The following is a 113061-nucleotide window of genomic DNA, read 5'->3' on the forward strand; positions in this document are numbered from 1 at the left end:
CTCGAGGTCGGCAGTTCCCTGGTGTGAGAGCAACAGAATGCGGGCGCGGGTCATGACCCGCGCCTTGCCGCTTCCTTTTGACGTGAGGCTCTTCAAGTACTGCTCCTGCTCAGCACTCAGCACGACCCCATACTGAATTGGGCGTCCCATAGGCTAAGTATTATAATTTCTAGAACGCTGTACTAGGGTGAAAGGCATGAAAAAATTTCTCCTGCTGTCGCTGCTGGCCGCTTCTTCCTCTGCCACTGCCCTGAGCGCCACGGACACCACTTTCCTGGCCAAGGCCGTACGGGGGAATAATTACGGGATTGAGGCCGCCAAGCTGGCCCTGAAAATGTCCCGTCCGGCGGTCAACCGCAATTACGCCCGCCAGATGATCGCCGACCATGCCGCCCTGGGGGCGCAGGTCAAGGCGGCGGTGATCCGGGCCACTCCCGGCATGAAATTGCCGGTCACCGTCACTTACAAGCAGTGGGACATGCTTCAGGCACTGAAAACCTCGGGCTGGAACTTCGACCGCCTGTACCGCCAGCAAATGATCAACAGCCACCGGGAAACCTACAATCTGTTCAACCGTCACAGCCAGTCTGAGGCTGCCAATCCTGGGCTACGGGCGGTCATCACGGCTGCCAAGCCGAAAGTTCACATGCACTGGAATCACGCCTTCAACCTCGCGCACTAAGCCGGCTCGCCTAAGTCTCGCCCCAGCGGCAGGATGCTGGGGCGGGATTTTTTCGTCCTATTCAGGAGATGGGCTGCACAACAACGGTTCATTCGGGGATTTTAGAGATGGCAAAAAGAGGGTCAGACGGAACGATGGGGAGAGTTGACGCCTTCAGGACATACCGGATAAGGGTGGACCTCAGTACCCGACACTTTTGAGAAATCACGTCTGAGACGGTATGAGCAAACCAATCAAGCGTCGAAGCTGTGCCGCACGTTGCGAATTCCGACGCGACAGGAGTCGTACCAGTTTCCGCAGTCCCATGGTGATGATGCTGCAGGCTCGTCTTCCGTGTTTTTTGATGCGGCACTCTTCTTGCAAGCCGACCAGTAGGCACCAGACATAAGCCAGCGTCAGCAGGCAGAACAACCGCTCCAGGTGATCCTGAAGTGTCATGTGCGTCTGTTCGAACTTGAATCCCTTGGATTTGAGGGCACGGAACAGGCACTCCACCTTCCATCTTTTCCGATACCCATTCAGAATTTTGTGTGCTGGAAGAGCGTTGCTGGCCACCAGCAACGCCTCGCCCCCTGTTGTCCATGTCATCATGACCTGCATCGGAAAGCCATAGACCTCGACATCATCCAGAAGCAATCCTTTGGCCTGTGGATGGAGGTCAGTCAGCCAATCCATGGCGGGGAGCCCATCGATTCGCGTGTCTTTCCGGAGGCGAACCGTGAGCGGGATCCCCCGCTCAGCGAGGCCCATGATCCAATCCTCGCCGATAAATTCGCGGTCGGCATAGAGGGTTTTCACATCCTGACAGTCCAGAAGATTGAGGATGTCATCGATCATCAGGAGTCGTGTGGGGGTCGAACTGTTTCCCTGATGGTCGAGGAACTCGAACAGGATGGGGACGGCCACACCCTGCCAGATGACGGCCAGAACCAGGATGTTGACATCCTGTTTCCCCAGCTTCCAGTTGGTTCGGTCGAGGACAAATTCACGCTGTCTGGGATCCGGCAGCAAAGTGAGAACGACACGGGCCAGGTCAGCAGGGCAAATGGGATGGTGATCAAAGAATCGCTCGATGCGACGAATGAGAGAAGTGGTCAGCCTGTCACCAGGCCAGCGCTCTGCGAGCGCTGCATGTCGGACGTCCTTGGCGCTGAGCAGGACGTAGACCATCATGGCGAGGAGTTCCACCTGGTTCTTGTGATAGTCCGGAAAATGGTGGGCCAGGCAGCGGGTGAATGCATTCAATTCAGTCGGAGACGCACTCTTTTATGCTGTCTGGCACTGGATTTTTCAAGCCCTCGCTAAAAGTGTCGGGTACTGAGAGGGTGGACAACACCCTGCTTGTTACGCCAGGTTAAACTGCCGATGTCCTCACAGCGCGCCTGAAGCGCAGACGGCCTTCAGAAGCCATTTAAGGACGCTCGGGACGGTGTTCAGCCTTTATAGTGCGGAACGTGAAGGCCATTATTCCTGCGGCGGGTCTGGGCACCCGGCTTCGTCCGTTGACGTTTACCCGTCCCAAACCGGTGCTGCGCGTGGCCGGGTCACCGATCATCCGCCACGCCATCGACACCCTACGCGAGGCGGGCATCTCGGCCGTGGGGATCGTGGTCTCGGAGTTCACGCGGGCGGAAATTCAGCATGCGCTGCGGCAGGTAACGGACATTCCGGTCACGCTGATCGAGCAGCGCGAACAACTGGGCCTGGGACACGCGGTCATGACGGCGCGGGAGTGGGTGGGGCAGGATGACTTCTGCGTTTACCTGGGTGACAACCTGTTCGAGTTCGGCGCAGCCCCGTTCGTGCAGGCGTTTCAGGAACGGCGCAGCGCCGCGCGCATCGCGCTGGTGGAGGTGCCCAACCCCACGGCGTTTGGCGTGGCGGAACTGGACGGCGAACGGATCATGCAGCTGGTAGAGAAACCCAAAGAACCCAGAAGCAACCTGGCGGTGGCGGGCCTGTACTGCTTCACACCGGAGGTGTTCACGGCACTGGACGGCATGCCGCCCTCGGCGCGCGGCGAGTACGAGATTACCGATGCCATTCAGCGCCTGATCGATTCGGGCGCGGAGGTCATCGGGCAGCGGGTGCAAGGGTGGTGGAAGGACACGGGCCGCCCCAGTGACCTGCTGGAGGCCAACCAGTTGCTGCTGGAGAAACTGGAGGCCAACGTGCAGGGCGAGGTGCTGAATTCACGGGTGAGCGGGCGGGTATTCCTGGCTCCATCAGCGCGGGTGGTGAACAGCCAGATTGTCGGCCCGGCGTACATTGGTGAGGACGTCCTGATCGAGAACGCCTACGTGGGCTCGTTTACCAGCATCGGCCGGGGTACGGTGATTCGCAACGCGGAAGTGGAGCACAGCGTCATCGAAGCCGAGGCACGCATCGAGAATCTGGAGACGCGCCTTCAGGAGTGCCTGATCGGCGTGCGGGCCGAGGTGCGGGGCGGGCGCACCCTGCCGCGTACGCACAAGTTGACGGTGTCGGACGCCAGTATCATCGAGCTGGCCTGAGGGCTTTCACGCCCACTCGCCGGGCAGTTCCGCCTGGCCCTGCCAGTGGGCGTGAAGTTGCTGAAGCAGGCCGACCAGATCGGCGAAGTTCAGGGGCTTGGTCAGGAAGGCTTTGGCGCCGAGGGTCTGGGCACGCTGCCGGTCGTGGCGGGCGCCGGACGTGCTCAGGACGATGACGGGCAGCACGGCCAGGGCCGGGGCCGCTTGCAGGCGGGTCAGCACCTCGAAGCCGTCCAGGTGCGGCATGTTCAGGTCGAGCAGCAGGTAATCGGGGAGGGTGCCGGCATTCAGCTGGTCTTGCAGGGTTTGCAGGGCGTCCGCGCCGTCGAGGGCCGCGTGCAGAGTGTAGGTCAGGCCAGAGGCCTCCAGCGCCATTTCCACCAGCAGCAGGTCGGCCGGCGAGTCGTCGGCCAGCAGCAGATGCAGTGGCCGCCCAGTTACGTGCGCCCCAGTCACACGCTGCCCCGCTCGTCGGGCAACACGAAAGTGAAGGCCGCGCCCTGGCCGGGGGCTGACGCGACCGTCAGGGTGCCGTGGTGTGCCCGCGCAATCCCCAGCGCGAGCGTCAGGCCCAGGCCCTGGCCCAGCGCCTCGTCCCGTGACGTGCCGGGCCGGTCGAGGTGCTGCATCAGTTTGAAGATGCGCTGGTGGTATTCGGGGGCAATGCCGGGGCCGTTGTCCTGCACGGTAAGGTGCCAGGCATGAGGCTGCCGGGCCGCCTGCACGGTGACCTGCGGCCCGCCGTGGGTGGCGGCGTTGCGCAGCAGGTGGCTCAGCAGTTCGGTGACGCGGCGCTCGTTGGCATATACGGTGGGCAGCGGCGCGGGCACACGAACCTCGGTTCCGGCCTGCTCCAGTTCCGGGGTGTCTGCGCGGGCGCGGGCCAGTGCGGCGTTCAGGTCGACGGCGCTGCGGGTCAGGACGGGTTCGGTCATGACCTCCACGTAGCTGTGCAGGTCGCGCAGCAGCGTGCGCAGGCGAATGCTTTCCTGCCTTAGGTGGCGCAGCATCTCGCCGCCCCTGGCGTCCAATGTACCCCCGTAACGCGCCGTGATCAGGTCGGCAAATTGCGAGAGCCGCCGCACGGGTTCCTGCATGTCGTGCGACATCACGAACGCGAACTGCTGCCACTCGCCCACCGAAAGGGTCAGGGCCGCGTTCAGTTCACGCAGGCCCTGCAAGCGCTCGCCCAGGGTGCTGGTCAGGCTGAGTTGCAGGGCCTGCGCCTCCTCGATCTCGCCTGGGTGCCAGGGGCGGCTATGGCCCCGAACCTGCTGGCGGTAGGTGTCGAAAGACGCGCGTGGCCCCATTTCCCCCTTGGCGTTCTCGGGCGTGGCCCCGCCCCAGGGAATGACCAGATCCACCTCGGGCCGCAGCCACACCACGGCCTCCTGCCAGCCGCGCCCGATGCTGATGGCCAGCACGCCGCTGGCCTGCGTCTGGCCCTGCGCGGCGGGGAAGGCCTCCTGCAAAGTGTCGGTGGCCCACACGCTCTCTTCACGGGTGGGCAGCCAGGCCAGCAGCGCCTCGATGAAGGCCGCGTCGGGCACCTGGCCCAGCGTGCGCCACCCGCCTTCGAAGGAAAGAATCACGCCACCGGCCCGCATGAAGCCTGGCAGATCCAGCTCGGGGGCGCTGAAGGTGTCGAGCGGATGCGCGGTGCGGGCGGCCACCTCGATCAGGGCGCGGTGCCTCTCTCCCAGGCCCTGGCGGAAAGCGTCGGTCTCGGCGCGGTGCTTGAGGCGCACCTGCAACCCCACCAGGCGGCCCAGGTAATCCAGCGCGGTGCGCGCCTCGGGCGGCACCACCAGCGGCGTCTGGTGGTGGCAGGCAATCAGGCCCCACAGCCGGCCTTCCACGACCACCGACACCGACAGGCTGGAAGCCACCCCCATGTTGCGCAGGTACTGCAGGTGAATGGGCGAGGTGGCCCGCAGCACCGCGCCGCCCAGGGGCGTAGGCACGATGGTCTGCGGGTCGAGCACCGGGATCAGCGGCGCGGCGGGGGCGTTCACGTCGGCGGTCAGGCGCAGCAGGTGACGCACGTACAGGGCGCGGGCCTGGCGCGGAATATCGGACTCTGGGAAGCGGTGATCCAGGAAACTGTGCATGTCCGGGCGCCTGGCCTCGGCAATCACCAGGCCGCTGTCGTCCGGCTCGAAGCGGTACAGCATCACGCGGTCGAAACCCGTGATTTCGCGTACCGCCTCCACCGCCACCTGCGCCAGTTCGGTAACGGAGGCGGTGGCCTCCAGCGCGAACACCGCGTTGCGCAGCGCCTGCGGCCCGGTGGCGTCCTGCGGAGTGGTGGGTTCCAGCTCCACGATGAAACGCTCCTGCCCGGCACTGGACACGCGGTGAGCGGTCAGCGCCAGCAGGCCGGGCCGGCGCGGCGGCGCCCAGGTCAGGCGGTACTGCAACGAGTCCGGCACGCCCGGTGGCAGCGCATCCTGCAGCTGCTGCAGCGTGGCGCCGTCCAGCACGTCCTGCAGGTCAGCGCCCAGCAGGTCTTCCGTGCGGCTCCCCAGGTAACCGTGCACATTGTCGCTGACCTGCAGAATCAGGCCGCTGCGGGCGTCCACCACCAGCAGGGCGCCGTGCGGCTGCACGCTGCCGGGAATGTGGATGGGTTCGCGCTCGCAGTTGTCACGGTCGATGGCCGGGCCGCCCAGGTAGGTGGGGGGCAGCAGCGTCGGGTCAGGCTTCACAACACCTCCCATCCTGCCACAGCCGCCGAGAAGGCGCCGAAGGCCATCCGGGCTTCCTGCACGATTTCATTGGCCATGGTACTGGCACGGTGTTCAACAGGAGAATCGGATTGTGCGCACTCCAGCAAGACCTGCCCGAAAACCCGCCACTTCGCGCCGGTGTCGGGGCCGTACCCGCTGAAATACGCGGCACCGCTGCCGGTGTCCAGCTTCAGGTGCTGCTTCAGGTGACGGCGGATCAGCTGCCCGCCCAGCGTCGAGCCTTCCAGCACATACAGCGTTCCGTAAGCGGCGGGCAGGGTGGTCGCCAGCGTGTGCGGCAGCGCGAACTCGGGCGCGCTCAGGCCCAGGGCACCCAGGTCGGCTTGCAGCGCCGGGGTGTGGCGGCGGGCCGGGTAGTCCAGCGCCGCGGGCCAGGGCAGGGCCGCCAGCCGGCGTTCCAGCGGCAGCACCACGCCGGCGAAGGCCCGCAGCACGGCGGCGTACTGTTCCAGGGTCAGGTCGGGGTGCAGCAGGGGAAGGCTGGCCTCCAGGGCCAGATGCTCGGCCCGCGTGCCGTGCTTGAGGCGTTCCAGGATATTCAAGTCGTCCAGAAGGTAGCATGCAGGGTGTGCAGCAAGTTGACCGTGCGTAAAGTTAACCCTGAAGTCAACCCCGGAGAGCCGGTTTTGCTGGAGCCGGTTTTGCTGGGGCTGGATGCCGGGGGCAGCGGCACCAAATGGCACCTGCGGCGCGGCGACACCACGCTAGGTCAGGGCCGCGCGGCTCCGCTGACCACGCTGCTGCTGGGCACGCCGCAGGGCCAGGCGGCCCTCCAGGAACTGCGGGACGCGCTGCCCACGCGGCCGGACGCCCTGCACGCGGGCCTGCCCGGCCTGGCGCACGGCAGCGAGCGCGCCGCCTGGGCGCAAGGGGTGCTGGCGCAGGCTTTCGGTCTTCCTACAGAGAGGGTACAGGTAGAAAATGACCTCGACCTGGCCTTCCGCGCCCACCTGGAGCCCGCATCGGGGGGCCTGCTGTACGCCGGAACCGGCAGCATCGCTTACGGGGTGCTGGCGGGCGGGCGCGTGGTGCGGGCCGGCGGACGCGGCTACCGCATCGGGGATGACGGCGGGGGCAGCAGCATAGGCCGCGCGACGCTGCGCTGGCTGACCGACGCGCTGGATGTCGGCCGGGTGCCGGGGGGCGTGCTGGCCCACGAATTGCACGCGGTCATGGGCGGCCTCGACTGGGACACCGTGCGGGCCTTCGTGTACGAGTCGCCGGGCGCGTCCACGCTGGCACAGCTGGCCCGGCCGGTCAGCGAGGCTGCGAATCAGGGGGATGGGGCGGCGCTGGACATTCTGCGGCAGGCCGCTCAGGCCCTGGCTGACCTGGCTGGGCGCCTGCGGCAACAGGCGGGTCTGCCCGACTGGCCCATCGTTGCCACGGGCGGCGCGCTGCAAAGCCAACCCCTGGCGGCCCTGTTGCGCGAGGCCCTGCCGGGCGTTCAGCTTCAGTTCAGGGCGCACGAGGCCGAGGCGTCCGCGCGGGCCGGCGACCTGTTTAAGCCTTGAATGCCGGGCGACCCGGCGCGGGGGCCACGTCCTCCGGGGATGTGCCGAAGCTCAGGGCGAAGGTGGTGCCCTGCGGCCCGGTGCTTTCCACGTGCAGCCGGGCGTCCATCTGGCTGGCGATCCACTCGGCGATGGAGAGCCCCAGACCCGCGCCACCCAGGTCGCGTTGCCGGGCCGGATCGGCGCGGTAGAAGCGCTCGAAGATGTGCGGCATCTCTTCGGCGGGAATGCCGCTGCCCTGATCCGTGACGCGCACCGTGGTCTGCGATACGGCAGTCTGATGCACAGTGGTCTGCGGCGCCGCCCTGTTCCCCGGGTCGCTGTGCCCTGATGCGCTGCCCCCTGAGCCGCTGCCCCTTGACTCAGCGCCCGGCCCGGCCACGCTGTCCAGTTGCACCGTGATGGGTGTCCCGGCCGGGCTGTACTTCACGGCGTTGTCGAGCAGGATCAGCAACAGTTGCTTCAGGCGGTCGCGTTCGGCCTGCACGGTCACGCTCTTTTCCGGCAGCTGGAGGTGAAAGGCGTGGTCGGCGGTGAGTTTCCGGGCGTCGCGCACGGCCTCCAGAATCACCTCGTTCACGTTGACGGGCGCGCGGCGCAACTGCACGCCAGCGTCACTGCGGGCCAGCAGCAGCAGGTCTTCGACCAGGCGGGTCATGCGGCCCGTCTCCCGCTCGATCTCGCCCAGCATCTCCCAGCGTTCGGCCTCCCCCAGGTGCGGGTGCCGGCGCAGCAGTTCCAGGTTGCCGCTCATCACCGTCAGCGGCGCGCGCAGTTCGTGCGAGGCGTCCCCCACGAAGCGCTGCTGGGACTTCCAGGCGTCTTCCAGGCTGCCCAGCATGCGGTTGAAGGTGGTGGCCAGGCGGCCCAGTTCGTCGCGGTTGCCGCTGGTCTGCACGCGCCGGCCCAGGTCGCGGCTGTCGGCGATGGCGCGGGCGGCGTCGGTCAGGCGCGACACCGGGCGCAGGGCCGCGCCCGCCACCCACCAGCCGATCAGCAGCACCGCCAGGGTCGAGAGCAGCACGATGTTGCCCAGCATGCGGGCCATGTTCAGTGAAGCCTCGTCCAGGCGGCCCAGCGGCGAGAGGCCCTCCACATACCCCACGGTGCGGCCCGCCTTGACGACCTGAATGACGTACCTGCGCCAGCGCTGGCCCTCGTAGGTAATGATGCCGAAGGCGGAATTCTTGCTGGTGGGCACGCTCGCCTGCGGCAATGGGAAAGGCAGCACCTTCAGGTACGCGGGTTCCGCCGGATGCTCCAGCGGGCCCTGCGGGCGAACCGGGCGCAACCCGGGATCGCTGGCAGAGACGTACATCAGTTCGCCCTTGGGGGAGTAACTGCGCATTACCATCACGATGCCGTCCTTGGTCGGCCCCAGCGTGTCGGTTTCCAGCGCGTAAGAGCGTCCATACGTGCGAATGCCGTTCTCGACGATGCGGGCACTGACCACCAGCAGCCGGTCGAGCGACAGGTACTGTTCGCGCACCGACGCCGTGTAGCTCACCAGCCCCACGGTCAGCAGCGCCAGGGCGCACAGCAGCCCGTACAGCAAGCTCAGGCGCACGCGCAGGGTCATGCGCCTACTCTACCTGTCCCTCCCCTGGGCTTTCGTGCTTTACGCCCGAGTTGGATGGGTATCCGCCGAGCAAGTCGGGGAAAAGGCATGTGTGGTCGCGCAGACACGCCGGCCCTGCCCGCCAGGGGTCGGTGCTGGTTCATCGGCCCAGATCCGCATCTTCCGACCATCCGTCAGGTCGGGGAGCACGCTGGCCGCCCGTCCCATATTCTCCAGCTCGGATGCGTGACGATAGCCCCTGCCCCTACTGCGATACCGCTGAACTTCGACGCGACGCTTTCGTCCTGGAGAATGAACTGTGCCTGCTGAGCATCAAACCCAGCGAGACGGGCGCCCTGGAAGGAGCGGGCATCATCATCCCGAAAGCCCACCGGCCCACGGTGTTCGACCTCACGCCGCAGGAATGGGTCGCCACACAGGAGTTGCTTCTCCAGGCGAAGGCGCATCTGGACGCCACGCTCGCTCCTGACGGATATAACGCGGGGTGGAATGTGGGCGAGGTCGGGGGCCAGCACGTGATGCACGCCCACTTTCACGTGATGCCGCGCTTTCAGGACGAACCGAGGGCCGGACAGGGAATCCGCAGTCACCTCAAAGACGCTGGGAATCGGCGCCGATCCTGACCACAGTCGGCCGAAGCCGTGGCCTGGCTGGCCCCAGATTCACCTGGGCGACGCCCCACGGCAAGGGTTCCTCTAGGCCAGGAGGGCCGACCCGAGAGCCAGGCACAGGGGCGAATAGATCGCTGTGTTCAGCCTGCGGAACTCGGGGTTGGCCTGGGTCAGGGCAGGCAGCGTGAAGCCCAGGCCTCCCCGCGCCAGCAGGGTGGCGCCCGCCAGCTGGCAGATACGCTGGCTGAGCGGCTGCCAGGGGCCAGGCCGGTGCGCGGTCACGAGGGCCGCTGTGGTGAACGTCAACGCGCCGGCCACGGCGAAACAGGCCGCCGGCGAGGGAAGGTGCCGTGGGGGGTTGGGAAACACCTTGCGCCCCAGGCTGGCCGGGTCGTGGCCGGGCCACACGCCGCCGCGCCCCCAGTGGGCGTGCAGGCCAGCGACGCCGAGCAAGGTCGCGCCGGTCAGGGTGGTGAGCAGCGGTAAACGGGTTTCACGGGTCTGGTTCATTTCAATTCCTTGTCTCATACGGATTCCGTCTGTTTCGTTTGCGAATCGGGAAAGAACCGTTTTGCAAACGATTTGATCGGAGTCTGTCTCATGTCAATACTGCGGGGGTTGAGGGGCGTCGTGGATCATCATCTGGCGGGCATTGTGCTGCGCGGCGGCCTCTGGAGTCCGCCCGATGACCCAGTCGCGCAGGCGCAGGAGGGGGGCAGCTTCGAGTTGTCCAAACCGGCCCACCACACGTGATTGCCGCGCGATGGCCTGCACCCGCGTTCTGCGCACCTGGGCATAAGAGGCCAGGGCCTGCGGTGTCAGCCCCTGGTGGTACAGGCATTCGGCCAGCACCACAGCGTCCTCGATGCTGGTGCCGGCCCCCTGACCCAGGTTGGGGGTCAGGCCGTGGGCCGCGTCGCCCAGGAAAGCCAGGCGCGGCCTGTGCCACACATGCGTTTTCAGTTCCCGGACATCCGTTTGAATGACCCTGGTTTCGGGCGGCATGCTGTCCATGACCCGCCGAACCTCTTCAGGGAATGCCTCAAAGAGCGGCCAGGGAAAAGCGGGAGACTTGACCCGCGCCGGACTGTTGAAGGTCGCATACACGTAGAGTTGCCCCTGCCCGATAGGCACCAGGCCGAGGCGGCGTCCTGAGCCCCAGTATTCGACCGGTTCGCTCAGGCCCAGCGGGTCAGGCTGCGTGTAGCGCCAGCTGGTGTACCCGCTGTAGACGGGCGAAGGGGTGCCGGGCTGACTGCGGCGCACGCCCGAGTGCAGGCCGTCGGCCGCGACCACCAGCTCGTAAAGGGCCTTTCCTTGCCCGCTGGTGACCTCGATGTGCTCTCGCCTGTCCTGCACGTCCGTGACCTCCCGGCCGTACTGGGGCTGTAAGCCCTGGCTCAGGATGTGCCGCAGGTCGGCGCGGTGAATGGCAAGCGCCTCGCCCCAGCGGCTGAGCGCCTTCAGGTCGAGGTCTTGCAGCACGGCGCCGCTATCACTTTTGATGCGGGCGCGGTGGTAGACCTGGCCGCGTGCGCGCAGGGCTGGCCCGAACCCCAGGGCATCAAGGAGGCGGGTGGCGTTGATGGTCAGCGAAAGGCCGGCGCCTTCTGGCCGGGTGGGCGGCATCTGCTCGAACAGGTCAAACTCGATGCCCCGTTTGCGGAGGCACTGGGCCAGCGTCAGGCCTCCGATCCCCGCCCCGACGATCAGTATCTTTCCGGTCATGCGCGGTGCACCTCCAGCTGCCAGCTGAACTGCTGGGCCAGGCGCGGTTCAAGCGATTCGAACGCGATGGCGCCACAGAACCAGCTTTGCAGCAAGCCCTGGTACAGCCCAAACACCAGTTCGGCCAGCAGCGTGGGGTCGGTGTCGCGGCGCAGTTCACCCCGGCGGCGGTAGCCATCGATGATCTCGGCAAGGTGCGCAATAAAACGCTGTGCCTGCTGAATCTCCTGTTCCTGCCAGCGGTTCTTGCCGTACAGGAATTCGCGGCAAAACGCCCTGGAGAGTTCGGGATGCTCGCCATAAAAGTGCAAAAAGGGCTGCAACTGCCTGAGCAGGGCCACGTCCAGCGGCGCCCCGTCCTCGTGGGCTGGAACGCCGAGGCGCTGGGCAATGGCGTCATGAAAGACCAGCAGCAGCAGTTCGGCCTTGTCTCCGGCATGCAGGATCACCGTGGCCGGCGACACGTCCGCCTGCTCGGCGATCTGACGCACCGTGGTGGCGTCGTACCCCTGGGTGCTGAACAGCTGCCAGGCCGCCTCGCGGATGCGCTCCAGCCGCTGCTGCTTGTGTCTCTCCCGCCGAGTTTCCGTTTGCTCCATACCAGCAGAGTAAAGTAAACGTGTTTAAAAATAAACATGTTTATTCTAGGTCGATGGAAAATAATGGGAAGTCGCGCTCTGCGGTAGAGCCCTCCTTACCCTTTGCGAAGCACGTACCCGACGCCGCGAATGGTGTGAATGAGGCGTGGTTCACCGGCTTCTTCGAGCTTTTGCCGGAGTTGCTTGACGTAGGTTTCCACGACGTTCGGGTCGCCCAGGAAATCCAGGCCCCAGGCGCGGTCGAGCAGTACGGATTTGCTCTGCACGCGCTCGGGTTGCTCCATGAAGGCGTGCAGCAGCCGGAATTCCTGCGCGGTGAGGGTAATATCGCGCCCGGCGCGGCTCACGGTGTGGCTGGCCGGGTCAAGCGTCAGGTCACTGAAGGTCAGGCCGCTGGGCGTGTCCTGCTCACGCCGGCGCAGCAGGGCACGGACGCGGGCGACCAGCACGTCGAAACTGAAGGGCTTGGTGACGTAATCGTCTGCGCCGCCCCGGAAGCCCGCCACCTGTTCGCCGGGGCCGTCACGGGCGGTTAGCATCAGCACCGGCAGGGAAGGATGGGTCTGGCGCAGTGAGCGCAGCACGTCCAGGCCATCGATACCGGGCAGCATCACGTCCAGAATCACCAGATCGGGCGAGCAGGGCCGCAGCGCCGAGAGGCCCGTTTCGCCGTCCGGGGCCGTCTCCACCGTGAAGCCCTCGTACTTCAGGCCGCGTTCCAGCAGACTGCGGACGCCGGGGTCATCGTCGATCACCAGGATGCGGGCAGGCACCCTCCCAGTGTAAGGGGACGGAGTGTAAGGGGCCAGCTTCAGGGGGTGCCCTCAGCCGGGCCTCAGGTTCGCTCCAGGGTCGGAACAGCTTGAACTTTTACCCTGCGGGCATGACCCTACAAACTCAGGTCAAGGTGTTTTCCGCCGACCTAGCGTCGTTCGGTGGCGTGCGCCTGCGCCGCGTCAGCGTGCTGGTGGGCGGGCAGCCGCGGCAAATGCTGCTGCACGAACTGGGCCGCGCCGGGGCCTTCGTGATGTCCGGCGCGGCCGGGGCTGATGGGGCGGCGGCCTATGCCGGTGAACTGCTGGTCAAAGCCGAGTGGGGTGAGCCGCTCGGCAGCGTCACCGAGCTGCACAGCGACCCGGTGTCCGGCGAGGTACAGGGCTACACCGTGCAGCTGCGCGTGAAGGGCCAACACCCTGTGACGGTGCACCTGGCCGCCGACGCGACGTTCTGGTGGAACGGCGAACTGTGCTGCACCAAACGCGCCGCCTACCACCTGCGCGACATCGGGCGTGGACGCCGTGACCCGCGCAGCCCCCTGCCGCCCGCCCCGGCTCGCGGGCGGGTGCGGGCCAGCGCCGCCTGATCCGGGAAAAAACGTTGAAGGAGACGCGCAGAGCGTCTCCTTCTCCATTCGGTCGGCTTCAGTGCGCGGCGGCGCCCCGCTTAGGGATGAAGTGCATGACCGCCACGATGATGGCGCCCACGGTCAGGCCGACAATGCCGGAGACCACGGTTTCCACCAGCCATTTCACGAAGCTGGCGGCGGCCGGCAGGGCCACTTCGGCGCGGTGCTCCAGGTCGTGCAGCAGGTGCGCGGGGCCTTTAATCCCCAGTTCCTCCAGGCCCACGATCAGGATGTGGCCGCCCACCCACAGCATGGCCGCCGTGCCGATGGTGGCCAGCGCCGAGAGCACCAGCGGCATGCCCTTGACCAGGCCACGCCCGAAGCCCGCCAGGCCGGAGCCGCTGCGGGCCAGGCGCAGGCCGATATCGTCCATTTTCACGATCAGGGCCACCACGCCGTACACCAGCGCGGTGATCAGCACCGCCACCGCGATCAGGCTGGCGGCCCGCAGGCCCAGGCTCTGGTCGGCTACTTCAGACAGGGCGATCGCCATGATCTCGGCGGACAGGATGAAATCGGTGCGGATGGCCCCGGCGACCATCTGCTGCTCGTGCTCACGGGTGCCCTGGGCAGCGGCGGCGCTTTCCCCTTCTTCGTGGTGCCCACCGCTGAGCGCCTCATAGACCTTTTCTGCGCCCTCGTAGCACAGGTACAGGGCGCCCAGCATCAGGATGGGCGTGATGGCCTGCGGCAGGAACTGGCTGAGCAGCAGCGCCACCGGCAGGATCATGATGATCTTGTTGCGCAGTGAGCCGATGGCAATGCGTTTAATGATGGGCAGTTCGCGGTCCGGCGTGAAGCCGGTGACGTAACGGGGCGTCACGGCGGTGTCGTCCACCACCACGCCCACCGCCTTCAGGCTGGCCTTGCCGGCGGCGGCGCCGATATCGTCCACCGACGCGGCGGCCAGTTTGGCGATCAGGGCCACGTCGTCCAGCAGCGCCACCAGGCCGCCGCTCATGCCGAGACCTCGCGGCGGGGAGCAGGCGGGACAAAGGAAGGTTCGGGAAAGAAGCGGGTCACGTTCCCTAAAGTAGCAATTCTGCGCTCTGAGGGCATTCCGGTGAAGTTAACGTGCGCCTGCCCAGGGAGGCACTCAGAAGCCCTCGACCTCGGCAGACACGTCGTCCTCGGCGACGGCCACGTAACGGCGCGTGGTGTCCACCGAAGCGTGCCCCAGGAACAGACCCACCCGCGTGAAATCGCGCGTGGCGGCGTACAGGCGCGTGCCGGAGTGCTTGCGGGCGGCGTGAAACCCGCGCCACACCAGGCCAGCCTGCGCGAAGGCTTTTTTCATGCGGTAGCACGCCTGGCCGTAATCCCAGGCGAAGTAGCGCCCGTCTGCTGTGACCGGCGGCACGTCGTGCAGGGCGGCGCGCACCCTGGCCCCCAGCGGCACACGCCGCACCTTGCCACCCTTGCCATGCACAGTCAGGGTATGCCCGTGCAGGTCGCCCTGCCGCACGCCCAGCGCCTCGTTGACGCGCAGGCCGGCGTGGGCGCACAGCAGCAGCAGGGCCGCCAGGCGCGGCTCGCAGAGGGGCAGCACCGCGTCGATTTCGCGCATGTACGGCGGGTTCTTCACGATGCCAGGGGTGGGGTCGGCGGGCACGAAGGCGCCGTCGAAGGGTTGCGCTTCGGTGGCCCCGGCCCAGCGCAGGGCGCGGTACAGGGCGCGCGCCCCGGCCACGTACTGCGCCACGGTGGCTGCCGACAGCCGGCCCGTTTTGCCTTTGCCCTGGCTGGGGCGCTGCTGCAGGGTCGCCAGGTAACGCCCGCCGTCGCGCCGCCCCGGACGCAGCAGTTGCACGCCACTTGCCTGCGCCCACGGCACGAAATCGCGCACGGCCAGCGCGTAGGCGTCCAGGGTTTTGCGGCTGGTTCGTGCTCCCTTGCGGCTGGCGGTGGTCATGTACGCCTGCGTGATCAGGGTCAGGGCCTCCACGTCGTAGGTGGCCGCCGCTTCCACCGCCCGCACCCGCAGCGTCTGATCGGACAGACCGGCCAGACCAAGCGCACTCTGCACCGGCACCAGATCATTCACGCCGACAGTGTAGTGCAGCGCCAGGAGGGGCGCAGTAATCGTTACACTGGGCCACCCGCTACACTGGGGCATGACGTTTTCCGACGATCAGGCCCGCAAGCTGACGCAGGCTTTGCAGCAAGCTGATCTGGAAGCCCTGTTGCCCCTGATCCGTGAACAGTTGCCGGTGCCGCCCAACCAGGCGTATACGCTGCTGCGCCTGATCTTCGAGCAGGCCGCGCGGGAGCATGTGAACCTGCTGTACCCGCCAGACGATTTTCACCCGTGGCTGCTGCGGGCCGCGAGCATCAACCACAATGGCCGCGAGGCCAAACCCAACACCATGCGGCTGCGGGTGTCGCTGCTGTCCAAGATCTACTCGTACCTGGTGGATCAGGAACTGCTGCTCAAACACCCCTTGCAGCATCTCAAGCGCCCGCCCAACGAACGCAAGACCACGCCGCTGCTGCCCCGCGCCGATCTGGAACGCCTGCACCTGCACACGCGCGCTGATCCGGCGCTGCACGCGGCGCTGATCCTCATCGACGAGCACGCCTTCCGGGTGCGCGAGCTGCTGCAACTTCAGTGGGAGGATTTCGACCCGGCGACCGGCGCGGCCCTGCGTCCGCATGCCCTGACGCGCCTGAGTGACACGGCCCTGCACGCGCTGCACCCCTTGCAGGCGCAGGCAGGCGGTACCTTTGCGCGCGGGCGGGTTTTCCCTTACAAGTACGAGCGTGACCTGCGTTCGGCGCTGCACCTGGCCTGCCGCCAGGCAAACGTACCCTACACCCCGCCGGGCGAACTGCGGCGCGTGGCCCTGCGTGATCACCCATTCACCGCGCAGCAGGCCGGGTTCGCTGCGCTGGACGGCGACCGCAGTTTGGCGAAAGCCACCGAGCTGGCGCGCGGCGTGGCCGAACGGCTGGGAGGAGACAGAGGCCATACAGAGCCGGAGAACCCACCGCAGACGCCTTAAGGTTCGGTACGGTCACTGTCTGTACGGGTGGGCGCGGCTGCTGGAGTGGATGCTAAAGAGCGATGTTTATCTGTAGCCTACTTCCGTGGGCTGCTGTGGCTGGCCGAAATGCTGTTACCCAACTGCACCTGTGGCACCCGCTCACTCCAACGTGCAGGAACGGGGTGGGGTCGTCTGGCTTACCCCTGACCAGCAACACATTGTCCGGTCAGATTGCAGTCCTAAAATTCTGTTATGAGCGAAGCTGATCTACAACCCTTGCTGGTGCTGCACGTGCCCGCCGGGCATGAGATCGACCCGCAGGCGCTGGGGGAACTCACCGGGTACGTCGGCGAGCGCTACGGCGCGGCCATCCTGATCAACAAACGCACCCTGCCCGGCGGACCCACCAGCCCGGTGCTGCTGGGCCGCTGGCCGCCCACCAACCCCACGGACATCCTGATCGATCTGGCCCCCAGGGTCGGGCGCGTATTCTTCAACCTCGACTGGCTGGAAAAAAGCCTTTAGAGCAGGTCGCCGAATTCCCTGGCACCCTCCCCACTGTGGGGGCGTCAACTCTCATCAGGTTCTAGGCTGACGTCAGATCCGGCCGCGTAGCATGGGTCGATGAAGTTGCCCCTGACCTGCGCCGCCCTGATTCTCGCGCTGCTGGCCGCCGCCTGCGGATCGGCACCCGCCGCCGGCGACCCGCCCGCTTCCGGTGTCGGCTGCGCGGCGCTGGGCTCGCAGGCCATGACCTCCCTGAGCGTGACCACCACGCCGACTCCTGCCGCCCTGACCCCCGCCACCAACTGGACCGCGCCGCACGCCAGCGGCAAACTGCTGATTGCCAGTCCGGCCACCATGACCGCGCAGGGCGTCGCGGCTCTGCAAGCCCTGAACGTAACCACCGTGACGCCGGGCCTGCAGGAAGTGCGCACGCCCGCCGGCAAGACCGACCAGGCTTTCGCGCAGGAGTTGAAGGACGCTGGCCTTCAGGTGCAACCCGACTTCCTGTACCAGCCGCTGGCCGTGACCAACGACCCTGGCTTTCCCGGCAACGCGGGCCTGCGCGTAAACGGCGAACCCATGACGCAAACGTACCTGACGCGCATTCAGGTGCCGGCTGCGTGGGACGTGCTGCAAAAATGCAGCCTCTCCCTCAGCGGCGCGCTGACCGCCGTGCTCGACTCTGCCGTGGACACCACCCACCCGGAACTTCAGGGGCGCGTCAACGCGAACGTCTCGCAGGTCGGCACGCTCAGCGGCAGCGTCTCGCACGTGTACACGCACGGCACCGCCGCCGCCGGCATCATCGGGGCGACCGGCAACAATGGCGCGGGCCTGAGCGGGATCGGTCAGCAGCAACCGCTGCTGCTGGAAGAAGTCATGACGAGTGAGGGCGCCTCCACTTCCGACCTGGCCGCCGCGCTCTACGACTCCGTGAAGCGCGGCGCGAAGGTCATCAACATCAGCCTGGGCGTACCCACCAATCCCGGCGACAAGGCACTGGATCAGGCGCTGGGCAGTGCCGCCGTCAGCGCCGTGCTGGTGGCCGCCGCCGGCAACACCAGCACCGATGTGTACTACCCCGCCAGTCACCCCGCCGTGATCGCCGTGGGGGCGGTGGGCAGCAGCGACGACACGCTGACCTGGTACAGTGCCCGCCCCAGTGCGCCCGGCAACCGTGCCCTGGACATCGTGGCCCCCGGTGGGGCCGGCGACGGCAGCAGCGCACACGACCTGCTGACCCTGGCCCCCGGCGGGGGGTACGCCGCCATGGCCGGCACCAGTTTCGCCGCGCCGCAGGTGGCAGGCGTGGCCGCCCTGATGCGGGCCGCCAATCCTGGCCTCAGCGCCGCCCAGACCCGCGCCCTGCTGCTGGGCAAAGTCAACAACGCCGCCGGCCTGCCCCTGCTGGACGCCCGCGCCGCCGTGACCGGGGCCATCACCGGGAAGTAACTGGAGCAGTTGACAAAAGAACGCCGTGCTTTTGGCCGAGCAGCGCGAGTGAATTCAGACGAGCAAGACGGACGGGCCCAGCTGCGCAGGAGAGAGTGGAGCGCGCTGAGGGGCCCTTCTACAGCGCGCGTCATTCGGAGAACGGCTCTCAACCCCTCACTGCGGACTCCTCACGGCGGACTCGGGGGGCGATGGCCCAGTTTCCAGTTCACGTCCGCTGCCGCGTCGCGCAGACGCCGCACCAGCGTGTCCGAGTGCGCCCAGCGCGCGCTGGGAAAACTGAGGCCCAGGGCGCACACCACGTCGCCCCGCGCGTCCCGGAGGGCCACCGCCAGGCCACTGGTTCCCGGCGACCACTCGTCCCGCGTGCGCGCCAGCCCATCCGAGCGAATGAGGGCCGCCTCCTGGGGCCACGGGAAAGGGCCGGTCCGGGGCGTGAACGGTTCGCGCTCCGGGGGCAAATCCAGGCCGTGCAATGCGTACAGCAGTTTTCCACTGGCGCTGGCGTGCGCCGGCAACACGAACTGCGTTTCACCGACCACGCTCTCGCCTTCGCGGCCCTGCACGCTGCGGGCGATGCAAAGGACATCCGGGCCGTTGAGAACCGCCAGAAAAGCCAGGGCGTGGGTGCCGCGCGCCAGGGCGTTCATGGCGTCGTGCGCCGGGCCGTACCAGGGGACACTGCCGTAAAGCGCACTGGACAGTTTCAGAAGCCGCCATCCCAGCCGGTAGCGCCCGCGCCCCACCTTCATCAGTAACCCGTTGTGCGTCAGGGTGGTCAGTTGCTCGTGAACGGTGGACGTGGGTTGCCCCACCTGCCGGGCCAGTTCGCTGAGCGACCACTCGGTGTGGTCGGCGTCGAAGGCCTCCAGCACGCACACGGCAGCGTCAACGGTGGCAAGCGAGCGGGTCACGCTGCCAGTTTACCTTTCCGTAATAACCGCAGAACAGCGGATTGACTCAATTCACTTCAGCCAGCAGCCTTTTCGACAGGTCGCGAAACACTGCGTCCGTTCCCTCAGTGACGTTGGACAGGAGAGTGAGGCGGAAGTCCTGCGCAGGAAGGACACCACTGGCAAAGCCCACTCCCGCGTCGGCCCCCATCATCCAGTATCTGCCTTCCGCGCCGTGCCAGAGGCCCAGACCATACCCCCCGCCGGAAGCGAAGGTGCTCCTGGGGCGCAGCATCTCGTCCACCCACCCCTTGTCCACGATGCGCCCCAGCAGAAGGGCGTCCCAGAGCCTGTGAATGTCTCCAGCGGTGGAGTAGATGCCGCCGTCCCCACTGCCCCGCACGGGAAGGTGGAGGACATTGGTACGGTCTGTCTGGGGGTCACTCAGGTAACCCAGGGCCGCTGAAGCAGGCAACTCATCCGAGCGGAGAAAAGCCGTATGGGACATGCCGGCTGGCTCAGTCACCCGCTGCCGCACCAGGTTTGCGAAGGAAAGCCCGGTACAGCGTTCCGCAATGAGTGCCAGCACCACGAAACCGCTATTGCAGTAAGCAAACTGCTCACCAGGGCTGAATTTCATGGGTTTCGCGTCCAGCAGCGGGAGGTAATCGAGTGTGTTCACCAGGCGGTGAACTGGAACGGGCATCAGGTAGTCATTCAGGTCCGGGTCGTCGTTCTCATCCAGATAGTCGCCTATGCCGGAACGGTGACTCAGCAGGTGTTCAATGGTCACCTCATCGGCAATGCAGGGTAAATCGCTGCTCAACAATGCCCGAACCCGACTTTCCAGCTTGAATTTGCCCTCGGCTATCAGGCTGATGATGACCAGTGCCGTCAGGGTCTTGGTTCCACTGGCAATACCAAATTGTGTTTGCGGCGTGTTGGGCAGATTCAGCGCGCGCTGAGCCAGTCCGTAACCGGATTCCAGCAGCGTTTCACCTTTCCGATCCAGCCGGATCACCCCTGAAAATTGATGGGACTGCATCAGAGAATGAATCTCTGCGACCAGCGTGTCGGTCTTACACATAATTCGCGTATTGTATGGGGCTTCACTCTGGCTTTGTTCACTCTTCCCGCCTTCTTTCCGTAATAACCGGAAAAACAGGTTGTGGTTGCCGGTCACTCCCGGCAGCATGGACGCAACTTAAAACCTGCCAGGAGGAACCCCATGACCCAGACCGAAACTGCCCCCGTGATCCGCGCCCCCAGAGGCCCCGAAAAGACCGCCAAAGGCTGGGTTCAGGAAGCCGCCAAGCGCATGCTGATGAACAACCTCGACCCGGAAGTGGCCGAACACCCCGAACAGCTGGTGGTGTACGGCGGGCGCGGCAAGGCCGCCCGCAACTGGGAGGCCTTCCACAAGATCGTGGAGACCCTCGACCGGCTGGAGAACGACGAGACCCTGCTGGTGCAGTCCGGCAAACCGGTGGCGGTGCTGAAGACGAACGAGTGGTCGCCGCGCGTGCTGATCGCCAACAGCAACCTCGTGCCGCACTGGGCCAACTGGGAGACCTTCGACAAGCTGGACAAAGCGGGCCTGATGATGTACGGCCAGATGACCGCCGGCAGCTGGATCTACATCGGCACGCAGGGCATCCTGCAGGGCACCTACGAGACCTTCGCGGGCGCGGCGCAGAAGCACTTCGGCGGTACCCTGAAGCACACGATCACCGTCACCGCCGGCCTGGGCGGCATGGGCGGCGCGCAGCCCCTCGCGGTGAAGCTGGCCGGCGGTGTGAGCATCAACATCGAGATCGACCCCACCCGCATCCAGAAACGCCTGGAAACCCGTTACCTGGACGAGGTGGCGGGTGACCTCGCGGACGCCATCAAACGCGCCGAGGGGTACAAGGCCCAGGGTGTGGCCCGCTCCATCGGCGTGCAGGGCAACGCGGCGCAGCTCGTGCCGCAACTGCTGGAGCTGAACTGGACGCCCGACCTGCTCACCGACCAGACCAGCGCCCACGACCCGATGTGGGGCTACATCCCGCCCGTCACGCCCGACGAGGACGCGAACAAGCTCCGCGAGGATCACCCCGAGGAATACCGCAAACGCGCCTACGAGGCGATGGCGACGCACGTCAGGGCCATGCTGGAACTCCAGCAGCGCGGCGCGGTGACCTTCGACTACGGCAACAACCTGCGCCAGCGGGCCTTCGAGTGGGGCGTGGAAAACGCCTTCGATTACCCTGGCTTCGTGCCCGCCTTCATCCGCGACAGCTTCTGCGAGGGCCGTGGGCCGTTCCGCTGGGTGGCCCTTTCCGGCGACCCCGAGGACATTCGCGCCACCGACCAGGCGCTGCTGGAACTGTTCCCGCACGACGAACGCCTGCAAAGCTGGCTGACCTACGCCGCCGACCAGATCGCCTTCCAGGGGCTGCCCGCCCGCATCTGCTGGCTGGGCTACAAGGAACGCGACCAAGCGGGCAAACTGTTCAACCAGATGGTGAAGGATGGCCGCCTGAAGGCCCCCATCGTGATCGGGCGCGACCACCTGGACGCCGGCAGTGTCGCCAGCCCCTACCGTGAAACCGAGGCCATGAAGGACGGCAGCGACGCCGTGAGCGACTGGGCGCTGCTGAACTTCGGGGTGGGCATCGCGTCGGGGGCCAGCTGGATGAGCTTCCACCACGGCGGTGGCGTGGGCCTGGGCTTCTCCCAGCACGCCGGCTTCGTGATCGTCGCCGACGGCACCGACGACGCCGCCCTGAAGCTCGAACGTGCCCTGACCAACGACCCCGGCATGGGCGTCATTCGCCACGCCGACGCCGGGTACGACCTCGCGCTGGACGTGGCGCGGGAACGCGGCATCGACCTGCCCAGCCTGGGCATCGAAGACCACGCATGAGCATGCCTGGCCACCTGACCTATTCCGGCATTCCTACCTTTGCCCGCGCCCCGCTGGTCGAGCCTTCCGGCGACTGGCAGGCGGACGTAGCCGTGCTGGGCGTGCCTTTCGATATTGCCCTGGGCTTTCGCCCCGGCGCACGCTTTGCGCCGCGTGCCCTGCGCGAAGCCTCATTGCGAAGTGTGCCGCCCTTTACTGGCCTGGACGGCAAAACCCGCCTCGCAGGCGTGACCTTTGCCGATGCCAGCGACGTGATTCTGCCCTCGCTCGAACCCCAACTCGCCCATGACCGCATCACCGAGACGGCACGGCAGGTGCGGGGGCGCTGCCGGGTGCCGGTGTTCCTGGGCGGCGACCACAGCGTCAGTTATCCACTGCTGCGTGCCCTCGATGACGTGCCGGAGCTGCATATCGTGCAACTGGACGCGCACCTGGACTTTACCGATATTCGCAACGACACCAAATGGAGCAATTCCAGCCCCTTTCGGCGGGCGTGTGAGGCGCTGCCCAACCTGAAGCACATCACCACCGTGGGCCTGCGCGGGTTGCGCTTCGACCCCGAAGCGGTGGCGGCGGCGCGGGCGCGGGGCCACACCCTGATCCCGATGGATGACGTGTCCGCCGACCTCGCGGGCGTGCTGGAGCGGCTGCCACAGGGCAAAAATGTCTACTTTTCCATTGACGTGGACGGCTTTGACCCCGCCGTGATTCCCGGTACGTCCAGCCCCGAACCCGACGGCCTGACCTACGCGCAGGGCATGAAGATTCTGAGCGCAGCGGCGGCAAAAAATAACGTGGTGGGCCTGGACCTGGTGGAACTTGCGCCGGGCCTCGACCCCAGCGGGCGCAGCGAACTGCTGATGGCGCGGCTGATTATGGAGACGTTATGCGAAATCTGGGAGACTCAGGAGTGACTGGTAGCAAAAAGCCACCCCTGCCGCTGCAATCAAAAGTCAGTGATGAAGTGATCGCCCGCCCACAGGCCAAGCGCCGCCTGACCAAGCTGCTGACCGAGCGTAAACCCCTGAAAGGCGAAAAGCCCGCGCCGACGCTGTGGCTCACGGCGGAAGCTTCGCCCTTCATCCTGCATATCCTGGCGCGTGAAGAGGGGACTTTGCGCGACCTTGACCGCTTTCTACGCGACGTGTGGATGGAGTGCTGCGGGCACATGAGCCTGTTTCAGTACCGCGCTAAAAACGAACGAACCATCATCTATACGGCTGATCCCGAACCCGAATGGGACGACGAAGATGACCCCTTTCTGGAAGATTTACCGCCTGAAGCTCGCGAACATTACCTCAACATGACCCGTAACCGCTTTCCACTGGAAAAACCACTGACTACCAAACTTTCCGGGGCTTTTGCTGGCGATGTTTCCTTGCGCTACGAGTACGACATGGGGACGACCACCTATGTTCAACTTAAGGTCATCAAACGCCTGGAAACAGCCTGGCCTGCCAAAAATCAGGTGCGACTGATTGCCAGAAACGTGCGGCCCGAATGGAAGTGCCGCGAGTGTGGCGAAGCAGCCACCCGCCTTTGCACGATGAACGAATGCTGGGAAGATGGATACGCCAAATTCTGCGCCACACACGCCAAAACCCACCCTAAGCAAGCTCATCCACGCGAAGGCGGCGATTGGATGATGGCCCCACTTTCCAACTCGCCCCGCGATCCCTGTTGCGGCTATGCGGAAGGCCCCAAGGACGAGGAACCCTATGTCTGGCGCTGAAACGCTCTTTACGAACATCTCCCAGCTCGTAACACCCCGGCCCGGCCCCCAGCGCGGCGCGGCCATGCGTGAATTGACCGTGCTGGAGGATGCTGCCCTGCTGGTCAAAAACGGCCTGATTGAGTGGGTCGGCCCTGCTTCCGCTGCTCCGGCTGCCGCTCAAACCCTTGCCCTGGGCGGGCGGGCCGTGGTGCCCGGCCTGATTGACCCGCACACCCACGCGGTCTGGGCGGGCGACCGCCTGCGCGACTGGGAAGCCAAACTGGGCGGCGCGACCTACGAGGAAATTTTGAGTCGGGGTGGCGGCATTCGCTCGACCATGCGGGCCACCGCTGCCGCGAGCGTGCCCGAACTGGTCCGGCTGGCCCGCCCGCGCCTGGGAGCGTTGCGCGATTCGGGCGCGACAACGGTAGAAGTCAAGAGCGGTTACGGCCTGGATTTCGATGCCGAGCTGCGGATGCTTCAGGCGGTGCGCGAGTTGCAGGCTGAATTTGAACTGATTCCCACACTGCTGATTCACGTTCCCCCTGAACAGGGCCGCGCCGAGTATGTGCAGGGTGTCTGCAACGACCTTATTCCGCGTGTGGCGCGTGAAAAACTGGCGGCGGCGGTAGACGTGTTCAGCGAGCAGGAGGCGTTCAGCGTGGACGAAACCCGCGCCATGTTTGAGGCGGCCAGGGCCAACGGCCTGCGCTTCAAACTACACGCCGACCAGTTTCACGCGATTGGCGGCACCGAACTGGCCTGTGAACTGGGCGCACTCAGCGTGGACCACCTGGAAGCCAGCGGCCCCGCGCAGATTGCTGCCTTGGCGGCGTCCGGCACGGTGGCGACGATTCTGCCGGGGGTGACGCTGCACCTCGGCCTGCCCGCCGCGCCTGCCCGTCAACTGGTAGACGCGGGCGCAGTCGTGGCGGTGGGCACCGACCTCAACCCCGGTTCCTCGCCCGCGTTCAGCACGCAGTTGGCGCTGGCGCTGGCTATTCGCCTGAACAGGCTCACCCCCGCCGAAGCCCTCACCGCCTGCACCGTGAATGCCGCCGCCGCGCTGGGCCTGAACGACCGGGGCAGCCTCAGTGCAGGCCAGCGGGCCGATTTCTCCGTTCTGCACAGCCCCGACTGGCGCGACCTGCCGTATACGCTGGGCGCAAGTCCGGTGGCTGATGTTTTTATTGCAGGAGTAAAACAATGATTCTGGACAACAACCTCACTCTTCCCCAATTCATTTCTGTCGTACGACACAGCGAAAAAGTGGAACTGTCGGACGCCGCCCGCCGCCGCATTCAAACCGCCCGCGACGTGATTGAAAGCATCGTGCAGGGCGACACGGCCATCTACGGCGTCAACACGGGCTTCGGCAAGTTCGAGAACGTGCAGATTGACCGTCACCAACTGGCGCAGCTTCAGCACAACCTGATCGTGTCGCACGCGATTGGGGTGGGTGAGGCGCTGCCCGCCGAGGTGGTGCGCGGGATGCTGCTGCTGCGGGCGCAGAGTCTGGCGCTGGGGCACTCCGGCGTGCGCGTGGAAGTGGTGGAACTGCTGCTGGCTCTGCTGAATGCCGGGGCGCACCCGGTCATTCCCGCGCAGGGCAGTGTGGGCGCGTCGGGCGACCTCGCGCCGCTGGCCCACCTTGCTCTCGCGCTGATTGGCCTGGGCGAAGTCGAATATCACGGCGAAGTGCGTCCCAGTGCCGAAGTCCTGGCCCACCTGGGCCTACAACCCGTGACCTTGCAGGCCAAGGAAGGGCTGGCCCTCATCAACGGCACGCAACTGATGGGCAGCCTGCTGGCCCTGGCCCTGCACGACGCCAAAGTGCTGCTGGGCACGGCGAATCTGGCAGCGGCCATGACGGTGGAAGCTAAGTACGGTTCTCACCGTCCGTTCGGGGCCGATGTGGTGGGCCTGCGCCCGCACCCCGGCGCGGTGGCGGTGGCAGCGCAGGTGCGAGGGTTCCTGCACGGTTCCGAGATTGCCCCCAGTCACCTCACGGGCGACGGCAAGGTGCAGGACGCCTACAGCCTGCGGGCCGTACCGCAGGTTCACGGCGCCACCTGGGACGCGCTGGAACATGCCGAGAGGGTTCTGAACATCGAGTTCGCGTCGGTGACGGACAATCCGCTGATCTTCCCGGAAACGGGCGAGGTCGTCAGCGGCGGCAATTTCCACGGTCAGCCGCTGGCCGTGACCATCGACGCGCTGAAGGTGGCAGTGGCGGAACTGGGCAACATCAGCGAGCGCCGTACCGAGCAGCTGCTCAACCCGTCGCTGAGCGGCCTGCCCGCCTTCCTGACCCCACAGGGCGGCCTGAACAGCGGCCTGATGATCGCGCAGTACACGTCCGCCGCGCTGGTCAGCGAGAACAAGGTGCTGGCCCACCCGGCGAGCGTGGACAGCATTCCGACCAGTGCCAATCAGGAAGATCACGTGAGCATGGGTGCCCACGGAGCGCGGCAGTTGCGGCAGATCCTGGCGAACGTGCAAAACGTCCTGAGTATCGAACTGATGGCGGCGGCGCAGGCCCTGGACTTCCAGAACCTGCGGGCGGGTGCGGGCGTGCAGGCCGCCTACGAGCACATCCGTTCGCTGGTGCCGCACCTCGACCAGGACCGCTATTACCGCCCGGATGTGCTGCGTATTGCCGAGGAAATTCGTTCCGGGCGGCTTCTGCATGTGGCCCGCCATGAACCGCTGGAACCCGTCGCCAACGAGGGCGCGTCCGCCCGCGTGCCAGAATTCGGAGACAGCACTTCCCGCCACTGAATGACGACGCGGCAGTCAAGGAGTGGAAGGTGAGGGTAGCCTTCCACTCTAGTTTTTGAACGGATGGAGGAAAAATGGTTTGGTCATCAAGCGGCAACCCCTTTAACCGCCCGACCTGAACACCGCAGCAAATCCTCAGATGGGTATGAACCGAACCACGCTCCCTTCCTCGACGCGGCCCAGCTGCCCCTGCAAGTGCAAGTGCTCCAGATGCGCCAGCGTCTCGGCCAGGGCAAAACGCAGGTTCGCCTCGTTGAGCGGTCTGGGGAACATCACGCGCGACATTTCCCAGGCGCTGCCCGGCGCCCTGCCGACTGCGTTCTTCAGAAATTCCAGCCGCTCGGCATGGTGCGCCCTGAGTGCCTGTGCCCGCTCTGCCACCCCCGACATGACCGGGCCGTGATGGCCCACGATCGCCCGCTGGGGCGCCAGTTTCGTCAGGCTGTCCAGCGTGTCCAGGTAATCGGCGAGAGGATCCGGGCGGCTGTAAGCGTACAGCCCGATATTGGGCGTAATACGCGGCAAAATCGCGTCTGCCGCGATCAGCAGACTTTCCTCGGGTTGCCACAGGCCCAGGTGACCGTCCGCATGACCGGGCAGCCACAACACCTGCCAGTCCCGCCCGGCCAGTTGTACGTCACCGTTTTCCCTGAGCAGCGTCCATTTTTTGGCGGGGACGACCATACCGCGCACGGAACGGTGAAACCTTTCCTGCGCGCCGTGCATCTCCGGCGGCAGCCCGTTCGCATGCATCTGCGCCAGCAACTTCGGCAACCAGGCGTCCCAGTCGCGCCAGTAGGCCAGGCCCGACTCGGCCTCGATATCCAGCACGAAGATTTCCGCGCCCGCTTCTTCCAGCAGACCCGCCATGCCGTAGTGGTCCGGGTGGTGATGAGTGACTATGACGCGCTGCACGTCACTGAATTTCAGTCCCAGTTGCGCCAGGCCCGCCTCCAGCCCCGCCCGCGCTTGCGGCGTGTAAATCCCCGTGTCGATCAACGTGACCGGGGACGCCGTATCGACCGTGATCGTCACGGTTTTCATGGGAAACGGAATAGCCACTTCCAGCACGTGCAGGGTGTCCAGCACGCGGGTCACGGTCACGTCCGGCGTCATCTTTCGGCCACCGCGTTCCAGTCGGCGGCGCGTTTCTCCAGAAAGGAGGCCACACCCTCTTTCAGACTCCCGGAAGCGCGCGCGGCGGCGTTCAACTCGGCCGCCTGCTTCAATCCTTCCTGCAAGCTCTGGTGCGGCGCGTCGGCCAGCATCTGCTTCGTGACGCGCAGACTCATGGGCGCGTTCGCCGTCACCGCTTCCGCGAGTTCAAGGGCGCGGGCCAAGGCCTGCCCCTCCGCTGCGGCCTCGTTGACCAGGCCCATGCGGGCGGCTTCCTCGGCGCCCAGCAGGCGGGCGCTGAGCAGCAGATCGCGGGCGTGTTTTTCCGGCAACTGACGCATGACGAACACCGCCACCACCGCCGCCACAAAGCCGATTTTCGCCTCGGTGAACCCCACCTTCGCTTTCGCGTCCTGCACGGCAAAATCGGCCGCGCACACCATGCCCGCCCCCGCCCCGACCGCGTGCCCGTTGACCGCCGCGAATGTCGGCTTGGGAAACAGGTAAATGCGCTCCAGCATGTTCGCAAACGCCGTGGCATCCGCCCGGTGCTGCTCCGGCGAGCGGGCAGCCATGGCCTTCAACTCCTCCACATCCAGGCCGCCGCAGAAGGCCGAGCCTTCCCCGGTGAAAATCACGCCGCGCACGTCCCGGTCCACTTCCGCCGCGTCCAGCGCCGCCATCAATTCGGCCATCATCGGGCCGCTCATGGCGTTGCGCACCTCCGGCCGGTTCAATTTCAGAATGCGAAGGTGAGCGCGGTTTTCGGTCAACACTAGACTCATGCGTTCATTGTCGCCATAAAAGCAGCAAAGGGGAACAAAGGACGCTTGCTGGCATGAAAAAAGCCAAGAACTCTGTGCCCACGGCTTTTCGCAGGAATGACCCTCTCGCTGCTGCGGAACAGGCCAATCCCTCCGCCCCCCCGGTCAGGGATTCGGCGAGTCCAGGGGGAGCTTATCGATGCCCTCGGCGCGGTAACGGGCCTGCATCTTCAGGTAGTCGCGCGGCGCAAACCCGGTCCAGTCGCGGGCGCGGCCTTCCAGCGGGCCTTTCACCTTACCGGGTATACCAGTGACCAGCACGTAATCGGGAATCTCGGCGCGTTCCAGCACCAGGCTGCTGGCGGCGATCAGGGAGCCCGTGCCGATGCGGCTGTAAGGCAGCACCACGGCGTTCACGCCGATCAGCGTGTTGTCCCCGATCACGCAGCCCTCGACGGTCACGTTGTGGCCCAGCGTCACGCTGTTTCCCAGGATGGTGTCGCAGTCCTCGCCGCTGTGAATCACGGCATTGTCCTGCAACGTGCAGTTCTGCCCGACCCGGATGGCCCCGAAATCCCCGCGCAGCACACAGCCAAACCAGATGGACGTGTTGTCCCCCACCTCCACGTCACCAATCAGCACAGCGGTGGGCGCCAGGAAAACGTCCTGGCCGATTTTCGGGGTTTTACCGGCGAAAGGGATGATCAGGGCCACAGCAGCCTCCGTGCGCCAGAGGCAGGAAAGTCAATCAAGTTGCAGGAAGTGAATTCGAGTACTCCACCAGGGGGAGAAACTGGAAGGAGGATGGCTTGCGAAGCTCCGGAGGAGAAGGGTCTTTTCATTATTTTCCCTGAAGGTCGGGCGGCGTTTCTCGCGCAAGGCGGTGTCACCTCTCTTATGGTCGTCGGTCTTGAGCAGGATACGCTGACGGAGGCACAACCTGATGGTGTGGACAGAAACAGCGACCATCCATCAAGCAGAATAGTTGCTTGGCAAGACAAATAGATGTAAACTGCGTCCATGTCTATCCGTCATGCTGATTTCGGACGCGCCGTATGAGCCGCCTGACTCCCACGGAAATCGGGGCCTGGAACGGCTTTCTGCGCGTACACTCCAGGGTCTGGAACACCCTGGAAGACGCCATGATCAAACGCTGCGGGCTGACTATGGCCGGCTATGAACTGCTGCTGGCCGTCGAGGAAGCGGGCGAAGCCGGGATTCGCATGAGCGACCTGGCCGGCAAATTGCGCTACACCTCAGGCGGCCTGACCCGGCTGGCCGACAAGTTGCAGCAACAGGGCCTGATTCAACGCCTCCGCTCTGAGACAGACGGGCGCGGGTTTCAGGTTCACCTGACACCGCAGGGCCAGCAGAAGCTCAGGCGCATTCATGTGGAGCACCTGCGGGACGTTCGCCAGCAGTTCCTGGGCCGCCTGAGCGCCGAGGAGCAGCAGACCCTGGCGGCGATCTGGCAGAAACTGGAGAGAACGACCAGATGAATCAGCAATTTTCCGGCCTTCACCATGTCAGTGCCCTGAGTGCCGACATCGCCAGAAACCACGACTTTTACACCCGCCTGCTGGGCCTGCGACTGGTGAAAAAAACTGTGAACCAGGATGCACCGAGCATGTACCACCTCTTTTACGCCGATGGCGCGGGCAGCCCCGGCAGCGACATGACGTTCTTCGATTTTCCGCGGGCCGCCCGCGAGCACCGGGGCAAGGACAGCATCAGCCTGACGACCTTTCGGGTCACCGGGGAGGCCGCGCTGAACTTCTGGCAGGAGCGTCTAGAGCACGGTGGCGTGCCCGTCGTGCGCCGGGAAGTCGATGGCCGCGAACGACTGGAATTTGAGGATGTGGACAGCACGCGCCTGGCCATTTTCGACGATGCTGGGGCGGGGCCACGCGGCGCACCCTGGGCCGGCAGTGACGTGCCCGCCGAATTCCAGCTTCAGGGGCTGGGCTTCAGCGGGTTCACGGTGGGTGAACTGGAGCCGCTGAGCGAGTTTCTGCAAGGCGGCCTGAACATGCGCCCGGCGCGGCAGTACGACGATAACGGTCACGCCGTTCACGTTTTCGAGATGGGTGCGGGTGGCCCCAGCGCCGAACTGCACGTGACCCTCGCGCCCGAACTGCCCCGTCACCGGCCCGGTGCGGGCGGCGTTCACCACGTGGCCCTGCGTGTCCGGGACGAGGCCGAGCTGCTGAACTGGCTGGCGCACCTGAACCGGCTGGGCTCCCCCAACAGCGGCGAGGTCGACCGCCACTGGTTCCAGTCGGTGTACATCACCGCGCCGGCCGGCCTGATCATCGAACTGGCGACCGACGGCCCCGGTTTTGCCACAGATGAAGCGCCGGACAGCCTGGGTGAACGCCTGAGCCTGCCGCCTTTTCTGGAAGCGAGCCGCACCGAGATCGAGGCGAAGGTCAGGCCGCTGTTGGGAAGCTAAATAACAGCTGCCCGATTGCCCTTACCCAACCTTTATCTTGCCTCAAATTAGTTGCCTTGCAAGACAAATACTTGTAGGGCGTGGTCATTGAAGCGGGCCATTCCCTTTCCTGACCCGCGGGAGAAGCCATCATGAACGACCTGCAACTCACCGGTATCCACCACCTGACCGCCGTTTCCGCCGACATCCGCGAGAACAAACGCTTTTATACCCAGGATCTGGGAATGCGCCTAGTCAAGCGCAGCGTCAACCAGGACGACGTAAGCGCCTATCACCTGTTCTACTCCGATAAAGTCGGTACGCCCGGCAACGACCTGACCTTCTTCGACTGGCCGGTCGGCCCGGAGCGGCGCGGCAACCACACCGTGACCCGCACCGCGCTGCGCGTGAAGGACGAAGCCAGCCTGCGCTACTGGCAGGGGCGTTTCGGGGAACTGGGCACCGCCCACAGCGACCTGCGCGAGACCGACGGACGACTGTACCTGGACTTCGAGGACAGGGAAGGCCAGCGCCTCACGCTCGTCAACGACGGCGGCGCGGGTGACCCGATGGTGCCCTGGGAGAAGAGTCCGGTTCCGGCCGAACACCAGATTCGCGGCCTCGGCCCCATCACCATGACCGTTCCGGACTTGCGAAACACCGACCTGGTGCTGCAAAAAGTGATGAATATGCGCCCGGTGCGGCAGTACCCGGACCCCACCAGCCCGCAGCACACCGTGCATGTATACGAGATGGGCGCAGGCGGCCCCCACGCCGAGCTGCATGTGGCGGTGCGTCCGGATCTGCCCGCAGCCTTTTCCGGCGCAGGCGGCGTGCACCACGTGGCCTTCCGCACGCCCGACGACGAACAGTACCATGCCTGGAACGAGCACCTGAACCACTTCGGCCTGCACAGCAGCGGCGAAGTCGACCGCTACTACTTCCGCAGCCTGTACTTCCGTGAACCGAACGGGGTGCTGTTCGAGATTGCCACCGACGGCCCCGGCTTCGGGGTGGACGAGGACATGGAGACGCTGGGCGACAAGGTGATCCTGCCCCCCAGATTTGAAAGCAGGCGTGAGCAGATTCTGGCTGGCCTCAAGCCCATCGACTGATCTTGCCCTCATGCCGTGGGCCAGGAGGAACTTCATCTTCCCTGGCCCCGTTTCTGAAAAGGAGCCACCGTGTCCACCACCCCTGACTGGATTCACCTCTACGCCCCCGGCCCCTCGAAGCGCACCCTGCTGCTGCTGCACGGCACGGGAGGCAACGAACAGGACTTGCTCCCACTGGGCCGCGAACTTGACCCGCAGGCCGGGCTGCTGAGCGTGCGGGGCCGTTCGCTGGAGGAAGGTGCGCCGCGTTTTTTCAGGCGCTTCAGTGCCACGAAGTACGACCAGGCCCACCTGATTTCGGAGGCCGAGGCCCTGGCACAGTTCGTGCAGGACGCCGCGCAGCAGTACGGCCTGAGCGCGGGCGAGGTCTATGCGGTGGGGTACAGCAACGGCGCGAATATCGCGCTGGCGACCCTGCTGCAACACCCGGATACTTTTGCAGGCATCGTTCTGCTGCGGCCCGTGCAGGCGCTGGAAAAACCACCAGCCCCGGACCTCCGCGGCAAGCGTGCGCTGATCCTGGCCGGGCAGCGCGACCCCTTTGCCCCTTTCGGCCAGGGCATTCGCCCACTGCTGCAAGAACTCGGCGCAGACGTGACCGAACAGGTCTTGCCCGCCGGACATGAATTGACCCAGAAAGATCTGGAACTGGCGAAAAACTGGCTGTGAGCGGCTGGCCTGCGACGCCTGCAAGGAGCACCTATGACGACCCCAGCTCAACCCCACGTTGAAACACACTTTGCAATCGGTCTGCACACCTTCGTGGACTATCAACCCCGGAACACCCTCGGCGAGGAGGCCAGCCCGCAGCGGCGCATGCGGGAACTCCTGGAGGAAGCCAGGCTGGCCGTTGAAGTCGGCCTGGACGTGTACGCCGTCGGTGAGCCCCACCCCCGGATGACCTGGCCTCGTCGCCCGGCACGCTGCTGGCAGCCATCGCGCCCATCACCAAGGACATCAAGCTCAGCAGCGCGGTGACGGTGCTGGGCACCGACGACCCGGTGCGGGTATTTCAGCAGTTTGCCACCCTCGAACTGCTCAGCGGGGGCCGGGCCGAAATCATGGCCGGGCGCGGCTCCTTTTCCGGGTCGTTTCCGCTGTTCATGGGGGAGCGGCGCTTCGATTACGACCACCTGTTCTCGGAGCGGCTGGAACTGCTCCTGAAGCTGCGTAAAGAAACAGAAATACAGTGGCGCGGCGTGTACCGTCATGCGCTGAGCGGACAGGGTGTCTACCCGCGCCCTGTGCCCAAGGAGCGCCCCGAGGACGAACTGCCGGTGTGGCTGGCGGTGGGCGGCACACCCGAATCGGCGGTGCGGGCCGGGCAGCTGGGGTTGCCGATGGCCCTGGCGATCATCGGCGGGATGCCCGAGCGGTTCGTGGCCTTCGCCGACCTCTACCGCCGCGCCGCGCAGGACGCTGGAAACGCCGCCAAGGTGAAACTCAGCATCAACTCGCATGGTTTCGTGGCCGACACTGCGCAGCAGGCCGCCGACACGTACTGGCCCGCACGGGAAAGCCGCATGAACCGCATCGGGCGCGAACGCGGCTGGCCCGCGCTGACCCGCCAGAGTTACGAGGCCGACCTCTCGCCGCGCGGCGCGCTGTTCGTGGGCGACCCCGAGCAGGTCGCCGAGAAAATCCTGTTCCAGCACGAACTGTTCGGCCTTGACCGCTTCCTGCTGATGTCAGTGGGGATGCTGCCGCATAAAGAAGTGCTGAAATCGATCGAGTTGCTGGGAACAAAAGTCGCGCCTATCGTGCGGGATGAGGCCGCGCGGCGCAGGGTCAGTAAGGCAAAAACGCCAGGCTGGCAGCCCCCGATCCGCTGCTCCCCTCCCATATTTGACCGCATCACGGACGTCCGTCTATTAGCCGGAACTGACCTGATTCGACATCCCCGCTTCGCCCTTCGGCCCGTCCCTAACGCTCCCCTCTGGCGGGACGCTCCTCAAGTGCACCGCGTACATGGTGAACTCCTGTAGGCTTGGTGAATGGGTGACTGGACGATGGATCACTGGACAGACCTTAATGACATCCTCCAGAACTTCGCCCTGCTCGTCGCTGGGATTCTCGGCATCAGCCTCACCTACCGCACTGCCCGTTCCCACGACCCCCAGGCTGGGTGGCCCTGCGCTACGTCCTTCTGGTTGCCCTCGGCCTTTACCTCACCCCACAGAGCCTTTTTGTGTTCGATGGCATCCGCTTCGACTTCCGGGCCGTGGTCGTGGCCCTTGTCGCCCGCCGTCACGGCGTCTTCCCGGCCCTCCTGGTCGCCCTGCCGATCAGCCTGTACCGCATGACGCTCGGTGGGAACGGGATGTGGTGGGGAATTCTCCAGATGTTCCTGATCGCCACCCTCGGCGCGCTGGGCACCGGCTGGGCCCGGCTCCACCCAACTTTTCAAGAGGAGACGCTCCGCCGACGCTGCTTGACGCCGCTTGTCCTCTACGCGGTCGCCAACCTCACGTACTTTCCCGCGTACGTTCAGGCGGGCCGGCCCTGGATGGACGCCCTGCCCGTGTACGTGGCGACCGCCCTGCTGGGGGCTCTGGGCCTGTTCGTGGCCCACGAGGTGATGCACGGCCGCCTGCAGACTCTGTCCCGGACGAGCCAGCTGCACCAATTGGCGTCGGTGGACAGCCTGACCGGGTGCTTCAACCGCCGGCAGTTCGACGCCGACTTTCAGCCCCTGCGCCCAGGGGAAACGGCATTCCTGCTGTGGCTGGATCTCGACCATTTCAAACGCATCAACGACACGTACGGTCATGCCATGGGTGACCAGGTTCTGGTGGCCCTGGCCGACACCCTGCGCGAAACCACGCGCGCCACGGACTGCCTGTACCGGGTGGGTGGCGAGGAGTTCGCCGTGCTGCTTAATGGCGGGAGTATGGAAGATGCCCGGCGCGTCTCCGAACGTGTGCGGGAGGCGGTCGAGACCACGCTGATGAGCCGTGTGCAGTTGCCGGATGAGCAGGTCACGCTGTCGGGGGGGCTGGTGGCGGTTCAGGGCGAACGGCACCGGGTGTTGCAGGTTGCCGACACCCACCTGTACGCGGCCAAGGAAGCCGGGCGCAACCGCATCCATGGTTGAGATGGGGGCAGAGCGGAGGCACATCAGCGACGCAACAAGGGTCGCGTTTCAGTAATCCCACTCTAGATCGCCCTGCACCGAAAGTATGGCCTCGTCTGGGGTCTGCTGTAAAGAGCAATTCGAGTCTGTTCCCAGGACACTCAGGCTGACCCTGGGGCTGGTCTCCACCTGCCACGCCTGATGGCAGGCATGGACGGGCAGCCCGCCTGGCTCCATTTTCCCCCTGCAAGACACTGCCCATCCTGCTTATCTCTATTCACTCGCTCTCTGCAAGCTTTGCCTGTCCATTCGCCCAGAAAGCACTTCGCTCTTTCGCCAGACGCTCTGACCGCCCGGTTTCTTGAGGCGTGAATTCCGGCACCAGCGCGGCACCTTGCGCTGCCGCGCGTTTTTCACTTGCCCTTTACTGACCTCGCCCCAGGTCAACGTGGATCTTGACTTCACCACCATCTTACCGTACGGTAGGTAACCATGTTGACCGAACGGTAGGTCATCATCCTCGCTTATTTATAAAGGAGCTTTGTCTTGTTTCTCGCTTTCCGTGAACTGAAATTCAACCTCTTGCGCTCAGTATTGCTGGGCGGCATCTCGGCGCTGCTCGCCTTTATGGTGTTTATGCTGCTGGGCCTCACGCGCGGCCTGAGCGAAGACAGCGCGGCCTGGATGCTGAATAATCCCGCCGCCACAATCATTACGACCAAGGACGCCAGCGGCAATCTCACGCGTTCATTCATCAGCCCGGAGGACATCACCGCCCTGCAAAAAATGGATGCGGGCGCGGTTCCTTTTGCCCAGAGCTTTGTCAGCTTTGGCGTGAACACTCCTGACAGCAACCAACTCGGCGCCGTGATGCTCGGTCTGGAGCCTGAGTCGTTCCTCGCGCCTAAGCTCACCGAAGGCACCGTGATGAATGCCGGCAGTGCCGTGGTAGACAGCAGCCTCAAGGAAGACGGCGTGAAAGTGGGCGACACGATCATCCTCAAGCCGAGCGGCGAGGAACTCAAAGTCGTGGGCTTCACCGAAGGCGCCCGGCTGAACCATCAGCCCGTTATTTTCGTGACGCTGGATGAATGGCACACCCTCAACCCGCGCGCCCACGACACGGTGAGCGGCGTGGCCTTGCAAGCCCAGGCTCCGGCCCCCGCCAGCCTGCCTGAAGGACTGGCGGCGCAAACCCGCAGTGAAGCGCTGCAATCGCTGCCTGGATACAAGGAAGAACAGGGAAGCCTGCTGATGATTCAGGTGTTTCTGGTGGCGGTCTCCGCACTGGTCATGGCGGTCTTCTTCTACGTGATGACCCTGCAAAAAACGGCTCAGTTCGGTCTGCTCAAGGCGATTGGGGCAGGCATGCGAACCCTGGCCGGCAGCCTGGTGGCCCAGGTGCTGCTGCTCACGCTGGGCGCCCTTGCCCTCGCGGTGGCCGCCATGTACGGCACTACCCAGGTTCTGCCGGCGGGGATGCCGTTTGCGTTGTCGTGGACGGCGGTGGCCCAGGCCAGCGGCTTGCTGCTGCTGGTGGCGCTGCTGGGCGGCCTTCTCTCGCTGCGCACCATCGCCCAGGCCGACCCTTTGCAGGCTCTTGGTCAAGGCGGCTGAACCTCTTTGCCCTCACCCATTCAGGAGTCAAGTGAAATGACCATCTTTACCCCCACTGCCCCCGATTTCGTCCCTTCGGCTGCCGCGGCTGCCACTCAGCCCACCCTGGCCCTGCGCGGTGTGAGCAAGGTTTTTGGCGAAGGCGCTAATCAGGTCACCGCCCTGTACCCCACCGATTTTGAAGTGCACCCTGGTGAACTCGTGGCGGTCATTGGCCCCAGTGGCAGCGGCAAAAGCACCTTCCTGACCCTGGCCGGCGCGCTGCAAAAGCCCAGCAGCGGCAGCATCCGTATCGCCGGGCAGGACATCGACCGCCTGAGTGCGCGGCAACTGACCGAGTTTCGGCTGCACCAGATCGGGTTCGTCTTGCAGGCCAGCAACCTGATTCCCTACCTGAACGTGCGCGAGCAACTCACGCTGGTGCCGGGGCTGGCGGGGCGCGGCGGGCGGCAGGTGGCGGCCCTGGCCGATGAACTGCTCGCGCACCTTGGCCTCAGTGAGCGCGCGGGACACCACCCACACGCCCTTTCAGGGGGGCAAAAGCAGCGGGTCGCCATTGCACGCGCGCTGATGAATGACCCCGCGCTGATCCTGGCCGACGAACCCACCGCCGCGCTGGACGGCAAACGAGGCCGCGAAGTGGTTTCGCTACTGGCCCGCGAAGTGCGGGAAAGGGATAAGGCCGCCGTGATGGTCACCCATGACGAGCGCGTACTAGACCTCTGCACCCGCGTGGTGCGTCTGGAAGACGGGCGCATTCAGGGCTGACCGCCGTCAGAAGTCACTGAGGTGAATTCAGTCTGCACGCGCAGGGCTCCAACTTCACCGCCACTTTTCGTCAGAGGAGAGTGGCGGTCAGTTTTTGGATCTGCAAGCACAACAGACCGCCTGGCCGAACTCACCCGAGAGCCCCCTCGGGGCCGAGACAGGGGCGGCAGCGTTGAGTGTTTTCTCATGCCATCCTGGCTGTTCACCCAAGGAGGCCAGACCGATAATCACACCGGCAGGGCCCACACGCGCCTACACTACATCCCAGCTATGCCTTTTGCTCCCGCGCTTGCCGCAGTCCCCTTTGACCTGCTGGTTCTGATCGCGCCGGCTGATCAGCCAGAGGCAAGCTCAGGTGTGCTGGCGGCACTGCCCGCTGAGCTGAGCGTGGCCGTTCTGATCGCCATCTCAGGGGAGAACCCTGCGACGGATTCTGCACTGGAGAATCTGCGGCACCAGATTCCCCTGCCGCTGCACGAAGCCAGGGATGGCACCGTCCTGGCCCCTGGAGGCGTTTATCTCGCGCCCCCGCACACCGTTCTGGAGATGGGTGCTGGGGCCCATAGCACCCTCACGTTGAGGGAGAACCGCCCCACGCCTCATCCGCTCGACCGTTTGCTGGCGTCGCTGGCCACCAGGATCGGTGCACGTGCGCTGGTGGTGGTTCTGGGCGGTGAGGGGCGCGACGGCTTGGACGGAGCGCGCGACCTGCGCGGCGTGGGCGCAACCGTACTGGTGCAGCGTCCAGTGGGCGCAGCTGGGGCCGAACTGCCGCAGGCCCTCATGGACAATGGAACCGCGACCCTGGAGCTGTCGCCTGGCACGCTGGGGCAGGTGGTCGCCGACCTGCTGGGGGGAGACCGTCTTCAGGCAGAGGGCGTGGGGGCACGTCAGGAGGCGCAGCCAGCCTCAGTGCCCTCAGTGCCGGATTCCAGCGCCGCCGGACAGCGCGCCCTGTTCAACGCGCTGGACGAGGGCGTGTGCCTGTTCGAGCGCCTTCCGCCCCGCGCTGACGGTCAGCGGGATTACCGTTACCTGGCCATGAATACGGCGATGCAGGCCATGTTCGGCATCCCTGACCTCAGCGGCCAGTTCATCCGCGAGAGCTTCCCCGACGAGGCCGAGGACTGGTACGACGATTACGACCGCGTGCTGGAGACAGGAACACCGATCCGCCTGGTGCGTGAGTCGCTGCCACAGGGGAAGGTGCTGGAGATGTTCGTCTCGCGGATGGAGGACGGTTCAGGTCAGCACCTGCTGGCGGTCATGCGGGACGTGACCGACCGCGAGCGCCTGGAAGAGGCCCGGCATGCTTCCGAGAAGCGCCTGCACCTCCTGGTGAACGCCACGTCGGACATGGTCTACCGCATGAGTGCCGACTGGAGCGAGGTGTACTCGCTGGAAGGCAAGTCCGTACTCGCGGACACCGAGCGCCCGAGTCAAACCTGGCTCGAAGGCTACATTCCCGATGAGGAAAAGGCGTTCGTTCAGGCCGCCATCGATGAGGCCATCCGCCACAAAACGACTTTCCAGTTGGAACACCGCGTTTTCCTTGCCGATGGCCGGGTGGGCTGGATCTTGTCACGGGCGATTCCGTTTCTGGATGAGCGCGGCGAGATTCTGGAGTGGTTCGGTGCGGCGAGCGACATCACCGAGCGCAAGCGTACTGAGGCGGCTCTGCGTGAGAGCGAGGAGCGGCAGGCCTTCCTGCTCATGCTGAGCGACAGGCTGCGCATGGAGGTGAATCCACGCGCCATTGCCCAGATGGCAGTGGATCAGCTTGCTGGTTACCTGCGCCTCGACCGCGCCTATGTCGCTCAGTTCGACAAGGGCCGTGACCTGGCGGAAATCGGGCCGGAGTATCGGCGCCCGGATTTGAGCCCCCTCGAGGGCGTCCTCACCCTGTCTGATTTCCCCGAGGCCTTTGCCCAGGTAGAAGCGACGACGCTGGTGCTGGCGGACACGGCCGCCGACCCGGCGCTTTCCGACCTGGACAGACAGGGATTCGCCGCGCTCCGGATGGGTGCGCTGATGGTCGCCTCGGCACGCAAAGGCATCGACAATCCGGTTTGGGCACTTGTGGTCGCGGTGGAGGAGCCCCGGCACTGGACGGCGGCCGAGGTGGCCCTGGTTGAAGAAGTCGCCGAACGCACCTGGGCAGCGGTGGAGCGGGCGCGCGCCGAGGCAGCCCTGAGCGCGTCCGAAAGCCGCCTGCGGGCCTTGATTGAGCACCTGCCGGGCAGCGCGGTCTTCGTGGTGGATCACGACCTGCGCTACCAGCTCGCGCAGGGTGAAGCGCTGACGGCGGCGGGCTTGGACCCCTGAAGTGCTGGTGGGCTGCACGGTGGCGCAGGCCATGCCGCCAGCACTGATCGCCGACCACGAGGCGCGCTACCGGCAGGCGCTGGCAGGCAACGCCTTCGAGGTCGAACACGAGACGCAGGGGCGCATCTTCATTACCCGCGGCGTGCCACTCAGCAACGCCGCCGGGAAAATCTACGCCGCCCTGGCCGTGTCCTATGACATCACGGATCGCAAACGGGCCGAGGAGATGGTGCGCGTGAGCGAGGCGCGGCTCTCAGCGGTCTTCGAGGCTCTGCCGGTGGGCGTCGGCTTCGTGAACCCCGTTTGAACACCTGACTGTCACCTTCCAGCACCGGCAGGGCCGCGCCCGTGATCTGCACGTCCCGTCCTGCCAGCTCGCGCTTCGCCTCTTTCACCACGTCGCGCCACACCTGCTCCAGGTTCACGCGCCGCATCCGGGTGCGCATGAACCGCATCTGCATGTAATGTTCGAGTGATTCCAGCAGGTTCTGCGTCTGGTCGAGCGCCGCCTCCACATGGCCGAGGTACCGGGGCTGGGCCTCCTGGCGGTACAGGGCCAGGAAATTCCCCGCCCGGGTCAGCCGGTGATGCAGGTGCTGCTCAGAAAGCCGCATCACCGCCTCGAATTCCTCAGCCAGTTGCCGCAGTCCGAGGTTCACGTCCCGGAGCTGCTCCTCCTGCAGGTGGGCGGTGTCCATCAGGCGGCGGTGGGCCTCCTTGAAGGGCGTCACGTCGGTAAGCGTCAGCAGCCACTGTCCTTCGTGTGGGCTGACTTCCAGCAGCATCTCCTGCGGGGCACCGTCATCCGCTTGTAACTGTACCTCACCCCTCAGGCGCTCCCCGGACTGCTGCGCCCGGTCGAGCAGGGCCGCGAAAGTTCCCTGTGAGGCGGAATGCAGGAAGAAAGCGAACCTTCGGCCCAGCAGCGTTCCCGGAGAGGCCCCGAGAAGTTCATAGCTGCGGAGCCAGTAGACCTGTTTTTGGGAATAAGTGAGGGCACCCTCAGCCCCCTTCGCTTCACCGCCTTTTCGAGCACCTGATGATCTGGGAAGTATCGGCTACATATGCAGCCCTTGACCGCCCAGAAATACAACCTGTAGTATCACCCTGTTGCTTTCACGGTGAAAGTCTCCGCAGGAACAGAGGGAAGTCCGGTCATGCCCAGCCATTCGGGTTCAGTCCGGCACAGTCGCGCTACGGTTTCAGTCCGAACGCTCGCCTCGCGGAGTATGCCTTTTGTGCTTCGCCCCCGCGTCAGGGGCGTCAGGTGGGAAGACTTGCTGAACTGACCTTTCGAGAACACGCCCCCGATGATCGGGCGTGTTTTTGTTGACTTTCCTGGTGCAGACGCCCCGAGCGCCTGGGCCTTCCTGCTCGTCTTTTCGGAGGTTTTCCGTGACTGACCCCGCCAAATCTGAAGCCACGCCCGAAACACTGGTGCTGGATTTCCTCGACTACCCACCCGGTGCCCCCCAGGTGCTGAACCCACCACGACCCTACGCTGGCGAAACCCGCGTCACGCACGTCGTTTTTCCCGGGCATACCAACCACCACGGCACGCTGTTCGGTGGGGACGCCCTGGCCTACATGGACAGCGCCGCCTTCATCGCCGCCACCCGTTACTGCCGCCGCAAGGTCGTGACACGCCACCTGAACGCCCTGGATTTCACACGGCCCATTCCGCAGGGAACGATGGTGGAACTGGTCGCCCGTGTGGTCAAGACCGGGCGCACGTCGATGACGGTGCTGGTGGAACTGTTCATCGAGGACATGTACAGCGAAAAACGCCAGCTGGGCTGCACAGGCGAATTCGTGCTGGTGGCCCTGGGCGACGACGGGCAACCGACCAGCGTCCCGCCGCTGAAGGTGAGCGGCCATGCCCGCTGAACTGCCCGTGGAACTCCTGCTGACGGGCATTGCCAGAGGACGCGGCAGCGCCGAGATGATGCTGGAACTGCTCGGCATCCTGCATGACAAGGGTGTGCTGACCGAGGCCGAAGTCCGGCGGGTGGTCAACGTCCTGGCGGCCGACATGAGTGAATTCAACTTGGAGCTGCGGCAAGGCCACCAATCTGTGCCGCTGAAAGGCTGAGCGTGCTGCAACTCGTTTACGACTCGATGACCGGGAACGTTCGGCGCTTCGCCCAGGCTGTCGCGTTGGAGGCCGGGGACATCGACCTGCTGGATGCTCGCCAGCAGAGTCCACAGCGCGAATTTCTGCTGCTGACCTACACCTTCGGTACGGGAGAAGTCCCGGCCAGCACCCGCCAGTTCCTTCACTCTCACGCGCCTCTTTTGCGCGGCGTGGTCGCCAGCGGCTCCTTTCACTGGGGCAAGAATTTTGCGCGTGCCGCCGACCTGATCGCCGCCGAACACCACGTCCCCATTGTGGCGAAACTGAACAAAGGCGGGACTGGGGCCGACCGTGAGCGGGTGGTGGCGTGGCTGATGGAGCAGGAAAACGGTCAACCCCGTTTGCGGCCAGCTGAACCCTGGAGGAACTCACATGGAACCCTGGATTGAACTGAACAACAAGGTCCTCGCCGGAAGCGCGGTGGACACGCGCTTCGACACCGACGCCCTGCAGGTGTACTTTCAGGAGAAGGTCAACCCGAACACTGTTTTTTTCCACGACCTGGCCGAGAAGATCCGCTACCTGACCGAGCACGGCGTGTGGGATCGGGCGATCTTCGAGCGGTACAGGCCGGAAGAGGTGCAGGCCGTGTTTGACCGCGCCTACAGTTATAAGTTCCGTTTCCGCTCGTTCATGGGGGCGTACAAGTTCTACTCCGAGTACGCCACCATGACCCCGGACCGCACACGCTGGCTGGAACGCTACGAGGACCGTCTCAGCATCACGGCCCTGAGCCGCTCGGAGACAGTCGAGGACGCTCTCGAACTCGTGCATCACCTCGTCAACCAGACCTTCACGCCGGCCACGCCCACGCTGATGAACGCCGGCAAGGCCAACACCGGGCGGCTGGTGAGCTGTTTCCTGTTGCAGGACTGCACCGACAACCTCGATTCGATCACCAAGACGCTGGCCTTCGTGGCGGAACTCAGCAAGGGCGGCGGCGGCATCGGCGTGGAGGTCAGCAACCTGCGGGCGCGGGGCGAGGCGCTGCGCGGCATTCAGAACGTCACCAAGGGCGTCATGGGCGTGGCGAAGATGCTGGACAACATGCTGCGCTACGCCGATCAGGCCGGTCAGCGTCCCGGGGCGGGGGCCGTGTACCTGAGCGTGATGCACGCGGACTTCAGCGACCTGCTGAACGCCAAGAAGATCGCCACCGACGAGGACGCCCGCCTGAAGACCCTGAGTGTCGGCGCGACCATCCCCGACGTGTTCATGGAGAAAGTCCGGGCGGGCGAGGACATCTACCAGTTCTACCCGCACTCGCTGTTTCAGCACACGGGGCGCGAGTTCACCGACATCGACTGGACGCGGGAGTACCAGGCCCTCGCCGACAACCCGAATATCCGCAAGAAGCGCGTCCCGGCGCGGCGCGTCCTGGAGGACATCGCGGTGACGCAGGGCGAGAGCGGCTACCCGTACCTGCTGTTCGAGGGACACGCCAACCGCGCCAACCCCATTCCCAACGTGGGCAGCATCAAGATGAGCAACCTCTGCTCGGAAATCCTGCAACCCACCACGCCCAGCTACTTCCACTCGTACGGGCAGGAGCACCGGGACCGGATCGGGCTGGACGTGTCGTGCAACCTCGCCAGTCTGGTGATCGAGCAGACCATGCACAGCGGCGAGATCGGGCGGGTGGTGGGCGCGGCCGTCCGCATGCTGGACCACGTGGCCCGCTCCACCAGCATCACGGAAGTCCCGGCGGTCAGGCGCGCCAACGACGAGATGCGCTCCATCGGCCTGGGCGCCATGGGCCTGCATTCCTTCCTGGCGGGCAGGGAACTCGTCTACGGGTCGCCCGAGGCGCTGGAGTTCGTGGACGTGTTCTTCGCGGCCGTGCACTACCACGCCCGCAAGGCCAGCATGGAACTCGCCCGCGAGACGGGCTTCGTGTTCGGGGGCTTCGAGGGGAGCCGGTACCAGTCCGGCGAGCACTTCGCCCAGTACCTGGAACGGGACTTTCACCCGCAGACGCCCGAGGTCGCGGCGCTCTTCGAGGGCCACACCCTGCCCACCCGCGCCGACTGGCGGCAGCTCGTGCAGGACATCCAGACTCACGGCCTGGCGCACTCGTTCGTGATGGCGATTGCGCCCACCGGCAGCATCTCGTACGTGTCGCACGCCAGCGCCAGCATCATGCCCATCACCGAGAAGGTGGAGACGCGCACCAGCAACAAGGCCCGCACCATCTACCCCATGCCGCACCTGTCCGACGACACGGAGTGGTACTACGAGGAAGCCTACGACATGGATCAGCGCCGCGTGCTGGACACCGTGGCCGCCGCGCAGCGGCACGTGGACCAGGGCATCAGCTGCACGCTGTTCGTGCCGGCCAGCGCCACCACCCGCACCCTGCAACGCTATTACCTGTACGCCTACCGCCTGGGAATTAAAACCCTGTACTACACCCGCCTGCGCAAGACGAACGTGCAGGACTGCCTGAGCTGCGTCGTCTGACGCCCCGAGGACACCCATGACCCAGACGCCTTTTTCCGCCACTAACTGGTCGGAACCCGAGGACAGCTACTCGGCCACGTTCTACGAGAAGTACACGTCCCAGCTGTGGTTCCCCGACGAAATTCCCCTCACGAACGACGCGCTCGTCTGGCAGGCGCTGGGCGACGAGGAGAGGTGGACGTACATTCACGCCTCCGCCGGCCTGAACGCCCTGGACACCCTTCAGGGCGAGGTGGGCATGCCCGCCCTGCGGGGCCTCGTGGATGGCCACATCCGCAAGGCCACGTTGCAGTTTCAGGGCATGATGGAGGACGTTCACGCCCGCAGCTACTCGCTGATCAACAAGACCTTCCTCAGCGCCAGTGAGGAACGCGAGGTGTTCGAATGGGTCCGCACCCAGCCGCACCTGCAATTCAAGATCGCCACCATCCAGGCGGTCTTCGGCGACCCGGACGTGTCGCCCGTGGGCCTGTGGAAGAAGCTGACGGTGTCCTGCATGCTGGAAACGGCGCTGTTCTACAGCGGGTTTTTCTATCCGCTGTACCTGGCCGGACAGGGGCGCATGGTCGCGGCCGGGGAGATCTTCAATCTGATCATCCTGGACGAGGCGCTGCACGGCGTGTACGTCGCCCTGCTGGCGCAGGAGCAGTACGCCGCCCTGAACCCCGCCGAGCAGACGTACGCGCGCGCCTGGTACGAGGACACGCTGCAGATCCTGTACCGCAACGAACTGGCGTACACCGAACTGCTCTACGCCGGCGTCGGGCTGACGGCCGACGTCAAGACGTTCATCCGCTTCAACTTCAACGTCCTGGCCGACAACCTGGCCCTGCCCCGCAGCTTCCCGGACGAGGAGATCAACGCGGTCATCCAGAACGGCATCCGGGCCGGTGGCACCACCCACGACTTCTTCTCGGCCAAGGGCAGCAGCTACAGCAAGATCAGCGTGGAACCCCTGACGGACGACGACATTGAGGCCATCTGGCCGGGCGAGTCTCCCGCCGCCCCACCGCGAAAGGCCGCCCATGACTGAGCGTCCCTTCATGCTGCTCACCCAGGACGCCTGCCCGAGCTGCGAACGGCTCAAGAAGATGCTCTCCGGGCCGCTGAAAGGCGCCTTCGACGACCGGATCGAGGTGATTCACCGCCAGACGAGTGCCGAACGGTTTTCCGAACTCGCGCAGATTCACCGAATTCAGAGCGTGCCCGCGCTCATTCATACGAGTGGTGCCACCCTTTTACAGACCAGCGGACTTGGCGAAGTGCAGCGCTTTTTGATGTCGGAAAGGCTGAATAGGGATTTGCCCCAATAAGAAAGCTGCCCAGGTGGACGGCTTTGATGGTGCAAAGAATAGCGTGTTATGCACCCGAATTCAAGTTATGCACACGGGTCGAGTTTTCAGCGATTGGGACAGCGTATCCCGGCTGATGCAGATCACGGCTAATCACTATTTAGCGTTTTCCGGCGGCCACGCGCTGCCGGGCCCGGTTCACGTTTTCAGTGGGCCTATCTCGATTTCGGATATCTGAAGAAGCGTCGCGAGAATCCAGGCGAGTGGCCTTAGCAGCCGACAAGTCAAATATCGATGGAGCCGCAGAAAAGCAGTGACGAAGGGCAGTTATTGGAGATGTGATTGCACCAGAAACCGTCCCGACCCCTCTTGATACTTCACCACTGAAAGGAACATCAGCCAGGCCGCGTCCACCCTGCACCACAAGATTGCCCACGAATAAGCAAGCCGTTTGTTGCACTGGGGCGCCAGGAATCTCAATTTGTCAGGGACGGAGGCCGCTCCCATTTGAAGACTCGGAGCCTGAGGCACGGTTAGCTTTACAGAAGCTGAACACAGGATGCGTAGCGTGTGGGGCAGAGGTAACCCAAATGCTAAAGCGAACCCTGTTGACCACCGGATTTATGACCCTCAGCGCACTGGCCTCTGCCCAATCCAGCCCGGCGACGCCAGCTCAACTCCAGGGCGTCACGCCGCAGAAGGCCATGCAACTTGCCAACAGCTGGAAGGGAAACGGCGTCAAGAGCTTCGTGACCGACTCAGCCGTGCAATTCACTTTTCCAGATGGGCAGCAGGAGAGCGTTAACCTCCCTGCGAAGCAGATGGTCATTGCCGTTGCCCCGTATGTGAACCAGACCCACCCCTGCAAGACGCATTTCATGTCCGGCTGTTCAGTAGCCGACAACTCCACTTTTTTGTTGTCTGAGTGGGAGTAAAGGCTGTGTCCACTGGTGAAATAGCGTGTGGAGCAGGTGTTGCTCCCATCGCAGCGCATGAATGAGGAGTTGCGCCCCGTATTGAACGAGGCTCATGGCACAGCGACCATGTTTTAATCGCCGAATAGGTCGCTCCTGGGAGCGAAATACGCCAATCTGCAAACAGTTCAGCCACGCCAACACGACGATTCCAAACAGGCGTTCCAGAGCAGCTGGATCAGTCATGGCGGTACGCTCCAGGTCAAAGCCCCTGGATTTGAGGCTGCTGAAGGTGCATTCGATAGACCAACGCATTCGGTACAGCTTCACGGTGTCCAACACATCAAAATCTGTAGCGATGAGCACGAGGTCACCTTCGGGTGACCTCGTTGCCACCACCTGCATCACTTCCCCGAATACACCCGCTTTCTCCACCATGCAACGGTATTGACCGTGCTGGATGTTCCCGAACCACTCATCTCCCCGGAGTGCGTCCAGTTTGGTGTTCTTCTTGATGCGTACCGCCCGCTTGATCCCCTTCTTCCGCAGAAATCGGAACCACTCAGCACCGATGAACTCCCGATCTGCCACGAGACCCCGCCAGCGACACGCTGGAAAGGCCCGCAGCAGTTGACTGACGACCCACATTCTGGCTTTCGTGTCGCTGGTGCCCGTACTGTCCAATGCATCCCACATCAGCGGGATGGTGTACCCGTGAATCACCACGCCCAGCACGAGTAAATTCATAGGTGATTCGCCATGTTTCCAGTTCGTGCGATCCAGACTCAGCAACCACTTCCCTGGCGGAATGTGACTGAGCATCAGCGCCAGGAAGGTCTGCATGGTCAATTGTTCGTCGCCCACGCCGCGTTCTACGCGGCGTTTCTTGGCTTCAACACTGCTCTTCCCTGGCATATGTGGGGAGAGCTTGTGGTGATTGACGCTCTGGGCGGTAATCATCGCCAGCATGATGTCAATGAGGCGCTGAAGCGTATCGATACGCAGCGTTGGGATGAGTGCTTTGAAGTGCTGGGTGAGTTCGGTAGTGTGTGGATGGGCGGGGGTTGAGGCGTTCACACCTTCAACACTCCCGCCTTTTGTCGTTCACATCGGAATCAAAGTCCCTTTTTGATCAATTTTCCCGTCCCACACCACCTCAAACCTAAGTTGTCGGGTACTGAGATAGACGAGGGAGAAACAGTCATTTGGGCCGATGAAGTCGGGATCAGCATCAAGCCTGTCGTGGGGAATACATGGGCCACACGCGGAGAAACGCCCATGATCCTGGCCAAGACCAATTGGAAGAAGCTCTCCATCATCGGGGGAATCACGTCTGGAGGACAGTTTTTCCAGCAAACACATGAGGGTTCAATCAAGGCGACTGGTTTCATCGCCTTCCTGACGCACCTCCTGCGGCACATCGAAGGCAAAATGACCGTCGTCGTAGACAACGCTAAAATTCATAGAGCGAAGATGGTGACGGACTTTGTTGCCACGCAGGAGCGGTTGAGTATCACCTACCTCCCACCGTATAGCCCAGAACTAAACCCGATTGAGCGCGTCTGGGCCTATGTCAAGCGCCATCATCTTGCCAATTTCTGTCCCGAGACCCTGGAACAACTCAAGGCTTACTTGAGAACAGTCTGGCCGAAAATTCGCTACCGTCAGTTACCCGCTCAACTTCTTGGTCTTGACCTTCAGACGACATCAACTTAGCGCGGTATCAATAATTTGCCAGTCCCTGTGACAAGAACCTTACCCAGCTAATACGTAAATGCAGCCGGCATAAAGGCCACGGGCAGCACACCCTTTCGGCGATAGGCGGCAGTGTCAAGAACGCCCCAGTGAGTCGCAGGCGTGGCGCGGGGGCCGCTTGTTCCGCGGGTTCTCAGCCAGCAGTCTCTCCCCCGCCCGTCGACAGCCAGGCCCGGTTCGGCTGAAATAGTCCAGTGACAGAGGACTTTCTATCCTTTGTGGATGACGCAGCGCCCCCCCAGTGAACCGAAGGTCGGCACGACGCAGGCTGACCTGGACGTCCAACTGGCCCGCGCCGAAGACCTGGTGGTGGTCGATCCCAAGGCGGCCGAGCAGCTGACCCGCGAAGTAATCGCGCGGGCACAGGAGGCCGGCGAGGCGCTGCGGGCGGGCCAGGCGGGCGTATTCCTGGGAGCCACGCTGTTTTACCAGGCCCAGTACGACGAGGCGTACAGGGCGTTTCACGAGGCGCTGAGCATCGCACAGGGAGAAGGAGACCGCAGCCTGGAAGCGCGCGCGCTCAACGGCCTTGGGAATGTGGTCAGTCACCAGGGCGATTACGCCGGGGCACTGGAATACTTTATGCAGAGTTCTCACCTGGCGCTGGAGACCGGCGACGAACTGGGGCGCGTGCGGGTACTGAACAACATCGCGGCCCTCAGATCCGAACTTGGCGAACACAGCAGCGCCCTGGCCGCCCACCAGGAAGTGGTGGCGGTGGCCGGGCAAATGGGCGACAGAATCCTGAGCCTTGTGGCCAGCGTGAACGTGCTCGTCGACCTCTGCAACCTGGGAAACCACGACCGCGTTCTGACCCTGGCCGATGAACTCGTGCCGAATCTGCAAGAGAGTGAGGCGCATCAGCCGCTGGTGGTGGCCCAGGCCCACCGGGCCAACAGCCTGCGGGAAACCGGACAGCTGGAGGCGGCGCGGCGCGTCGTGCTGGAAACCCTGCCCGTGGCCGAAGACATCGGTGAACAGATGCATCTGTGTTACCTGATGAATGTTCTGACCATGACGTATCAGCAGCAGGGGCAGTATGCGCAGGCCCTGCCCGCCGCAGAACGTGCCCTGAACCTGGCCCAGACATACGGTATCCGCACGCAGGAGCGCGACGCCCTGGGGCTGCTGTGTGAAATCCAGGAAGCGCTGGGCGACTTCCAGGGTGCGCTGGCGTTCCTGCGCGCCCACTACCAGCTGGAACGCGAGCTTCACGCCGAGAACGTGGACCGCAAGACCCGTTTCATCACCGCGCAGTTCGAACTGGAGACGCTACGGCGTGAGGCCGAACAGGAGCGGGAGCGCCGGCAGCAACTCCTGAAGGATCACTCGGCCCTGCGCGAGGATCACGCGCTGCTGAGTCACCTGGCCGCGCACGATCCCCTCACCGGCCTGGCCAATCGCCCCCATTTTCAGGAAAGAGCAGCGGAAGCCCTGAAACACGCCGGGGAGAGCTGCGTGGGCCTGCTGTTCCTCGATCTGGACGGCTTCAAGGCGGTCAACGATACCCTGGGCCACGACGCGGGGGATGACCTGCTGCGGCAGGTGGCCTCGCGCCTGCGTGCTCAGCTCAGGCGCGAGGATGTGATCGCCCGCCCCGGCGGTGATGAGTTCACGGTGCTGCTCCCCCACCTAAGCAGTCCAGACGACGCGCAGCGGGTCGCCCGGAAGCTCCTGCGCGCCCTGACCGAGCCGTTCACCGTGTATGGGCAGACCGTGCACATCAGCGCGTCGGTAGGCAGCGCCGTGGCCCCGCATGACGGCCTGAGCTTCACCGAGTTGAACCGCTGCGCCGACGAGGCCATGTACCGCGTGAAACGTCAGCGGGCAGCAACGAAACTGCCCGCCCCCACCTGAAGGCCGCTGACAGAAGACAGGCGTAGGCCAGGCCAACCACACGCGCTTTTCCGCCTGAAGCGCGGTCTGCCCTACAGCTTCAGCAGTTCGGGCGACTGCGGGCGGGCAATCAGGTAGCCCTGAATCAGGTCGCACCCCCAGTCCTGCAATTCCTGAAGCTGCTCCGGGTCTTCCACGCCTTCAGCGACCACCTGCAGGCCCGCTTCATGGGCGAAAGTGATGAGGGCGCGCACGATCGGCCGTGACGAACGGCGCTCAGGCACGGGACGCAGATCCTGGATGAGCGACCGGTCGATCTTGAGCCAGCGTGCCGGCAGCTGGTGCAGGCGGCTGATGCTGGAGTATCCGGTTCCGAAATCGTCCAGCGCCAGATCCAGGCCGGCGCCGTCGAGTTCCTCGGCTTGCAGGAATCCCGCGTCACCCACCACGGCCCCCTCGGTGACTTCGATGATGACGGCTTTGGGATCCAGACCGAAGTCGTGAAGCGCAGCGCTGACCTGATCGGCAAAATCCGCCTCCACGAACTGCTGCGGCGCCACGTTGACGGTGACCTTCAGCGCCGGCCAGCGCGCCCGCAAATGACTAAGCTGCGCGCAGGCTTCGCGCAGCACCCAGTGGCTGAGCGGCGACATGAGACCGCTCGTCTCTGCCACAGGAATAAAGCGGCCAGGCGGCAGCAGGCCCAGCTGGGGGTGCTGCCACCTCACCAGCGCTTCGAGGGCCACGGGTTCAAGCGTCTGGGCGTCCACGATCGGCTGGTAATGCAGGCGCAGTTCGCCGTTCTCCAGCGCCCGGCGCAGCGCCTGCCCGAGTTCGAGTTGCTCCATGGCGGCCTGCCCCAGGTCGGCCTGGAACCGCCGCACCGCGTGACGCTCGCGTTTGGCCAGGTACATGGCCAGGTCCGCGTTCTTTTGCAAGGTGGTGATGTCGCTGCCGTCGTCGGGAAAGACTGCCACACCGATAGAGGCGGTCATGCGCCATTCGCGTCCGGCCAGTTCCATCGGGGCACTCAGCGCCTCCAGAATGCGCGTCGCCGCAATCTCAGCTCCGGTGTGAAGCCGCATGGATCTCAGCAGCACCATGAACTCGTCGCCGCCCTGGCGCGCGACCAGGTCGCCTTCCCGAACCGAGTGGCGCAGGCGTTCGGCCACCTGTTTGAGCATCAGGTCGCCGATATCGTGCCCCAGGGTGTCGTTGACCTGCTTGAAGTGGTCAAGATCGATAAACAGGACGCCCATCTCGGTGTGGGGGTGCGACTGCAAACTGGCCTGAAGCAGCTCTTCAAAGGCAGCGCGGTTGAGCAGACCGGTCAGGCTGTCATGCTGGGCCTGATAGGCCAGGCGCTCCTGAGCGGTCTGCAAGGCGGCATTGGCCTCGGAGAGTTCCAGGTAACGCAGGCGCTCCTCCGCGGCGCGGTGTTCCAGGCGCTCGATCTTGAACTGCGCGGCCATTACCTGCGTTCTGTGCTGAAGCATATCGGCCATGACCGCCTGCTGCGCCGCCGCCGCCAGGCGGGCCTCACTGAGCGCCTCCTGGTAGGCCCCCTGCTGCTCCAGCAGAGCGGCCAGATCGCGGTGGCCCTCGGCCTGGCGCACCGAGAAGTCCAGCGCGTCCGCCAGCGTCACCGCCTGCCTGAGAGGAACCAGGGCCGCGTCAGGCTGATTCTGGCTCATCAGCACCTGACTCAGCGTGAGCAGGGCGTCACACATATTCTCGCGGTCGCCCAGTTCATCTGAGAACTGCACGGCCTGCTGCGACACGTTCAGGGCGTCGTCGAGCTGCCCCAGCACCAGCAGGTCACGCGCCATGTTGGCCAGAATCAGCCCCTCGTGCTGCTTGAAGTTGGCGTCACGGGCGCGCTCGAGCGTGGCGAGGTTCAGGGACAGGGCTTTGTCGTACTGGCCCAGTTTGTGATAGCTCAGCGCCGTATTGATCGAGGCGCTGGAGATGAGCACGGAATGCTGCAGCTGATGGGCCAGTTCCAGCGCTTCAAGGTGGTACGTCAGCGCGGTTTCGAAATCGTTGAGGTCAAGGTACAGGTTGCCGAGGTTGTTCAGTGTTTTGGCCTGACCGAGCACGTCCTGCATGCTCTGCACCAGTCGCAGACAGCGCAGGTGGTACTCCAAACCCTGTCCCAGTTGCCCTATCTTGACGTTGGTAATCCCCAGGCCGTTGAGGTTACGCGCTTCCAGCGCCTTGAGGCCGAGCGACACCGCGACGGCCGCGCTCTCCTCGAAGGCGGCGCGCGCCTGCGCGTAGTTGGCCAGATAGAAATGTCCGTAGCCCATCAGCATGCGGGCACGCGCCACTCCAGCCTCATAGCCGCACCGCTCGGCCAGCTCAAGCGCCTCGCCGGCGAGTTCCTGCGCGCGCTGCATGGAGACCATCAGCAGTGCGTCGGCTTCGTCGTTCAGTTGATCAACGGTGTGGCGGTCAGCCGTGAGGCGAGCATGGGCAGGATGGTCAAGCGACATGAAAGTTCCCTGGGATCGAGGCTTGCAGTGGACAGGGTCTTTGAAACCCTGAAGCGGAGCTCAATATTATCGGCGGAAAGCTGACAAGCTTCTGAACACAGCTTCAAACAGGCGGCAGAGAAGGTAGGCCTGGCGTGGCACGTCCGCATTTCGGTTCTGCATTACCCTTCCGGCCTTTCCCAAGGTTGACCCGTTGCAGGAGAGGTCGGGTTACGCAGCGCGAACCTGCCGATCCTACTGGGCGGGTATCAATCTCAATTCCCCAAAGAGACAATAAGCCTGCGGCACTTCTGAAATGAAAAAGTTCTTCGGCACAGCTGGATCCCAGTCCGAAAAAGCTGTCTGTGGACGTGCATGATATTCTGCCGTTACCTTGAGGTATGGCGAAGGAGTCCCGGCAGGTCAAGGAAATCCGGCAGGTGCAGGGCCACGACGAACGCAACATTGCCCGCCTGGCGCTGGCCCTGGCACAAAACCGCGTGCCCGACACCATGCAAAGCTGGGAAAAACAACTGACCACCGACGCCCTGGGAGCCATTCACGTCAAGTGCGTATCCCGGAGTGACTCGGTGGTGCCGCACGGCCTGGACAACGACATCATCGTGGGCCTGGTCAACGCGTTCGTGGAGCAGGGTCTGCCCAACACCGGCGTGCTGCAGCTCTCGGCCTACCGCCTGCTGACCCTGGCGGGGTTGCGCGTGGGTGGACGGCAATACAGCGAACTGCTTGAAAGCCTGCGCCGCCTGCAGGGTTCCACCTTCGCCATCACCGACTCGTGGTTCGATGGTCGGCAACACCAGTGGACCAGCGAGGAATTCAGCATCATCAGCTCCTTTGCCCGTGTGGATGTCACCGAAATCGCCGATGACATCGGGCAGTTGCGGGCCGACACCATGCTGGAAATCCAACTTGCCCGCGCCATTACGCGCAGCGTACGCAACGGGCACCTGCGTCCCCTTGACCTCGAGTTCTATTCGCAACTGTCGCAGCCCATGGTTCGGACGCTGTACCGCAGCCTGGAGGAGCGCCGCGCACCCGCCGGAAAGGTCGCCACCAACGAGTACACCGTCAGCACCCGCATCTGGGGCGAGCATCTGGGCATGCAAGGCTGGCGGCTGGACAAGATTCGCCGCGCCCTGGAACCTGCACACGGTGAACTGCTGGAAACCAAGTATCTGCTGGAAGTCGTTTACACCGGCCGGGGCGAATCGCAGCAGGTCACTTACCGCTTCGGGAAGGTGGCCGCGCCTGTGAACGCGGAACTGGTGGCGCTGCTCACCAAAAATGGGCTGAGTGCCCCGAATGCCGTGAAAATCGTGCAGGAGCACGCCGGTCAGGTCGAGGTCACAGTGGCGGCCTTTCACCGTGTGGTCGCCCAGGCCCGCACGCCCGTGAAAAACCGCCAGGGCCTGCTGGTGGACATGTTTCAGAACCCGGACAAGTACGCTGAATACATGGACGCCGCGCACCCTAGACCGCTGGACACGCCATCAAAACCCAGGGAACGCAAAGCCGCAAAAACAGTCGATGAGGACTGGGAAACCAGGCAGGCCGAGGAGTGGCTGACCCTGGCCCCGGAAGCACGTGAAAAGCGCATGTTGAACCTGCTGAACATGATCATGACCGAGCACATGACCAAAGAGGAAATGGGGGTCGTTGCCACGCTGGTGGGAAACGGCACGCTGGACGCCCTGGATACCGCCCGCGCCCTGACCCGCGCCATGGCCGAAAAGACGCTGGCCGCCTATGCCAGGGAATTACGCGGCCAGATCGAACTTTAGGACGTTTTTCCAGAAACTACATATTGTCTCTTTGGGGAAGCTTGTCTCTTTGGGGAATTTTCCAGAAGATGAGCTTGTCTCTTTGGGGATTTGAAGCAAAAAAGGGTGTCCAGCAGGCAACTTCTCAACGAAAACTTCTGAGCTTGTCTCTTTGGGGATTTGGGGGCAAATGATACTGTCTCTTTGGGGAATTGAGGCCTTCCGAACTTGTCTCTTTGGGGAATGGGCATTTTTTAGATATTGTCTCTTTGGGGAATTTGTATTGTCTCTTTGGGGAATTGCAGTTGAGACAGCTTGTCTCTTTGGGGAATACTGGATGAATATTGCTGTCTCTTTGGGGAATGAGCTTGTCTCTTTGGGGAAAAAAACACCCTTGAGCTTGTCTCTTTGGGGAATTTAGGGCGAAAAATTCGCGCCAGGAGTGGATATGCATACCCCCGCCTGATGTTGATCATCAATGTTTTAAAACATCTTTTAAATCTTTAAAAGAACATCAATCAGGGCAATCCCAAAAAACACAAAATTTGCGTTCTCCGAGAATTTTTCTCGTCTTAGACAGGTTTTTGTGGCCTTCCGTCAATTCCCCAAAGAGACAAGCTCAGTTCAGTTGGTAACCAGAAGCGATTTTGGTAGATTTCTCAGATTTGACCTTCGCTTGACCTATGGAATGCCTCTGTTTGCTCCTGAGAAGGCCTTGAAGGCCCGAGAGCCAGAAAAAGGCGACTCATAGTCGCAGGTTCGTTTAGAGACCCCTTCATGGCCCTCTCAGCGAGTTTGAGCCGGTAGCGTAACGTGTTCACATGGACACGGAGTCTGCTCGCCAGTTCTTCCAGGGTTCCAGAATGCGCCAAATACGCCCTGAGTGCGGCTTCTACCTTGCCATCCGGGTCAACGCTCGCCAGTTGAGCCTTCACCTGAGCCCGCAGTCCATTTAGGGCGTCGCTTTGCAGGAGTTCGTACAGGGTATCCACTTCCATGAAAGTCACGACACCCGCTTCACGCAGCGAGGACAGCGATTGGGCCGCTTCTTCCAGTGCATTTTTGAAGTCTGGGCGCTGGTGAGCAGCACTGACGCCCAGCTTCACGCGGCGGCCTGTGGATGCCGTCAGGGCGGCAAACAATTCGTTCGTTTCCAGTTTCAGGTCATGAGTCGACCACAACCAGATGGCCTGCGAACCCCGCACGGTACAGAACCCGCCCAGGTTCCTTTCCGCAAAGTACCCCTCGCCTACGCCCGCCAGCACGTCCAGCGCATGAGCGTGCGCGGCCTGGGCGCTGGCTCCTCGACCCGGTTCGTCCTCGAACGAGGCGAGGGCCACCGCGAAGGACTCGCCGCCCACCGTGAACGGATCACTGTGTCCCTGAAGCAGGGCTTCCAGCGTACGTTCCCCCACGCGCCGGCGAGACGCGCCCGCTGCCGCCGATTGCAGGCGGGCCAACAGCGCGTACTCCACCACCACGGGCGTCATGGGGTTCCAGTCGGGGGGGAAACTCACGGTCAGGCGTCCCACATGCCTGCCGGCATGGGTCAACTTGAACTGCTGCGTCTCCCCTACCGGACGGCCCGCCGACGCCACCACATCTCCCCAGCTGGCGCGAATTTCCACGAATCCGCCAGTCAGACGCACCAGGAACGTCGCCAGGGCCTGCTCCGGCTGCGGGCGCGACACCGCCTGACGAAGCGAGGCCAGCAGGCCGGGTAATTCCTCGATGGTCAGCGCGGCGGGCAAATCTGAAACGGACATTTGTAGAATTCTACAAAATAAGGAGAAAAGTCTGTGGTTATCGACAAATGCAATCGGGGCGAATGCCCCTTATTCTGAAGGGACTCAATCAAGCCGGGGGGCAGCGGGACGTGAACTTCACGCCAGACAACCAACAGGTCAGAACACACCGCGGACACGCTGTCAAAGTCGTGCTTCTCGGCGCTGCGCTGTCTGGCCTGGCGAACGCCGCGTCTTACCGCATGACCTCCTTCGTCGTGGTTGGGACACAACCCAGACCCGCCTTCGCCTGGTGCGACGCCAGAGACCGCATCCTGGCCGTGACCGCGCCGTCCCCCGCGCTGTCCGGGCCAGACGACGTGCGCGGAGTTTCCCTGCTGCGCTGGTTGAAAAACAAACCCGTGGCATCGAACTTTCATTACAAACTCGGCCCGCTGGAAGGCGCGGCCGGATCGACCTACATCGGCCTGATTCCCGCCGGGTTCAGGGCCACGCGCGACCTGACCAGCCGGTACTTCGTTCACCTGAGCAACGTGGAAAGTCCGGCCGGAATGGGGTACCGGATGCAGCGCGTCGTGCGCTTCAAGACCATGCAGGGGGAGAACACCTGCCGGTACATTCCGAACGCCGCCTTCATGGGAGCCACCGCGAAACGCACGGTCATCGTGTGGGACGAGGGGGACGCCATCACATACGCCACCCGCAACTTCGATGGAACACCCGGCGTTTACGTCACCGGCGGACGGAAAACCCGCAGCGTCGAAGGCGGAACCACCTACGATTTCAGGACGGAGGACGGTTTCCAGTATCGCTTGGTCATTGATGATGACGGCCCCGGCACAGGCGCGGCGGTTCACGTTTTCCGCAATGGCAGCCTGAAATCCCGTGAATCTTTCCTCGCTTACTCCATCAGCACCCCAACCCCCTAACCCCTCAGGTCAAGGAGAACCATGACTCAATCTGAAGCCGTAAAAGCTAACCATGAACTGGCCGCCCAGTTGCGCGAAAGCCGCCTGAACCCCGGCATCAAGCACTTCATCGGCGGGCAGTGGGTGGACTCCCTCAGCGGGGAAACCTTCGACACGCACTCCCCGGTGGACAACAGCTTCCTGGTGAAAACTGCCAGGGGCGACGCACAGGACATCGACCGCGCCGCCAGGGCCGCCTGGGACGCCTTCCAGATGTGGCGTGAGGTGGGCGGCGCGGAACGCCGCAAGATCCTGCACAGGATTGCCGACCTGATCGAGAAGCGCTCTCAGGAAATTGCCGTACTGGAAAGCCTGGACACCGGGCAGGCCATTCGCTTCATGAAGTCTGCGGCGACCCGCGGCGCCGAGAACTTCCGTTTCTACGCCGACCGTGCCCCCGCCGCGCAGGACGGCCAGAGTCTGCCCACCACCGGGTTTATCAACTACTCGCTTCGCCAGCCGATTGGCCCGGTGGGCGTCATTACGCCCTGGAACACGCCGTTCATGCTGTCTACCTGGAAAATCGCCCCGGCCCTGGCCGCCGGGTGCACGGTGGTGCACAAGCCCGCCGAGTGGAGCCCGGTGAGCGCCACCCTGCTGGCCGAGATCATGGACGAGGCGGGGCTGCCGAAGGGCGTTCACAACCTCGTGCACGGCTTCGGGGAAAGTGCGGGCAAGACCCTCACCGAGCACCCGCTGATCAAGGCCGTGGCCTTCGTGGGTGAAACGACCACCGGCAGCCACATCATGCGCCAGGGTGCCGACACCCTGAAACGCGTTCACTTCGAGCTGGGCGGCAAGAACCCGGTCGTGGTGTTCGATGACGCCGACCTCGATAAGGCCCTGGACGCGGTGGTGTTCATGATCTACAGCCTGAACGGCGAACGCTGCACCAGCTCCAGCCGTGTGCTGATTCAGGAGGGCATCTACGACGAGTTCACCAAACGTATTGCCGAGCGCGCCAGCAATATCCGCGTGGGCGACCCCCTCGACCCGGAAACGGAAGTCGGGCCGCTCGTTCACCCGCGCCACTTCGAGAAAGTCATGTCGTACTTCGACAAGGCCCGCGAGGAAGGCGCCACCATCGCCGAAGGCGGCGTGCGTGTGGGTGAGAGCGGCAATTTCGTGCGTCCCACCCTGTTCACAGGGGCGCGCAACGACATGCGCATCGCGCAGGAAGAAATCTTCGGTCCGGTGCTGACCGCCATTCCCTTCAAGGATGAAGCCGAAGCCCTGAGCCTGGCCAACGACGTCGCCTACGGCCTGGCCGGGTATCTCTGGACGAACGACCTGATCCGCGCCCACCGCTTCGCGCACGGCCTGGAAGCCGGCATGATCTGGGTCAATAGCGAAAATGTCCGCCACCTGCCCACTCCCTTCGGCGGCGTGAAAAACAGCGGCATCGGACGCGACGGCGGCGATTACAGCTTCGAGTTCTACATGGAAACGAAGAACATCGCCATTTCCCTTGGCACGCACAAAACCGCGAAACTCGGCGTTGGGCAGGCCCCCAAGATCGACAAGAAGGAAGCGGGCGAGTAAACGCTCTCCCGGCCCCATTTTTCAGGAGGAATCATGACAGCAACGGAGAAATTTGAAGGTAAGGTCATCCCGCCCATGCACAGGAATGGGACTGGGGCGGTGAACGGCGAGCAGTTCCTGGCACGGCTGCGGCAGAATCCGCCGACGCTGTACATCGACGGCGGGCGGGTCGAGGACCCCACCACGCACCCGGCCACCGCGAACATGTGTCGGTCGCTGGCGGGCCTGTACGACCTGCAATTCGAGGAAGACTTGCGCGACCCCCTGACCTTCGAGGAAGACGGCAAGCGGTACGCCCGTTCTTTCATGGAGCCGAAAACGAAGGAAGACCTGAAACTGATCGCCGAATCGCACCGGATTCGCGCGAATTATGGCCTGGGTTTCCTGGGGCGTGCGCCCGATTACATGAACGCCAACGTGATGGCGGCGGGCGCGGGCGCCGAATACTTCGCGCAGTGCAAACCCGAGGGCGACCACAAGGTGGACTTCGCCGAGAACATGCGCCGCTACGCGAAATTCGTGCGCGACAACGACCTGTGCCTGACGCACGCGCTGACCAACCCGCAGGTGAACCGCAGCAAGATGGCGTCCGAGATGCCCGACCCTTACATCGCGCTGGGCGTGGTAAAGGAAACCGACGAGGGCATCATCGTGCGCGGCGCCCGCATGATGGCGACCCTGCCGATTGCCGACGAAATCCTGATTTTCCCCTCCACCGTGCTGAAGGAAAACGCCGACAAGAGCCGCTACGCCATGGGTTTCGCCATTCCCTGCAACGCGCCGGGCGTGAGCTTCCAGTGCCGTGAACCCATCGACGTGGGCCGCGATCCCGAAGACCATCCCCTCAGCAGCCGGTTCGACGAGCAGGACGCCTTCGTGATCTTCGACGACGTGCTGGTGCCCTGGGAGCGCGTGTTCCTGCTGTACGACGTGGAACTGGCCAACAAGGCCTACGCTGGCACCGATGCCGTGCTACACATGGCCTACCAGGTCGTGAATCTGAAAATTGCCAAGACCGAGGCGTTCCTGGGGGTGGCCCAGAGCATCGTGAATGCCATCGGCTCTGGCGGGTTCCAGCACGTGCAGGCCAAGATCGCCGAGATCATCATCATGCTGGAAATCATGAAGGGCCTGGAAGTCGCCGCCCGCGAGCAGGCCACCGTGAACAAGTACGGCGTGATGACACCGGCCCGTGGGCCGCTGGACGCCGCCCGCAACTACTACCCCGCCAACCACCAGCGCCTGCCCGAACTGCTGCAACTGCTGGGCGCCTCCGGCATCATCATGATGCCCAGCAAAGCCGACCGCGAAGGGCCGCTCGGGCCGCAGATCGACAAGTTCCTGCAAGCCGGCAACGCCAGCGCCGAAGACCGCCTGAAACTGTTCCGCCTGGCCTGGGACATGAGCATGAGCAGCTTTGCCGGCCGCCAGTCGCTGTACGAGAAGTACTTCTTCGGCGATCCCGTGCGCATGCACTCTGCCCTGTACGAGGTTTACGACAGCAGCGAACCCGTGCTGCGCATTCAGGAATTCCTGAAGCGCAAGTAAGCCGCTGGCGTGGGGTTTGAGAGTCCGAGCAGCTTTTCAGGACTCTCAGACCCTGTGGCCCGAACCCATTGATTTGGAGGCAACACGAGATGAAACCAGATGTGATTCGGATCGCTCAGGCGATTTTTACTGTGAAGGACCTGGCGGCCAGCAAGGAGTTTTACGTTGACCTGCTGGGCATGAACGTGCTGCACGAACAGGGAGACGCGCTGTACCTGCGCGGCGTGGAAGACCGCGAGTGGACGCTGAAACTGGAGCAGTGCAAAGGTAGTGAGGAAGCCCGCGTGCGTCACCTGGGCTACCGCGTGCGCGACGAGCATACGCTGGACGCGCTGGTGAACCTCGCGGAAACCCAGGGGCTCCCCCACCGCTGGGAAGAAGAACTGGATCGCCCGAGGATGCTGCGCCTGCAAGACCCCTTCGGTATTCCGGTGGCGTTTTACCACGACGTGAAGACGTATCCGTGGCTGTTGCAGGAGTATCACCAGCACCGTGGCCCCGGTTTGCAGCGTGTGGATCACTGCAACGTGCGCGTGCCGGACGTGAAAGCCACCATGGACTGGTACATGGACGAACTCGGCTTCCGCCTCTCGGAATACACCGTGGACGAGCAGGATCAGTGGTGGGCGGCCTGGATTCAGCGGCGCGGCGGCGTGCACGATTTTGCCCTCACGAACGGCGCAGGGCCGTGCCTGCACCACTGGGCGTACTGGATGCCCGACGCCCTGAGCATCATCAAGACCTGCGACATCCTGGCCGGGGCGCGGCAGCCCGAGCGCATCGAGCGTGGCCCGGGGCGTCACGGCGTCAGCAACGCGTTCTTCCTGTACATCCGCGATCCGGACGGCCACCGCATCGAGCTGTACACCAGCGATTACATCACGGTCGACCCGGACTTCGTGCCGATCAAGTGGCTGCGTGACGACCCGCGCCGCCAGACGCTGTGGGGCGCGAAAACGCCGCGCAGCTGGTTCGAGGAAGCCAGCCCCATGGAGGCCTTCGAGGGCGGCGTGCAGCAGCCCAAAGAGGGCAAACTGACCGGCATTCCCGCACACGTCATCTGAGTGGCGTCGGCTGGCCGGGAAAACGTAGGCTGGCCTGAACCTGTCGGGCCGCTTGAGGGGACGTGATGACGGGAGCCTTCTGGCTCCACCGAAGCCGTTTCCAGTCAGGCGGCCCTCACGTCTGGACAAGAGAATTCAATACAGTACGGCCCGAGGTCGACGAAAGGCCGCACCGAAGGAGATACATGAAAACCGCAAATTTCATCGTTGGTGGACGCCAGCTCAAAGGGGAACTCCGCCAGGACGGTCTGCTGTACGACGCGGCTGGCGAGGCCCATCACCCGGATCAGGTGCAGTTCCTGCTGCCGCTGAAACCCGGCAAGGTTATTGCCCTGGCGCTGAACTACGCCGACCACGTGGCCGAACTGGGTTTCAAGGCCCCCGAGGAACCGGTCATGTTTCTGAAACCCAACACCAGCCTGCTGCCGCACGGTGGCACGGTCATCTACCCCCGCGGCGCAAAATTCATGCACTACGAGGTGGAACTGGGCATCGTGATCGGGCGCGATGCCCGCCGCGTGAAAGCCAGGGACGCCCAGGACTACGTGGGTGGGTACACCATCGCCAACGACCTGGTGGTGCGCGATTACGTCAGCAACTACTACCGCCCCCCCATGCGCGCCAAGGGCTGGGACACCTTCGGCCCGATGGGGCCTTACCTGGTGAGCGCCGACGAGATCGCCGACCCGTACAACCTGGGCCTGCGGGCTTACGTGAACGGTGAACTGCGCCAGGAAGGCAGCACCAAGGACATGATCCTGAAAGCCCCCGAGCTGATCGAGTTCATGAGCCGCTTCATGACCCTGGAAGCCGGCGACGTGATCCTGACCGGAACGCCTAAAGGAGTCTCGCACGTGCACCCCGGCGACGTGATGCGCATGGAAATCGACGGGCTGGGCGCACTGGAGAACCCGGTGGCGCTGGAAGACGAGAGCGCCGAGCCGCTGATCGCGCAGGAAGGCGAACGCAAGTAATGCCGCACCTGACCGTCGAGTACACCGACAACCTGCAGAGCCCGCGCATTCCCGAATTGCTGCGGGCACTGAATGCCGTGCTGCTCGCGCGCCCGGACGTGTATCCGGTGGGCGGCATCCGGGCGCGGGCCTACCGCCTGACCGAATACGCCGTGGCCGACAGCACCGATCCACAGGACGCTTTCGTGCATGTCGTCCTGAAAATAGGGGCGGGCCGCAGCGACGAGGTGAAGCAGGCCACCGGGGATGACCTGTTTGCCGTGCTGAAGGCCCACTTCGCTGAGGAGTTCGCGGCGCGGCCCCTGGCGCTCTCGCAGGAGATTCAGGAATTCAGCGAGGCTGGCACGTGGAAGCACAACAACATTCACGCGCGGTACAGGAAGTGAAGCCCTCCCCTCTCCCCCACCGGAGGTTCGCATGCTGACGCCTGAGCAGATCAGCGACGCCGTGACGCGCTTGCACCACGCCGAGGAAACCCGCACGCAGATTTCGCAACTGTCGCGGCAGTACCCGGACATCACCATTGAGGACGCCTACCGGGTGCAGGACGCCTGGGTGGCACACAAGCTCAGCCTCGGCCGCCGGGTGTACGGCCACAAGATCGGCCTGACCTCGCGGGCCATGCAGAAGTCCAGCAACATCAACGAGCCCGACTACGGCGTGCTGCTCGACGACATGGTTTTTCCGGAAGGCAGCGAGATTCCCACCTCGCGCTTCATCGTGCCGCGCGTGGAGGTGGAGCTGGCGTTCCTGCTCGAAAAAGATCTGGAAGGCCCGAACTGCACTGCCTTCGACGTTCTGGACGCCACCAGATACGTTTTTCCCGCCGTGGAGATCATCGACGCCCGCATTCAGCAGGTCGACCCGGAAACGAAGGCCACCCGCAAGGTGTTCGACACCATCAGCGACAACGCCGCGAACGCCGGCATCATCGTGGGTGGGCGCAGCGTGCGGCCCTTCGACGTTGACCTGCGCTGGATGAGCGCCCTGCTGTACCGCAACGGCGTGATCGAGGAAACTGGCGTGGCCGCCGGGGTGCTGAACAACCCCGTGAACGGCGTGGCGTGGCTGGCGAACAAGTACGCCCCGCACGGGCGCAAACTCGAAGCCGGACAGATCATCCTGGCCGGGTCGTTTACCCGCCCTGTCGAAGCCGAACCCGGCGACGTGTTCCACGCCGATTACGGCCCGCTGGGCGGACTGTCTTTCAGGTTCGCAAAATGAATGGACTGATCAATGAATTCAAAGTGGCCTTGCAGTCCCGTCAGCCGCAGATCGGCCTGTGGCTGGGCCTGGCCGATCCGTACTGCGCCGAAATCTGCGCCGGTGCGGGCTTCGACTGGCTGCTGATCGACGGCGAGCACGCCCCCAACGATGTTCGCAGCACCCTGTCCATCCTTCAGACGCTGGCCGCTTACCCGGTTGCGCCGGTGGTGCGGCCCCCCGTGGTGCAGACGCACCTGATCAAGCAGTATCTCGATCTGGGCGTGCAGACGCTGCTGCTGCCCATGATCGACACCGCCGAGCAGGCGCAGGCGGCCGTGACCGCCACACGCTACCCGCCGCAAGGCGTGCGCGGCGTGGGCAGTGCCCTGGCCCGCGCTTCACGCTGGAACAGCATTCCCGATTACCTGCACCGCGCCGACAGTGAAATCTGCGTGCTGGTGCAGGCGGAAACCAGAGAAGCCTTGAAGAACCTCGACAGCATTCTGGCGGTGGAGGGCGTGGACGGCGTGTTCATCGGCCCCGCCGACCTCAGCGGCAGCCTGGGGCATCTGGGCAATCCCGGTCACCCGGAAGTCGTGACGGCCATTGAGGACACCATCGGGCGCATCGTGGGTGCAGGCAAGGCGGCCGGGATTCTCAGCAGCGACGTGAACCAGGCGAAGCGCTATCTGGAATTGGGCGCCACCTTCGTGGCTGTGGGCGTGGACACCTCGCTGCTCGCGCAGGCCAGCCGGAATCTTGCCAGGCAGTTCACCGCAGACCGCCAGGGTGAAACCCAGGGTGACGGCACCTACTGAGCGTTGCAAGCAGAGCAATCAAAGGGGAGTCGGCTTGTAGAAACCGACTCCTTTTTAATTTCTCGTGTAGAACGGGAGAACTGAGGTTCTTTGCTGTGTTATTTGATCAAATAACAGGCCTTCAATCGTCCACTGCAGAACGCAGAACCTGCGGCATTTTCTTCAGCCACTGCTCAAGAGCCTGTTGCTCGGCGCTGGAAAGGCGCGAAAGCCAGCGCGAACTGCCCAGGACTCTGGCCACCCGCGCGGCCTGAGGGGCTGACACGGCTGGTGTGGTCAGTTTACGAATCTCAGCCTGCAATTCGGCGCGGGAGGCCCCGCTGGCGGCCAGATTCAGCAGCCGGGTGTGGTGCCGCGCCTCCACCGGGACGATCAACTGGGCCAGGGTATAGGCCAGCCCTCCCCTCACGGCGTCCAGAATAGCCGTAGGCCAGTTCAGGATCTTCAGCTTGTTGCGGGTAAACGAAGTCCACTGTTCTCCCAGCGGCGCAAACACCTCATCCAGGGCGGCATGTTCCGCTCCGGGTTCCTCACGCAGCAGTTGCATTAGCCGGGTTCGGGCTGCTTCCGGCGACAATCCCAGCGTCTGGGCCACCAGTTCCAGCTTGGCGTCTACCTCGTCCAGCGTGTTCAAGTCCTCGCGTTGGAGGTTCTCGATCAGGGCCACCTGCCGGGCCTGCACGTCCGTCAGGTCACGGATGATGACGGGAACCTCGCTCAATCCGGCCAGCTGGGCGGCCCGCCAGCGGCGCTCTCCGGCCACGATCTCGAACTCCTGGCCGACCTTGCGCACCAACAGGGGTTGCAGCACACCCTGTTCGCGGACACTCTGGGCCAGCGCCTGTAATTTTGGGTCGTCGAACTGACGGCGCGGCTGGCCCAGTCCGGCACGCAGGCGCTCGACAGCGATCAGGGTTTCGGCCTCTACCGGTCTGGTCAAGTCCGGCACATCCTGGCCGAGCAGCCCCTGCAAGTCGCGTTTGCGTTCGGGACGGGTGCGGCGGGTCATGCGGGTACCTCGTATTTCAGGCCCAGCGCCCGCGCCACATCTTGGGTTAGCCGCTGGATATCGCGGTGAACGGGGGTGTTTGGCGCATAGGCGCCCACCGGTGCGCCCTGCGCGGTGGAATCCAGCCACACCGCCTCGCGCTGCGGTACGGGTGAAGCCAGCGGGGAAAGGTACTGTTCCAGGTCGGCCATGACTTCACGGTCGTGCAGGCGCCGGGCGTCGTAGAAGGTCGGCACATACAGCGCCACCGTCAGGTCAGGCCTGACCTCCTGATACTCGCTGAAGGCCCCCTGCAAGCCCGGCAGCGCGTCCAGGCCCTTTTGCCGGGTGGGGACAGGCACGATCATGTGGTCGGCGGCCAGCGCGCCCAGAATGGAAAGCTGGCCCAGGCTGGGCGGGCTGTCGATCAGCGTGACATCGTACTGCTCGGCCACGTCCTGAAGGGCGCGGCGCAGGCGGCCCTGGGCGCCGACCCTGCCCATCATCTGGCCCTCGGCCACCGCCAGGCTGACGTGCGAGGGAATGAGGGACAGGCCATGCGCCTGGATGGGCTGGGGGAGAGGTTGTCCGTCCACCGCCACCCGGTAGACGGTCTGCGCGGGGTCAACCCCCTCCACACCCAGCCAGCCGGTCAGATTGGCCTGCGGGTCGAGGTCGATGAGCAGCACGCGGTGACCCGCCTGTGCCAGTTCGTACCCGACATCCCGGACGATGCTGGTCTTGCCGGCCCCCCCCGCATGATTGAACACTGTGACGGTCTTCACGGCTCTAGCTTAACGGCTGCGGGCTCTCTCAGTGCAGCGGGCGCTGCAGCGCTGTGGTCGCACCTTCTGGTAAAAGAATTTGCGGGGAAGTTGCGTCCAGCAAGGCTTTCATCTTTGTTATTTGATGAAATAACAAGTTCTAAGAATGGCGCCCTGCCTCAATGTGCGTTTTAGCTTCGTTTCATCACAAACGCGGGGTATGCTGCCGGTTATGAGTGTGCCGCCGGCCAATCCCGCGCCCCAGAGTCAAGCGGGTGCTTTATGACCAAACCCGATCTGGTGCCTGCCGACCTGCCGACCCTGCCCACCGCGCAGATGCTGGCCCGACTTTCCGCCGAACCGGGCCGTTGCCAGATGACGGTGGACAGTGCCAGTCCCTGGGTGGCCGGGGTGATTGTGCGTACCCCCCGGCTGTACCTGGCTCTGCACGCCGTGAACACTGAGGAAGCGCAGATTATCGCCGCGCCGCGCGTGGCTGGCCTGGCAGGTTCCGGGGATGCCCAGCTTCAGGCACTGCTGGCGAATGCCGCCCCGCAGGACGACGGGCTGTACCGCGACGTTCCGCCTCCGGCCCCCGGTGAAGCTGCGCCCCCTCCGCTGGAGCCGGTGCCGGGGCTGACCACGGCGGGAGGGGCCGCGCCAGCACGCAGAATCGACTATCCCCTCGTCCTACTGTGGTTCGCCTTTGCCCTGTTTGCCTTCGGGTCGTCCGTTTCGCTGTTGAATCTAATCGCGGCTCTAATGCTGGTCGCGGCGGCCGTCTCAGCTCTGCTGGGTGTTCCTCGCGGCAACGGCCTGCCTACCGCCTCACCGCTGCGCACGGCCAGCCTTGTGACCGCGGGCCTGGGAATCCTCACCCTCCTCTTCGCCGCTCCTTTCACTGCCGGGCCGCTGGTTTTGCTGCTTGCGCTGGTCAGCATCGGGACGGCCCTGGCTCCTCGCCTCGCTGGACGTTCATCCACCGCAACAATGGCCCCAGCGGCTCAGCAGTCGGATTCAGCAGAGGTCAGTGCGTCCCAGGCGCTTCCTGCACCGCAGCTTCAACTGATCGAGACCACGCGCACCCGCCTGATTGAGCATCTGGAAGTTGCCGAACGCAGCGGCAACCCCAGGGACGTGTTCGAGGCGAAGCAGGCCCTGGAGGTTCACCTGCCGGAAGTGGTGGAGCGCTGGGAGGCGCTGCCCACCTGGCGGCGGCGCGACGACGCACCGCTGCGGCGCACGCTGGAGGGCCTGGCGACTGTCAGCGTGCCGGACACCACGACCAGCGAATTAGAATGGGACGCCACCGAGCGCTTTATCGAGCAGAAGGCCCGAGCCAAGGCCAGCGAAAGCGGTGAACTGGGCGTGCGCCGGGAACCTTTGACGCCGCCGGCGCGTACTCCTGACATGCCCCGGCGTGGGACTGACCAAGACGACAAATCGTGAGGAGGACGCATGAAAAAGACATTTGATCTCCCCCTGCTGGCGGCCCTGCCTGCCCTGCTTCCGGCCTTACTGAGCAGCTGTGGGCCAGATCAGGGCAAGCAGGTAGACACCAGCGGCATGAGCCGCCAGGCTTTTAAAACAGAGGCCGAATGCCGCGCCTACTACAAGCTCCAGATCGAGCAGGGCCTGCAAAACCCCTGTAACCGCGAGCAGCGCGTCGGCGGTGGGGGCTTCATCTACTTCGGGCCGTGGTTTGGTTCGATGGGCAGCATTTCCAGCCGTGGTGGCTTCAACAGCGGCAGCCCTACCCCCGGCACGACCAGCGGCCCCATTCCGTCGCAGGGCACGCGCTATGTGGGCTACACCCCCAGCGGCAAGGTCAGCACCACCGGCCTGACCATCAACCCCAATGGGCGGGCCAGTTCGTACACGGCACCCACCATTTCGCGTGGCGGCTTCAGCACCGGGGCACGCGGCTGGGGCGGGTCGAGCGGTTCGTGAAGCGCCTGCCTTTCCGCGAGCGCCCCGGCTGGCAAGACAGGCTGGAACAGGTGGGCTTCACCTGGCACACCGGGAGCCGCGAGGCTCCTTTTCCTTACTGGGAAGAAGACGCCGCGTATTCGTTCACGGCGGCTGAAATCGAACTGCTCGAGCGCCGCTCCGGCGAACTGGTCGCGTTGGCGCTGGACGCGGTGGCCCACGCCATCGAGACCAGGCGCCTGGGGCAACTGGGCATCCCGGATTTTCTGCACGACGCCGTGAAGGCTTCCTGGGACAGGGACGACCCCAGCGTGTATCTGCGCCTGGATCTGGCTTACAGTGGGGGAGACCAGGAACCCAAACTGCTGGAGATCAATGCGCAGACGCCCACCAGCCTGCTGGAAGCCGCCGTGTGTCAGTGGCAGTGGCTCGAAGACCGTCAGGAGACCGGCGAGTTACCGCAAAGCGCCACGCAGTGGAACGCCATTCACGAGGCGTTGACCGCGCAGTGGCAGTGGGCCTCGCAGGAACGCGGGGTGCGGGAAGTGACCTTCGCCGCCGCCCGGCTGGACGAAGACCTGGCCACGTCCACCTACCTGGAGGAACTGGCCCGCGCCGCCGGCATCAAAACGCAGCGCCTGTGGGTCGATGAGATCGGCAGCAGCGCCGCCATGGATCAGCTGGCCGACCTGTGGGGCCTGCCCATCGGACACCTGGCCATGTTGTGGCCGTTCGAGTTCGCCTGGGAGGGGCGCGACGCGGCCTACCTCGCCAGCACTAGGACGCGCTTCATCGAGCCGCTGTGGAAGGCCGTGATGTCCAGCAAGGGCCTGCTGCCTCTCATGCATGAGCTGGCGCCGGAACATCCCTGCATTCTTCCGGCGCGGTTCGTGGATTCGCTGAATCTTACGAATGTGGGGATGCAGCCGGTGCGCAAGCCGCTGTGGTCGCGTGAAGGGCAGAACGTACAATTGCCCGGCCAGGCGGCCACCGGCGGCGAGTACGGTGACCTGCCGCTGATTGAGCAGGCCTACGTCGAGTTGCCGGAGTACCAAGCTGGGCGCGGTGAAAGCCGGTATCCGGTGCTGGGCGTGTGGGTAGCGGGCGACGAACCGTGCGGTCTGGGCGTGCGCGAAGGCGTGACCCGCGTCACGGACGACCGCGCCCGCTTCGTCCCTCATCTTGTACAGGACGAGTAACTCTAAGTTTTGATGGCGTGAATCGGCAGATCGCGCTCATGCGCCAGGGTTTTGCACTCCTCGACTGTCAGGGTTAGCAAGAATTCTTCGAGGGCCTGTCCGGCCAGTACCTCCGAGAGCCGCTGAGCGAAGTGGGGCTCCAGGGCCGCCACGCCCGCCCAGCCGTCGTGCAGGGCGTAGAGGCGGTACTCGGGATTCGCGCCCGACAGCCAGCCGCCCGCTGCAGTCAAGCCGTGGCGCACCGGCAGCGCCATGGCGTATGCTGCTTGCTTCAAGCCCACCCGGCGGTGACGCTCCTCCGCGCCGCGTGCCCGCCCCAGCAGCAGGCCCAGTGCTGCGCGCGCAGCTTCCTGCGCTCCACTCAGGTCGGCCAGCAGGGTGGTGGGCATCTGCGGCGGGCGCACCAGCCCGGCCTGCAACTGGTAGGTCAGGTCGTGCCCTGGAACCTCCGGCTCGTCCGTGTCTCCCACGATTTCCACCCAGCACAGCGCCGGGTTCCACTGCGCCAGGCTTTCCGCCGTGATGCCCAGCCGCGCCAGGGCGCCGGGCCGTTGACTGGTCAGGAGCAGGTCGGCCCCACGCAACCACTCTTGCAGCGCTGCCTGACCTTCCGGGCGGCGTAAATCCACCGTCCGCACATCCAGGCCCTCGGCGAGTTCACGGTACATGCCGGGGGCCGCGCCGGCCAGCATGTCCCCGGCGGGCGCTTCCACCTTGATCCAGGTCATGCCCTCCTGGCGCAGCAACTGGGCCGCTACCGGGCCAGGGACGTTCGCGGCGAGACTCACGCCCCGAAAGCCGGAAAGCGGGCCGTGCAAAGGGGAAACTGGTGAAGGGGTCAAGGTCGAATTCCTCCTGTTGCGAACCGGTGCGGTGTGCGCCCAACTTGGTGCAGTGATCTTTCTTCGGAGCCTGCTGGGCGTAAGTTCGTGTAGTACGTGGGTCAAATAGATGGTGACAGAGATCAGGCCGTCCTCACTCTGGTGATAGTCGGCGTGACCCGCAACAGTGACAGGTTTCCCTTCCGGCCGCGCAGCCTCTTTCTGGTGTCAGGCGTCTTTTAAAGCGTGCCGCCCACGCCGCTCAGGTTCTGCCCCGCCGCCACCGACAGGGCCGCCAGCGCCTCCAGCACGTTGCCCTGTGCTTGAAGGCGAGTGTACTGGGCTTTTTTCAGCAGCAGACCCGTGGCCTGCAAGTCCACCGCACTGATGGTGCCGCTTTGCAGCCGCGCCGTGTCCTGCTCGAAATTTTTCTTGGCAGCGTCCTCGCGGCTGATGGCCACCGCCAGCAACTCGGTGGCATTCTGCCAGGTCTGGTAGGCGCTGGCCAGGGTCTGCGCGGCGTTCTGCTGGGCGCTCAGCTGCGAGCGCTGGGCGTTTGCCAGGGCGGTGCGGGCGTCTGCCAGCGTGCGGGCGGGCGTGTAATCGTTGTTCGCCAGGTCGACGGCCAGTTGAGCCTCGCTCACCGCGTTGCCGGCGGCAACCAGGGCGCTCAGGCGCGGCAGTTGACCCTGCAACTGCGCCAGCGACGCCGCAGCAGGGGAGACGTTGTCGGGGGCCAATACCTGAAGCTTCCCAGCGAGGCCGGTCAACGTCCCCAGCCGTGCCTGCGCCAGCGCCAGTTGAGCGCGGGCGTCGGCCAGGCCCTGCTCGCTGGCAGCCAGGGTATTCTGGGCGTTCTGCACGTCCAGCGCCGTGGCGTTCCCCACCTGCTGCTTGGCCTGCGCGACCTGCACTGCCTTCTGGTCGGCCTGCACCTGCAAGGTCTGCACACTGACACTCTCCTGGCCTTCCAGTACCGCCAGGAAAGCGGCGGTGGTACTCTGCAAGGCCGCCAGCCGCGCCCCACTCAACTGCGCGGCGGCCAGTGCGGCGGCGTTGCGGGCGCTCAGTTTGGCGGCCACCAGCACGCTGGGATCGGCCTGCGCGGCGGTGTTCGTGGCGCTGGCTTTCTCCAGATTGGCCTGAGCCGTGCGCACGTCCGCGTTGTTCTGCAGGGCCGCCGTGATCGCGGCCTGAAGGGTAATGCCGCTGGCTGGCATCTGTGTGCTGGCGTTGCCTGGGGAAGCTGGGGTGGTGGGCGCGGCCTGCGCGGCGGCCGGCTGGCCCATGAGCAGCGCGGCACTCAGCAGGGTCAGGGCGAGGGAAGAATCTTTTCTCACGGTAACCAGGGAGGGCATGAAGTCAGCTTGGCACGCCGCTGCCAAGAGTGTTTGCACGAATGTTGAAGATTTGTCGAAGATGGGGAATTCAGGGCCAAAAAAAACCTCCCCAGGGCAACCTGAGGAGAGGAAGGAAACAGGGGCTATGACGATGGGGTCAGCCGGGCAGGGGCCGGGTGCCGGGTGTGGGGGGAACCGACGGAGCAGAGTCTGGCGACGCAGAATCCAGTGACGCAGAGTCGAGCGTGACCTGCTGGCGCTGTTCACGTTCCACGCGCCGGCGCTCGAACAGGTAGAAGGCGGCGGGCACGACGTAGAAGGTCATCAGGGCCGAGAAGCCCACCCCGCCCAGGATCACCACCGAAATGCTCTTGCCGAACTCGCTGCCGGCCCCCTGATTCAGCAGCAGCGGCAGGGCGATGATCATGACCGTCAGGGTGGTCATCACGATGGGCCGGAAACGCAGGCGGCTGGCCTCGATCAGGGCGTCGTAAAAGGGCATCTCCCCGATCTTCTCGACCACGAACTCCAGGTAGATGATGGCGTTTTTCGCCGACAGCCCGATCAGGAGCAGGAAGCCCAGCACCGCGAAGATGTCCAGTTTGTTGCCGGTCAGGAAGATCAGCCAGTACGCGCCCGCCACCGCGAACGGCACCGGCAGCAGCAGGTAGAGGGGATAACGGAAGGAGTTGAACTGGCTGCCCATCACCAGGTACACCAGCAGCAAAGACAGCGCGAAGTACTGCAGGCCGGTGCGCTGCAGCTGGTTGCCCAGTCCGAAGGCGCTGTTGCGGTCGGCCTGCCCGACGCTGACCAGGTTGTCGATCACGCCTGCGCTCGTCAGCGAGGCCACCAGGCTGTCCTGAAGCTGCCCGCTGGTCAGGCTGCTGCCGGCCTGCGGTTCGATGCTCAGGTCGAGGCTGTACAGGCGGTTGGTGCGCGGAATGCTGTTGGGGGCGCTGCCCTGAACCACCGCGCCGAGTTGCCCGGCGGTGATGCTGCCCAGCGCCGGGCTGGTAATCGGCAGCGAGAGCAGGCCCTGCTCGTCGCTCAGGGCGGCGGGGTTGGCCTGCACGGTGATGGGGTAGGTCACGCCGCCGATGTCCACCGTGCCGCCGCTGCTGCCACTGCCGTAGGTGCGCAGGGCGCTGGCGACCGTGTCGGCGCTGAGGCCGGCACTGGACAGCGCGGCCTTGTTGGGCACGAAGCGGTTTTCGAGGGTGGTGCTGTCCAGCGAACTGCTGACGCTGGCCACGTTGGCGTTCTGCTCGGCCACGTTCACCGCCTGCGCGGCGCGTTCCTTGAGCAGCTCGAAGTTGCTGGCGACCAGCGTAATGCTCAGCGAGTTGCCCTGGCCCCGGAACCCGCCGCCGGTAAACAGGTTGGCGCGCACGTTCGGGTAATCGCTGAACATGGTGCGCAGGTCGGTCTGGTACTTGGCGGTCAGCGCCGCGTCGGTGCGGGTTTCGCCGGGCCGTTCCTCCAGCGGTTTGAGGGTCACGTTCAGTTGTGTGTTCGAGTTACCCACCGACGCCTGCACGGTCTTGACCGCCGCGTCCTGCAGGAAGTAGTTCTCCAGGCGGGCGGCCAGGCGGTTGCGTTCGTCCAGCGAGAGGTCGTTGGGGAGCCGCAGGCCCACCCGCAGCGTTCCCGAGGCGCTGGGAGGCGTGAAGGTGAAACTCAGGCGCGGCGGCAGCAGCAGCAGCGTGGCCAGCAGGAACACCCCGGACAGCGCCAGCACGGCAGGGCTCATGCGCAGGGCGCTGTGCAGGCTGCTGGCGTAGGCTTCACGGGCCGCTCCCAGCACCCGCTCGGTCAGGCCGTGCAGCGTGCCGGTCAGGGCTTCCAGCAGGGCCAGGGCGACGCCCCAGACGTAGCGCAGAACCACCAGCGCCAGCGGCAAAACCAGCAGCCCAACGAGCAGCCAGCGGTCGGCGCGCGTCCAGATCAGGGCGGCCAGGCCCAGCGCCAGCACCCAGAACCACCAGTGCTGCGGGCTGCGCAGACCAAATTGCAGCGCCTGCGGAAACTGCGTAATGGTACGCGGCACGTCGCGCCAGGTCAGCGGCTCGGCGTCGGGGGTGTAGGCCATACGCACGGTCAGGAACAGCAGCGCTTCCAGCCACGACATCAGCACGGCGGCGGCCAGCCCCAGCGCGAACTGCTGCACGTACGTTCCGATGATGCCGCCCATGAAACTCACCGGAATCAGCACGGCCAGCAGCGACAGCGAAGCGGCGGCCACCGCGCTGAATACCTCGGACGCGCCGCGCAGCACCGCCTGCACGCGGTCGAGGCCCAGCGCACGGTAACGCTCGACGTTCTCGGCCACCACGATCGAGTCGTCCACCACGATGCCGATGGCCACGATCAGCGCCAGCAGCGATACCTGATTGAAGGTGAACCCCAGCAGCGAGTACAGAATCGGGGCCGCCGCCAGCGAGATGGGAATGGCCGCGATTACCGTGAAGGCGGTGTTCAGGCGACCCAGGAACAGCAGCGTGACCAGCGCCACCACGAGGGCGGTCAGCCACAGCTCGTGTGTGGTCGAGTCGATGCTGTCGCGGATAGGGCCGGTGGTGTCGTTACTGACGGTCGCTTTATAGCCGGTCGGCAATTTCACGGCCTTCAGGGCCGCCGTCACCCCGTCGGCCACCGCCACCGCGTTGCTGCCGGAAGTCTGGTAGATGCTGACCAGCACCACCGGCAGGCCGTTCACGCGGGTCACGCCCGAGGTGGTGCTGCTGTCCTGCACCTGCGCCACGTCACTGACGCGCACGTTCTTGTCGCCGCTGACGATCACGTCCGCGATCTCCTCCAGGCTGCCGAGTTTCGCGTTGGTGGTGTACGTCAGGCTGGTGCCCTGCTGCGTGATGGTGCCGATCGACGAGCGCACGTTGCTGCCGGCGATGGCGCTGCTGACCGCCTGCGGGTTCAGGCCGTAGGCCCCCAGCTTGTCCGGGTCGAGCAGCACCTGCACCTCGCGGTTGGAGCCGCCCGACAGTTCCACGTCCGCCACGCCGTCCACCCGTTGCAGGGTGGGCAGCAGCTGGTCGTTGACGTAGTCGTACACGTCCGCCAGGCTGGCGGTGCCGCCCGACACGCCGATTTGCAGGATGGCGCTGGCGTTGGGGTTGAAGGTGCGCACGCTGGGGTTGTCGGCCCCGTCCGGCAACTGCCGGGTGGCGCTGGACACCAGCGAGGCCACCTGGTTGGCCGCCGCGTTCTGATCGGTGCCGTCGTCGAGTTGCAAGGTCACGCGGCTGCTGCCGGTACTGGAGGTACTGGAAATGGCGCTGACGTTCGGCACCTGCGCCACCGCGCTCTCGATGACCTTGGTCACGTCCTCATCCACCGTGGCGGGGCTGGCCCCCGAATACGACGTGTTGATGCTGACCACCGGGATGTTGGTGGCCGGCAGCAGATCCACGCCCAGCGAGCGCATGGCGTTCAGGCCAAAGACCATCACCGCCACGAACACGCCAATCGAGAACACGTAGCGCCGCACCGAGAAGTTCACCAGCGGGTGAACGCTATTGAAGATTTTTTCTCCGACCTGTCGAATCATGCTGGAACTCCGGGGAAAGGGATGTGAGGAAAAGCGGAACGCCGCGGCTTCACGGCGCGCCCTCAGGAGGGCCGCCCGCACCGAAGCTGCCCTGACGTGCCCCGCCGCCGTTGCTGGTGGTCACGCTGCTGCCGCTGACCAGGCCGCTGGGCGGCTGGGTAATCACCTGCACTCCCGACGGAATACCCTGCACCACCGATTGCGTGCCGGCCTGCCCCAGCACCGTGACCTGCGTGCGCTGCGCCTTCCCGGCCTGAATCACGAACACGTAGGTCTTGTCGTTGTCGGCCAGCAGGGCCGTGCTGGGCACCAGGATGCCCTGCCCGACCTTCGCGGTGTAGATCACGGACCCCACCGTGCCGCTGGCGGGCAGGCGCTCTGCGGTGAAGCGCGCCGTGACCGGCACGCTGCCGGTGGTGCCGCCGCCCACCTGCGCGACCTTCAGCGGGTAGGTCTGCTGCCCCACCACGAACTTCAGTTCCGTTCCGGCGGGCAGCGACGCGGCCTCGGTGGCCGGCACGTTCACCTTTACCGCCAGCGTGGAACTGACCAGCGTAAAGGCCGGGGTGCCGCTGCTGACCGTTTCGCCCTCGCTGAGGTTCACGGCGGTCAGCGTGCCAGCGTACGGCGCGGTCAGGCGCGTCACGGCGGCGTCGCGCTGGGCCTGTTGCAGGGCGATCTGGGCTTTTTGCACGCTCAGTTGTGCGGCGCTCACGTCCTCCTGTGCGCCCTGGGTGGTGTCGGTCAGGTTGCTCTGGGCAGTCAGCAGGGCCGACTGCGCGCTGCTGACCGCGACCTGCTGCGCGTCCACCTCCGAGCGGGCCACCGCGCCCACCGCGTACAGTTGCTGCAAGGAATTCAGTTGCTTGCGGGCGTTGTTCAGCGTGTTCTGCGCCGAGGTGATGGCCTGCTGCAAACTCACGCGCCCGGAAGTCAGCACCCGCTGGCGGCTGCGCAACTCCTGCTGCGCGGCGGCCAGGTTGCTCTCGGCGGTCTGAACGGCGCTTTGCAGGTCCGGGCTGCTGACCACCAGGACTTCCTGCCCGCCGCTGACCTGGTCGCCCACGCCGGCCTTCACGCTGCGCACCACGCCGGTCACGCGGGCATTCACGGTGGTCGACTGCGTGGCCGACACCGTGCCGCTCAGGCGGCGCTGCGTGGTCAGCGTCCCGGCCTTGATCTCGGTGGCGCTGACCGGCGTGACCACCCCGCCGCCCGTCTGGCTTCCCTGTGCCCCCGCCTGTCCACGCTGTCCCTGCCCACTCTGCGCCTGCCCGGCTCCCGCTTCGCCGGAACGGCCCGTGCGCGCCGCGTTGCCCGCCCCGGCTTCACTGGACGTGGCGGCGCCAGACGTGCGGTTGCCCGAGCCGCGGCCACTCCAGCCGGATGGCCCGGCCGCCCCGCCTCCCTGTGCGCTGCCTGCTTCACCGGCGCCCGTGGCCGCGCCCGTCCCGTTTCGTGCTCCCGTTGCGCTGCCTCCTCCGGCCGCGTTCCGGCCACCTGTGCCTGACGCGCCGCCAAACCCGGCGCCGGCCTGGCTCGCGCCGCTGCTGCCCGGCGAACTCTGCCCCAGGCGATACCCCGCGAACCCCACCCCCGCCACCAGCAGCGGCACCAGAATCCAGCGAAAGACGCCCCGGCGGCGCACCGGGCCGGGCGAAGCGGCGAAATGACTGGACGTGGACGCCGCAGTGGCCGGGCGTTCCGGCGCGGACGGGGGAGAGGTCGGGTTCATACCCTACAGGGAACCACCCCTTTTTGAAGAAACGTCGAAGAAATGGTGTAGATCGGTGGGGCTGTGCAGGCAAAGGTCGGGTGATGCGGATCGGCACGCCGCAGGGAAGATACAAGACGGCCCTGACGGCACTTGTTCGTCAGGACAGTCTTTTTGATCTGGGATGCCTGGAGTCACCCAGGTTTAACACAAGGGCTCGGAATTGCAGTCTTTCCCTGGCCTAGCACTCGCAGTTTCAGCACTGAGCGCCGTTCAGAAGCCGCCCAGACCGGTCAGGTTCTGCCCGGCGGCGACCGACAGCGCCGCCAGGGCTTCGAGTACGTTGCCCTGGGCCTGGGTGCGGGCGTACTGGGCTTTTTTCAGGTTCAGCTGCGTGGCTTGCAGGTCGACGGCGCTGATGGTGCCGCTTTTCAGGCGGGCGCTGTCCTGGTTGTAAGTTTTCTGCGCAGCGGCCTCACGGCTCTGCGCCACGGTCAGCAGCTGATAACTGTTCTGCGCGGCCTGGTACGCCGAGGCGAGGGTCTGGCTGGCGGCCTTGCGCACGCTGTCCAGGCTGCGCTGCGCATTGGCCTGGGCAGTTCTGGCGTCCTGGAGGGTGCGGGCGGGCGTGAAATCGTTGTCGGCCAGTTTCACGGTCAGCTGCGCCTCACTCACCGCGTTGCCAGCGGCCACCAGGGTGGTCAGGGCATTCAGGCCCGCCTGCAGTTTGGTCAGGGTCGTACTCAGTTTCGGGGCGCCGGGGGCACTGGCGGCCTTCGCGCTGCCCAGCCCGGTCAGGGTGCCCAGTCTGGCCTGGGCCAGGCTGACCTGCGCCTGGGCGTCAGCCAGGGCCTGCTGGCTGGCACTCAGGGTGTTGCGGGCATTCTGCACGTCCAGCGCCGTGGCGTTCCCCACCTGCTGCTTGACCTGCGCGACTTGCACCGCCTTCTGGTCGGCCTGCACCTGCAGCGCCTGCACCTCCACGTTCTGCTGCGCCTCGTACAGCGTGGTGTAGGCACTGACGGTGTCCTGCATGACGTTCAGCCGCGCCGAGCGCAGTTGCGCCTGGGCGAGGCTGGCGGCGTTGCTGGCGCTCAGTTTGGCGGCCACCAGGGTGCTGGGGTCGCTCTGCGCGGCGCGGTTGGTGGCGGCGGCCTTATCCAGGTTGGCCTGGGCCGTTTTTACGTCCGCGTGAGAATTGAGCGCGGCGCTCACGGCGCTGCCGGCGCTGAGTCCAGTGGCACTGAGTCCGGTCTGCGCGTGCGCCACGGCGGTCAGCAGCAAGGGGGTGAGCAGGACAGCGGGGGAAAGTCTGGGCATTGGGAAACCTCGGGGGTGAAGGGAGGGCTAGTTGATGCGCACCGCTGCGTTTTGCAGCGAGATCAGGGCAAGCTGCGCGCTAATTCGCGCTGCGAGCAGGTCGCGCTCGGCCTGCGCCACGCCCAGTTCGGCGGCGGTCACGTCGTCGGCGGTGGCGGTGCCGGCCTGAAGCCGCGTGCGGGCGGTCGCCAGCGTGCTTTGCGCGACCTGAACGGCACTGACTTTACTTTGCGCGGTCAGCAGGGCGATCTGTAGCGTGCTGTACTTGCTGCGCACGTCCAGTTCCACGTTCTGCTGCTGCACGCTGAGAGTTAACCGCGCCTGCGTGACCGCCGCCTGCGCCGCCGAAAGCTGCGCCTTCTGGGCCGGCGAAAAGACTGTGTAGCTGCCGGAGATGCTGGCGACCACGCGGTTGGGCGTGGAGTCGTTGCCGAAGGGCACGCTGTATCCCACGCTGGCGGTGCCGGCCTGCAGGTTCAGGCTGGTGCTCAGGCCGCCGCTGCCGGCGGGGCCGTAGCGGGCGCTGGCGGTGACGTCCGGCAGCTTCACGGCGCGTTCCTGCTGTTCCAGGGCCTCCTGCGCGGCGGCCAGGTCGTTCTGCGCGTCGATGACCTCGGGGCGGCCCGCGCGGGCCGAGGCCACCAGCGCCGCCACGTCCGGCAGGGTCAGCGTGTCGGCGGGGCGGCTGGAAAACGACACGTTGCCGATCTCGCGGCCCAGTGCCGCACTCAGGCCGCGCTGCGCGGTGTCCAGGCTAGAGGTCGCCTGAAGCTGCGTACCCTGCGCGGCCTGCACGTTCGCCTGGGCGTTCAGGACGGCCTCGGTGGTGGCGTTTCCGGCGCTCTGCTGGGCCTGCCGAACCGTCAACTCGCGCTGGCGCTGCGCCAGGGTGCGGGTCGCCAGCTCCAGCTCCTGTTGTGCCAGCACGGCGCCGAAGTACTGCTGCGCGACATTCAGGCGGGCTGTCAGCTCCGAGCTGCGCAGCTGCGCCTGCGAGAGGTTCAGGGCACGCTGCGCGGCGTACAGGCCGTACTGGTTGCTGGACCAGGGCAGGATGCCCAGGCTGACCTGCACCCCGGCGCTGCCGCCCAGGTCACCGGGCACGCTGGTGGGCGTGCCGTTGGCAGTCGTGCTGTAAGGCCCGGTGTAGGTGGCGTTGCCGTTCACGCTGACGCTGAGGCCCCGCGCGGTGCGGGCGGCGTTCAGGTTGGTCTGCGCCACCTGCACGCTCAGGGCCGCCTGCGTCACGCTGGGCGACTGCGCCAGGCTTTGCAGCGCCGCGTCCAGCGTCAGGGGCGTGGCGGGCGGGGCAGCCGGGGTCGCCGTTTGCGCCAGCGCCGCGCCGCACAGCAGGGCCGCACTCAGGATCGGGAATCTCATGCGTCCACTGTCGCCTTTTTTCACGAAGGCCGCGTGAACGGTTTTTGAAGATTTGTCGAAGACCATCTCCTGTCGGTGGTGCCGCGCCGGACTGACCTGCGCCGCGCCGGCCAGGGCGGCTGGGGCGGCCTCCCCTCTTCTCCAAACCTTCACAGGCCGCGCTTATGCTGGCCCTCATGAGCGCCTTACTGTTGATCGTGGAGGATGAACCGCAACTGGCCGAGGTGCTGGAAGCCTACGCGCAACAGGAAGGCTACCGAACCGAACGCGCCGGCAACGGCGAGCAGGCCCTGGGCCTTTTCCGCGCCGCGCGCCCCGACCTGATCCTGCTGGACGTGATGCTGCCCGGCAAAAGCGGTCTGGAAGTCCTGAAGTCGGTGCGGGCCGCCGGGCACACGCCGGTCATCATGGTCACCGCCCGCTCCGAGGAATCGGACCAGATCGTGGGCCTGGAACTGGGCGCGGACGATTACGTGGTCAAGCCCTTTCGCCCGCGCGAGGTGATGGCCCGCGTCAAGGCGGTGCTGCGCCGCGTGCAGGTCGCGCTGGATCAGGACGAGAAACCCCTGCGGGTAGGGCCCCTGGAAGTCGACCGGCGGGCCGTGCAGGTGCGGGTGGGCGGGCACCTGCTGAACCTGACTCCCGCCGAGTACCGGCTGCTGGCCCACCTGGCCGCCGCCCCGGGCCGCGCCTTCACGCGCGACGAACTGCTGAGCGGCGCCCTGGCCGACAGCGGCGCGCTGGAGCGCGTGGTGGACGCCCACCTCGCCAGCGTGCGGCGCAAGCTGGAGGCGGCGGCCAGGTGGGCCTGCTGCACACCGTGCGCGGGGTGGGCTACCGGCTGGAGGCGTCTTGAAGCTGCGCCCGCTGCCCCTGAAAGTCACGCTGCTGCTGGCGATGCTGACGGTGGTGCTGGTGTCGGTGGGCGGCACCTTCGCGTTTTCCAGCCTGGCGGTGCAGCGCGAATTCCGTAAATTGCCGCCCGACATCCAGACATACCTCCGTTCACGCGACGCGGCCCTGCGCCGGGGCGAAACGCCGCCCGCCCCACCGGTGCGCCCTTCCTCCGAGCGCTCAACCTCCGAGAGACCATCGTCTGCCGCCGCCGCGAGCCGCCCCAGTGCCACTACCTCTGCCCCCTCCACGGCCAGCAACCGCGCTGACCGTCCGCCCTGGCCGGTGCGGCAGGTCGACTGGCTGCGAGGCGTGCAGCGCCAGCTGCTGCAAATCGGCCTGGTGGCGGTGGCCGTCTCGGCGCTGCTGGCGCTGTGGCTGGCCCGCCGCATTGCCCGGCCGCTCACGGTGGTCTCGCGGGCGGCCGGGCGCCTGGCGGCCGGGGAATTGCAGGTGCGCGTGCCGGTGCCCACCATGGATCGCGAACTCGCGGCCCTGGCGCACAGCTTCAACGGCATGGCGCACAACCTCGAGCAACTGGAAGCCGAACGCCGCCAGGCCGTGGCCGACATCGCCCACGAGCTGCGCACGCCGCTGGCGATCATGCAGGCCAGGCTGGACGCCATGGAGGACGGCATCTACCCCATGAGCAGCGAACAGATCGCGCTGCTCAGCACCCAGACCCAGCTGCTGACACGCCTGGTCGGTGACCTGCGCACCCTGACGCTGCTGGACGCCGGGCAACTGGCCCTGAACCGGCGCGACACCGACCTGGGTGAACTGGCGCAGGCGGTCACGGCGGGCCTTCAGACGCAGGCGCTGGAGCGCGGCGTTCAGTTACACGTGGTGCAGGCGGACGCCGCCCCGGTGTGCGCCGACCCGGATCGCCTGCGCCAGGTGCTGTCGAACCTGATCGAGAACGCCCTGCGGCACGCCCGTGCCCATGTGGACGTCAGCGTCAGCGTGCAGGGCGCGGAGGTGGCGCTGCATGTCGACGATGACGGCGCGGGCATCCCGGCGGAAAAGCGGCAGCAGGTCTTTACGCGCTTCACGCGCCTGGACGAAAGCCGCAGCCGCGACGCCGGGGGCAGTGGCCTGGGCCTGTCCATCGTGCAGGCCCTCGCCACCGCCCACGGCGGCAGCGCCCGCGCAGAAGCCAGTCCGCTGGGCGGGGCCCGCCTGAGCGTCACGGTTCCCCTCGGGGTGCCCGACCCGCCGGGCTGAACCCTCTGGATGGAGCACCACCACCCACTCCGCGCCCACCGCGCCTTCAGCGGGTACGGGTGACCTTACTCAGCAGCGGCGGCTGATCCGGATCAAGGCCCCGGTGCAGTGCCAGGTGCGCGGCGAACAGGTAAAAGGTCATGGCGCACGCCACCGGGTCGGTCAGCAGGTGGCCGGTCTGGGGCGTTTGCAGGGTGCTGTCCGTGGCCGGGCCGATGGTGCGCAGGTCGGCGCGTGACCCCACCAGGTCGGCATACGCGGCCTGCACGGCGGGCCACGCAGCGTCCGCCGAGGTGAAGCCCAGCAGCGGCAGGCCCTCCACCAGCAGGCGCTTGGGGCCGTGGCTGAACTCGGCGGCGCTGTACGCTTCGGCGTGTACGCCGCTGGTTTCCTTGAGCTTCAGGGCGGCCTCGTGCGCCACGCCGTAATTCAGGCCGCGCGCCAGCACGATCAGGTTTTCCGCAAAACGGTAACGCTCCGCCAGTTCGGCGGCGGCGCCCTCCAGTTCCAGCACGGCCGTCAGGCGAGCCGGCAGCTGCGCCAGGGCGGTGGTCAGCGCCGCGTCGCCGTGCAGGCCCGCGATGACCGGCAGCAGGGCCGTGAGGCTGGCCAGGAAACTTTTGGTGGCCGCCACCGCCCGCTCCTCGCCGCAGCGCAGCGGCAGGCTGAATTCTGCCGCGCGGGCGAGGTCGCTGTCCTCCACGTTGACCAGCGCGACCGTCAGGGCACCCTGCTCGCGGGCCACGCGCACGTTTTCCACCACGTCGGGGCTGGCCCCACTTTGCGACACTGCCAGCACCAGGGCGCCCGCCAGGTTCAGGCGCGTGCCGTACAGCGTCAGCACGCTGGGGCCGAGGCTGGCGACCGGCAGGCCCAGTTGCGTTTCCAGCGCGTACTTGATGACCGTGCAGGCATGGTCACTGCTGCCCCGTGCCACCGTCACGGCGTAAGCGGGCCGGCGCTCGCGCAGGGCCTGCACCAGGGCCGCCACCAGCGGCTCATTCTCGGTCAGTTGCCGCGCAATGACTTGCGGCGCTTCTCGCGTTTCCAGCAGCATCAACGGATCGCTCATGCCTTACCGTACCAGGTTGCCTTAATATGCCTGTTTAGCCCTTTATCCATCGACCACGCTTCACGCACCCCTCAGGACTGGCGGACAGCTTCCACGAACCAGCCGGTGACGACATCGGGGCGGGTGATGGCGCTGCCGACCACCACCGCATGAGCCCCGCTTTTCAGGGCCTGCGCCGCCTCGGCCGGCGTGTTCAGGCGCCCCTCGGCGATAAACGCCAGCCCGGCCCCGCGCAGCTCCTCCATCAGTGCCCAGTCGGGGGTGGACAGCGGCCGGCTGTACGGCGTGTACCCCGCCAGGGTGGTGCCCACGATGTCCGCGCCCAGGTCGTAAGCCTGCTGCGCTTCTTCCAGGGTACTAATGTCGGCCATCACCAGCGCCCCGGCGTCATGAATGGCCCTGAAGATGTCCGCCAGGGGTTCGGGTCGGGGCCGCCGGGTGGCGTCCAGGGCCACGATCTCACACCCCAGTTCAGCCAGCCGCACGGCCTCGGTGCGGGTGGGGGTGATGTACACGTCGGTATCGTCGCGGTCTGTTTTCGTCAGGCCGATGAGGGGCAAGTCGGTGACGGCCCGCACGGCCTGCACGTCGTCGAAGCCCTGGATGCGCAACCCCGCTGCGCCGCCCTTGACGGCGGCCAGCGCCAGGCGGCTGATGATATAGGGGTCGCGCAGTGGGCTGTCCGGGTTCGCCTGGCACGACACCACCAGTTGCCCCTTCAAGCTCTTGAGCAGTGCGTTCACGGCCGGCTCCAGACAGCGTGGCCTGGGCCTTGGGAGCAGGGTCGGAAACGGGCAGCGGCGCGGCGGCGCGGGGTCTGAATCATGCGGGGGCCTCCAGGCAGAGCTTACGGGAAAAGCTGGCTCCTGTGGCCGCAGGGGACACCGGGGCCGCCTTCCAGACGCTGGCCCTGACGCCAGGCTGAGGGGCCGCCGGGCTAAACTTCCTGGGTGATTGCCGCCGCGCCTTCCACCGTCCTGCCCGTTTCGCTGTGGGCCAGGGCCCTGGTGGCAGTGCCGGCCCGCCGGGCGGTGAACAGCCTACGGTGACCGGGCGCCGGCTCTTCCAGCGCAGGCGCACCTGGGCCGCCCTGCTGGGGGTGCTGGCCCTGCTGGCGGCGGTGTGGATCAACCTGCCCGTCATGTCCACCTTCAGCCGCAGCGACCGGCGCGTGTCGGGCCTGCCGCCGGCCCCCGCCTTTCGTCCGGGGCAGCGCGTGCTGCTGCTTTCGCCCCACCCGGACGACGAAACGCTGTGCTGCGGCGGCATGATTCAGCAGGCCGTGGCGGCGGGGGCGGGCGTGTACGTGGCCTGGCTGACCGCCGGGGACGGCTTCGAGTTCGATGCCGCGCTGACCGGGCGTACCCTGCACCCCGGCGCGCAGAACCTGCGTGAACTGGGCAACACCCGCGCCCGCGAGGCCCGCCGGGCGGTGGCGCTGCTGGGCGTGCCGGCCGCGCACACCTTTATGCTGGGGTATCCGGACGGCGCCCTGTTTCGCCTGTTCAGCGTGAATTACGTTCAGCCGTACACGTCGCCGCGCACCCGCAGCTCCGCCGTGTACGTCACCGGGGCCCTGACGCCGCAGGCCCCCTTCAGTGGGCAGGCCCTGGAGGCCGACCTGCGGCGCGTGCTGGACAGGGTGCAGCCGGATCTGGTGCTGGTGCCGGCCCCGCAGGACTTTCACCCGGACCACCACACCCTGACCTACCTGGCGCTGCGTCTGATGGCGGATCGCGGCCAGGAAGACCGGTTGCGGTTCTGGGTGGTGCACGGCGGCCTGGAGTGGCCGGTGCCCAAGGGCCGGCACCCCGAGTTGCCCCTGACGGTGCCGCCCCGCGCCCGCGCCCTGCCGTGGCAGCGGGTCGACCTGACGGCGCAGCAGCAGGCGCGCAAGGTGCAGGCCATCGACACCTACCGCAGCCAGACCCGGATCATGGGGCGCTTCCTGCGCGCCTTCGACCGCCGTAACGAACTGCTCAGTCCGGCGGCGCTGCCTCCTCTTTCTGCCCCGGCGTCGCCGTCTCCTGCCCTGGCCCACTGAGGCGCCGGCCCATAATCACGTGCCGGGCCGGGTGGCCCAGCCAGGGCGTCCACAGCGGCGTGACCTGCTCGGCCAGCCGCACGAAGCCCAGTTTGCGGTACAGGCCCAGCGCCGCCTGGTTCTCGGTGGTGGTGGACAGTTGCACCCCAGGAACGCCCAGTGAACGCAGGGCCGCCAGGTGAGAGCGCAGCAGCCCCTCGCCCAGGTGCAGGCCCCGGGCCTGGGGCAACAGGTTGATGTGCAGGTGCGCCGGGTACGTCCGCCAGTCGGCGTGGGGCGTGGGAAACAGCAGCGCCCGCAGCAAGTAGGGCACGGCCCCCAATGCCCGGCGGTAGCGCGGCCAGTGGGGCAGCACCCCTTCCAGCAAATCGGCCTGCAACGCCAGCCGGTACAGGCCGGGGTCGGGCGATCCCAGCACGTAGCCGCGCACCACGCCGTCCACCTCGGCCACGAAGTTTCCGGCACCGCCCCGGAAGTACGGCCCCACCCACAGGTCAGCAAACAGCGCCTCGTCCGGAAAGTAAGGGGCCGCGCTGTGCCCAAAAAACCCGGTCTCAAAGGCGATCTGCCCCACTGCGGCAGCGTCGTCGGGACGCAGAGGACGGATCATTTCAGCCTCCCAGTGATGAAGCCGCCGAGCGAGCTGAGTGAAGTGAGCAGGCTGAAAAAGTGTCCCGGACTTGAAGTGATCGAGCGGGGAAGACTCCCGTCTGTTGCGTACTGAAATCGGAGGCTTCTCGGGGGCGCGGCGCTCACTTCTGAAGTGTAGAGGGTGGGGTCACGCGGATACTTTGTGCGTCTAGCGGCCAGCGGCCTTCAGGGGTCAGTCTTCCTTGAAGCGGCCCTTAACCCATCACCTGGTACGGTTTGCGCACCTCGCGCCAGAAGGCCAGGAACGTGTCGATCTGTTCCATGAAGGCACTGAAGTCCGGGGCTTTAACCAGGTAGGAGTTGGCGTGCAGGCTGTACGCCTGTTCCACGTCCCTGGGGTCGTTGGAGTTGCTGAGCACCACCACCGGAATAAGGTGCAGGCGCGGGTCGTTTTTCAGCAGGCGGATAACGTCCAGGCCGGTCATGCCGGGCATGTTCAGGTCGGTGACGATCACGTCCGGCAGCGGATGGGCGGGGTCTTGCAGGTGGGCCAGGGCCTCCGGGCCGCTGCTGCACGTCACCAGGTTCACGGTCTGCGCGTGGGCCTCGAAGGCTTCCTGCGCCAGCAGCAGTTCGGTGGGGTCGTCGTCCACCAGCAGGACAGACAGTTGAAGCGCCATACCCAAAAGCATACCCAGTTCAGGCGGTGCGGCAAACCATAAATCTTCAGCCCTGGCCGGTCGCCCGCTGGAATAAGCCGGTGTGGATTTCCCTTTTGTTCATGGTGGGCGGGCGCGGCCTGCACAGAAAGGGGGGTGCCGGGAAAATAGAGCAGGGTACAGGCCACTACCGGCCTCCAGCGGCGTTATTCCGAGTTAACCGCTCTGCTTTCTGCATTGAGTTTTGTGCCCGGGAAGCCTAGACTGATGCAGTTATTAGGAATCATTCTCGATAAGCCACTGGAGTGAAAGTAAACATGACCACCACCCTTCCCACCCACCCACCGGCCCGCGTCGCCCCGCGCTTCGTCCTCACGCGCGAACTGAAAAGCGCCATCCTGCTCACCGCCCTCACCCTGCTCGGCCTGCTGCTCGGCCTGGCCGGCCAGTACCTGCTTCAGAACGAGTACGTCAGGTGGGGCGGCTACCTGATGGCCTACCTGGCGGGCGGCATCCCCGCCGGGCGTGAGGCCCTGCACAGCCTTTTCGTGGAACGCAAACTGGACGTCGACCTCCTGATGGTGCTGGCGGCCCTGGGCGCGGCCAGCATCGGCCAGGCCGCCGACGGCGCCATCCTGCTGTTCCTCTTCAGCCTCAGCAACACCTTGCAGGACTGGGCCATGGGGCGCACCAAGAACGCCATCCAGGCGCTGATGGACCTCAATCCCGAAGGGGCGACCGTGCGGCGGGAGGGCCCCGATGGAAAAAGTGTCGAGAAGTGGTGCGAACTGGGCGACATCCGCATCGGCGACATCCTGGTCGTGAAACCCGGCGAGCGCATCGCCGCCGACGCCCGCGTGGTGAAAGGCACCACCAGCGTCGACGAGAGCCCCATCACCGGCGAAAGTGTTCCCATCGACAAGACCACGGGTTCGGAACTGGCCTCCGGCACCGTGAACCTGAACGGCAGCGTGGAGGCCGAAGTGACCCGCCCTGCCGGCGAGAGCACCCTGGCCCGCCTGGTCGGGCTGATGGAAGAGGCCCAGACGCAGAAAAGCAAGACCGAGCACATCACCGAGAAATATGAAAGCCCTTACGCCATGATCGTGCTGCTGTGCGTGCCGCTGGTGTACGCGCTGCTCAGGTACGGGTTCAGGCTGGACGTCGATGCCTCGTGGTACCGGGCCATGACCTTCATGGTGGTCGCCAGCCCGTGCGCCGTGGTGATCAGCACGCCCGCCGTGATGCTCTCGGCCATGGCCGCCGCCGCCCGCGCCGGGGTGCTGTTCAAGAGCAGCGCCGCGCTGGACACGCTGGCCGGCGTGAACACCGTGGCCTTCGACAAGACCGGCACCCTGACCCAGGCCAGGATGACCCTGACACACACCGTCGCCGACGACCCCCGCGCCGCCCTGGCCCTGGCCGCCGGACTGGAGCTGCACAGCGAGCACCCGATTGCCCAGGCCATCGTGCAGGCCGCGCAGGAACAGCAGGTAACGCCCGTGACCGTGCATGAGGCGCAGGCCATTCCCGGCCACGGCATCGAAGCGCGGCTGCCCGGCGACGGTCTCAGCCAGTTGGCCTGGGCCGGCAACCTGCGCCTGGCGCAGCGTGCGGGGGCGCAGCTCACCCCCGAACAGGAAGTGGCCCTCAACCAGCTGAGCCGTGAAGGCAGCAGCACCGTGATTGTCGGGGCCGGCTCCAGAGTGCTGGGCATCATGGGCGTGGCTGACGCCCTGCGCCCCCACATCCGCGAGGCGCTGAACACCTTGCAAGGCAGCGGCGTGGCCCACCGCGTGATGCTGACCGGCGACAAGCAGGAAGTGGCCCACACCGTGGCGCATGAGGTCGGCCTGACCGAGTACCGCGCCGAACTGCTGCCCGAAGACAAGCTGCGGATCATCGGCGAGCTGCCCGGCCCAGTGGCGATGGTGGGCGACGGCGTGAACGACGCCCCGGCGCTGGCCCGCGCCGACCTGGGCGTGGCAGTGGCCAGCGGCACCGACGTCGCCATCGAAAGTGCCGACGTGGTGCTGATGCAAAACGACCTGGGCAAACTGGGCGGCGCCGTGAAGCTCGCCAGGGAAGCGCGGCGCACCGTGCTGATCAACCTGGCTTTCGCCTTCAGCGTGATCGCCGTGGTGGCTCCACTGGCCGTTATGGGCAAAGTGCCGTTGCCGCTGGGGGTCATCGCCCACGAGGGTGGCACGGTCTTCGTGGTCTTCATGGGCCTGCGGCTCCTGACCCGTCGCCTCTGAAACTAAAAGCCGAGCACCTCCGGGCCAATTGCATTCTGGCGGCCCGGAGGTGCTGTTTATGGACTGGTCGGAACAGGTGGAATGTCTTGCGTGTTTATCGATTCTGTGGTGTCAGGGGCGGCAATTTCCGGCGGAGCGGCGGGTTCTGCGGGAACAGGAACCGGGGATTCCGTGCTGGCGGGTGCTTCCGGCGGCTGCGCGGGCGTTGGTTGTAGGGGAGCCGGCTGTTCGGGAACCTGGGGTACGCCTGGTCGCGGCGATTCCTGCTGGGTCGGTGCGGGAGCTGCTTCCTGCTGGGCGGCCTGGGCCGCTGCTCTGGCCTGTTCCTCCTGGCGGCGCCGTGCCGCCTCGGCCGCCAGCCTGGCCGCTTCCTCCTGCCGGCGTTTTTCCGCCTCGGCTCTGGCCCTGGCGCGTTCGGCCTCGGCGCGGGCGCGGGCGGCGGCCCAGGCGGCCTGGCGTTCCTGCTCGATTTTGTCCCAGTCGGTTACCTGTGAATTGACCTTCGCGTTCTCCACCATGCCCGCCGGGGGAGCCGCGACCTTGCCGGTGTCCTGGGTGGGCAGGCGGGTGGTGGGGGGCGGCACGGTGCCCGGCGCACGCTGAATCGGTTTGACCGGTTTGGCCACCTGCGGTTTCTGGGTGGGCCGCGAGGACTGCCACACGGCCGCGCCGCCCAGCACCGCCAGGGTCAGCAGAACCAGGGCCAGCAGAACCAGGGCCAGCAGCCAGGGCGTACGCCGGGCCGCCACTCGCGGCGCCACGCTGACCGTTTCCTGTTGCTGTTTCTCGCCTTGCTTCATGAACCCACCCTGTCCGGGACATCATAGGCGGTGTTCTCCAGGTGCAAGTGAAATGAACTTCACCGCGCGTTTCTGGCCCGAGCCCGGTGGGCTGGAAGGCGGAGCTTACGGCCCCTGTTGCGGCTTCCGGTGAAGCGTTTGCCGAGCCAGCGCCCCAGGCGGGCCAGCTTCCCGGCCTGACGGGCGTAGGTGCAAATGGGACGTCCTTCGGCATGCAGGGTTTCTGGGGGCCAACAGAGCGGCACGGCACGCAGAACAACCTCACTTTCAAGCCCAGGGTGTCGCCCGCGGGTTACCTGAACGTTTCCCTGACCCTCTGCGTCGACCCTCTGCGTCAGAGCGACCAGGAGAACAGACCGGCTTATCAGCTGAAGGTCAGGTCATAGGCTCCCGAATGTGAAGTTTGGCGCTTGCCGCAACCGGCCTGAAGCCTGGCATTTGCCGTGCAGGTCGCATTTTAAAGGCAGCCCAGCACTCCGGGCATGTAAGACTTTTGTCGGAGGCCCTCCCTACCCTGAGAGTGTGAATAGTCGATGAATGGCGTTTGGGTTGACCGACTGTCGGCCCCCGCATGCTCCCGTACCGGGCATCGTCACCCCCCCACTCCATCGCAAAAAGAGGACACATCATGGCCAAGATTCTGATTATCGACGACTCTCCCGCTGACATCCGCTTCATGACCGAGGCCCTGCGCTCCACCGGCCACGCCGTGGTCAGCATCACCGAATCGAGCAAGGCCGAGGCCACCATGGAAGCCGAGCGCCCGGACTTGACCCTGCTCGACGTCGTGATGCCCGAGCGCAACGGTTACGAAACCCTGCGCGCCCTCAAGAAACTGCCTGCCTACGCCAGCACCAAGGTCGTGTTCGTCAGCTCCAAGGGCTCGGACACCGACGTGAAGTGGGGCCTGCGCCAGGGAGCCGTGGATTACCTGGTCAAGCCCTACACCCCCGAGCAGGTCGTGACGCTCGTCAGCCGCCACATTTAACCATGACTGACACCGCCACCTTCCTGCTGCTGCGCCGCGCCGGACACACCCTGGCGCTGCCCGCCGCCCTGACCCGCCAGGCCCTGCCGCTGGAGGCGCTGACCCCGCTGCCCGCCGCCTCGGGCGTGCTGCGCGGCCTGATGCCCGCCGCCGGCCGCGCCGTGCCGGTCTTGCACCTGGAGCAGTTCCTGGCCCTGGACACCGGCGCGGCGGCCCAGGAAGCCCCGCTGGTGCTGCTGATCGAATCCGGTGAGGAGGTGCTGGGTCTGCCCGTCGACGAGGTGATCGGCTTTGTCAACGATGACCGCCCGACCTTCAGCGGCAACGCCCTGCTGACCGAGGAGCGGGTGCTGGGCGGCTACGTGGGGGGCGGGCACAAGGGCCGTTACCTGAATGCCCCGCAACTGTTCACCGAAGTGTCCAACCAGCTGGGTGCCATCTGAATTCACGCCCAGGCGCGTGACCTGAGCGCCCGCGCTGGCCCACGGCCCCGCCAAGGAGTTAACCGCATGTCCCAAGACGCCCGTCTCGATCCTCAACTGACTGAAGTTCTGGCCACCAGCCAGGGCGCGGCGGCCACGCCCCCCGCCGCCACCACCGGCCTGCTCGGACGCCTGTCCGTGGGGCAGAAGCTGGCGCTCGCCGGCCTGCTGGTCGCGGTGCCCTTCGCCGTGTCGCTGGGTTCGCTGGTCACCCAGCAAAACCGGGAAGTGAGCCGCCTGGAAGGCCAGCTTTCCGGGCACCGCCTGCTGGCACCGCTTCAGACCACCATGTACAACACCCAGCTGATGCGCCTGACCTCGGCGCAACTGCTGCAAGGCGAGCAGCAGGCTTCCCAGCCCCTGGAAACGCAGCGCCAGGCCGTGACCCAGGCGCTGGCCAGCCTGCAAAGCCAGGCCAAGGCCCAGGGCTTTACGGGCGTGTCCGAGGAAGTGCGCAAGGTGCAGCAGGCGCTCGACGCCCTGAGCTTCAGCGTGGACGCCATGGCCATGACCCCCGAGGAAGCGCAGTCGGCCTACGGCGCCATCCTGAAAAACTCCATCCGTCCGCTGTTCGACGCGGTCGCCTCGGCCTCCGGCCTGCGCGTAAACACCGACAACAACGTCGGTGAGATGCTCAGCACCATCACCACCTCGCTGCCCGACAACGTGCCGGTCGCCGGGGCCATCACCGCCAGCGCTGCCCCCATCCTGGCACAGCTGGGCAAGGCCGGCGCCTCCATCGACGCGACCAGCCGCCAGGCCATGCGCCAGCAGTGGGAGCTGTCCAAGGACGCGCTGACCACCATCCTGAGTCAGCTGGAGCGCCTGGCCACCAACACCACGGTCGGTCGGGCCGAGCTCAAACAGGCCGCCGACACCCTCACCAGGACGTCCAACGCGGTGTTCGACGGCTTGCAAGACGGCGTGATTACCCCCACCCGCCTCAGCCTGACTGCCGCGCAGCTCGGCGAATTGACGCCTGCCTACGACGCCAGCCTGTTTGACGCCTATACCCTGGCCACCAAACTGGCCGGCCAGGAACTCCAGGCCCGCGCCTCGGCCGCCCGTCAGCGCTCGACCCTGCTGACCCTGGCCGCGCTGCTGGGGCTGGCGCTGCTGGGCACGCTGCTGTACCTGATCTCGCGCGCCATTACCCAGCCCCTTTCGCGCCTGACCGAGGCCTCGCAGCGCCTGTCTCGCGGCGAACTGGATCTGAACGTGCCCGTCACCACCCGCGACGAGGTGGGGCAGCTCGCCACGTCCTTCAACGTCGCCGCCGCGCAGCTGCGCGAGAACGCCGCGCGCGTCGAACAGGAGCGCATCGAGGCGCAGCAGTTGCAGCAGCACGTGGGGCAGTTCCTGGACGTGACCATGGACATCGCCGAAGGTGACCTGACCAAGCGCGGCAAAGTCACCAACGACGTGCTGGGCAACGTGGTCGACTCCATCAACGTGATGGTCGAGGAGCTGGGCGAGACGCTGCGCGGCGTGCAGACGGCCTCCAGTTCGGTGACCGGCGGCTCGCGCGCCATGCTGAGTTCCACCGCCCAGATCGAGCAGGGGGCCAGCGTCACCACTGAAGAAGCCCTGCGGGTGGCCCGCCAGGCCCAGGAAGTGAACGTCAGCATTCAGGAGATGGCGCGCCTGGCCCAGCGGTCCGCCGACACCGCCCGCCAGGCCCTGATCGCCTCGCAGGAAGGGCAGCAGGCCGTGTCCTCCACGCTGGAGGGCATGCAGAACATTCGCGGCTCTTCCGAAGCGGTGTCCAGCGGGGTACAGACGCTGTCCGAACGCTCCGAGCAGATTCAGGAAATCGTGGACTCCATCTCGCACATCGCCTCGCAGACCAACCTGCTCTCGCTGCACGCCTCGATTGAGGCCGCCGGTGCGGGCGAGGCCGGCACGCGCTTCGCAGTGGTAGCCGAGGAAGTGCGCCAGCTGGCCGACGAATCGAACGCCGCCGCCGGACGCATCGCCGCGCTGATCTCGCAGGTGCAGGCCGAAATCCGCGAACTGTCCGCCGCCATGAGCGTCGGGGCGCAGAACGTGGAACAGGGCTTCCAGGTGGCCCAGCAGGCCGGTGAGAAACTCCGTCAGATCGGTTCGCTCTCGCAGGAATCCGCGCAGCTCGCGCAGACCATGTCTCAGTCCGCCGGCGAGCAGGTGCGCGGCGTGGAAAACATGGGTCAGGGCGTGCAGCAGATCGCCCAGATCGCCGAGGCTTCCCAGGAGTCCGTCAAAGAGGGCCGCAGCGCCGCCGAGGAATTGCAGAAACTGGCCCAGCAACTCAACCAGAGCCTCACCCGCTTCCGCTTGCCCAGTTAACACCTCCTCAGTAGAGGTCTGTCCAGCTACGTTCCCCCTGGCCCTGCCCGGCCCCCCGAATTCTTTCAGGAGTTAACTCATGACCCAGGTTCCCCTGTCCAACACGGATCTTCAGCCCGCTTCCCTCGCCCCCCAGTCCGTCACCCCCAGAAAAACCGGCGGTTTCCTCGGCCGCATGCCGGTGGGCCGCAAGATTCTGCTCGGTGGCCTGGCGCTGGGCCTGTCGTATGTCGCCGGCCAGGTCGGCATGTACACGATCTTCAACGGGAACATCAAGGCCATCGACCAGAGCCTGCAAGGCCAGAAGATGCTGCAACCGACCTCGGAGATTTTGCAAAATGCCCAGCTGCTGCGTCTGTCCTCGGTGAACATGCTGGCCGGCAAGGCCGACGCCCAGGCGCAGAATGCCGCGCAGCGCAAGGCCCTGACCGGCAAGCTGAACGAACTGCTGGCCCTGACCCAGGCGCAGAAGCTGACCGAACTGGAAGGCGACGTGAAGGTCATTCAGAACGCCCTGAATGAAATCAACACCCAGGTGGACAACCGCTCGATTTCCCCGGCCGCCGTGCAGCTCAAGGTCACGGGCCTGATCAGCGACAACATCATTCCGCTGTTCGCTGAAATCGGCGACCAGGCCAAGCTGCGCTACGTCAACCCCACCTCCGCCAACGCCAATGAACTCGTGCACCTGATCGACCTGGTCACCACCAGCCTGCCGCGGAACATGTCGCCAGCGGGCGCCGTGCTGTCCGGCAACATTCAACTGATTCAGAAAGCCGGCGGCAAAGGCAAGGTATTGCCGGCCGCACTGAAAGTGGAAGCGCAGTACCGCAACCAGGCAGCCCGGGCCGCGTTCGATGAGATCACCGGGGCCCTGGAAGAGTCCATCCAGAAGTCCCCTCAGCTCAAAACGGCCCTGACCCCGGCCTACCAGAAACTGAACGCGGCCGCCAACCCCATTTTCGATGACGTTCAGAAGAATATTCTGGACAGCAAGACCATCAATACCGACGCTGCTCGCCTGAACTCCTACACGCCCGCCTACGCGGCGGCGCTGTTCGGCAGTCTGAACACGTCCATCGATACCCTGGGTCAGGTGCTGCAAAACGAGAAGCAGCTGGTGACGCAGCAGATCGTGCCCACCGTGGCCATTCCGCTGATTCTGCTGGTGCTGGTGACCCTGTTCTTCCGCGCGGTGGTCGCGGCCATCACCACGCCGCTGCGCCGCCTGACCGAGGCTTCCCAGCGCCTGCAGGCCGGGGATTTCAGTGCTCAGGTGCCGGTGACTTCCAGCGATGAGATCGGCACGCTGACCCAGGCCTTCAACTCGACGGCCAGCCAGCTGAAAATGAGCGCCGAGAACAGCGCCGTGCAGCTTCAGGAAGCGCAGCGCCTCCAGAACAACATCGGGGAGTTTCTGGACGTGACCATGGACATCGCCGAAGGTGACCTGACCAAGCGCGGCAGGGTGACCGAGGACGTGCTGGGCAACGTGGTGGACTCCATCAACCTGATGACCGAGGAACTTGGGAGCGTGCTCAAAGGTGTACAGACCGCCTCGCAGTCGCTGAGGGGCGGCTCCAAGCAGCTGCTGGCGACCACCGAGCAGATTCAGGGTGGCGCCAGCATGACGGCCGCCGAGGCGCAGCGCGTGGCCGAGCAGGTGCAGCAGATCAACGACCAGATTCGCCAGATGGCGCAGGACGCACAGGCCTCCGCCGAAACGGCCCGTCAGGCGCTGCAGGCCTCGCAGCAGGGTCAGGAAGCCGTGACCGGCACGCTGGAAGGCATGCAGAACATCCGCCGCGAGGTGCAGGGCGTCGCCAAACGCATCAAGAACCTGGGGGATCGCTTGCTGGAAATTCAGGAAATCGTGGACACCATCTCGCAGATCGCCCGTCAGACCAACCTGCTGGCGCTGAACGCCTCCATTGAGGCCGCCGGTGCAGGGGAAGCGGGCGGACGCTTCAGCATCGTGGCAGACGAAGTGCGTAAGCTGGCCGACGTGTCCTCGCAGGCCACCGGGCGCATCGCGGGCCTGATTAAGAACGTGCAGGCCGAAATTCAGGACGTGATCGCGTCGGTGGAAGACGGCACGCGCGAGGTGGAACAGGGCTACCGCGTGGCCGGCAGCGCCGGGGAGCGCCTGCGTGAAATCGGGACGCTGACCCAGCAGTCCGCGCAGTACGCCGAAGGCATCGCCGCCAGCACGCAGGAGCAGGTGCAGGGCATCGAGCAGGTGGACACCGCCGTGCAGCAGATCGCCAGCATCTCGCAGCAGTCGCGTCAGTCGGTCGAGCAGGGCCGCGAGGCCGCCGAGCGCCTGGAAAAACTGGCCGAGGGGCTGAACGCCAGCCTGGCCCGCTTCCGCCTGCCTGCGTAATTTGCCGCTGGCACCTGCCCCAAAGGAGGTGCCAGCCCGCTTCATCCGATTTTGTGCGCCGCCCGACCGTTTTTCATGACGTTTGGCCTGAACTGGCCGGGGTTTGAAGGGAAACTGTCAGGGCGGCGCGGCTATAAAGGAACACACGATGCAAAACAGCGAACTGCTTGAAAGTTTTATTCAGGAGGCCGGGGAGGTGATGACTGGCCTGGAAGCGGGGGTGGCAGGGCTGCACGCCGCGCCAGGGCAGCAGTTCGCCCAGGAAATGGAGTCCCTGAGCGTGCTGGCCCACCGCATGAAGGGCACCGCCGGCCTGTACGGCTACCCGCAGATGTCGACTCTCTCGGGCCTGCTGGAGCGCCTGCTGGACTCCAAGCCCCGCCTGGAAGGCGAGCATCAGCAGCAGTTCCTGAGTCTGCTGCACACCATCAACAGCGTGCTGCGCGGCGGCCTGAACGCCCTGCGGCGCGGCGGCAGCGACCGTGACCTGGGGCTGATCTTCACGCAGGAAGGTGGCACGGCCCTGCTGCAGCGCCTGGTGCAGGAAGTGCCGGGCGAGTTTCAGATGCGCAGCGCCCGCCACCTGGCGCAGCCTCAACCGGATCAGGAGGATCAGGCTGCGCCCGCCGAGGCGGCTCCGCAGGGTCTGGAAGGCGAACTGCGCCAGTTCGTGAAGGACAACGCCGAGGTGTGGGAGTACTTCGCGCCGGAGGTGCAGGAGCACCTGACGAACCTGCGCACCGAACTCGAACGTGGTGAAGAGGCCGACCTGAACGTGATGTTCCGCGCGGCGCACACCATCAAGGGCAGCTCCTTCATGGTGGGCCTGCAACCCCTGGGAGATTTCGCTCACCGCCTGGAAGACCTGCTGGGGGCGCTGCGCGAGGACGCGGTGCCCAATAACCCCGAGGTGCAGCGTACCCTGCACGCCAGCGTCGACCTGATGGACGACCTGGCGCGCGTGGCCGAGGGGGCCGAGCTGAGCGTGCAGGCCAGGCGCGACGACCTGCTGGTCCGCCTGCGCGCCCTGGCCACCGGCCAGCTGGCGGCGGCCGCTCCCACCCCGGCCCCGACGCCTGAAACGGCGGGCCTGGGTGCCGGCGCCCCGATCAACAGCAGCATCCGCGTGCCCGCCCAGCGCCTGGAAGCGCTGCTGGAGCAGGTCAGCGAAGTGGTGACCGCCCGCGCCCGCATGACCCGCCTGCTGGAGCGCCTCGATGACCTTCAGGCCGGCATGCAGACCAGCCAGCAGCGTTTCCAGCGCACCGTGCGCGACTTCGAGGAACGCTACCTGAACCCCGACATGGTGCGCGTCACCGACGACCCCGGCGCCAGCATGGGCAGCGGCAACCTGATGGAGCAGTTCGCCGAGCTGGAGTTCGACTCGTACAACGACTTGAACATCCTCTCGCGCTCGATCACCGAGCTGTCTGCCGACTTTGCCGAAGTGCGCCGCAACCTGTCCGACACGGTGGCCTCCCTGGGTGAGGAGAACGAGAAACTCGGGAAGCTGGTGCGCCAGTTGCGTGTGGATGTCTCGCAGACCAGCCGCGTGCCGTTCACGCAGGCCAGCACCCGCCTGCGCCGCTGGGCCCGCCAGCAGCAGCTGCCCTTCGACCTGCACGTGGAAGGCGAGGACGTGCAACTGGAAAGTAACCTGCTTCAGCGCATCGTCGATCCCCTGCTGCACCTGCTGACCAACGCGGTGTACCACGGCCTGCAAGGCGGCCAGACCGACCCCGAGCAGCGCGCCGCGCAGGGCAAGCCGGAACGCGGCCAGGTGTGGCTGCGGGCCGAAACGAAAGACAGCTTCATCGACGTGACGGTCGCCGACGACGGCCAGGGTCTGAACCTGGAACGCATCCGCGAACGCGCCCTGGAACGCGGCCTTCGTTCCGCGCAGGAACTGGATCAGATGCCGGCCAGTGACGTGGCCCGCCTGATCCTGCTGCCGGGCCTGTCGACCGCCGAGCAGGTCGGCAGCGTCGCGGGGCGCGGCGTGGGCATGGACGTGGTGGCCACCGCCGTGCGCAGCCTGGGCGGCGAACTGCTGATCCAGTCCGAGCGTCACATCGGCACGGCTTTCACCCTGCGCCTGCCCATCACGCAGCGCATCCTGGACATCCTGAAGGTCGATCTGGGCAACGCCACCGTGGCCGCCTTCCCAGTCAGCAGCGTGCGGGCCATCCGCGACCTGGCGCCGCAGCAGATCAGCGAGCACCAGGGCGTGCTGCACGCGCCCTTCCAGGACGAACAGGTGCCCGTGATCGACGCCCGCGTGCTGTGGGGCGTGGACGTGGCCGCCGCTGACCCGGGCGCCTCGTTGCGCCTGGTGTTCCTGAGCACCGTCAGCGGCCTGGTCGCCGTGCGCGTGGCCGAATTCGGCAGCATCGAGGAAGTCAGCGTCACGCCGCCCGTGGGCCTGCTCGGCAAGCTCGATTACCTGGCCGGCACGACCGTCTCGGTCACCGGTGAGGCGCTGCCGCTGCTGGAACCGCTGGGCCTGCTGCGCCTCACGCGCCGCCCGGACCTGTGGCTGGACAGCCGCGCCCGCAGCGAGAGCGGTCTGATCCGCCGCGTGCTGCTGGTGGACGACTCGCTCAGCGTGCGCCGCCTGGTGGGCCGCATGCTGGAACGCGGCGGCCTTCAGGTGGAAACCGCCAACGACGGCCAGGAAGCCCTGGACAAACTGCAACTGGACGACACCTTCGACGCCGTGATCACCGACCTGGAAATGCCGCGCATGAACGGGTACGAACTGATCTCGGCGCTGCGGGCCCGCGCCCAGAACACCCACACGCCCATTCTGGTCATGACCACCCGCGCCGGGGACAAGCACCAGCGGCTGGCCTTTCAGCTCGGCGCGAACGATTACTTCACCAAACCCGTCAACGAAGCGCTGCTGCTGCGCCGCCTCGGCACGCTGCTCAGCGCCCAGCCCCAGGGAATCCCGGCGTGACCACCGTCCTCACCATCATGGCCGACCCGGTGCGCACCGCCATGTACGACGCCCTGGCCCGCCGCGCCGGCGTGCAGCTGATCTCCGCCGAGGGCGCGCTGCACGCCCTGACGCAACTGGAGCGCACGCCCGTCGACGCCATCATCTGCGACGCCCACATGGACGAGATGAGCGGTGAGGAATTCCGCGCCGTGACCGAGCAGGAAGAGCACACCAGCGCGGTGCCGGTGTTCATCCTGCCGGACAGCGAGGCGCTGAGCGGCCAGCAGGGCCTGGGCGTGCCCGCCTATACCGGCCCGGAACTCCTGAGCCTGGTGCTGACCCACCTGGAGAGGGATGAGGGCAGCTTCCCGGTGCCCATGAACCCCCAGCAGGCCCCGCAATTGCAGGGTGACCTCGACGCCTTTACCCTTACCGAGTTCCTGAACTGGGTGGCCGAGATGAAATTCAACGGCCACTGGATCATCACCCTGCAAGACGCCGAGCAGGGCGAACGCAGCGCCCACCTGTTCATGCAAAACGGCAACGTCGTGTACGTGGAATTCGGTGGGCTGGTGGGCAAGGGGGCGCTCTTCTGGCTGCTGCGCAGCATCGAGCAGTTCTCCGCCACCTTCCGCTTCTACAAGACCGACCTGACCCTGCCGCTGCGTTCCGAAGACCTGAAACTCTCCACCCCGCGCCTGCTGATGGAACTGGCGGTGGCCATGGACAACCTGACGGCCCCCGGCCATCAGCGCAGCCACGACCGTAACCTCCACTGAAGCCGTCTCCACTGAAGTAGCCCCTGCGTTTTTTCCGACCTCACCAGCCCTTCCTTCACGTCCCCCGGAGTGCACAGCCCCATGTCCAACATCCTCATCATCGACGACAGCATCAGCGTCCGCAAAGCGCTGGAAATCACCCTCCGCAACCACCAGCTCCAGAGCCGCAGCGCCATCAGCGCCGAGCAGGCCCTGGACATGCTGGCCGAACACGCCGACTACGACCTCCTGATGATCGACGTGATCATGCCGGGCATGAGCGGCCTCGACCTGTGCGGCCAGCTCAAGGCCGACCCCAAGCTGGCCCACCTGCCGGTGATCCTGATGAGCGGCAACGTCGACGAGGACGTCAAGGCGCAGGCCAGAGAGGTCGGGGCGCACAATGTGCTGCGCAAGCCCTTTCGCAGCGAGGAACTGATCCCCATGATCGAGAACATCCTCGCCGAAGCCCGCGCCCAGGTCAGCCCTGAAGTGGCCGAACCCGCTGCGGCGGCCCTGCACGAGAACGCGGCTTCCAATGAACCCGCCCCGGCGCCCATCGCCGGCGAGCACCTCGACGCCCTGAGCGCCCTGCTGCAAACCTACGAGGATCATCCGCGCGTGCGCGACGTGGTCATTCTCGACCGCGAGGGCCACCCCATCCGCCAGACCGGCAACGTCCTGCCGGAAAACATCCAGATGTTCGCCCGCTTCTTCACCAATACCGCCGGGGTGCTGGGCAAGCAGATGCTGGGCGAGGACATTCAGGACGTCAGCATCCGCTACGGCGGGCACGAGATGGTCATTCACAACCTGCCCGGTCACTTCGTGGTGGTGCTGATGAGTGAGCACGGCGCGGGCATGCAGGCCTGAGCAGGGTTCTGGCTCCATGGTGAGCAAATCACCGGGCTGGGCTGACCAGCGGGAGTAGGAAGCTAAGAGCGTCCTGAACAGGCGGCGAACCACCCAGGACTACTCCATTTGCAGAACGAAATATCCGAAATGGCAGAAGAGGGTCGATACCGACCTTCTTCTTTCCTTTTGCTGCCATTTATGACGTGTTTCTGGTCAAAATGGGCCATTCTGAAAAATGGCGTACTGGACGGTGTTTTTGGCTATGTCAAAATGGGGAAAGCCGTGGTGGAGGGCATTCCCCCCCCTATGCCCCCTTCACAACGCGAAATGAATATGTCATGCTGCTCACCATGACGAAAAAGTCTGCTAAGCCCGCCGCCAAGAAGCCTGCCGCCAAAGCTGCTCCCAAGAAGGCTGCCGCCGAAGGAAGCAACAAGGTCGCCAAGACCCAGCTCGTGGAAATGGTCGCCGACAAGACCGGCCTGACCAAGAAGCAGAGCGAGGAAGCCGTCAGCACCATGCTGGACTGCATCGTCGGCGCCATCAAGGGCGGTCAGAGCGTGGGCCTGCCCGGCCTGGGCACCCTGAGCGTCAAGGCCACCGCCGCCCGTACCGGCGTGCGCCCCGGCACCAGCGAGAAGATCCAGATTCCTGCGGGCAAGAAAGTCGCCTTCAAGGTCGCTTCCACCCTCAAGGGCAACCTGTAACCTTTCCCAAACCGTGAACAGCCTCCCCGCGTGGGAGGCTGTTCCTTTGTGTACCAGGCCCGCTGGCGGCAGCCCCACTCAAAGCAGGGCTCCACATTCCGGGTTTGCCGAGTAAGCGCCGTGACTCGCTGTGTTTTCCGTCTTGCTCGATTAAATTCGTTCCCATCTGCTCGGCCAGAAGAGATGAATTCACGACCCGGACGCTTTTTCTCTTTATCAGAGGATGAGCCCGGATGATCCTGCGAAGGTCAGGACGCGCCACGCTTTTGCTTTGGCGTACCTCAGGAGAGGCGGCTCCGGGTCGACTGCACAGGGTCGCACTGCGAGGTCGAGCAGCGGCAAGTCCTCCATGCTGTGGGTAAAGGCATAATCCACCCGCGCACCGCGCAGGTAGCGGCGCACCTGCTGCGCTTTGTGGCGACCTTCACTGCTCGGCGCGGGAACCGCCCGGCCCGCTGTCCCGGCCGCAATCGCCAGGGGTTCGGCCCGCAGGCGGCGGCTGAAGGCTTCCAGCACGGCGGCCCGCGTGGTCGAGCAGATGATCACGCGCACCTGCTCGGCGTCGCGCAGCCGCAGCAGTTCGACCAGGGGCGTGCGCTTGGGCCACAGTTCCTGGTCCACGATCCATTCGCCCAGCTCCGCCGGAGTGCGAACCTGCTGCCCGGCCTGGCGGTAGCGTTCCAGGGCCGTTTCGACGCTTCCGCTGGTCAGCGTACCTTCCAGGTCGGTTATGCAGATCACGCGCTTCTCCTCCCGCGCTGGGGCAGTTGGGAGAAGGGGCGGGCGGGTTGGCCGGCTGAGGGGACGACGTTGATCACTGGGAACTCCTTGGAAACCACTTCAGGCTGAGCGCATGGATCAGAAGGAGTGGTGCTAATCGGATCAGAAGGGACTGGCGCCGCGTTTTGCTTGTGCGCTGCCTGGGACAGCGTGGGTGAGGGCGCTTTTCCGGTGTACACGGGGTGCAGAGGGAGGCGCTGAGACCTGAGCTTAAACAGCGGTCAGTTCATTCTCGGTTGAGGGCCTTTCAGCCTGTTTCTCCGGGGAACGGGGATGCCCGGAACCCGCCTCACTGGGGCGCTGGTCAGCTCAGGCTGCACCCCAGCGCTGAAAGGGCACTGGAACGCTGGAAGGCCGCCCGGCAACTGGCAAACTGGCCCACGCCAGGGATCAAGTTGCTGACCGGCGCGCTCCATCGGTTAAAGCAGGTTCGGCGCAGGCGTTCATCCCGATGCAGACGCAAGCTGTCGGGGCAGCTGGGAGCAGAATCGGGGTCGGCTGCGCTTCAGCGTGCATCACTGCCCTAGAGCAAGTCTCCGAATTCTGTCAGGCGTGGAACACCACTCCACACAACTCCATTCTTCGTCCTGCTCATTTAAGTTCACTCGCTTCGCTCGGACAAAAAGCACTCCGTTCTTTTGTCAAATGCTCTAAGGTGAGTTATGACCGTGCGGGGCTGGCAGGCGTTCAGGGACGGCCACTACAACCTGGTGGTGGCCGAACTCAGGGGGCGCATGGACCTGACCCCCGACGAACTGGCCCTGCTGGGCCGCGCCGAACTGCGCCTGGGACTCTTTTACGAGGCCGAACTGCATGTGTACCGGCCCCATCTGGCGGGCTCAGGGGCGGGCACGGCCGGCCTGCTGGCCTTTCTGGCGCGCAGTGGGCAGCAGCGGGCGCTGCATGACCTGCTCGCGCAGACCCCGCCGGCGAACGAACTGGCTTCCCAGGGCCTCGATGCCCGGGCCTGGACAGCCCTGCTACTGGGTGACAGCGTAAACGCCCTGGCGTGGGCCTCGCAGGCGGCAGCCCGCTGGCTCACGCAGGGCCGCGAGCAGGACGCTGGGGTGTCGCTGGCGGTAATGGCGTTCCTGTGGGGGGTGGGTGGGAACCTCAGCCGCGCCGAGCAGGGCCTGCGCATGGCCCTGAGTGTCCTACCCGAAATTCCGGACGCCGCGCCGCGCCTGCGGGCCCTGGCCCTGCTGTCCTGGGTGCAGGGAATGGCCGGGCGCTTAACCGATGCCAAACCGACCCTGGCTCAGGCCGAGGCGCTGCTGCTGAAAGTGCAGGATGTGGAGGCCATGCAGATCGTGCTGCACGTCAGGTATCACCTGGCGCAGTGGGCCGGGGAAACCGCACCCAACCCACTGGACGTGCTGGGAGAACACCTGCACGAGAGTGACGTGTGGCGCGTCCCTTTCACTTACAGTGCCCTGGAGTCGGCGCTGAGGGACGGGGAGTACGCGGCGGCCTTCCTGCACCTGGCGACGCTGAAACGCACCGAACTGCACCCCGTTCATCTGGCTTACCTGGAGGGCCAGCTGTGCGCCCGGCTGGGCGAGACCGAGCGGGCCTGCGAACTGCTGCGCGGCGCCGCCAGGGTCTTTGGCGAGCAGGCAGACCGGCTGCACGAGGCGCACTGCCAGTATCTGCTGGCCGAACTGCTGGACGACCTGACGCTGCGCAAAGAAGCACTGGAAACCGCCCTGAAAACCCCCCTTATCAGCGAACTGCGCCGCCTGTGCTGGCCGGTGCCTGGGCCCGCCCACTGGCCCGCCGACGCCGGCTACGCGGCCCGCCACCAGGCTTACCTGCGCCACCTGCAACCCCCACCCAGCAAACCCACCGTGACCATCACCACGCTGGGCACCGTCGCGGTGGAACGGGACGGGCGGCAGGTGAACGCCCCGGCGGAACTGCTGAGCCTGCTGCTCCTGAAAGGCAAGTTGACCCGCAGTGAACTGGAACTGCACCTGTACCCGGAGCGCTCGGCCAGCGCCGCCGAAAGCGCCGTGAAACAGGACATCTACCGCGTCCGGCAGGTATTGGGCCGTGACGCCATTACCAGCAGCGGCATGTACCACGCGAAGTACTATGCCCTCAGTCCCGACTACCGCTGGCAACTGGACGCCCTGCGAGTCCTGCGCGGCTGCGAGTCTTTCGACAGCGTGGAGGTGTTCTCGGTGCTGCGCGGCCCCTTTCTGCCGGCCTGCGAACACGAGTGGGCGCTGGAATTCCGCGTGCAACTGGAACTGATGGTGGAACGCATGGTCGAGGGCCTGGGCGACTACTACCAGAAAAACGACATGCCGCTGAACGCCCACGGGCTGGCGATGGATTTTGTGCGCTCTTACCCGCACCGGCTGGACGGGTGGCACGAGCGCCTGGCGCTGCTGGAAGCACAATTGTCACCGGTTCCCTGAACGTCGCCGGAACGGGGTTCGTCGTCCCGTTCAATCCTTCTGGCCTGGCCGGGTTGCCGGCTTTTCTCTTGAATTGCATCTCGGTTCACCAGCGCAAGGAACTTCTCGCCTGCTTCTCGTGGCCCTTGCAGGCAGTTTTACTCGTGGTACGCGACCTTGCCGTATCTGCGGTTGTGGTACATCAGCGTTTCGGCGCTTTCGTGGACGTGGATGTCTTTCACGTCGCCCAGCACCAGCAGGTGATCGCCGGCCTCGATGACCTGGCGCACCGTGGCCGTGAAGGCGCCCGCCGTGCCTTGCAGGAGCGGCGCCCCCGCCACGCCCTCCTTGAAGGAAAGGCTGTTCCAGGACTCTTTGCGCTGTACCTGCGGACGGGCAAAGGTGTTGGCGATCTCGCCCTGGTCGGGCGCCAGCAGGTTCACGGCGAAGGCCTTGCACCTGCTCAGCGTGTCGCTGGCGAGGCTGGATTTCTGCACCGACACCAGGATGATCGGCGGGTCGATCGAGACGGTCAGGAAGGCGGTGACGGTAAAGCCGTCGAGGTCGTCGTTCTCGTCCAGCATGGTGATGACGGTCACGGTGGCGGCCCAGGTGCGGGCCAGGGCCTTGTAGTTGTCGGCCAGGGTGGGGGTCGCGTCGGTCATGAATACTCCTCTCTGCCAGGGGCGGCAGCACAAGAAAAAAGGGAATTTGGCCCCCATTATCCACGATCACTTTTCCGGTACCACTGGCGGCGGCTTTCAATGCCAGACGGCGTTCGATTCGCTGGAGTCGCTCAGGCGTTCATGCAGGCGTCCACCCTTGCCCTGAACTTCTGCATCTTGCCGATACGCGTGGTGGCTGTCTATGTGGGCCTGCCGTTCAGCCAGGCGGGCGACGACCTCCTCAGAAGCAAGAGCTGCAATACGGACAGCGACAACGGCGGCGACTGGTTCAACACCGTGGACTGGACAGGACAATCAAATGGCCTGGGGCGCTGAGAAGAACGTGAGCCACTGGGCGCTGTACCGCCCGCCGCTGGGCAACGCCGCCCTGAGACCCACGCCTGCCGACATTGGGCGGGCCAGTGACCATTACCGGGAAATGCTGCGCGTGCGCTACTCCAGCAGCCTGTTCCCCTGCCCAGCGCCGCCGAGGTGCAAAAAGTCTGACCTTTCTGAACGCCGGCCCCCAGCAGACGCCGGGCGTAATCGTCATGAAACTCGGCGGCGCGGTGAACCCCAGCAACCCTTACCGGAACATTGTCGTGGTGCTGAATGGCAGTGGGCAACACCGTGACCGTGCCGGGCCAGCGGCCAAGAGATAGGTAGGGGAGGCCGCTGGGCTTATCCTGGCGGCCTTTTCTCAGGTTTTCAGGGTCTGGTACAGCAATGCCGTTTCTGGCAGGGGCGTCAATCCCAGGGGGTGCAGGGCGTCCAGCAGTTGCCCGTACACGCGCTGAATGGCGGCGGCATTCCCGGATTTCTGGTGCAGCCGCATCAGTGTGCGGGCAGCGGGTTCGTGCGCCGGGTCGAGGCTCAGGGCACGTTCAGCGGCGGCGCGGCTGGCCGCCGGGTCGCCCTGCGTGCGGGCCAGTTCGGCTTCCTCGGCCAGCGCCTGCGGCAGGGCCAGGGCGTACTGCCGCGCCGCCGCCTGCGCCGCTGGCAGGTCGGATTCCGCCATGTCCGGCGGCAGGGTCAGCAGCCTGGGCAGCCGCTCGGGCGAGCCGGGCGACGCCTGCAGGGTGGCCCCTGCCTCCCACAGGTCGACCCGCAGGTCGGGCGTGCGGCGCAGTCTGAGCCAATCGCCGCGTTCCAGGAAGGTGCCGCTGGGGGCGCCCTGCTCCAGCACCTGCGCCAGGTACGTAAAGAGCGCCGCCAGTTGCACGTCTCCGCCGTCCAGGTCGCGCAGTGTACGCAGGTTCACGCGGCCCTGCGCGGTAGCCTGTACCAGGTAACGCGCCGCGATGGGCCAGCCTTCCGTCAGGGCGTGCGCCATCCGGACCTCGGCCGGGGTGGGGTGCTGCCCGTGGGCGCCGAACAGCTCCGCCAGTTCTTCCGGCGTGAAACTCAGGTCGGCGCTGCTGAGGGTAGTGACGATCCCGGCGGCTTCCAGCGCCACCCGCGACAGCAGGGCCACGTGCCCCTCGCCGCAGTCGAGCAGTTCGCGCAGCATGGGGGCCAGCAGGGGAGAGGTCAGGTAATGCGCCTCGTCGATCACCAGCCAGGCCTGCGCCGCGTGCAACACGTCCGCCGTACGCGAAGCCACCCGCACCGGCGACGCACCCTGTTCCAGCCAGCGGCCTGGCGCGTGCCCCCCCGGCAGGTGAGCCACGGCCAGCGCCAGGCCCGCCGCCAGCACCTGTGGGTCGGCGTCGTCAGCGTCCAGCGTCAGCCAGGCCACCGGCCAGCCGGTGCCGGGCAGGGTGGCCGCCAGCGCCGTCGTTTTGCCGTAGCCGGCCGGGGCAGTCACCACCAGCAGGGTCGTGTTCAGGGCGTCCACCACGCGTGGCCGGGCCAGCGCCCCGCGCGCCGCCGGCCAGTGCGTGCGGCGGGCCGACGACAGTTCGCGCCAGTTCAGGGTCATTGCCCCGATGCTAAGCCAAACGGGCTGGCCGGCGCTGATGCCCGGCTGAGGAACGGCGTTGAGGAACAGGAGGGGGCAGCCTGTTCTCGCGTTTACACCGTCCTCGCGTTTACAGCGCCAGGTACGCTTCGCGCACCGCCGGGTCGTTCAGCAGTTCCTGCCCCGAGCCTTCCTTGATGACCTGGCCGTTTTCCAGCACGTAAGCGCGGTGGGCCAGTTTCAGGCTGAGGCCCACGTTCTGCTCGACCAGCAGCACGCTGACGCCCTCGGCATTTACGGCCTTCAGGGCCTCAAACACGGTCTGGGTCATCAGGGGCGAGAGGCCCAGGCTGGGTTCGTCGACCACCAGCACGCTGGGGCGGCCCATCAGGGCGCGGCCCACCGCCACCATCTGCTGCTCGCCGCCTGACAGCGTGCCCGCGAGTTGCCCGGCGCGTTCCTGAAGGCGCGGAAAAAGCGAGTAGACCTGCGCCAGCGTCTGGCGCTGCGCGGCCAGGGCTTCAGGCCGCATGCCCGCCCCCAGTTCCAGGTTCTCCAGCACCGTCATCAGCGGGAACAACTCGCGCCCCTCGGGTACGTGACCCAGCCCGCGTTTGACCACCTGGCTGGGTTCCGCGCGCGTGATGTCCACCCCGCCCAGCCTGATGCTGCCCGCCGTCGGCTTGACCACGCCACTCACTGCCCGCAGCGTCGTGGTTTTCCCCGCACCGTTGGCGCCGATCATGGCCACGAATTCGCCCGGCTCCACCCGTACCGAAACGTCCCACAGCACCTGAACTTTGCCGTAGCCGGCGGCGAGGTGCTCGATGGTTAAAGCCTGTCCCTGGGTCATGCCTGTAACTCCGTTTCGGTGCCCAGGTACGCGCTGACGACCTGGGGATTGCGGGTGACTTCGCGGTAGGTGCCCTCGGCGATGACCTGGCCCTGATCCATAACGACCACCCGGTCGGCCAGGTCGCGCACGACCGGCATGATGTGCTCGATGAACAGCACGCTGATGCCGCTGCCCTGCACGCTGCGCACAAGTTGCACCGCCTCCTGCGCTTCGGCGGGGCGCAGGCCGGCCATCACCTCGTCGAGCAGCAGGACTTTGGGCTGCGTGGCCAGGGCGCGGGCGACTTCCAGGCGCTTGTCCTGAAGCAGCGTGAGTTCGTGCGCGGCCTTGTCGGCGTGCGCGGCCAGGCCGGTGCGCTCCAGCAGGTCGTAGGCCAGGTTGCGCGCCTGCGCCAGGTTCGCGCCCGGTTTGCCGAACAGCGCGCCCACCGTGACATTCTCGTGAACGGTCATTTCCGGAAAAGGCCGCACGATCTGAAAGGCGCGGCCCAGGCCCAGGTGGCAGCGGTGCTCGATGGGCTGATCGGTCACGTCTGATGCGCGACGTGAGCCGCAGCGGCGGGCTGGAGGGGGCGCTGCGCCTGATTACCTATTTCGGGCTGGGCAGCGACGGCCTGGAGCACCTGTTCCGCGCCGCCGACTTCGGCGTCTACCTGCGCTCGCGCTCCGGGGCGGCCAGCCTGGCCCACACGCTGGAAATCGGGAAGCTGGTGGCCACCTACGACCTCGAAGGCATCACCGCCCAGGACGACCTGTTCGCCCGCTGGCGAGACCTTGGCCTGCGGCTCCTGACCATGAACGTGCCCGGTGACCAGTTCTTCCCCGCTGCCGAAATGCGCGAATTTGCCCGCGCCTCGGCCGGGGCCGGGGTCGACCACACGCATGTGGAAGTGCCGTCCGTCCTGGGTCACCTGGCGGCCCTGATGGAAACCGAGAAGTTCGCGCCGCATTTGCAGGCGCTGCTGGACACGCCCGTGCCGGAGGCGGCGCATGCCTGAACGCACCCTGGTCGCCGTGCACGGTAACTTCGCCTCGGCGCGCTGGTGGCACGACCTGATCGGCGGCCCGCCTGCCGGGTGGCGCGTGGTGGCCCCGAACCTTCCCGGCTTTGCCGGCACGCCGCACACCGGCGAGGTCGGCATTCCCGCCTACGCCCGCTGGCTCCGCGCCTGGCTGGAGGAACAGCACATCCTTCGCCCGGTGCTGCTCGGCCACTCGCTGGGCGGCGCCGTCGTCATGGAACTGGCCCAGCAGTCCCCGGCAGAGGTGGCGGGCCTGATCCTGGCCGCCAGCAGCCCCCTGGGCGGCCTGGTCACCCCCGAGGAGAATTACCCAGTGCTGGAAATGATGCGCAGTCAACCGGCCCTGCTGGAAATGAGCCTGGGTGCGCTGTTTCCTTCCGGTCGGCCCGCGAATTTTCCCGATCTGGTGGTGGACGGCGGGCGCATGGCTGCCACGCACTACAGTGGCAACGCCCGCGCCCTCAGCGCCTGGCGCGTCAACCCTGAACAGCTGCGCGGTCTTCCCACGCTGGTGCTGGGCGGCGGGCTGGACGCCCTCGTGACCCCCGATATGGTGCGCAGCCAGGCGCAGGCGCTGGGCACCCAGGCTGGCCTGTTTCCCGGCCTGGGCCACGGCTTCCCGCAGGAGAACCCGGCGGCCCTGCGCGCGTGCCTGGAACACTTCCTGCACACCCTGCCTGAAGAAGCCTGAAAATTCCCTTTTCTCGGGAGCATTTCGGCTGGGGCAGGGGAGGTCTGTATCCTGTGTGTCATGACTGAGCTTGCTCCCAGCGTGCCTCTTCACCTTCTTTCCATTCAGTCCTGGGTGGCTTACGGTCACGTGGGGAACGCGGCGGCCATGTTTCCGTTGCAGCGCCTGGGGTTCGAGGTGTGGGCAGTCAATACCGTGCAGTTCAGCAACCACACCGGATACGGCGCGTGGACCGGCATGGTGTTTCCGGCGGAACTGGTGGGCGAACTGCTTGACGGCATCGAGGCGCGTGGGGCGCTGCCCGACTGCCACGGCGTCCTGAGCGGCTACATGGGCAGTGAAGGCACGGTGGACGCTGTGGTGAAGGCGCTTGGCCGCGTGCGGGCGGTCAACCCGCAGGCGCTGTACTGCTGCGACCCGGTGATGGGCGACGTGGGACGCGGCGTGTTCGTGCGCCCGGAACTGCCGGAACTGATCGCCGCGCACGCCATTCCGGCTGCCGACATCGTGACGCCCAACCAGTTCGAGCTGGAGTTGCTGACTGGCCTGAAGGTGGACACGCTGGAGCACGCGCTGAAGGCGGCCCACACCCTGCGCGAGAAATTAAACCCGGGCGGGCCGCGCATCGTGGTGGTGACCAGCCTGGTGCGCTCGGACGCGCCGCAGGGCGTCATCGAGACGCTGGCGGTCACCGGGAACGGCGCGTGGCTGTGCCGCACCCCGCTGCTGCCACTCGACCCGCCCAGGAACGGTACCGGGGACGCCATCGCGGCGCTGTTCTATGGCCAGTACCTCAAGACGGGCAGCGTGCCGCAGGCCCTGAGCCTGGCCATGAGCAGCCTCTACGCCGTGCTGAAAGTAACCCACCAGCTCGGCACGCGCGAAATTCAACTGGTGGCCGCGCAGGATGAACTGCTGCGCCCCAGCGAGGTCTTCGAGGCCGAGCAACTCGGGTAAGTCTCCTGGGTGCAGTAAGACCGACCCCGTCCCCCAGTATGGGGGATGAAATCCGACTGGAAGGAGCAGGAGAAAATACAGGTTCCGGGAGATGTACCCATAGGCAGTGCCTTCCCGACTATGGGGGAATTGGACGGAATCCGTATAAGACTGCTGTGCCAGTCACTTTTCAGAATGGACTGGAGAGAAGCGCCCATGAGCAACGAAGATTTTGCCCGTAACCCCAACACCCCGCCCGAAGCCCTCGCCATGCTCAGCACGTCCCCCAGTGCCGCCGTGCGCCGGCTCGTCGCCCTGAACCCCAGCACGCCGGTGCCGGCCCTGCGTTTTCTGGCCGCCGACGAAGACCGGGCCGTGCGCGAGGCGGCCGCTGGCAACCCCAGGACGCCTGACGACGCTTTCGCGGAAGTGCCGCCGGCCCCTGCCTCCTTGACGCTCAACCCGGAAATCGTTCCGGCATCCTTCATTCCCGCCTCGGAGGTTCGCCAGTCGCCCTCGCTCTGGCAGCGTCTTCTGGCTCTGCTGGGCCGGCGTTAGTTCTCGCTGCCGGACGTGATGGTCTGGCAGCGCCGCGCCAGTTCATGAAAAGTGGCGTGGAGTTCGGGCGGCGAGTCGATTCTGAAATCGACATTCAGGCTCAGCAGAAAAGAGGCGAAACTCAGCAGTTGCTCGCGCTGGCCGCGCAGGCGTGTGCCCCCGGCCTCGGCGGTGATGTCGCTCATCCACATGGACACCAGGCCGCGCAGGGTCTCGGGCGGGGCGTCCAGCCACACGTCCACCAGGTAACTGCGCGGCGTGGGGTGCGTAGAGCGCAGGTAGGCCAGTGCGTCGAACTCCGGCAGGTCGAACACGTCGTCCAGCAGCGTGACGGTGTGTATACGGTCGACCCGAAAAGACCGCAGCGCCCCGCGTTTCAGGCACAGCCCCACCGCGTACCAGCGCCCGTCGAAGTGCACCACGCGGTACACCTGCACGTTCCGCTGCGACTGCTCGGCCTTTCCGGAACGGTACTCCATGCAGATCACGCGGGCTTCACGCACCGCCTGCATCAGCACCGTCAGTTTTCCGGCGTTGGTGTTCACCACCCACGGCGAGGCGTCGAGTTGCACGACCTGCTCCAGTGCCGTGACCTCGGCCCGCAGGTTCTGCGGCAGCGTCCGCGCCAGTTTTGCGCTGGCCGACTGCGCGGCGGGCGTCAACTCGCTGAGGCCCACCAGCCGCAGCGCGTGCAGCCCCAGCGTCAGGCTCAGGGCCTCGTCCGGCGTGAACATCAGGGGCGGCAAGCGGAACCCCGGTTTCAGGCGGTAGGCGCCGCCCACCCCGCGTTTGCCCTCCACCGGAATGCCCAGATCCTGAAGTTTCATGACGTACCGCTGCACCGTGCGCGGGCTGACTTCCAGCCGCCGCGCCAGTTCTGCGCCGGTGATTTCCTCGCGCGCCTGGAGCAGTTCCAGCACGGTCAGGACGCGCAGCGAGGGATCGTAGGTCATGGCGGGGACTCAGAATAGAAAAAAGGAGGATGTAAAACGGCGAGAGAACAAAAGATTTCGGCGGCAGGGCGGCTACTCCGCGCGACTGGCTGGACTCCCGTTTCGCCGACCTGGGGCAGCGTCCGCCGGAGACTCATAGCCTCAGCCTACACCCGAAATACGACACATCCTGACTGCAATTACATTTACGCTCTGAACGTAAGGAGGAATTGAAGATGACCCACCCCGTAATCGTTACCCCGTCCACGTTCCTGAGCCACTGGCAGGGGCACCGCGCCCTGACCCGCCGCGTGATCGAGGCCTTCCCCGAGGACAACCTGTTCACCTACACCGCCGCGCCGCCCATGCGCCCCTTTGGCACGATGGCCTGGGAAATCCATCAGGTCAGCGAACTGACCCTGAATGGCCTGCTGACCGGCGAGTGGACGGAGCCCGACTGGCGCGAAGGCGCCAGCACGGACCGCGCCAGACTGCTGCGCGAGTGGGACGCCCTGAGTGCCCGTCTGGAGGCCGAATTCCCCAACGTCGATCTGAACTTCTTCGAGCAGACGCACCGGCTTCCCTGGGGCGAAATGAGCGGCTGGGCAGCGACCATCTACACCATCGACAACGAAATTCACCACCGGGGCCAGGGCTACGTGTACCTGCGCGCCCTGGGTATCGAGCCGCCCGCCTTCTACGAGAGGTGAAGGTCGTGACCGACCACCTGCTAAGGCCCGCACCGCTCCTGAAGCATGGGCAGGGCCACCGCGCCCAGGGGGAGCTGCGCGAACCGAGCATCACCTCTCCCGGCTTCTTCAACCGCGCCTGATATGGAATTCACCGCCGAACTGTTTCAGTGGCGCGGCCCTGCTCCGCACTACTTTGTCAGCGTGCCTGACGATCTGAAAGGTGCCCTCAAGGCCGCCTCGAAACTCGTCACCTACGGCTGGGGCATGATTCCTGTGACCGTCGGCATCGGTGGGGCCGAGTACGATACGTCCCTGTTTCCAAAGGACGGCGGTTATCTGGTGCCCATTCGCGCCGACGTGCGCCAGGCCGAGGCGCTGGAAGAAGGCCAGCGTCTGACTGTGACCCTCGATATTCGCACTGGGAAAGCTATGCGGGGCGTGCGGCGTATGAAGTGACCCACCCGGCCTGAATTTCTGCGCGCTGGAGGCAGGCCTGTCACATCTGGAAGACATTCACCTCTTCCGTGAACTGAAGCCCCCGCGCTGGCAGCGGGCCCTGCTTGAACCGCCCTCCACCCATCCGGAGGGGGCCGAGCAGGAACTTCAGGCCCTGCTGAACGCCCTGGGCACACCCTGGCTGGATGTACCCACGTTATTCATGGCATGGACGACGTCACCTGGCCGCTGCTGCGCCGCGCCGCCCGGATCACCGGAGCCAGCCGGATCGGCTTCGAGGACGTGCTGACGCTGCCGGACGGGCAACCTGCCCACAGCAACGCGCAACTGTACCAGGCGGACTGGCGACTGATGCAGGAGGTTCCTTTATGACTCACACGGCAAAAGGCACGTTTCAGATCGGCATGCGACCAGCTGAGGCGTCCAGCACACAACTGGGCCGCATGACCTTCGACAAGACCTGGGACGGCGACCTGCGCGGCGAAAGCGTGGGGGAAATGCTGTCCATCGGTGACCCGAAAAGCGGTACAGCGGCCTACACCGTGCTGGAAGTGTTGAATGGCAGGCTGGGCGGGCGGCACGGCAGCTTCGCGTTTCACCAGTACGGCACCATGCTCGCTGGTCAACTGGCCCTGACTTACGAGATCGTTCCCGGCTCGGGCAGCGGCGAACTGACGGGCATCACGGGTGAGCTGAAATTGACCGTCGTGGACAGGGTTCACTGTTACGAACTGGAATACCGATTCCCGGAGTGAAGGCGTATGTCAAAAGTGGATTTCAAGAAGGAACTGAAGCACCTGTACCAGCCCAGCGCTCAGGAAGTCAGTG

108 protein-coding genes and 1 pseudogene (1 of these 109 only partly in view) are annotated in these 113061 nt (G+C 65.6%); 71 read left to right on the forward strand and 38 right to left on the reverse strand.

Annotated elements, in window-relative coordinates:
- Positions 1–196 precede the first annotated feature (196 nt).
- Positions 197–682: a DUF4142 domain-containing protein gene (locus E5Z01_RS08600; protein ID WP_135228988.1), complete on the forward strand. Its 486-nt coding sequence runs from the start codon at positions 197–199 to the stop codon at positions 680–682.
- 204 nt (positions 683–886) lie between these two features.
- Here E5Z01_RS08600 and E5Z01_RS08605 read toward each other — a convergent pair whose 3' ends face one another.
- Positions 887–1927, reverse strand: coding sequence for an IS4 family transposase (locus E5Z01_RS08605; RefSeq protein ID WP_240738246.1), 1041 nt, complete (start codon positions 1925–1927; stop codon positions 887–889).
- Positions 1928–2136: 209 nt separating this feature from the next.
- On the opposite strand from E5Z01_RS08605, the gene E5Z01_RS08610 reads away from it, so the two are divergent.
- Positions 2137–3195 (forward strand): glucose-1-phosphate thymidylyltransferase, encoded by a 1059-nt coding sequence (locus E5Z01_RS08610; RefSeq protein WP_135228989.1) that lies wholly within the window; start codon positions 2137–2139, stop codon positions 3193–3195.
- Positions 3196–3201: 6 nt separating this feature from the next.
- On the opposite strand, the gene E5Z01_RS08615 is transcribed toward E5Z01_RS08610, so the two are convergent.
- Genes E5Z01_RS08615 through E5Z01_RS08625 form a run of 3 tightly spaced genes read right to left on the reverse strand, consistent with a single transcriptional unit; the run spans position 3202 to position 6487 of the window.
- Positions 3202–3651 (reverse strand): response regulator, encoded by a 450-nt coding sequence (locus E5Z01_RS08615; RefSeq protein ID WP_135228990.1) that lies wholly within the window; start codon positions 3649–3651, stop codon positions 3202–3204.
- Positions 3648–5903 carry an ATP-binding protein gene (locus E5Z01_RS08620; RefSeq protein ID WP_240738247.1) on the reverse strand — a complete coding sequence of 752 codons (2256 nt, stop codon included), beginning with the start codon at positions 5901–5903 and terminating at the stop codon, positions 3648–3650. The genes E5Z01_RS08615 and E5Z01_RS08620 overlap by 4 nt, the downstream gene beginning before the upstream one ends.
- On the reverse strand, positions 5900–6487 hold the full coding sequence (locus tag E5Z01_RS08625; RefSeq protein WP_240738248.1) for a biliverdin-producing heme oxygenase: 588 nt from the start codon (positions 6485–6487) through the stop codon (positions 5900–5902). Before E5Z01_RS08625 ends, E5Z01_RS08620 begins: the two co-directional genes overlap by 4 nt.
- A 42-nt stretch (positions 6488–6529) precedes the next feature.
- Here E5Z01_RS08625 and E5Z01_RS08630 point away from each other — a divergent pair, with 42 nt between their 5' ends.
- Complete coding sequence (locus E5Z01_RS08630; protein WP_240738249.1) at positions 6530–7459, forward strand: BadF/BadG/BcrA/BcrD ATPase family protein; 930 nt, start codon at positions 6530–6532, stop codon at positions 7457–7459.
- On the opposite strand, the gene E5Z01_RS08635 is transcribed toward E5Z01_RS08630, so the two are convergent.
- Positions 7449–9038, reverse strand: coding sequence for a sensor histidine kinase (locus tag E5Z01_RS08635; RefSeq protein ID WP_135228993.1), 1590 nt, complete (start codon positions 9036–9038; stop codon positions 7449–7451). The genes E5Z01_RS08630 and E5Z01_RS08635 overlap by 11 nt on opposite strands.
- Positions 9039–9259: 221 nt before the next feature.
- On the opposite strand from E5Z01_RS08635, the gene E5Z01_RS08640 reads away from it, so the two are divergent.
- The gene (locus E5Z01_RS08640) at positions 9260–9661 is read left to right on the forward strand and encodes an HIT family protein (RefSeq protein ID WP_135228994.1); all 402 of its coding nucleotides are present in this window, start codon (positions 9260–9262) and stop codon (positions 9659–9661) included.
- A 72-nt stretch (positions 9662–9733) separates the two neighbouring features.
- On the opposite strand, the gene E5Z01_RS08645 is transcribed toward E5Z01_RS08640, so the two are convergent.
- From E5Z01_RS08645 to E5Z01_RS08660, 4 genes are all read right to left on the reverse strand, one after another.
- Positions 9734–10159 (reverse strand): DUF3995 domain-containing protein, encoded by a 426-nt coding sequence (locus E5Z01_RS08645; RefSeq protein ID WP_167757836.1) that lies wholly within the window; start codon positions 10157–10159, stop codon positions 9734–9736.
- 93 nt (positions 10160–10252) lie between these two features.
- Entirely contained in the window at positions 10253–11377 is a 1125-nt protein-coding gene (locus E5Z01_RS08650; RefSeq protein ID WP_135228996.1) for an FAD-dependent monooxygenase, read from the reverse strand.
- Positions 11374–11976 carry a TetR/AcrR family transcriptional regulator gene (locus tag E5Z01_RS08655; RefSeq protein ID WP_135228997.1) on the reverse strand — a complete coding sequence of 201 codons (603 nt, stop codon included), beginning with the start codon at positions 11974–11976 and terminating at the stop codon, positions 11374–11376. The genes E5Z01_RS08650 and E5Z01_RS08655 overlap by 4 nt, the downstream gene beginning before the upstream one ends.
- 95 nt (positions 11977–12071) lie before the next feature.
- The gene (locus E5Z01_RS08660; protein WP_135228998.1) at positions 12072–12749 is read right to left on the reverse strand and encodes a response regulator transcription factor; all 678 of its coding nucleotides are present in this window, start codon (positions 12747–12749) and stop codon (positions 12072–12074) included.
- A gap of 110 nt (positions 12750–12859) precedes the next feature.
- On the opposite strand from E5Z01_RS08660, the gene E5Z01_RS08665 reads away from it, so the two are divergent.
- Positions 12860–13339 (forward strand): hypothetical protein, encoded by a 480-nt coding sequence (locus E5Z01_RS08665; protein ID WP_135228999.1) that lies wholly within the window; start codon positions 12860–12862, stop codon positions 13337–13339.
- A 58-nt stretch (positions 13340–13397) separates the two neighbouring features.
- Here E5Z01_RS08665 and E5Z01_RS08670 read toward each other — a convergent pair whose 3' ends face one another.
- Positions 13398–14342 (reverse strand): DUF808 domain-containing protein, encoded by a 945-nt coding sequence (locus tag E5Z01_RS08670; RefSeq protein WP_135229000.1) that lies wholly within the window; start codon positions 14340–14342, stop codon positions 13398–13400.
- A gap of 135 nt (positions 14343–14477) precedes the next feature.
- A complete protein-coding gene (locus E5Z01_RS08675) occupies positions 14478–15425 on the reverse strand; it encodes a tyrosine-type recombinase/integrase (protein WP_240738250.1) in 948 nt (315 codons plus the stop codon).
- A gap of 70 nt (positions 15426–15495) precedes the next feature.
- Here E5Z01_RS08675 and E5Z01_RS08680 point away from each other — a divergent pair, with 70 nt between their 5' ends.
- From E5Z01_RS08680 to E5Z01_RS08690, 3 genes are all read left to right on the forward strand, one after another.
- Positions 15496–16383 carry a hypothetical protein gene (locus tag E5Z01_RS08680; protein WP_135229002.1) on the forward strand — a complete coding sequence of 296 codons (888 nt, stop codon included), beginning with the start codon at positions 15496–15498 and terminating at the stop codon, positions 16381–16383.
- A 234-nt stretch (positions 16384–16617) separates the two neighbouring features.
- On the forward strand, positions 16618–16890 hold the full coding sequence (locus E5Z01_RS08685; RefSeq protein WP_135229003.1) for a hypothetical protein: 273 nt from the start codon (positions 16618–16620) through the stop codon (positions 16888–16890).
- Between the two features lie 99 nt (positions 16891–16989).
- A complete protein-coding gene (locus E5Z01_RS08690) occupies positions 16990–18324 on the forward strand; it encodes a S8 family peptidase (protein WP_240738251.1) in 1335 nt (444 codons plus the stop codon).
- A 170-nt stretch (positions 18325–18494) separates the two neighbouring features.
- Here the strand turns inward: E5Z01_RS08690 and E5Z01_RS08695 are convergent, their stop codons facing one another.
- Both E5Z01_RS08695 and E5Z01_RS08700 read right to left on the reverse strand, forming a co-directional pair.
- Entirely contained in the window at positions 18495–19238 is a 744-nt protein-coding gene (locus E5Z01_RS08695) for an IclR family transcriptional regulator (protein WP_135229004.1), read from the reverse strand.
- A 46-nt stretch (positions 19239–19284) separates the two neighbouring features.
- A complete protein-coding gene (locus E5Z01_RS08700; RefSeq protein ID WP_205750478.1) occupies positions 19285–20304 on the reverse strand; it encodes a serine hydrolase domain-containing protein in 1020 nt (339 codons plus the stop codon).
- Positions 20305–20445: 141 nt separating this feature from the next.
- On the opposite strand from E5Z01_RS08700, the gene hutU reads away from it, so the two are divergent.
- The 5 genes from hutU to hutH are packed head-to-tail and all read left to right on the forward strand — an operon-like array spanning position 20446 to position 26620.
- On the forward strand, positions 20446–22125 hold the full coding sequence (hutU, locus tag E5Z01_RS08705; RefSeq protein WP_135229005.1) for a urocanate hydratase: 1680 nt from the start codon (positions 20446–20448) through the stop codon (positions 22123–22125).
- Positions 22122–23039, forward strand: a complete 918-nt coding sequence (locus tag E5Z01_RS08710; RefSeq protein ID WP_135229006.1) for an agmatinase — start codon at positions 22122–22124, stop codon at positions 23037–23039. The genes hutU and E5Z01_RS08710 overlap by 4 nt, the downstream gene beginning before the upstream one ends.
- On the forward strand, positions 23036–23857 hold the full coding sequence (locus tag E5Z01_RS08715; RefSeq protein ID WP_135229007.1) for a hypothetical protein: 822 nt from the start codon (positions 23036–23038) through the stop codon (positions 23855–23857). Before E5Z01_RS08710 ends, E5Z01_RS08715 begins: the two co-directional genes overlap by 4 nt.
- Positions 23844–25049 (forward strand): imidazolonepropionase, encoded by a 1206-nt coding sequence (gene hutI, locus E5Z01_RS08720; RefSeq protein ID WP_135229008.1) that lies wholly within the window; start codon positions 23844–23846, stop codon positions 25047–25049. The genes E5Z01_RS08715 and hutI overlap by 14 nt, the downstream gene beginning before the upstream one ends.
- Positions 25046–26620: a histidine ammonia-lyase gene (hutH, locus tag E5Z01_RS08725; protein WP_135229009.1), complete on the forward strand. Its 1575-nt coding sequence runs from the start codon at positions 25046–25048 to the stop codon at positions 26618–26620. Before hutI ends, hutH begins: the two co-directional genes overlap by 4 nt.
- 135 nt (positions 26621–26755) lie before the next feature.
- Here the strand turns inward: hutH and E5Z01_RS08730 are convergent, their stop codons facing one another.
- The 3 genes from E5Z01_RS08730 to E5Z01_RS08740 form a co-directional block, all read right to left on the reverse strand.
- Entirely contained in the window at positions 26756–27736 is a 981-nt protein-coding gene (locus E5Z01_RS08730) for an MBL fold metallo-hydrolase (protein ID WP_135229010.1), read from the reverse strand.
- On the reverse strand, positions 27733–28521 hold the full coding sequence (locus E5Z01_RS08735; RefSeq protein ID WP_135229011.1) for an enoyl-CoA hydratase/isomerase family protein: 789 nt from the start codon (positions 28519–28521) through the stop codon (positions 27733–27735). Before E5Z01_RS08735 ends, E5Z01_RS08730 begins: the two co-directional genes overlap by 4 nt.
- A 144-nt stretch (positions 28522–28665) precedes the next feature.
- The gene (locus tag E5Z01_RS08740) at positions 28666–29214 is read right to left on the reverse strand and encodes a gamma carbonic anhydrase family protein (RefSeq protein WP_135229012.1); all 549 of its coding nucleotides are present in this window, start codon (positions 29212–29214) and stop codon (positions 28666–28668) included.
- A gap of 341 nt (positions 29215–29555) precedes the next feature.
- Here E5Z01_RS08740 and E5Z01_RS08745 point away from each other — a divergent pair, with 341 nt between their 5' ends.
- The 19 genes from E5Z01_RS08745 (at position 29556) to E5Z01_RS08830 (ending at position 46650) form a co-directional block, all read left to right on the forward strand.
- The gene (locus E5Z01_RS08745) at positions 29556–29999 is read left to right on the forward strand and encodes a MarR family winged helix-turn-helix transcriptional regulator (protein ID WP_135229013.1); all 444 of its coding nucleotides are present in this window, start codon (positions 29556–29558) and stop codon (positions 29997–29999) included.
- Entirely contained in the window at positions 29996–30952 is a 957-nt protein-coding gene (locus tag E5Z01_RS08750) for a VOC family protein (protein WP_135229014.1), read from the forward strand. Before E5Z01_RS08745 ends, E5Z01_RS08750 begins: the two co-directional genes overlap by 4 nt.
- A gap of 131 nt (positions 30953–31083) precedes the next feature.
- Positions 31084–32046 carry a ring-cleaving dioxygenase gene (locus E5Z01_RS08755; protein ID WP_135229015.1) on the forward strand — a complete coding sequence of 321 codons (963 nt, stop codon included), beginning with the start codon at positions 31084–31086 and terminating at the stop codon, positions 32044–32046.
- A 69-nt stretch (positions 32047–32115) separates the two neighbouring features.
- Positions 32116–32715, forward strand: a complete 600-nt coding sequence (locus E5Z01_RS08760) for an alpha/beta hydrolase (protein ID WP_135229016.1) — start codon at positions 32116–32118, stop codon at positions 32713–32715.
- Between the two features lie 33 nt (positions 32716–32748).
- Positions 32749–33024 (forward strand): hypothetical protein, encoded by a 276-nt coding sequence (locus tag E5Z01_RS19950; RefSeq protein ID WP_240738252.1) that lies wholly within the window; start codon positions 32749–32751, stop codon positions 33022–33024.
- Positions 33003–34031 carry an LLM class flavin-dependent oxidoreductase gene (locus tag E5Z01_RS08765; RefSeq protein WP_240738268.1) on the forward strand — a complete coding sequence of 343 codons (1029 nt, stop codon included), beginning with the start codon at positions 33003–33005 and terminating at the stop codon, positions 34029–34031. Before E5Z01_RS19950 ends, E5Z01_RS08765 begins: the two co-directional genes overlap by 22 nt.
- A 140-nt stretch (positions 34032–34171) precedes the next feature.
- The gene (locus E5Z01_RS08770) at positions 34172–35140 is read left to right on the forward strand and encodes a GGDEF domain-containing protein (RefSeq protein ID WP_135229017.1); all 969 of its coding nucleotides are present in this window, start codon (positions 34172–34174) and stop codon (positions 35138–35140) included.
- 525 nt (positions 35141–35665) lie between these two features.
- On the forward strand, positions 35666–36736 hold the full coding sequence (locus E5Z01_RS08775; protein WP_135229018.1) for an FtsX-like permease family protein: 1071 nt from the start codon (positions 35666–35668) through the stop codon (positions 36734–36736).
- A gap of 36 nt (positions 36737–36772) precedes the next feature.
- Entirely contained in the window at positions 36773–37504 is a 732-nt protein-coding gene (locus E5Z01_RS08780) for an ABC transporter ATP-binding protein (RefSeq protein WP_135229019.1), read from the forward strand.
- A 270-nt stretch (positions 37505–37774) separates the two neighbouring features.
- The gene (locus E5Z01_RS08785) at positions 37775–39829 is read left to right on the forward strand and encodes a chemotaxis protein CheB (protein WP_167757837.1); all 2055 of its coding nucleotides are present in this window, start codon (positions 37775–37777) and stop codon (positions 39827–39829) included.
- 31 nt (positions 39830–39860) lie between these two features.
- Positions 39861–40136 carry a PAS domain-containing protein gene (locus E5Z01_RS08790; RefSeq protein WP_240738254.1) on the forward strand — a complete coding sequence of 92 codons (276 nt, stop codon included), beginning with the start codon at positions 39861–39863 and terminating at the stop codon, positions 40134–40136.
- Positions 40137–40344: 208 nt separating this feature from the next.
- Entirely contained in the window at positions 40345–40644 is a 300-nt protein-coding gene (locus tag E5Z01_RS19470; protein WP_167757838.1) for a hypothetical protein, read from the forward strand.
- 580 nt (positions 40645–41224) lie between these two features.
- Complete coding sequence (locus tag E5Z01_RS08800; RefSeq protein ID WP_240738255.1) at positions 41225–41716, forward strand: acyl-CoA thioesterase; 492 nt, start codon at positions 41225–41227, stop codon at positions 41714–41716.
- Complete coding sequence (locus E5Z01_RS08805) at positions 41706–41921, forward strand: hypothetical protein (RefSeq protein ID WP_119766786.1); 216 nt, start codon at positions 41706–41708, stop codon at positions 41919–41921. Before E5Z01_RS08800 ends, E5Z01_RS08805 begins: the two co-directional genes overlap by 11 nt.
- Positions 41922–41923: 2 nt before the next feature.
- On the forward strand, positions 41924–42352 hold the full coding sequence (gene nrdI / locus E5Z01_RS08810; RefSeq protein WP_135229022.1) for a class Ib ribonucleoside-diphosphate reductase assembly flavoprotein NrdI: 429 nt from the start codon (positions 41924–41926) through the stop codon (positions 42350–42352).
- Positions 42336–44423 carry a class 1b ribonucleoside-diphosphate reductase subunit alpha gene (nrdE, locus tag E5Z01_RS08815; RefSeq protein ID WP_135229023.1) on the forward strand — a complete coding sequence of 696 codons (2088 nt, stop codon included), beginning with the start codon at positions 42336–42338 and terminating at the stop codon, positions 44421–44423. The genes nrdI and nrdE overlap by 17 nt, the downstream gene beginning before the upstream one ends.
- A gap of 16 nt (positions 44424–44439) precedes the next feature.
- Entirely contained in the window at positions 44440–45456 is a 1017-nt protein-coding gene (locus tag E5Z01_RS08820; RefSeq protein WP_135229024.1) for a ribonucleotide-diphosphate reductase subunit beta, read from the forward strand.
- Positions 45449–45736 carry a thioredoxin domain-containing protein gene (locus E5Z01_RS08825; protein WP_135229025.1) on the forward strand — a complete coding sequence of 96 codons (288 nt, stop codon included), beginning with the start codon at positions 45449–45451 and terminating at the stop codon, positions 45734–45736. The genes E5Z01_RS08820 and E5Z01_RS08825 overlap by 8 nt, the downstream gene beginning before the upstream one ends.
- A gap of 602 nt (positions 45737–46338) precedes the next feature.
- Positions 46339–46650: a hypothetical protein gene (locus E5Z01_RS08830; protein WP_240738256.1), complete on the forward strand. Its 312-nt coding sequence runs from the start codon at positions 46339–46341 to the stop codon at positions 46648–46650.
- On the opposite strand, the gene E5Z01_RS08835 is transcribed toward E5Z01_RS08830, so the two are convergent.
- Positions 46606–47589 (reverse strand): IS4 family transposase, encoded by a 984-nt coding sequence (locus E5Z01_RS08835; RefSeq protein ID WP_276321245.1) that lies wholly within the window; start codon positions 47587–47589, stop codon positions 46606–46608. The genes E5Z01_RS08830 and E5Z01_RS08835 overlap by 45 nt on opposite strands.
- A 168-nt stretch (positions 47590–47757) precedes the next feature.
- On the opposite strand from E5Z01_RS08835, the gene E5Z01_RS08840 reads away from it, so the two are divergent.
- Both E5Z01_RS08840 and E5Z01_RS08845 read left to right on the forward strand, forming a co-directional pair.
- Positions 47758–48345: an IS630 family transposase gene (locus tag E5Z01_RS08840; RefSeq protein WP_135229027.1), complete on the forward strand. Its 588-nt coding sequence runs from the start codon at positions 47758–47760 to the stop codon at positions 48343–48345.
- A gap of 261 nt (positions 48346–48606) precedes the next feature.
- Positions 48607–50241 carry a tetratricopeptide repeat-containing diguanylate cyclase gene (locus E5Z01_RS08845; RefSeq protein WP_135229028.1) on the forward strand — a complete coding sequence of 545 codons (1635 nt, stop codon included), beginning with the start codon at positions 48607–48609 and terminating at the stop codon, positions 50239–50241.
- A 71-nt stretch (positions 50242–50312) separates the two neighbouring features.
- On the opposite strand, the gene E5Z01_RS08850 is transcribed toward E5Z01_RS08845, so the two are convergent.
- On the reverse strand, positions 50313–52715 hold the full coding sequence (locus E5Z01_RS08850; protein WP_135229029.1) for a putative bifunctional diguanylate cyclase/phosphodiesterase: 2403 nt from the start codon (positions 52713–52715) through the stop codon (positions 50313–50315).
- A gap of 380 nt (positions 52716–53095) precedes the next feature.
- Here E5Z01_RS08850 and E5Z01_RS08855 point away from each other — a divergent pair, with 380 nt between their 5' ends.
- Positions 53096–54496: a replication initiator protein A gene (locus E5Z01_RS08855; RefSeq protein WP_135229030.1), complete on the forward strand. Its 1401-nt coding sequence runs from the start codon at positions 53096–53098 to the stop codon at positions 54494–54496.
- Between the two features lie 638 nt (positions 54497–55134).
- Here E5Z01_RS08855 and E5Z01_RS08860 read toward each other — a convergent pair.
- Positions 55135–56241 carry a helix-turn-helix domain-containing protein gene (locus E5Z01_RS08860; RefSeq protein WP_135229031.1) on the reverse strand — a complete coding sequence of 369 codons (1107 nt, stop codon included), beginning with the start codon at positions 56239–56241 and terminating at the stop codon, positions 55135–55137.
- A 62-nt stretch (positions 56242–56303) separates the two neighbouring features.
- Between E5Z01_RS08860 and E5Z01_RS08865 the strand changes: the two genes are divergently transcribed.
- The 8 genes from E5Z01_RS08865 to hpaI all read left to right on the forward strand — a co-directional run bounded on the left by E5Z01_RS08865 (position 56304) and on the right by hpaI (position 64340).
- Positions 56304–57149, forward strand: coding sequence for a hypothetical protein (locus tag E5Z01_RS08865; RefSeq protein WP_135229032.1), 846 nt, complete (start codon positions 56304–56306; stop codon positions 57147–57149).
- Between the two features lie 21 nt (positions 57150–57170).
- Positions 57171–58730: a 5-carboxymethyl-2-hydroxymuconate semialdehyde dehydrogenase gene (gene hpaE, locus E5Z01_RS08870; RefSeq protein WP_135229033.1), complete on the forward strand. Its 1560-nt coding sequence runs from the start codon at positions 57171–57173 to the stop codon at positions 58728–58730.
- Between the two features lie 75 nt (positions 58731–58805).
- Entirely contained in the window at positions 58806–60278 is a 1473-nt protein-coding gene (gene hpaB, locus E5Z01_RS08875; protein WP_167757844.1) for a 4-hydroxyphenylacetate 3-monooxygenase, oxygenase component, read from the forward strand.
- Positions 60279–60367: 89 nt separating this feature from the next.
- Entirely contained in the window at positions 60368–61342 is a 975-nt protein-coding gene (gene hpaD, locus E5Z01_RS08880; RefSeq protein ID WP_135229035.1) for a 3,4-dihydroxyphenylacetate 2,3-dioxygenase, read from the forward strand.
- A gap of 185 nt (positions 61343–61527) precedes the next feature.
- A complete protein-coding gene (locus E5Z01_RS08885; protein ID WP_135229036.1) occupies positions 61528–62316 on the forward strand; it encodes a fumarylacetoacetate hydrolase family protein in 789 nt (262 codons plus the stop codon).
- Positions 62316–62702, forward strand: a complete 387-nt coding sequence (locus tag E5Z01_RS08890) for a 5-carboxymethyl-2-hydroxymuconate Delta-isomerase (RefSeq protein ID WP_135229037.1) — start codon at positions 62316–62318, stop codon at positions 62700–62702. Before E5Z01_RS08885 ends, E5Z01_RS08890 begins: the two co-directional genes overlap by 1 nt.
- Before the next feature lie 31 nt (positions 62703–62733).
- Positions 62734–63540: a 2-oxo-hept-4-ene-1,7-dioate hydratase gene (gene hpaH, locus E5Z01_RS08895; protein ID WP_135229038.1), complete on the forward strand. Its 807-nt coding sequence runs from the start codon at positions 62734–62736 to the stop codon at positions 63538–63540.
- Positions 63537–64340: a 4-hydroxy-2-oxoheptanedioate aldolase gene (hpaI, locus tag E5Z01_RS08900; RefSeq protein ID WP_135229039.1), complete on the forward strand. Its 804-nt coding sequence runs from the start codon at positions 63537–63539 to the stop codon at positions 64338–64340. The genes hpaH and hpaI overlap by 4 nt, the downstream gene beginning before the upstream one ends.
- 121 nt (positions 64341–64461) lie before the next feature.
- Here the strand turns inward: hpaI and E5Z01_RS08905 are convergent, their stop codons facing one another.
- Entirely contained in the window at positions 64462–65349 is an 888-nt protein-coding gene (locus E5Z01_RS08905) for a ParB/RepB/Spo0J family partition protein (RefSeq protein WP_135229040.1), read from the reverse strand.
- Positions 65346–66113 (reverse strand): ParA family protein, encoded by a 768-nt coding sequence (locus tag E5Z01_RS08910; RefSeq protein ID WP_119766814.1) that lies wholly within the window; start codon positions 66111–66113, stop codon positions 65346–65348. The genes E5Z01_RS08905 and E5Z01_RS08910 overlap by 4 nt, the downstream gene beginning before the upstream one ends.
- Before the next feature lie 261 nt (positions 66114–66374).
- On the opposite strand from E5Z01_RS08910, the gene E5Z01_RS08915 reads away from it, so the two are divergent.
- The 3 genes from E5Z01_RS08915 to E5Z01_RS08925 are packed head-to-tail and all read left to right on the forward strand — an operon-like array spanning position 66375 to position 69220.
- On the forward strand, positions 66375–67541 hold the full coding sequence (locus tag E5Z01_RS08915; RefSeq protein WP_135229041.1) for a hypothetical protein: 1167 nt from the start codon (positions 66375–66377) through the stop codon (positions 67539–67541).
- Between the two features lie 9 nt (positions 67542–67550).
- Positions 67551–68042: a hypothetical protein gene (locus E5Z01_RS08920; RefSeq protein ID WP_135229042.1), complete on the forward strand. Its 492-nt coding sequence runs from the start codon at positions 67551–67553 to the stop codon at positions 68040–68042.
- On the forward strand, positions 68039–69220 hold the full coding sequence (locus E5Z01_RS08925; RefSeq protein WP_135229043.1) for a glutathionylspermidine synthase family protein: 1182 nt from the start codon (positions 68039–68041) through the stop codon (positions 69218–69220). The genes E5Z01_RS08920 and E5Z01_RS08925 overlap by 4 nt, the downstream gene beginning before the upstream one ends.
- Before the next feature lie 2 nt (positions 69221–69222).
- On the opposite strand, the gene E5Z01_RS08930 is transcribed toward E5Z01_RS08925, so the two are convergent.
- From E5Z01_RS08930 to E5Z01_RS08955, 6 genes are all read right to left on the reverse strand, one after another.
- Positions 69223–70062, reverse strand: a complete 840-nt coding sequence (locus E5Z01_RS08930) for a CoA transferase (protein WP_240738257.1) — start codon at positions 70060–70062, stop codon at positions 69223–69225.
- A 218-nt stretch (positions 70063–70280) separates the two neighbouring features.
- Positions 70281–71399 carry a TolC family protein gene (locus tag E5Z01_RS08935; protein WP_240738258.1) on the reverse strand — a complete coding sequence of 373 codons (1119 nt, stop codon included), beginning with the start codon at positions 71397–71399 and terminating at the stop codon, positions 70281–70283.
- Between the two features lie 139 nt (positions 71400–71538).
- Positions 71539–74949: an efflux RND transporter permease subunit gene (locus E5Z01_RS08940; protein ID WP_135229044.1), complete on the reverse strand. Its 3411-nt coding sequence runs from the start codon at positions 74947–74949 to the stop codon at positions 71539–71541.
- A 49-nt stretch (positions 74950–74998) separates the two neighbouring features.
- Positions 74999–76684 carry an efflux RND transporter periplasmic adaptor subunit gene (locus E5Z01_RS08945; protein WP_135229045.1) on the reverse strand — a complete coding sequence of 562 codons (1686 nt, stop codon included), beginning with the start codon at positions 76682–76684 and terminating at the stop codon, positions 74999–75001.
- Positions 76685–76936: 252 nt separating this feature from the next.
- Positions 76937–77983, reverse strand: a complete 1047-nt coding sequence (locus tag E5Z01_RS08950) for a TolC family protein (RefSeq protein WP_135229046.1) — start codon at positions 77981–77983, stop codon at positions 76937–76939.
- Positions 77984–78010: 27 nt separating this feature from the next.
- Entirely contained in the window at positions 78011–79516 is a 1506-nt protein-coding gene (locus E5Z01_RS08955) for a TolC family protein (protein ID WP_240738259.1), read from the reverse strand.
- Positions 79517–79539: 23 nt separating this feature from the next.
- Between E5Z01_RS08955 and E5Z01_RS08960 the strand changes: the two genes are divergently transcribed.
- Positions 79540–80337, forward strand: coding sequence for a response regulator transcription factor (locus E5Z01_RS08960; protein ID WP_338069137.1), 798 nt, complete (start codon positions 79540–79542; stop codon positions 80335–80337).
- Complete coding sequence (locus E5Z01_RS08965; RefSeq protein ID WP_135229083.1) at positions 80261–81481, forward strand: ATP-binding protein; 1221 nt, start codon at positions 80261–80263, stop codon at positions 81479–81481. The genes E5Z01_RS08960 and E5Z01_RS08965 overlap by 77 nt, the downstream gene beginning before the upstream one ends.
- Before the next feature lie 46 nt (positions 81482–81527).
- Here the strand turns inward: E5Z01_RS08965 and E5Z01_RS08970 are convergent, their stop codons facing one another.
- A complete protein-coding gene (locus E5Z01_RS08970; protein ID WP_135229047.1) occupies positions 81528–82553 on the reverse strand; it encodes an SIS domain-containing protein in 1026 nt (341 codons plus the stop codon).
- Positions 82554–82624: 71 nt separating this feature from the next.
- Positions 82625–83296 carry an N-acetylmannosamine-6-phosphate 2-epimerase gene (locus E5Z01_RS08975; protein WP_135229048.1) on the reverse strand — a complete coding sequence of 224 codons (672 nt, stop codon included), beginning with the start codon at positions 83294–83296 and terminating at the stop codon, positions 82625–82627.
- 302 nt (positions 83297–83598) lie between these two features.
- Between E5Z01_RS08975 and E5Z01_RS08980 the strand changes: the two genes are divergently transcribed.
- Positions 83599–84597, forward strand: a complete 999-nt coding sequence (locus tag E5Z01_RS08980; RefSeq protein WP_240738261.1) for a PIG-L deacetylase family protein — start codon at positions 83599–83601, stop codon at positions 84595–84597.
- Here E5Z01_RS08980 and E5Z01_RS08985 read toward each other — a convergent pair.
- Entirely contained in the window at positions 84533–85207 is a 675-nt protein-coding gene (locus tag E5Z01_RS08985; protein WP_135229049.1) for a GNAT family N-acetyltransferase, read from the reverse strand. The two genes, E5Z01_RS08980 and E5Z01_RS08985, sit on opposite strands and share 65 nt — an antisense overlap.
- A gap of 235 nt (positions 85208–85442) precedes the next feature.
- The gene (locus E5Z01_RS08990; RefSeq protein ID WP_135229050.1) at positions 85443–85868 is read right to left on the reverse strand and encodes a response regulator; all 426 of its coding nucleotides are present in this window, start codon (positions 85866–85868) and stop codon (positions 85443–85445) included.
- A gap of 296 nt (positions 85869–86164) precedes the next feature.
- On the opposite strand from E5Z01_RS08990, the gene E5Z01_RS08995 reads away from it, so the two are divergent.
- On the forward strand, positions 86165–88105 hold the full coding sequence (locus E5Z01_RS08995; RefSeq protein ID WP_167757839.1) for a heavy metal translocating P-type ATPase: 1941 nt from the start codon (positions 86165–86167) through the stop codon (positions 88103–88105).
- Positions 88106–88161: 56 nt separating this feature from the next.
- Here E5Z01_RS08995 and E5Z01_RS09000 read toward each other — a convergent pair whose 3' ends face one another.
- Positions 88162–88905, reverse strand: coding sequence for a hypothetical protein (locus E5Z01_RS09000; RefSeq protein ID WP_135229051.1), 744 nt, complete (start codon positions 88903–88905; stop codon positions 88162–88164).
- 628 nt (positions 88906–89533) lie between these two features.
- Here E5Z01_RS09000 and E5Z01_RS09005 point away from each other — a divergent pair.
- The 8 genes from E5Z01_RS09005 (at position 89534) to E5Z01_RS09040 (ending at position 100344) form a co-directional block, all read left to right on the forward strand.
- A complete protein-coding gene (locus E5Z01_RS09005) occupies positions 89534–89893 on the forward strand; it encodes a response regulator (RefSeq protein WP_135229052.1) in 360 nt (119 codons plus the stop codon).
- A 2-nt stretch (positions 89894–89895) separates the two neighbouring features.
- Complete coding sequence (locus tag E5Z01_RS09010) at positions 89896–90336, forward strand: chemotaxis protein CheW (RefSeq protein WP_119766825.1); 441 nt, start codon at positions 89896–89898, stop codon at positions 90334–90336.
- Positions 90337–90402: 66 nt separating this feature from the next.
- Complete coding sequence (locus E5Z01_RS09015) at positions 90403–92700, forward strand: methyl-accepting chemotaxis protein (protein WP_135229053.1); 2298 nt, start codon at positions 90403–90405, stop codon at positions 92698–92700.
- Positions 92701–92779: 79 nt separating this feature from the next.
- A complete protein-coding gene (locus tag E5Z01_RS09020; RefSeq protein WP_240738262.1) occupies positions 92780–95083 on the forward strand; it encodes a methyl-accepting chemotaxis protein in 2304 nt (767 codons plus the stop codon).
- 148 nt (positions 95084–95231) lie between these two features.
- Entirely contained in the window at positions 95232–98042 is a 2811-nt protein-coding gene (locus E5Z01_RS09025) for a hybrid sensor histidine kinase/response regulator (protein ID WP_135229054.1), read from the forward strand.
- Positions 98039–98803: a DUF4388 domain-containing protein gene (locus E5Z01_RS09030; RefSeq protein ID WP_240738263.1), complete on the forward strand. Its 765-nt coding sequence runs from the start codon at positions 98039–98041 to the stop codon at positions 98801–98803. Before E5Z01_RS09025 ends, E5Z01_RS09030 begins: the two co-directional genes overlap by 4 nt.
- An 81-nt stretch (positions 98804–98884) precedes the next feature.
- On the forward strand, positions 98885–99655 hold the full coding sequence (locus tag E5Z01_RS09035) for a response regulator (protein ID WP_135229055.1): 771 nt from the start codon (positions 98885–98887) through the stop codon (positions 99653–99655).
- A 320-nt stretch (positions 99656–99975) separates the two neighbouring features.
- Positions 99976–100344, forward strand: coding sequence for an HU family DNA-binding protein (locus tag E5Z01_RS09040; protein WP_135229056.1), 369 nt, complete (start codon positions 99976–99978; stop codon positions 100342–100344).
- Positions 100345–100560: 216 nt separating this feature from the next.
- Here E5Z01_RS09040 and E5Z01_RS09045 read toward each other — a convergent pair whose 3' ends face one another.
- Entirely contained in the window at positions 100561–101085 is a 525-nt protein-coding gene (locus E5Z01_RS09045) for a haloacid dehalogenase-like hydrolase (RefSeq protein WP_135229057.1), read from the reverse strand.
- Between the two features lie 701 nt (positions 101086–101786).
- Between E5Z01_RS09045 and E5Z01_RS19475 the strand changes: the two genes are divergently transcribed.
- Positions 101787–103547 carry a hypothetical protein gene (locus tag E5Z01_RS19475; protein WP_167757840.1) on the forward strand — a complete coding sequence of 587 codons (1761 nt, stop codon included), beginning with the start codon at positions 101787–101789 and terminating at the stop codon, positions 103545–103547.
- A 137-nt stretch (positions 103548–103684) separates the two neighbouring features.
- Here the strand turns inward: E5Z01_RS19475 and E5Z01_RS09055 are convergent, their stop codons facing one another.
- Positions 103685–104191: a flavin reductase family protein gene (locus E5Z01_RS09055; RefSeq protein ID WP_167757841.1), complete on the reverse strand. Its 507-nt coding sequence runs from the start codon at positions 104189–104191 to the stop codon at positions 103685–103687.
- Between the two features lie 141 nt (positions 104192–104332).
- Between E5Z01_RS09055 and E5Z01_RS19955 the strand changes: the two genes are divergently transcribed.
- The 3 genes and pseudogenes from E5Z01_RS19955 (at position 104333) to E5Z01_RS19960 (ending at position 104853) form a co-directional block, all read left to right on the forward strand.
- Positions 104333–104527: a hypothetical protein gene (locus E5Z01_RS19955; protein WP_240738264.1), complete on the forward strand. Its 195-nt coding sequence runs from the start codon at positions 104333–104335 to the stop codon at positions 104525–104527.
- A pseudogene (locus E5Z01_RS20210) lies at positions 104511–104603 on the forward strand (hypothetical protein); the annotation flags it as partial. The gene E5Z01_RS19955 and the pseudogene E5Z01_RS20210, both read left to right, overlap by 17 nt.
- A 10-nt stretch (positions 104604–104613) precedes the next feature.
- Positions 104614–104853 carry an alpha-1,6-glucosidase domain-containing protein gene (locus E5Z01_RS19960; protein WP_276321244.1) on the forward strand — a complete coding sequence of 80 codons (240 nt, stop codon included), beginning with the start codon at positions 104614–104616 and terminating at the stop codon, positions 104851–104853.
- 38 nt (positions 104854–104891) lie between these two features.
- Here the strand turns inward: E5Z01_RS19960 and E5Z01_RS09065 are convergent, their stop codons facing one another.
- The 3 genes from E5Z01_RS09065 to E5Z01_RS09075 all read right to left on the reverse strand — a co-directional run bounded on the left by E5Z01_RS09065 (position 104892) and on the right by E5Z01_RS09075 (position 107477).
- Positions 104892–106112, reverse strand: a complete 1221-nt coding sequence (locus E5Z01_RS09065) for an AAA family ATPase (RefSeq protein ID WP_135229060.1) — start codon at positions 106110–106112, stop codon at positions 104892–104894.
- A gap of 109 nt (positions 106113–106221) precedes the next feature.
- A complete protein-coding gene (locus E5Z01_RS09070) occupies positions 106222–106944 on the reverse strand; it encodes an ABC transporter ATP-binding protein (protein ID WP_135229061.1) in 723 nt (240 codons plus the stop codon).
- Positions 106941–107477, reverse strand: coding sequence for an ABC transporter ATP-binding protein (locus E5Z01_RS09075; protein WP_240738265.1), 537 nt, complete (start codon positions 107475–107477; stop codon positions 106941–106943). The genes E5Z01_RS09070 and E5Z01_RS09075 overlap by 4 nt, the downstream gene beginning before the upstream one ends.
- A 5-nt stretch (positions 107478–107482) precedes the next feature.
- Between E5Z01_RS09075 and E5Z01_RS09080 the strand changes: the two genes are divergently transcribed.
- The 4 genes from E5Z01_RS09080 (at position 107483) to E5Z01_RS09095 (ending at position 110153) form a co-directional block, all read left to right on the forward strand.
- Positions 107483–107944: a hypothetical protein gene (locus E5Z01_RS09080; RefSeq protein ID WP_135229062.1), complete on the forward strand. Its 462-nt coding sequence runs from the start codon at positions 107483–107485 to the stop codon at positions 107942–107944.
- Complete coding sequence (locus E5Z01_RS09085; protein WP_135229063.1) at positions 107937–108659, forward strand: alpha/beta fold hydrolase; 723 nt, start codon at positions 107937–107939, stop codon at positions 108657–108659. Before E5Z01_RS09080 ends, E5Z01_RS09085 begins: the two co-directional genes overlap by 8 nt.
- Positions 108660–108719: 60 nt before the next feature.
- Positions 108720–109616 (forward strand): pyridoxal kinase, encoded by an 897-nt coding sequence (gene pdxY / locus E5Z01_RS09090; protein WP_135229064.1) that lies wholly within the window; start codon positions 108720–108722, stop codon positions 109614–109616.
- A gap of 195 nt (positions 109617–109811) precedes the next feature.
- Positions 109812–110153 carry a hypothetical protein gene (locus E5Z01_RS09095; protein ID WP_167757842.1) on the forward strand — a complete coding sequence of 114 codons (342 nt, stop codon included), beginning with the start codon at positions 109812–109814 and terminating at the stop codon, positions 110151–110153.
- On the opposite strand, the gene E5Z01_RS09100 is transcribed toward E5Z01_RS09095, so the two are convergent.
- Positions 110150–111106, reverse strand: a complete 957-nt coding sequence (locus E5Z01_RS09100) for a helix-turn-helix transcriptional regulator (protein WP_135229066.1) — start codon at positions 111104–111106, stop codon at positions 110150–110152. The genes E5Z01_RS09095 and E5Z01_RS09100 overlap by 4 nt on opposite strands.
- 215 nt (positions 111107–111321) lie before the next feature.
- Here E5Z01_RS09100 and E5Z01_RS09105 point away from each other — a divergent pair, with 215 nt between their 5' ends.
- From E5Z01_RS09105 to E5Z01_RS09125, 5 genes are all read left to right on the forward strand, one after another.
- The gene (locus E5Z01_RS09105) at positions 111322–111795 is read left to right on the forward strand and encodes a DinB family protein (protein ID WP_135229067.1); all 474 of its coding nucleotides are present in this window, start codon (positions 111322–111324) and stop codon (positions 111793–111795) included.
- A 123-nt stretch (positions 111796–111918) separates the two neighbouring features.
- Positions 111919–112233 (forward strand): DUF1905 domain-containing protein, encoded by a 315-nt coding sequence (locus E5Z01_RS09110; RefSeq protein WP_135229068.1) that lies wholly within the window; start codon positions 111919–111921, stop codon positions 112231–112233.
- A gap of 207 nt (positions 112234–112440) precedes the next feature.
- Positions 112441–112605: a 3-keto-5-aminohexanoate cleavage protein gene (locus tag E5Z01_RS09115; RefSeq protein WP_135229069.1), complete on the forward strand. Its 165-nt coding sequence runs from the start codon at positions 112441–112443 to the stop codon at positions 112603–112605.
- A complete protein-coding gene (locus tag E5Z01_RS09120; RefSeq protein ID WP_135229070.1) occupies positions 112602–112988 on the forward strand; it encodes a DUF3224 domain-containing protein in 387 nt (128 codons plus the stop codon). Before E5Z01_RS09115 ends, E5Z01_RS09120 begins: the two co-directional genes overlap by 4 nt.
- 6 nt (positions 112989–112994) lie before the next feature.
- Positions 112995–113061, forward strand: partial view of a GyrI-like domain-containing protein gene (locus tag E5Z01_RS09125; protein ID WP_135229071.1) — the 5' portion only. It continues 557 nt past the right edge of the window; 67 of the gene's 624 nt are visible here — the first part of the coding sequence; it begins with the start codon at positions 112995–112997; its stop codon lies off the right edge, out of view.

Origin of the sequence: Deinococcus fonticola, from assembly GCF_004634215.1 — a bacterium.
GTDB classification, from domain to species: Bacteria; Deinococcota; Deinococci; order Deinococcales; family Deinococcaceae; genus Deinococcus; species Deinococcus fonticola.

What these genes read in the sequence shown, in the direction of transcription:
- E5Z01_RS08600 (WP_135228988.1), top strand. Translation starts at nt 197, where the DNA reads ATGAAAAAATTTCTCCTGCTGTCGCTGCTGGCCGCTTCTTCCTCTGCC.
- E5Z01_RS08635 (WP_135228993.1), bottom strand. Translation starts at nt 9,038, where the DNA reads ATGACCCTGCGCGTGCGCCTGAGCTTGCTGTACGGGCTGCTGTGCGCC.
- E5Z01_RS08640 (WP_135228994.1), top strand. Translation starts at nt 9,260, where the DNA reads ATGCGTGACGATAGCCCCTGCCCCTACTGCGATACCGCTGAACTTCGA.
- E5Z01_RS08645 (WP_167757836.1), bottom strand. Translation starts at nt 10,159, where the DNA reads ATGAACCAGACCCGTGAAACCCGTTTACCGCTGCTCACCACCCTGACC.
- E5Z01_RS08650 (WP_135228996.1), bottom strand. Translation starts at nt 11,377, where the DNA reads ATGACCGGAAAGATACTGATCGTCGGGGCGGGGATCGGAGGCCTGACG.
- E5Z01_RS08655 (WP_135228997.1), bottom strand. Translation starts at nt 11,976, where the DNA reads ATGGAGCAAACGGAAACTCGGCGGGAGAGACACAAGCAGCAGCGGCTG.
- E5Z01_RS08665 (WP_135228999.1), top strand. Translation starts at nt 12,860, where the DNA reads ATGACCCTACAAACTCAGGTCAAGGTGTTTTCCGCCGACCTAGCGTCG.
- E5Z01_RS08670 (WP_135229000.1), bottom strand. Translation starts at nt 14,342, where the DNA reads ATGAGCGGCGGCCTGGTGGCGCTGCTGGACGACGTGGCCCTGATCGCC.
- E5Z01_RS08680 (WP_135229002.1), top strand. Translation starts at nt 15,496, where the DNA reads ATGACGTTTTCCGACGATCAGGCCCGCAAGCTGACGCAGGCTTTGCAG.
- E5Z01_RS08685 (WP_135229003.1), top strand. Translation starts at nt 16,618, where the DNA reads ATGAGCGAAGCTGATCTACAACCCTTGCTGGTGCTGCACGTGCCCGCC.
- E5Z01_RS08690 (WP_240738251.1), top strand. Translation starts at nt 16,990, where the DNA reads ATGAAGTTGCCCCTGACCTGCGCCGCCCTGATTCTCGCGCTGCTGGCC.
- E5Z01_RS08700 (WP_205750478.1), bottom strand. Translation starts at nt 20,304, where the DNA reads ATGTGTAAGACCGACACGCTGGTCGCAGAGATTCATTCTCTGATGCAG.
- hutU (WP_135229005.1), top strand. Translation starts at nt 20,446, where the DNA reads ATGACCCAGACCGAAACTGCCCCCGTGATCCGCGCCCCCAGAGGCCCC.
- E5Z01_RS08710 (WP_135229006.1), top strand. Translation starts at nt 22,122, where the DNA reads ATGAGCATGCCTGGCCACCTGACCTATTCCGGCATTCCTACCTTTGCC.
- hutI (WP_135229008.1), top strand. Translation starts at nt 23,844, where the DNA reads ATGTCTGGCGCTGAAACGCTCTTTACGAACATCTCCCAGCTCGTAACA.
- hutH (WP_135229009.1), top strand. Translation starts at nt 25,046, where the DNA reads ATGATTCTGGACAACAACCTCACTCTTCCCCAATTCATTTCTGTCGTA.
- E5Z01_RS08730 (WP_135229010.1), bottom strand. Translation starts at nt 27,736, where the DNA reads ATGACGCCGGACGTGACCGTGACCCGCGTGCTGGACACCCTGCACGTG.
- E5Z01_RS08735 (WP_135229011.1), bottom strand. Translation starts at nt 28,521, where the DNA reads ATGAGTCTAGTGTTGACCGAAAACCGCGCTCACCTTCGCATTCTGAAA.
- E5Z01_RS08745 (WP_135229013.1), top strand. Translation starts at nt 29,556, where the DNA reads ATGAGCCGCCTGACTCCCACGGAAATCGGGGCCTGGAACGGCTTTCTG.
- E5Z01_RS08750 (WP_135229014.1), top strand. Translation starts at nt 29,996, where the DNA reads ATGAATCAGCAATTTTCCGGCCTTCACCATGTCAGTGCCCTGAGTGCC.
- E5Z01_RS08755 (WP_135229015.1), top strand. Translation starts at nt 31,084, where the DNA reads ATGAACGACCTGCAACTCACCGGTATCCACCACCTGACCGCCGTTTCC.
- E5Z01_RS19950 (WP_240738252.1), top strand. Translation starts at nt 32,749, where the DNA reads ATGACGACCCCAGCTCAACCCCACGTTGAAACACACTTTGCAATCGGT.
- E5Z01_RS08780 (WP_135229019.1), top strand. Translation starts at nt 36,773, where the DNA reads ATGACCATCTTTACCCCCACTGCCCCCGATTTCGTCCCTTCGGCTGCC.
- E5Z01_RS08785 (WP_167757837.1), top strand. Translation starts at nt 37,775, where the DNA reads ATGCCTTTTGCTCCCGCGCTTGCCGCAGTCCCCTTTGACCTGCTGGTT.
- E5Z01_RS08790 (WP_240738254.1), top strand. Translation starts at nt 39,861, where the DNA reads ATGCCGCCAGCACTGATCGCCGACCACGAGGCGCGCTACCGGCAGGCG.
- E5Z01_RS19470 (WP_167757838.1), top strand. Translation starts at nt 40,345, where the DNA reads ATGGCCGAGGTACCGGGGCTGGGCCTCCTGGCGGTACAGGGCCAGGAA.
- E5Z01_RS08805 (WP_119766786.1), top strand. Translation starts at nt 41,706, where the DNA reads ATGCCCGCTGAACTGCCCGTGGAACTCCTGCTGACGGGCATTGCCAGA.
- nrdE (WP_135229023.1), top strand. Translation starts at nt 42,336, where the DNA reads ATGGAACCCTGGATTGAACTGAACAACAAGGTCCTCGCCGGAAGCGCG.
- E5Z01_RS08820 (WP_135229024.1), top strand. Translation starts at nt 44,440, where the DNA reads ATGACCCAGACGCCTTTTTCCGCCACTAACTGGTCGGAACCCGAGGAC.
- E5Z01_RS08825 (WP_135229025.1), top strand. Translation starts at nt 45,449, where the DNA reads ATGACTGAGCGTCCCTTCATGCTGCTCACCCAGGACGCCTGCCCGAGC.
- E5Z01_RS08830 (WP_240738256.1), top strand. Translation starts at nt 46,339, where the DNA reads ATGACCCTCAGCGCACTGGCCTCTGCCCAATCCAGCCCGGCGACGCCA.
- E5Z01_RS08835 (WP_276321245.1), bottom strand. Translation starts at nt 47,589, where the DNA reads ATGATTACCGCCCAGAGCGTCAATCACCACAAGCTCTCCCCACATATG.
- E5Z01_RS08845 (WP_135229028.1), top strand. Translation starts at nt 48,607, where the DNA reads ATGACGCAGCGCCCCCCCAGTGAACCGAAGGTCGGCACGACGCAGGCT.
- E5Z01_RS08850 (WP_135229029.1), bottom strand. Translation starts at nt 52,715, where the DNA reads ATGTCGCTTGACCATCCTGCCCATGCTCGCCTCACGGCTGACCGCCAC.
- E5Z01_RS08855 (WP_135229030.1), top strand. Translation starts at nt 53,096, where the DNA reads ATGGCGAAGGAGTCCCGGCAGGTCAAGGAAATCCGGCAGGTGCAGGGC.
- E5Z01_RS08860 (WP_135229031.1), bottom strand. Translation starts at nt 56,241, where the DNA reads ATGTCCGTTTCAGATTTGCCCGCCGCGCTGACCATCGAGGAATTACCC.
- E5Z01_RS08865 (WP_135229032.1), top strand. Translation starts at nt 56,304, where the DNA reads ATGCCCCTTATTCTGAAGGGACTCAATCAAGCCGGGGGGCAGCGGGAC.
- hpaE (WP_135229033.1), top strand. Translation starts at nt 57,171, where the DNA reads ATGACTCAATCTGAAGCCGTAAAAGCTAACCATGAACTGGCCGCCCAG.
- hpaB (WP_167757844.1), top strand. Translation starts at nt 58,806, where the DNA reads ATGCACAGGAATGGGACTGGGGCGGTGAACGGCGAGCAGTTCCTGGCA.
- hpaD (WP_135229035.1), top strand. Translation starts at nt 60,368, where the DNA reads ATGAAACCAGATGTGATTCGGATCGCTCAGGCGATTTTTACTGTGAAG.
- E5Z01_RS08885 (WP_135229036.1), top strand. Translation starts at nt 61,528, where the DNA reads ATGAAAACCGCAAATTTCATCGTTGGTGGACGCCAGCTCAAAGGGGAA.
- E5Z01_RS08890 (WP_135229037.1), top strand. Translation starts at nt 62,316, where the DNA reads ATGCCGCACCTGACCGTCGAGTACACCGACAACCTGCAGAGCCCGCGC.
- hpaH (WP_135229038.1), top strand. Translation starts at nt 62,734, where the DNA reads ATGCTGACGCCTGAGCAGATCAGCGACGCCGTGACGCGCTTGCACCAC.
- hpaI (WP_135229039.1), top strand. Translation starts at nt 63,537, where the DNA reads ATGAATGGACTGATCAATGAATTCAAAGTGGCCTTGCAGTCCCGTCAG.
- E5Z01_RS08905 (WP_135229040.1), bottom strand. Translation starts at nt 65,349, where the DNA reads ATGACCCGCCGCACCCGTCCCGAACGCAAACGCGACTTGCAGGGGCTG.
- E5Z01_RS08915 (WP_135229041.1), top strand. Translation starts at nt 66,375, where the DNA reads ATGACCAAACCCGATCTGGTGCCTGCCGACCTGCCGACCCTGCCCACC.
- E5Z01_RS08920 (WP_135229042.1), top strand. Translation starts at nt 67,551, where the DNA reads ATGAAAAAGACATTTGATCTCCCCCTGCTGGCGGCCCTGCCTGCCCTG.
- E5Z01_RS08935 (WP_240738258.1), bottom strand. Translation starts at nt 71,399, where the DNA reads ATGCCCTCCCTGGTTACCGTGAGAAAAGATTCTTCCCTCGCCCTGACC.
- E5Z01_RS08940 (WP_135229044.1), bottom strand. Translation starts at nt 74,949, where the DNA reads ATGATTCGACAGGTCGGAGAAAAAATCTTCAATAGCGTTCACCCGCTG.
- E5Z01_RS08945 (WP_135229045.1), bottom strand. Translation starts at nt 76,684, where the DNA reads ATGAACCCGACCTCTCCCCCGTCCGCGCCGGAACGCCCGGCCACTGCG.
- E5Z01_RS08950 (WP_135229046.1), bottom strand. Translation starts at nt 77,983, where the DNA reads ATGCCCAGACTTTCCCCCGCTGTCCTGCTCACCCCCTTGCTGCTGACC.
- E5Z01_RS08960 (WP_338069137.1), top strand. Translation starts at nt 79,540, where the DNA reads ATGAGCGCCTTACTGTTGATCGTGGAGGATGAACCGCAACTGGCCGAG.
- E5Z01_RS08965 (WP_135229083.1), top strand. Translation starts at nt 80,261, where the DNA reads ATGCTGACGGTGGTGCTGGTGTCGGTGGGCGGCACCTTCGCGTTTTCC.
- E5Z01_RS08970 (WP_135229047.1), bottom strand. Translation starts at nt 82,553, where the DNA reads ATGAGCGATCCGTTGATGCTGCTGGAAACGCGAGAAGCGCCGCAAGTC.
- E5Z01_RS08985 (WP_135229049.1), bottom strand. Translation starts at nt 85,207, where the DNA reads ATGATCCGTCCTCTGCGTCCCGACGACGCTGCCGCAGTGGGGCAGATC.
- E5Z01_RS08990 (WP_135229050.1), bottom strand. Translation starts at nt 85,868, where the DNA reads ATGGCGCTTCAACTGTCTGTCCTGCTGGTGGACGACGACCCCACCGAA.
- E5Z01_RS08995 (WP_167757839.1), top strand. Translation starts at nt 86,165, where the DNA reads ATGACCACCACCCTTCCCACCCACCCACCGGCCCGCGTCGCCCCGCGC.
- E5Z01_RS09000 (WP_135229051.1), bottom strand. Translation starts at nt 88,905, where the DNA reads ATGAAGCAAGGCGAGAAACAGCAACAGGAAACGGTCAGCGTGGCGCCG.
- E5Z01_RS09005 (WP_135229052.1), top strand. Translation starts at nt 89,534, where the DNA reads ATGGCCAAGATTCTGATTATCGACGACTCTCCCGCTGACATCCGCTTC.
- E5Z01_RS09010 (WP_119766825.1), top strand. Translation starts at nt 89,896, where the DNA reads ATGACTGACACCGCCACCTTCCTGCTGCTGCGCCGCGCCGGACACACC.
- E5Z01_RS09015 (WP_135229053.1), top strand. Translation starts at nt 90,403, where the DNA reads ATGTCCCAAGACGCCCGTCTCGATCCTCAACTGACTGAAGTTCTGGCC.
- E5Z01_RS09020 (WP_240738262.1), top strand. Translation starts at nt 92,780, where the DNA reads ATGACCCAGGTTCCCCTGTCCAACACGGATCTTCAGCCCGCTTCCCTC.
- E5Z01_RS09025 (WP_135229054.1), top strand. Translation starts at nt 95,232, where the DNA reads ATGCAAAACAGCGAACTGCTTGAAAGTTTTATTCAGGAGGCCGGGGAG.
- E5Z01_RS09035 (WP_135229055.1), top strand. Translation starts at nt 98,885, where the DNA reads ATGTCCAACATCCTCATCATCGACGACAGCATCAGCGTCCGCAAAGCG.
- E5Z01_RS09040 (WP_135229056.1), top strand. Translation starts at nt 99,976, where the DNA reads ATGCTGCTCACCATGACGAAAAAGTCTGCTAAGCCCGCCGCCAAGAAG.
- E5Z01_RS19475 (WP_167757840.1), top strand. Translation starts at nt 101,787, where the DNA reads ATGACCGTGCGGGGCTGGCAGGCGTTCAGGGACGGCCACTACAACCTG.
- E5Z01_RS09055 (WP_167757841.1), bottom strand. Translation starts at nt 104,191, where the DNA reads ATGACCGACGCGACCCCCACCCTGGCCGACAACTACAAGGCCCTGGCC.
- E5Z01_RS19955 (WP_240738264.1), top strand. Translation starts at nt 104,333, where the DNA reads ATGCAGGCGTCCACCCTTGCCCTGAACTTCTGCATCTTGCCGATACGC.
- E5Z01_RS09065 (WP_135229060.1), bottom strand. Translation starts at nt 106,112, where the DNA reads ATGACCCTGAACTGGCGCGAACTGTCGTCGGCCCGCCGCACGCACTGG.
- E5Z01_RS09070 (WP_135229061.1), bottom strand. Translation starts at nt 106,944, where the DNA reads ATGACCCAGGGACAGGCTTTAACCATCGAGCACCTCGCCGCCGGCTAC.
- E5Z01_RS09080 (WP_135229062.1), top strand. Translation starts at nt 107,483, where the DNA reads ATGCGCGACGTGAGCCGCAGCGGCGGGCTGGAGGGGGCGCTGCGCCTG.
- E5Z01_RS09085 (WP_135229063.1), top strand. Translation starts at nt 107,937, where the DNA reads ATGCCTGAACGCACCCTGGTCGCCGTGCACGGTAACTTCGCCTCGGCG.
- pdxY (WP_135229064.1), top strand. Translation starts at nt 108,720, where the DNA reads ATGACTGAGCTTGCTCCCAGCGTGCCTCTTCACCTTCTTTCCATTCAG.
- E5Z01_RS09095 (WP_167757842.1), top strand. Translation starts at nt 109,812, where the DNA reads ATGAGCAACGAAGATTTTGCCCGTAACCCCAACACCCCGCCCGAAGCC.
- E5Z01_RS09100 (WP_135229066.1), bottom strand. Translation starts at nt 111,106, where the DNA reads ATGACCTACGATCCCTCGCTGCGCGTCCTGACCGTGCTGGAACTGCTC.
- E5Z01_RS09105 (WP_135229067.1), top strand. Translation starts at nt 111,322, where the DNA reads ATGACCCACCCCGTAATCGTTACCCCGTCCACGTTCCTGAGCCACTGG.
- E5Z01_RS09110 (WP_135229068.1), top strand. Translation starts at nt 111,919, where the DNA reads ATGGAATTCACCGCCGAACTGTTTCAGTGGCGCGGCCCTGCTCCGCAC.
- E5Z01_RS09115 (WP_135229069.1), top strand. Translation starts at nt 112,441, where the DNA reads ATGGACGACGTCACCTGGCCGCTGCTGCGCCGCGCCGCCCGGATCACC.
- E5Z01_RS09120 (WP_135229070.1), top strand. Translation starts at nt 112,602, where the DNA reads ATGACTCACACGGCAAAAGGCACGTTTCAGATCGGCATGCGACCAGCT.